At 46.1% G+C, this 115343-nt stretch carries 98 protein-coding genes, 6 tRNA genes, 1 pseudogene and 1 other annotated feature (2 of these 106 running past the window's edge); of the genes and pseudogenes, 50 read left to right on the top strand and 55 right to left on the bottom strand.

Going from position 1 to position 115343, the window contains the following annotated elements; all coding sequences use genetic code 11:
• Together recJ and TTER_RS05215 are read left to right on the top strand one after the other, a co-directional pair.
• Window positions 1–660, top strand: the 3' end of a protein-coding gene (gene recJ / locus TTER_RS05220) for a single-stranded-DNA-specific exonuclease RecJ (protein ID WP_012874983.1). 1035 nt of this gene lie to the left of the window's left edge; only the last 660 of its 1695 coding nucleotides appear in the window; its start codon lies off the left edge, out of view; it ends in the stop codon at window positions 658–660.
• A gap of 431 nt (window positions 661–1091) precedes the next feature.
• The gene (locus TTER_RS05215) at window positions 1092–2945 is read left to right on the top strand and encodes a sensor histidine kinase (RefSeq protein ID WP_012874982.1); all 1854 of its coding nucleotides are present in this window, start codon (window positions 1092–1094) and stop codon (window positions 2943–2945) included.
• Window position 2946: 1 nt separating this feature from the next.
• Here TTER_RS05215 and TTER_RS05210 read toward each other — a convergent pair whose 3' ends face one another.
• From TTER_RS05210 to TTER_RS05200, 3 genes are all read right to left on the bottom strand, one after another.
• Entirely contained in the window at window positions 2947–3300 is a 354-nt protein-coding gene (locus TTER_RS05210) for a response regulator (protein ID WP_012874981.1), read from the bottom strand.
• Window positions 3301–3315: 15 nt separating this feature from the next.
• Entirely contained in the window at window positions 3316–4740 is a 1425-nt protein-coding gene (locus TTER_RS05205; RefSeq protein WP_012874980.1) for a sensor histidine kinase, read from the bottom strand.
• A 72-nt stretch (window positions 4741–4812) separates the two neighbouring features.
• Window positions 4813–5838, bottom strand: a complete 1026-nt coding sequence (locus tag TTER_RS05200; RefSeq protein ID WP_012874979.1) for a DnaB-like helicase C-terminal domain-containing protein — start codon at window positions 5836–5838, stop codon at window positions 4813–4815.
• Between the two features lie 201 nt (window positions 5839–6039).
• Here TTER_RS05200 and TTER_RS05195 point away from each other — a divergent pair, with 201 nt between their 5' ends.
• From TTER_RS05195 to TTER_RS05140, 12 genes are all read left to right on the top strand, one after another.
• Entirely contained in the window at window positions 6040–7491 is a 1452-nt protein-coding gene (locus TTER_RS05195) for a hypothetical protein (RefSeq protein ID WP_012874978.1), read from the top strand.
• Between the two features lie 115 nt (window positions 7492–7606).
• Window positions 7607–7825, top strand: a complete 219-nt coding sequence (locus TTER_RS05190) for a Flp family type IVb pilin (RefSeq protein ID WP_041424366.1) — start codon at window positions 7607–7609, stop codon at window positions 7823–7825.
• A 93-nt stretch (window positions 7826–7918) separates the two neighbouring features.
• Window positions 7919–8110 carry a hypothetical protein gene (locus TTER_RS05185; protein WP_012874976.1) on the top strand — a complete coding sequence of 64 codons (192 nt, stop codon included), beginning with the start codon at window positions 7919–7921 and terminating at the stop codon, window positions 8108–8110.
• A gap of 28 nt (window positions 8111–8138) precedes the next feature.
• Entirely contained in the window at window positions 8139–8570 is a 432-nt protein-coding gene (locus TTER_RS05180; protein ID WP_049822959.1) for a TadE family protein, read from the top strand.
• Between the two features lie 10 nt (window positions 8571–8580).
• Window positions 8581–8988, top strand: coding sequence for a TadE family protein (locus TTER_RS14650; protein ID WP_012874974.1), 408 nt, complete (start codon window positions 8581–8583; stop codon window positions 8986–8988).
• Between the two features lie 17 nt (window positions 8989–9005).
• Window positions 9006–10457: a TadE/TadG family type IV pilus assembly protein gene (locus TTER_RS05170; RefSeq protein ID WP_148211891.1), complete on the top strand. Its 1452-nt coding sequence runs from the start codon at window positions 9006–9008 to the stop codon at window positions 10455–10457.
• A gap of 95 nt (window positions 10458–10552) precedes the next feature.
• On the top strand, window positions 10553–11329 hold the full coding sequence (gene cpaB, locus TTER_RS05165; protein WP_012874972.1) for a Flp pilus assembly protein CpaB: 777 nt from the start codon (window positions 10553–10555) through the stop codon (window positions 11327–11329).
• A 26-nt stretch (window positions 11330–11355) separates the two neighbouring features.
• The gene (locus tag TTER_RS05160; RefSeq protein WP_012874971.1) at window positions 11356–12618 is read left to right on the top strand and encodes a CpaE/TadZ family protein; all 1263 of its coding nucleotides are present in this window, start codon (window positions 11356–11358) and stop codon (window positions 12616–12618) included.
• Window positions 12619–12638: 20 nt separating this feature from the next.
• Window positions 12639–14057, top strand: a complete 1419-nt coding sequence (locus TTER_RS05155; RefSeq protein WP_012874970.1) for a TadA family conjugal transfer-associated ATPase — start codon at window positions 12639–12641, stop codon at window positions 14055–14057.
• Window positions 14058–14070: 13 nt separating this feature from the next.
• Window positions 14071–15081, top strand: coding sequence for a type II secretion system F family protein (locus TTER_RS14645; RefSeq protein WP_012874969.1), 1011 nt, complete (start codon window positions 14071–14073; stop codon window positions 15079–15081).
• Between the two features lie 5 nt (window positions 15082–15086).
• Window positions 15087–17012 carry a VWA domain-containing protein gene (locus TTER_RS14640; RefSeq protein ID WP_169302624.1) on the top strand — a complete coding sequence of 642 codons (1926 nt, stop codon included), beginning with the start codon at window positions 15087–15089 and terminating at the stop codon, window positions 17010–17012.
• 180 nt (window positions 17013–17192) lie between these two features.
• Window positions 17193–17924, top strand: coding sequence for a response regulator transcription factor (locus TTER_RS05140; RefSeq protein WP_012874967.1), 732 nt, complete (start codon window positions 17193–17195; stop codon window positions 17922–17924).
• On the opposite strand, the gene purL is transcribed toward TTER_RS05140, so the two are convergent.
• Genes purL through purB form a run of 5 tightly spaced genes read right to left on the bottom strand, consistent with a single transcriptional unit; the run spans window position 17921 to window position 23267 of the window.
• Entirely contained in the window at window positions 17921–20131 is a 2211-nt protein-coding gene (gene purL / locus TTER_RS05135) for a phosphoribosylformylglycinamidine synthase subunit PurL (protein WP_012874966.1), read from the bottom strand. The genes TTER_RS05140 and purL overlap by 4 nt on opposite strands.
• The gene (gene purQ / locus TTER_RS05130; RefSeq protein ID WP_012874965.1) at window positions 20128–20829 is read right to left on the bottom strand and encodes a phosphoribosylformylglycinamidine synthase subunit PurQ; all 702 of its coding nucleotides are present in this window, start codon (window positions 20827–20829) and stop codon (window positions 20128–20130) included. Before purQ ends, purL begins: the two co-directional genes overlap by 4 nt.
• Before the next feature lies 1 nt (window position 20830).
• Window positions 20831–21088 (bottom strand): phosphoribosylformylglycinamidine synthase subunit PurS, encoded by a 258-nt coding sequence (gene purS, locus TTER_RS05125; RefSeq protein WP_012874964.1) that lies wholly within the window; start codon window positions 21086–21088, stop codon window positions 20831–20833.
• Complete coding sequence (locus TTER_RS05120; RefSeq protein WP_012874963.1) at window positions 21085–21975, bottom strand: phosphoribosylaminoimidazolesuccinocarboxamide synthase; 891 nt, start codon at window positions 21973–21975, stop codon at window positions 21085–21087. The genes purS and TTER_RS05120 overlap by 4 nt, the downstream gene beginning before the upstream one ends.
• Window positions 21972–23267: an adenylosuccinate lyase gene (gene purB, locus TTER_RS05115; RefSeq protein ID WP_012874962.1), complete on the bottom strand. Its 1296-nt coding sequence runs from the start codon at window positions 23265–23267 to the stop codon at window positions 21972–21974. Before purB ends, TTER_RS05120 begins: the two co-directional genes overlap by 4 nt.
• Before the next feature lie 122 nt (window positions 23268–23389).
• Here purB and TTER_RS05110 point away from each other — a divergent pair, with 122 nt between their 5' ends.
• Complete coding sequence (locus TTER_RS05110) at window positions 23390–24166, top strand: TatD family hydrolase (protein WP_012874961.1); 777 nt, start codon at window positions 23390–23392, stop codon at window positions 24164–24166.
• On the opposite strand, the gene leuS is transcribed toward TTER_RS05110, so the two are convergent.
• Window positions 24163–26613 carry a leucine--tRNA ligase gene (gene leuS, locus TTER_RS05105; RefSeq protein WP_012874960.1) on the bottom strand — a complete coding sequence of 817 codons (2451 nt, stop codon included), beginning with the start codon at window positions 26611–26613 and terminating at the stop codon, window positions 24163–24165. The two genes, TTER_RS05110 and leuS, sit on opposite strands and share 4 nt — an antisense overlap.
• 154 nt (window positions 26614–26767) lie before the next feature.
• Window positions 26768–26843 (bottom strand) — tRNA-Ala (locus tag TTER_RS05100).
• Window positions 26844–27028: 185 nt separating this feature from the next.
• On the opposite strand from TTER_RS05100, the gene TTER_RS05095 reads away from it, so the two are divergent.
• Window positions 27029–27982, top strand: a complete 954-nt coding sequence (locus tag TTER_RS05095) for an MraY family glycosyltransferase (RefSeq protein ID WP_012874959.1) — start codon at window positions 27029–27031, stop codon at window positions 27980–27982.
• Here TTER_RS05095 and uvrA read toward each other — a convergent pair.
• From uvrA to TTER_RS05080, 3 genes are all read right to left on the bottom strand, one after another.
• Window positions 27979–30855 (bottom strand): excinuclease ABC subunit UvrA, encoded by a 2877-nt coding sequence (gene uvrA, locus TTER_RS05090; RefSeq protein ID WP_012874958.1) that lies wholly within the window; start codon window positions 30853–30855, stop codon window positions 27979–27981. The genes TTER_RS05095 and uvrA overlap by 4 nt on opposite strands.
• 132 nt (window positions 30856–30987) lie before the next feature.
• The gene (locus tag TTER_RS05085; RefSeq protein ID WP_012874957.1) at window positions 30988–31260 is read right to left on the bottom strand and encodes a hypothetical protein; all 273 of its coding nucleotides are present in this window, start codon (window positions 31258–31260) and stop codon (window positions 30988–30990) included.
• Between the two features lie 28 nt (window positions 31261–31288).
• The gene (locus TTER_RS05080; protein WP_012874956.1) at window positions 31289–31831 is read right to left on the bottom strand and encodes a BON domain-containing protein; all 543 of its coding nucleotides are present in this window, start codon (window positions 31829–31831) and stop codon (window positions 31289–31291) included.
• A gap of 179 nt (window positions 31832–32010) precedes the next feature.
• Between TTER_RS05080 and TTER_RS05075 the strand changes: the two genes are divergently transcribed.
• The gene (locus tag TTER_RS05075) at window positions 32011–33117 is read left to right on the top strand and encodes a protein kinase domain-containing protein (RefSeq protein ID WP_012874955.1); all 1107 of its coding nucleotides are present in this window, start codon (window positions 32011–32013) and stop codon (window positions 33115–33117) included.
• Here TTER_RS05075 and TTER_RS05070 read toward each other — a convergent pair.
• Entirely contained in the window at window positions 33097–35979 is a 2883-nt protein-coding gene (locus tag TTER_RS05070; protein WP_012874954.1) for a helicase C-terminal domain-containing protein, read from the bottom strand. The genes TTER_RS05075 and TTER_RS05070 overlap by 21 nt on opposite strands.
• Window positions 35980–36167: 188 nt before the next feature.
• Between TTER_RS05070 and lexA the strand changes: the two genes are divergently transcribed.
• The 3 genes from lexA to TTER_RS05055 are packed head-to-tail and all read left to right on the top strand — an operon-like array spanning window position 36168 to window position 38419.
• Window positions 36168–36815 (top strand): transcriptional repressor LexA, encoded by a 648-nt coding sequence (gene lexA, locus TTER_RS05065; protein ID WP_012874953.1) that lies wholly within the window; start codon window positions 36168–36170, stop codon window positions 36813–36815.
• Window positions 36816–36875: 60 nt separating this feature from the next.
• A complete protein-coding gene (locus tag TTER_RS05060; RefSeq protein ID WP_012874952.1) occupies window positions 36876–37460 on the top strand; it encodes a DUF4126 domain-containing protein in 585 nt (194 codons plus the stop codon).
• 14 nt (window positions 37461–37474) lie between these two features.
• Window positions 37475–38419 (top strand): DnaJ C-terminal domain-containing protein, encoded by a 945-nt coding sequence (locus tag TTER_RS05055; RefSeq protein WP_012874951.1) that lies wholly within the window; start codon window positions 37475–37477, stop codon window positions 38417–38419.
• Between the two features lie 8 nt (window positions 38420–38427).
• On the opposite strand, the gene TTER_RS05050 is transcribed toward TTER_RS05055, so the two are convergent.
• The 4 genes from TTER_RS05050 to TTER_RS05035 all read right to left on the bottom strand — a co-directional run bounded on the left by TTER_RS05050 (window position 38428) and on the right by TTER_RS05035 (window position 43599).
• Window positions 38428–39300 carry a lysophospholipid acyltransferase family protein gene (locus TTER_RS05050; protein ID WP_012874950.1) on the bottom strand — a complete coding sequence of 291 codons (873 nt, stop codon included), beginning with the start codon at window positions 39298–39300 and terminating at the stop codon, window positions 38428–38430.
• A 112-nt stretch (window positions 39301–39412) separates the two neighbouring features.
• A complete protein-coding gene (locus TTER_RS05045) occupies window positions 39413–41578 on the bottom strand; it encodes a RelA/SpoT family protein (RefSeq protein WP_012874949.1) in 2166 nt (721 codons plus the stop codon).
• Window positions 41579–41767: 189 nt separating this feature from the next.
• A complete protein-coding gene (locus tag TTER_RS05040) occupies window positions 41768–42820 on the bottom strand; it encodes a gluconeogenesis factor YvcK family protein (protein WP_012874948.1) in 1053 nt (350 codons plus the stop codon).
• Between the two features lie 143 nt (window positions 42821–42963).
• Window positions 42964–43599 (bottom strand): RibD family protein, encoded by a 636-nt coding sequence (locus TTER_RS05035; RefSeq protein WP_041424364.1) that lies wholly within the window; start codon window positions 43597–43599, stop codon window positions 42964–42966.
• A gap of 229 nt (window positions 43600–43828) precedes the next feature.
• On the opposite strand from TTER_RS05035, the gene TTER_RS05030 reads away from it, so the two are divergent.
• The gene (locus TTER_RS05030; protein WP_012874946.1) at window positions 43829–44986 is read left to right on the top strand and encodes a ribonuclease H-like domain-containing protein; all 1158 of its coding nucleotides are present in this window, start codon (window positions 43829–43831) and stop codon (window positions 44984–44986) included.
• Window positions 44987–45142: 156 nt separating this feature from the next.
• Window positions 45143–45886, top strand: coding sequence for an SCO1664 family protein (locus TTER_RS05025; protein ID WP_012874945.1), 744 nt, complete (start codon window positions 45143–45145; stop codon window positions 45884–45886).
• A 34-nt stretch (window positions 45887–45920) separates the two neighbouring features.
• Here the strand turns inward: TTER_RS05025 and dnaN are convergent, their stop codons facing one another.
• From dnaN to fdhD, 5 genes are all read right to left on the bottom strand, one after another.
• On the bottom strand, window positions 45921–47051 hold the full coding sequence (gene dnaN, locus TTER_RS05020; RefSeq protein ID WP_012874944.1) for a DNA polymerase III subunit beta: 1131 nt from the start codon (window positions 47049–47051) through the stop codon (window positions 45921–45923).
• Window positions 47052–47126: 75 nt separating this feature from the next.
• Window positions 47127–47867, bottom strand: a complete 741-nt coding sequence (locus TTER_RS05015) for an NAD+ synthase (RefSeq protein ID WP_012874943.1) — start codon at window positions 47865–47867, stop codon at window positions 47127–47129.
• Between the two features lie 33 nt (window positions 47868–47900).
• Complete coding sequence (locus TTER_RS14635) at window positions 47901–49556, bottom strand: protein kinase domain-containing protein (RefSeq protein ID WP_012874942.1); 1656 nt, start codon at window positions 49554–49556, stop codon at window positions 47901–47903.
• A gap of 2 nt (window positions 49557–49558) precedes the next feature.
• Window positions 49559–50347 carry a phosphatase gene (locus tag TTER_RS05005; protein WP_012874941.1) on the bottom strand — a complete coding sequence of 263 codons (789 nt, stop codon included), beginning with the start codon at window positions 50345–50347 and terminating at the stop codon, window positions 49559–49561.
• Window positions 50340–51140: a formate dehydrogenase accessory sulfurtransferase FdhD gene (gene fdhD, locus TTER_RS05000; RefSeq protein ID WP_012874940.1), complete on the bottom strand. Its 801-nt coding sequence runs from the start codon at window positions 51138–51140 to the stop codon at window positions 50340–50342. Before fdhD ends, TTER_RS05005 begins: the two co-directional genes overlap by 8 nt.
• A gap of 76 nt (window positions 51141–51216) precedes the next feature.
• Between fdhD and TTER_RS04995 the strand changes: the two genes are divergently transcribed.
• A complete protein-coding gene (locus tag TTER_RS04995; protein ID WP_012874939.1) occupies window positions 51217–52041 on the top strand; it encodes an aminoglycoside 6-adenylyltransferase in 825 nt (274 codons plus the stop codon).
• A 49-nt stretch (window positions 52042–52090) separates the two neighbouring features.
• On the opposite strand, the gene xylA is transcribed toward TTER_RS04995, so the two are convergent.
• Complete coding sequence (gene xylA / locus TTER_RS04990; RefSeq protein ID WP_012874938.1) at window positions 52091–53263, bottom strand: xylose isomerase; 1173 nt, start codon at window positions 53261–53263, stop codon at window positions 52091–52093.
• Here xylA and TTER_RS15570 point away from each other — a divergent pair.
• The gene (locus TTER_RS15570; protein WP_148211890.1) at window positions 53262–53840 is read left to right on the top strand and encodes a hypothetical protein; all 579 of its coding nucleotides are present in this window, start codon (window positions 53262–53264) and stop codon (window positions 53838–53840) included. The two genes, xylA and TTER_RS15570, sit on opposite strands and share 2 nt — an antisense overlap.
• A 3-nt stretch (window positions 53841–53843) precedes the next feature.
• Here TTER_RS15570 and TTER_RS04980 read toward each other — a convergent pair whose 3' ends face one another.
• The gene (locus TTER_RS04980) at window positions 53844–54302 is read right to left on the bottom strand and encodes a CoA-binding protein (RefSeq protein WP_012874936.1); all 459 of its coding nucleotides are present in this window, start codon (window positions 54300–54302) and stop codon (window positions 53844–53846) included.
• Window positions 54303–54377: 75 nt separating this feature from the next.
• Complete coding sequence (gene trxA, locus TTER_RS04975) at window positions 54378–54710, bottom strand: thioredoxin (protein ID WP_012874935.1); 333 nt, start codon at window positions 54708–54710, stop codon at window positions 54378–54380.
• 126 nt (window positions 54711–54836) lie between these two features.
• On the opposite strand from trxA, the gene TTER_RS14630 reads away from it, so the two are divergent.
• The 4 genes and pseudogenes from TTER_RS14630 to TTER_RS16350 form a co-directional block, all read left to right on the top strand.
• A complete protein-coding gene (locus tag TTER_RS14630; RefSeq protein ID WP_049822958.1) occupies window positions 54837–55469 on the top strand; it encodes a phosphatase PAP2 family protein in 633 nt (210 codons plus the stop codon).
• Between the two features lie 81 nt (window positions 55470–55550).
• Window positions 55551–56153: a CDP-alcohol phosphatidyltransferase family protein gene (locus tag TTER_RS04965; RefSeq protein WP_041424362.1), complete on the top strand. Its 603-nt coding sequence runs from the start codon at window positions 55551–55553 to the stop codon at window positions 56151–56153.
• Between the two features lie 61 nt (window positions 56154–56214).
• Entirely contained in the window at window positions 56215–57213 is a 999-nt protein-coding gene (locus tag TTER_RS04960) for an LLM class F420-dependent oxidoreductase (RefSeq protein ID WP_012874932.1), read from the top strand.
• A 219-nt stretch (window positions 57214–57432) separates the two neighbouring features.
• Window positions 57433–58530: pseudogene (locus tag TTER_RS16350) on the top strand (glycosyltransferase family 4 protein); the annotation flags it as partial.
• Between the two features lie 187 nt (window positions 58531–58717).
• Here TTER_RS16350 and TTER_RS04950 read toward each other — a convergent pair.
• From TTER_RS04950 to TTER_RS04935, 4 genes are all read right to left on the bottom strand, one after another.
• A tRNA-Ser gene (locus tag TTER_RS04950) sits at window positions 58718–58808 on the bottom strand.
• A 49-nt stretch (window positions 58809–58857) separates the two neighbouring features.
• Window positions 58858–58944 (bottom strand) — tRNA-Ser (locus TTER_RS04945).
• 46 nt (window positions 58945–58990) lie between these two features.
• Window positions 58991–60259 (bottom strand): serine--tRNA ligase, encoded by a 1269-nt coding sequence (gene serS / locus TTER_RS04940; protein ID WP_041424736.1) that lies wholly within the window; start codon window positions 60257–60259, stop codon window positions 58991–58993.
• A gap of 82 nt (window positions 60260–60341) precedes the next feature.
• Window positions 60342–60779 carry an HNH endonuclease gene (locus TTER_RS04935; protein WP_148211951.1) on the bottom strand — a complete coding sequence of 146 codons (438 nt, stop codon included), beginning with the start codon at window positions 60777–60779 and terminating at the stop codon, window positions 60342–60344.
• Between the two features lie 193 nt (window positions 60780–60972).
• Window positions 60973–61224 (top strand) — a binding site (T-box leader).
• Between the two features lie 53 nt (window positions 61225–61277).
• Between TTER_RS04935 and ileS the strand changes: the two genes are divergently transcribed.
• Complete coding sequence (gene ileS, locus TTER_RS04930; RefSeq protein WP_012874929.1) at window positions 61278–64427, top strand: isoleucine--tRNA ligase; 3150 nt, start codon at window positions 61278–61280, stop codon at window positions 64425–64427.
• A 53-nt stretch (window positions 64428–64480) separates the two neighbouring features.
• Here the strand turns inward: ileS and TTER_RS04925 are convergent, their stop codons facing one another.
• Both TTER_RS04925 and TTER_RS04920 read right to left on the bottom strand, forming a co-directional pair.
• Window positions 64481–65752, bottom strand: a complete 1272-nt coding sequence (locus tag TTER_RS04925; RefSeq protein ID WP_012874928.1) for a replication-associated recombination protein A — start codon at window positions 65750–65752, stop codon at window positions 64481–64483.
• A 153-nt stretch (window positions 65753–65905) separates the two neighbouring features.
• On the bottom strand, window positions 65906–67306 hold the full coding sequence (locus TTER_RS04920; RefSeq protein ID WP_012874926.1) for a cation diffusion facilitator family transporter: 1401 nt from the start codon (window positions 67304–67306) through the stop codon (window positions 65906–65908).
• 197 nt (window positions 67307–67503) lie between these two features.
• Here TTER_RS04920 and TTER_RS04915 point away from each other — a divergent pair, with 197 nt between their 5' ends.
• Together TTER_RS04915 and prmA are read left to right on the top strand one after the other, a co-directional pair.
• Window positions 67504–68598 (top strand): ABC transporter ATP-binding protein, encoded by a 1095-nt coding sequence (locus TTER_RS04915; protein ID WP_012874925.1) that lies wholly within the window; start codon window positions 67504–67506, stop codon window positions 68596–68598.
• A 95-nt stretch (window positions 68599–68693) separates the two neighbouring features.
• Window positions 68694–69641 (top strand): 50S ribosomal protein L11 methyltransferase, encoded by a 948-nt coding sequence (gene prmA / locus TTER_RS04910; protein ID WP_012874924.1) that lies wholly within the window; start codon window positions 68694–68696, stop codon window positions 69639–69641.
• An 8-nt stretch (window positions 69642–69649) separates the two neighbouring features.
• Here the strand turns inward: prmA and TTER_RS04905 are convergent, their stop codons facing one another.
• From TTER_RS04905 to TTER_RS04895, 3 genes are all read right to left on the bottom strand, one after another.
• Window positions 69650–70669, bottom strand: a complete 1020-nt coding sequence (locus tag TTER_RS04905; protein ID WP_169302623.1) for a class I SAM-dependent methyltransferase — start codon at window positions 70667–70669, stop codon at window positions 69650–69652.
• A gap of 141 nt (window positions 70670–70810) precedes the next feature.
• Window positions 70811–71929: a DUF1786 domain-containing protein gene (locus TTER_RS04900; RefSeq protein WP_012874922.1), complete on the bottom strand. Its 1119-nt coding sequence runs from the start codon at window positions 71927–71929 to the stop codon at window positions 70811–70813.
• A 22-nt stretch (window positions 71930–71951) separates the two neighbouring features.
• On the bottom strand, window positions 71952–72290 hold the full coding sequence (locus TTER_RS04895) for a tRNA-binding protein (RefSeq protein ID WP_012874921.1): 339 nt from the start codon (window positions 72288–72290) through the stop codon (window positions 71952–71954).
• A gap of 113 nt (window positions 72291–72403) precedes the next feature.
• Between TTER_RS04895 and TTER_RS04890 the strand changes: the two genes are divergently transcribed.
• Window positions 72404–73519: an Mrp/NBP35 family ATP-binding protein gene (locus TTER_RS04890; protein ID WP_012874920.1), complete on the top strand. Its 1116-nt coding sequence runs from the start codon at window positions 72404–72406 to the stop codon at window positions 73517–73519.
• A gap of 45 nt (window positions 73520–73564) precedes the next feature.
• Here TTER_RS04890 and TTER_RS04885 read toward each other — a convergent pair whose 3' ends face one another.
• The gene (locus TTER_RS04885; protein ID WP_012874919.1) at window positions 73565–74722 is read right to left on the bottom strand and encodes a M20 family metallopeptidase; all 1158 of its coding nucleotides are present in this window, start codon (window positions 74720–74722) and stop codon (window positions 73565–73567) included.
• Window positions 74723–74869: 147 nt separating this feature from the next.
• Here TTER_RS04885 and fabL point away from each other — a divergent pair, with 147 nt between their 5' ends.
• The 5 genes from fabL (at window position 74870) to TTER_RS04860 (ending at window position 79600) form a co-directional block, all read left to right on the top strand.
• Window positions 74870–75625, top strand: coding sequence for an enoyl-[acyl-carrier-protein] reductase FabL (fabL, locus tag TTER_RS04880; RefSeq protein WP_012874918.1), 756 nt, complete (start codon window positions 74870–74872; stop codon window positions 75623–75625).
• Between the two features lie 85 nt (window positions 75626–75710).
• Window positions 75711–76022 carry a hypothetical protein gene (locus TTER_RS04875; protein WP_012874917.1) on the top strand — a complete coding sequence of 104 codons (312 nt, stop codon included), beginning with the start codon at window positions 75711–75713 and terminating at the stop codon, window positions 76020–76022.
• A 69-nt stretch (window positions 76023–76091) separates the two neighbouring features.
• Window positions 76092–77330: an alkaline phosphatase family protein gene (locus TTER_RS04870; RefSeq protein ID WP_012874916.1), complete on the top strand. Its 1239-nt coding sequence runs from the start codon at window positions 76092–76094 to the stop codon at window positions 77328–77330.
• Between the two features lie 119 nt (window positions 77331–77449).
• A complete protein-coding gene (gene miaB, locus TTER_RS04865; protein WP_012874915.1) occupies window positions 77450–78748 on the top strand; it encodes a tRNA (N6-isopentenyl adenosine(37)-C2)-methylthiotransferase MiaB in 1299 nt (432 codons plus the stop codon).
• 12 nt (window positions 78749–78760) lie between these two features.
• Complete coding sequence (locus TTER_RS04860) at window positions 78761–79600, top strand: tetratricopeptide repeat protein (RefSeq protein WP_012874914.1); 840 nt, start codon at window positions 78761–78763, stop codon at window positions 79598–79600.
• 82 nt (window positions 79601–79682) lie between these two features.
• Here TTER_RS04860 and TTER_RS04855 read toward each other — a convergent pair whose 3' ends face one another.
• A complete protein-coding gene (locus TTER_RS04855) occupies window positions 79683–80033 on the bottom strand; it encodes a hypothetical protein (protein WP_012874913.1) in 351 nt (116 codons plus the stop codon).
• A gap of 75 nt (window positions 80034–80108) precedes the next feature.
• Between TTER_RS04855 and TTER_RS04850 the strand changes: the two genes are divergently transcribed.
• Window positions 80109–80182 (top strand) — tRNA-Cys (locus tag TTER_RS04850).
• Here TTER_RS04850 and purD read toward each other — a convergent pair.
• Both purD and guaA read right to left on the bottom strand, forming a co-directional pair.
• Window positions 80153–81445, bottom strand: a complete 1293-nt coding sequence (purD, locus tag TTER_RS15310) for a phosphoribosylamine--glycine ligase (RefSeq protein ID WP_012874912.1) — start codon at window positions 81443–81445, stop codon at window positions 80153–80155. The genes TTER_RS04850 and purD overlap by 30 nt on opposite strands.
• On the bottom strand, window positions 81445–82995 hold the full coding sequence (guaA, locus tag TTER_RS04845) for a glutamine-hydrolyzing GMP synthase (RefSeq protein WP_041424725.1): 1551 nt from the start codon (window positions 82993–82995) through the stop codon (window positions 81445–81447). Before guaA ends, purD begins: the two co-directional genes overlap by 1 nt.
• Before the next feature lie 219 nt (window positions 82996–83214).
• Between guaA and TTER_RS04840 the strand changes: the two genes are divergently transcribed.
• The 8 genes from TTER_RS04840 to TTER_RS04810 are packed head-to-tail and all read left to right on the top strand — an operon-like array spanning window position 83215 to window position 90552.
• Complete coding sequence (locus TTER_RS04840; protein WP_012874910.1) at window positions 83215–83973, top strand: YebC/PmpR family DNA-binding transcriptional regulator; 759 nt, start codon at window positions 83215–83217, stop codon at window positions 83971–83973.
• A gap of 9 nt (window positions 83974–83982) precedes the next feature.
• Window positions 83983–84492 carry a crossover junction endodeoxyribonuclease RuvC gene (gene ruvC / locus TTER_RS04835; protein WP_041424724.1) on the top strand — a complete coding sequence of 170 codons (510 nt, stop codon included), beginning with the start codon at window positions 83983–83985 and terminating at the stop codon, window positions 84490–84492.
• A complete protein-coding gene (locus TTER_RS04830; protein WP_012874908.1) occupies window positions 84489–85322 on the top strand; it encodes a TlyA family RNA methyltransferase in 834 nt (277 codons plus the stop codon). The genes ruvC and TTER_RS04830 overlap by 4 nt, the downstream gene beginning before the upstream one ends.
• Window positions 85315–86166: an NAD(+)/NADH kinase gene (locus TTER_RS04825; RefSeq protein ID WP_012874907.1), complete on the top strand. Its 852-nt coding sequence runs from the start codon at window positions 85315–85317 to the stop codon at window positions 86164–86166. Before TTER_RS04830 ends, TTER_RS04825 begins: the two co-directional genes overlap by 8 nt.
• Window positions 86167–86224: 58 nt before the next feature.
• The gene (locus tag TTER_RS15740; RefSeq protein WP_012874906.1) at window positions 86225–86374 is read left to right on the top strand and encodes a hypothetical protein; all 150 of its coding nucleotides are present in this window, start codon (window positions 86225–86227) and stop codon (window positions 86372–86374) included.
• Between the two features lie 4 nt (window positions 86375–86378).
• Window positions 86379–88091 carry a hypothetical protein gene (locus tag TTER_RS04820; RefSeq protein WP_012874905.1) on the top strand — a complete coding sequence of 571 codons (1713 nt, stop codon included), beginning with the start codon at window positions 86379–86381 and terminating at the stop codon, window positions 88089–88091.
• A 21-nt stretch (window positions 88092–88112) separates the two neighbouring features.
• A complete protein-coding gene (locus TTER_RS04815; protein ID WP_041424358.1) occupies window positions 88113–89021 on the top strand; it encodes a HEAT repeat domain-containing protein in 909 nt (302 codons plus the stop codon).
• A gap of 4 nt (window positions 89022–89025) precedes the next feature.
• Window positions 89026–90552 carry a UDP-N-acetylmuramoyl-L-alanyl-D-glutamate--2,6-diaminopimelate ligase gene (locus TTER_RS04810; RefSeq protein ID WP_012874903.1) on the top strand — a complete coding sequence of 509 codons (1527 nt, stop codon included), beginning with the start codon at window positions 89026–89028 and terminating at the stop codon, window positions 90550–90552.
• Between the two features lie 8 nt (window positions 90553–90560).
• Here the strand turns inward: TTER_RS04810 and aspS are convergent, their stop codons facing one another.
• The 3 genes from aspS to lepA are packed head-to-tail and all read right to left on the bottom strand — an operon-like array spanning window position 90561 to window position 95698.
• On the bottom strand, window positions 90561–92372 hold the full coding sequence (gene aspS, locus TTER_RS04805) for an aspartate--tRNA ligase (protein WP_012874902.1): 1812 nt from the start codon (window positions 92370–92372) through the stop codon (window positions 90561–90563).
• Entirely contained in the window at window positions 92373–93884 is a 1512-nt protein-coding gene (mazG, locus tag TTER_RS04800; RefSeq protein ID WP_012874901.1) for a nucleoside triphosphate pyrophosphohydrolase, read from the bottom strand.
• Window positions 93881–95698 carry a translation elongation factor 4 gene (gene lepA, locus TTER_RS04795; protein WP_012874900.1) on the bottom strand — a complete coding sequence of 606 codons (1818 nt, stop codon included), beginning with the start codon at window positions 95696–95698 and terminating at the stop codon, window positions 93881–93883. Before lepA ends, mazG begins: the two co-directional genes overlap by 4 nt.
• Before the next feature lie 162 nt (window positions 95699–95860).
• Here lepA and rpsT point away from each other — a divergent pair, with 162 nt between their 5' ends.
• Complete coding sequence (gene rpsT / locus TTER_RS04790; protein WP_012874899.1) at window positions 95861–96163, top strand: 30S ribosomal protein S20; 303 nt, start codon at window positions 95861–95863, stop codon at window positions 96161–96163.
• Here rpsT and holA read toward each other — a convergent pair.
• From holA to TTER_RS04765, 5 genes are all read right to left on the bottom strand, one after another.
• The gene (gene holA, locus TTER_RS04785; RefSeq protein ID WP_012874898.1) at window positions 96160–97155 is read right to left on the bottom strand and encodes a DNA polymerase III subunit delta; all 996 of its coding nucleotides are present in this window, start codon (window positions 97153–97155) and stop codon (window positions 96160–96162) included. The genes rpsT and holA overlap by 4 nt on opposite strands.
• 310 nt (window positions 97156–97465) lie before the next feature.
• A tRNA-Gly gene (locus TTER_RS04780) sits at window positions 97466–97539 on the bottom strand.
• A gap of 11 nt (window positions 97540–97550) precedes the next feature.
• Window positions 97551–97627, bottom strand: a tRNA-Pro gene (locus TTER_RS04775).
• Window positions 97628–97708: 81 nt separating this feature from the next.
• Window positions 97709–99940: a DUF2298 domain-containing protein gene (locus TTER_RS04770; protein ID WP_012874897.1), complete on the bottom strand. Its 2232-nt coding sequence runs from the start codon at window positions 99938–99940 to the stop codon at window positions 97709–97711.
• Window positions 99930–104105 carry a DUF2298 domain-containing protein gene (locus tag TTER_RS04765; RefSeq protein WP_012874896.1) on the bottom strand — a complete coding sequence of 1392 codons (4176 nt, stop codon included), beginning with the start codon at window positions 104103–104105 and terminating at the stop codon, window positions 99930–99932. The genes TTER_RS04770 and TTER_RS04765 overlap by 11 nt, the downstream gene beginning before the upstream one ends.
• 50 nt (window positions 104106–104155) lie before the next feature.
• Here TTER_RS04765 and fmt point away from each other — a divergent pair, with 50 nt between their 5' ends.
• Window positions 104156–105136 carry a methionyl-tRNA formyltransferase gene (gene fmt / locus TTER_RS04760; protein ID WP_012874895.1) on the top strand — a complete coding sequence of 327 codons (981 nt, stop codon included), beginning with the start codon at window positions 104156–104158 and terminating at the stop codon, window positions 105134–105136.
• On the opposite strand, the gene TTER_RS15305 is transcribed toward fmt, so the two are convergent.
• On the bottom strand, window positions 105073–105912 hold the full coding sequence (locus tag TTER_RS15305; protein WP_277422774.1) for an MBL fold metallo-hydrolase: 840 nt from the start codon (window positions 105910–105912) through the stop codon (window positions 105073–105075). The genes fmt and TTER_RS15305 overlap by 64 nt on opposite strands.
• 171 nt (window positions 105913–106083) lie before the next feature.
• Here TTER_RS15305 and TTER_RS04750 point away from each other — a divergent pair, with 171 nt between their 5' ends.
• Window positions 106084–106869, top strand: a complete 786-nt coding sequence (locus TTER_RS04750; protein WP_012874893.1) for a ParA family protein — start codon at window positions 106084–106086, stop codon at window positions 106867–106869.
• Entirely contained in the window at window positions 106866–108095 is a 1230-nt protein-coding gene (locus TTER_RS04745; protein WP_012874892.1) for a ParB/RepB/Spo0J family partition protein, read from the top strand. Before TTER_RS04750 ends, TTER_RS04745 begins: the two co-directional genes overlap by 4 nt.
• Here the strand turns inward: TTER_RS04745 and TTER_RS04740 are convergent.
• From TTER_RS04740 to TTER_RS04710, 7 genes are all read right to left on the bottom strand, one after another.
• Window positions 108092–108781, bottom strand: coding sequence for a YggS family pyridoxal phosphate-dependent enzyme (locus TTER_RS04740; protein ID WP_012874891.1), 690 nt, complete (start codon window positions 108779–108781; stop codon window positions 108092–108094). The two genes, TTER_RS04745 and TTER_RS04740, sit on opposite strands and share 4 nt — an antisense overlap.
• Window positions 108778–109497, bottom strand: coding sequence for a peptidoglycan editing factor PgeF (gene pgeF / locus TTER_RS04735; protein ID WP_012874890.1), 720 nt, complete (start codon window positions 109495–109497; stop codon window positions 108778–108780). The genes TTER_RS04740 and pgeF overlap by 4 nt, the downstream gene beginning before the upstream one ends.
• Window positions 109498–109499: 2 nt before the next feature.
• The gene (locus TTER_RS04730; RefSeq protein ID WP_277422781.1) at window positions 109500–110381 is read right to left on the bottom strand and encodes an AEC family transporter; all 882 of its coding nucleotides are present in this window, start codon (window positions 110379–110381) and stop codon (window positions 109500–109502) included.
• A 73-nt stretch (window positions 110382–110454) separates the two neighbouring features.
• On the bottom strand, window positions 110455–112005 hold the full coding sequence (locus tag TTER_RS04725; protein ID WP_012874888.1) for a spermidine synthase: 1551 nt from the start codon (window positions 112003–112005) through the stop codon (window positions 110455–110457).
• 44 nt (window positions 112006–112049) lie between these two features.
• Window positions 112050–112661: a bactofilin family protein gene (locus TTER_RS14625; protein WP_012874887.1), complete on the bottom strand. Its 612-nt coding sequence runs from the start codon at window positions 112659–112661 to the stop codon at window positions 112050–112052.
• A 17-nt stretch (window positions 112662–112678) separates the two neighbouring features.
• Window positions 112679–113809, bottom strand: coding sequence for an alanine racemase (alr, locus tag TTER_RS04715; protein WP_012874886.1), 1131 nt, complete (start codon window positions 113807–113809; stop codon window positions 112679–112681).
• A 23-nt stretch (window positions 113810–113832) separates the two neighbouring features.
• Window positions 113833–115343, bottom strand: partial view of an NAD(P)H-hydrate dehydratase gene (locus tag TTER_RS04710; protein WP_012874885.1) — the 3' portion only. Its footprint extends 43 nt past the window's final position; 1511 of the gene's 1554 nt are visible here — the last part of the coding sequence; its start codon lies beyond the right edge, outside the window — the gene reads right to left on this strand; the stop codon is at window positions 113833–113835.

The following is a 115343-nucleotide window of genomic DNA, read 5'->3' as shown; positions in this document are numbered from 1 at the left end:
CTCAACGGTAATATAATCACCGTCGCTAAGGATGGTTGGTCACCAGCACTATTAGGTATCATCGCTGCACAACTTGTGCGTGAGTACGGCAAACCTGTAATAGTTGCTAGCATATCAGGAGATAAGGCCAGGGCAAGCGTGCGATCAATCACTGGCAAGGATATTATGATTCCTCTTAACAACTGCTCTTCCCTGATGCTAGAGTTCGGGGGCCACTCACATGCTGCTGGATTCACATGCAAAGTATCGGATCTTCAGGACGTACACCACCATTTAGATGCCGAGATACCTAACATTAGCGCTATTGAGGATCTACCCGAGGTGGATATAGAGGTATCTCCCCAAGACATAAATGAAGATCTCTCGAACCTGCTTTGCAGGATGGCACCATTTGGTCAGGGGAATCCCGAGCCCAGGTTTGGTATAAGCGATGTCCAGATGCATAATATTCAGTTAGTAGGTAGCGAGTTCTCACATCTCAAATTCGAGATAGAAGGAGCAAGTGGTAGAAGGATCGAGGTACTTGGATTTGGAGCAGGCAGCTACTATAGGGAAGCTATTAGAGCAAATACAGCTAGTATGATTGTTGCACCACTACTGGATAGATGTGGTAGCTACAGGCTGCTGCGCTTCAAGCTCATCCACTTGTTCTTAGCTTAAGCGACTACTCAGCTAGCACCTATTCCAGACGTTTTTCAGGAATTAATAGAGCCAAACAAAGACCTTCTTCGTTATCACAGCTATCTACATCTACGATCCAATAATCCTCTCACAGATCTTTCCGGTATAAGAGCTTTTTCCCGTATTAAGATGTACGAGCGCAATATCTTTATCTAATAAATCGCAGCTTTGCTAACAAAGTTATAACTCACTTCTGCTACAAAACTATTGAATATTAAGTTTCTAGTGAGTTACCACTTAGCAACAGAAGAGAATCTCAAAATCTAGCTAACAATATCAATGACTAATATGCAGGAGGGGGCAAAACATATAGTACTAAAGTAACATACCCATCAAACCTAGCTAGCTCATATACTTCTCTCAAAGCGTTGTATACAACTACAGCTCTTGTTAAATTGTCCGAGATTTATATGTGCATAGATAGTGACAACTACAACAATGAATACAACCAGATAATTCATGAATATTTCATAGACGTTGTGGAAATCAATACTGGTACGAAAGTATATGAGACGATTTTACAGATATGTAATACCCTCGGATTCAAGGGGTTTACTATCATGGAGAGGAACAAGGAAGGAATTTCAATAAGAGTTCCAGCTGAGCTTAGAGGTCAAATACAAGACCGAGACCTGGATAAACTTGCTAGGGATATCTTTTATCACTCCAGGCAAAAGGCACCCACCATCAAGAGCGCACACGTCATAGATAATACAAGTAACATGTTAGTTACTTTAGGCAAAGACAAATATGTAGTGCTTCTCAGTGAGAAAGCCAATTCTTTACCAATCTCACCTAACAGCCTAGAGGCTATACTACAAAAGCTCCTGGACTTGGACAGAGAACATTGCTTACGATCTCGTTTGCTCGAGATCGTATTAGCTCTGAACGAAGCCTCGGATCCAAAGCAACTATTGGTAAAACTATATGAGAAGCTTGTTGAATTCGGCGAACACTTAGCACTTGCAATCAATATTCCTTCTCAAGAGACAATAGTTTACTATCCTGAAAATGAAGATATACCCAAGATCATAGCGGATGCTAAAGATGCCCAAGTACTTGGGAACATCCTGAAGTCTTTTCCCATATCTAAGAAAAATGCCTCTCAAGACAGCATTGGGACCATATACGTACTGGTCGATAGCGTGTCTGCATCTAGCCCGATATATATGGAGTTGTTAGAAGTTGTTGAACTACTACTGCCGCACCTCTATGTATGGGTTAACAAATACCTTCAAGTTCATAGGATAGAGCTAGAAACGGAGAAGAAAAACCTCATATTCAACGCTAGCTCAGATGCCATCCTCGTCTTCTCAGATAACAGGCTAATCCAGGTAAACCCTGCCGGTAAAAAGCTGCTGGGAATAGATCAGTTGGGCGAACATCTGCAGGATCTCGATAAGATATGTGACGTCGGAATAGACGAGATTCTAAATCTAGATTCTCCTAGCATCATTAGAATTGAGACTTCTATAGGCATTAGAGAGTTGGAGGTTAGAAAACTCGAGCCAGAGAATCCCAATGACAACCAAAAAATTATTACTATGAGAGATGTCACTGAGCAGAGAGAACTTGATAGAGCTAAGAGTAACTTTATATCTATGGTTTCTCATGAGCTCAGAACCCCTCTTAACTCCGTACTAGGATTTGCTAACGTCATACTCAGTGGCGCTACCGGCCCTCTATCGGATAGACAAAGAGAGTTCCTTGAGTACATACAGGCAAGCTCAAGACATCTAGTGCAACTGGTTAGCGACATCTTGGATCTATCTAGGATGGATGCCGGGACCTTTACATTACACAAGAGTAAAGTATTACCTGAGATCATAGCCAAACAGGTTGTCTCTCAGCTCTCAGGATTAGCAGCGGAACAAAACATAGAATTAGCTTTCCTATCCGACAAGAAGATTCCCAAAATCGAGGCAGATGGGAGAAGAGTAGAACAAGTACTGATTAACCTCGTAGGTAATGCGATAAAGTTTACCCCTCCTGGGGGAAAGGTGATCGTTAGGGTAAGAAACCAGGGGGATCACGTGCTTTTCAGCGTTAGCGATACTGGTCCAGGTATCTCTGAAGAGGACATGGATCGCATCTTTGAGCGCTTTTACCAGCCGATCATGAATCCCCAAGCAGCAACAAAAGGAACAGGGCTTGGTCTAGCGATAGCAAAATCTTTGGTTGAACAGCACGGAGGTAAAATCTGGGTAGATAGTACTCCTGGCCAAGGGGCAACTTTCTACTTCACTCTTCCCATAAAACCTTAGACTATCTGAAGCCTCGTCGAACTCGGACAACTAGCTCCTCCATGGAAAAAGGCTTTGTTATGTAATCATCTGCACCTCTTTCTAAGCCTGCAGCAACTTCTTCTATACCAGCTAAACCTGTGACCATAATGACAAAAGTATCACACAATAAAGGATCAGATCTAATGTTTTCAAGGATATCGTAGCCGCTTATAGAAGGCATAGTTATATCGAGCAAAACAACTTCCGGTTGGAGACGTCTTATTGCTTCCATAGAGTTAGAAGGATCCACGGCCAAGGCTTCTATATCCTCGCGGTCCAACATCTCTACTAGAAGTTCACGCATTTCTGGTTCATCATCTACGATTACTACCATGTAGGCATTCCAATTCTAGCTAGTTAAACTAGCCAAACTCCTTCTCTTATTAGTAGAGTAGTTAGTATTACCCGTTGTCTCTAGTAATAAGTGCCTAGGGAAAGTTATACAGAATATAGAGCCCTTTGGTACGTTGTCTTCAACCCAAATCTTACCGCCATGAGATTCCACTATCATACGGGCAAAGTAGAGACCTAGACCTGCACCAGATACATCCCCAACGTTGCTACCCCGAGAGAAAGGTTCAAATATCAGTCCTTTTTCTCGGGGTAGTATACCCTTACCTTGGTCAGATATTTTTATAAGCAGCCCATCGGCTTCTATCGTTTCGAGATGTACAACTACCTGCGTCTCCTCAGGAGAATATTTGAGACCATTATTGATGACGTTAGCTATTGCCTGTTCTAGTAAAGTGTGATCAGCAAAGACCTCGAATTTTTCCACTTGGGAATAAAACACTACCCTTTGGGAAGAATGTGTAACTTCAAACCTGTGTACAACCTCTCTTACTAGCTGTACCAAATCGGTATCATGTTGATGCAAGCTGAGAGATGTACCAGTGCTGCCGTGAGCAATACGATGAAGTAAATCAACTATGCGTTCGGCCTGTGAAGTCATGAGATCTACATGATGCATAACCTTTAGTGGGATAAATTCTCGATCCTTCTTGATCAACTCCGCACATCCCCTAATTACGGACACTGGAGTACGTATCTCATGGTCGGCTATCCTCAACATCTCTTCCCTAGCTTGAAGCAGGGCTCTTTTACGTTCAAACCTCTCCAGATTGGTAATATCCCTCAGGATCAAGAGCATATCCCCCGAACCTAGCAAGTCATTTATCCTATATACCGAAAGCGCAGCACGATGCTCTTGCCCATCCTTTCCATCTAAAGTGACCATTAGCGAACTTTCAGAGTTACGGGCAGCAATCTGTTCCAGATCAGCTTCTAACCCACGATCAGACAGCCTGAGGAGATCACCTATTGATCTCCCCTCAGCTCTGTCATCTAACATCAATATCCTTCTAGCAGCTTCATTCATCATCTTGACGCGCAGGTTGCTATCTAAGAGCACCATGCCATCTGTGGAACTGTTAAACATCGCATTCCAGCACTGAATAGCACTCCTTAATTTCAGATCCTGCTGCACACTAAATTTGAGAAGCACAACTCCTGAAAGCAGCACCATACAAAGGAGGATCAAGGCCAGCATTAGAAAGTCCTGTAGCCTTCCACGCTCCAGGCCATCCTTGAGGGTAATTAGAAATATAGCTCCCGAGGCAACCACTATCATAAGGCTGGAAATAAAAACTATAGGAGCAGGAGAGGAGATTATCTTTGCCTTACCAAGTGTTAGGACAAGAGCAGCTATACCAGCCAAAAGTAGCATGATGGCTGCCCAAGTAATAGTATCACTGTAAGATAGCAACAGAGTCATGCATTTAGCATACTGCCTTTATCTGAAAGGTAGATTAACAAGGCAATGTTGGCACATGACAGAAAGGTGAATCTACTCTATATGAACCGTGTCATCAACTAACGGCTCCGGTACAGCATCACCCGAGGGATCGAACATGGAGAAGTTGAACATCTTCTTGAGCTGAAAATCTATCAGATCTCTTCCCAACCTGTTCTTCTCTATACTAAATACCACCCAGCCTGACATCTGTATCGCCTTGTAAGCCGTAAGATCAACTGCCTGCCTGGAGACAATTCGACTCTTTTCGTTCATTACTACGATCAAGTCGGCTTCGTACAATAGAGCTGATGACCCTCTGAGGTGGTAAGACCTGAGCCTCCGCGCACGGATACCCTCTTTATCAGCCGCGACGATAGCTAGGATCGGGACCTCACGACTCAGTGCAAGGTCCTTAAGCCCCTCAACTACCTTTCCAGTTCTATCCTCTTCGCTCAGAGCACGCTCGTTGCTATAGATCTTTTGAAGGTAATCGATCACCAGAAATAGCCTCTTGCTTCCATTAGATATATGCTCATCTACTAACCTTGAAATAACATCGAGGTCAGTACTGGCAGAAGAAGCCTTTGCAATCCTGAACCTGGAGGCATAACCCTCCATCTTCTCGAGAGCCAAACGACCATATTGATCGCCCTCAAGCTTTGCTAATGCACCAGATGGAGACCTATTGGCCGATCGAAGCTCATCATATAGATCTGACAACCTTAATCCCACCACATCGCCATTGGGTAATTTACGTGTGCTTTCCATAGATATCAGCCTAAGCATCAGCTCCTCTTCGGAATGCTCATAACATATATAGATCACATCTACCCCTTCGATAGCCATATTGCGTGCTATCTGAAGAGCAAAAGTGGTCTTACCAGCACCTTCTCCTCCACCTAGCAGGAAGAGGTTACCCCTCCTAAGCCCACCTGCAATTCTCCTATCCAGAGCACGAATACCAGTTGGGTAACACTCAGAGGCGGTTAGGTTACCTTGCAACGACCTACGATGGAGATCGTCCATTAGCTCGTGAAGAGAGAAAGCTGTGATAGAAGTACCCTTTGTGTTCAACATGTATGATCCAACTCCTAAGCTTGAGTCTAACAGGGGATAACAGTTCTTTACAATAAGTAATCGCCCAAAATGACTAAAGTGTCATGATTTCTAAGTGATCTTTCATCTCTTTCTCACAATAACCGCTAGCTCTAAAGTCATTCTCAGAAGCATACTTAAGCTTGCTACAGCAAAGTCCTAGAGATTAGGGAAAGATTTGTAATGTCTGGAGATAACAAAGGAGCAGGTAGATATTTTTTCTCACCTGTCGCGGCTATCCTGCTGATAATGGCTTTCTACTCCAGTTATCTCTCGTGGCAGGACTACGATATTTATTGGCATTTAGCTACTGGAAGAGCTGCCTTAGAGCAAGGAATAAGCCCTTACATTGATCACTTCTCTTGGTCTGCTGACGGCCAGAGAGTAATAGCACACTATGCCCAAGTAGACAAACTTCTGTATCTAATCTGGAGTCTGATGGGATACAGGGGCTTGCAGATCTTCTCAGGACTTGGAATGGTCCTTACCCTGCTACCCTTAGCCCTGCTTATTAGCAGATTCACCCTGCACCCACTATTAGAAGCTTCTATGTTGTTGCTTTCAATACTGGCAATATTTCCGTACACAGGAGCCAGACCTCATGTAATAGGATTCATGTTGTTCAGCTTGCTGGTGTTGATGCTAGACCTACCATTTACACCTAATAAGGCAGTTATCAGCGGCCTTATCTTGGGATTGTGGGCAAATGCCCATGCTACATTTCAGGTTGGCTTTGCAATAATGACCGTTTCCGCCTTAGTGTGGCTTACATCGAAACAGATAAAATCCGGATTACTAGCTTGCGCATCAATCCTGACGGGGATATTACTATTTCTCCTTAATCCCCAATGGAATATTCTCTGGCGCTGGCCTGCAATGCAGTGGACTGGAGCTTATACCCAACAGTACAACCTAGACTGGACTTCTCTCCAACCACTTAAGTTATCGCTCCTTCCTACAGCTATATTGCTGTTAGCGGCATGCTCTCTGGGCATACTTAGGTGGGAACCCAGGGCCATCGGAGCCTTAGGACTCATACTTCCCACTATCCAGACAGCTCGTTATACATCCTTTTTGATACCCTTGCTAGTTTACTCAATACTGCTCTCGCTTACTGAAAAAAGAAAGCTTAAAGCTCTCTTCACACATGGGCTATTCGCCAACCCAATAATCATTAGAAAGGTAAGTGTGTTGTCAACAGCTATTCTCCTGGCCAGCATTCTTGTACTATCGCTACTTAGAACGCCAAGCGCTACAGATAGCAGTAGCTTCACTTTCCCAAGAATGGCTGTACAAGAGCTAACTGCTTGTGGTAGCCCTGCACCTGTGTGGAACGATTATAACTGGGGCGGCTTCATAATCTGGGAAACAAATGCCTCCTATCCGGTGTCATTTGATGGCAGAGCCGAGGTGTTATACAGCAAACAGCTTTTCCAGAATTATCTGAAAGTTGTCAACCAGTCACATGGTTGGGAACAGATAGTACAACAATCTCCTGCACGCTACGCAATATTCCCCGCTCACTCATCACCAGCCTTTGAACGAATCAAAGGTTGGAGGTTGGTCTACAAAGATGAAACTGCCGTTATATATGCTCGACAAGATGCCATATGGCGGTGCAAGGATCGTATCTAATCTAACAGAACTGTTATGTAATCTGCTAGTCGCATTCATGCATTGTTCAGAAGGCATCAATATACTGAAGATATCAAGCGGGAACACCCCAAATATAAAACAAAAGGAGACGGAAATGCAGAAGCTAAACGAGTTGTATGTAAGGTTGATGACCGAGGTGAACCTTGCCCTCGAGTCAGCCATGAATCCCAGGGAAGGCCAGGGCATGGTAGAGTACGCACTTATCATCGTACTGGTAAGCATCGCAGCGATTGTTGCACTGGGATTGCTCGGTGGCCAAATAAGCAACGTATTCCAGAGGATCACACAGACTCTATCAGGATCGGGTAGCTAATCTCAGGTTCAGCCCCCTAAGCTAAGGGCCAGCTGTACTTACAGCTGGCCCTTAGCCATAATCTCCACAATAACGAGCCAGGAGAATTTTAGGATGAATCTACAAAACCTATCTCGTAGGATCAACCAACTACCCGGGAAACTGCTCCTGGCAGTGGAGGGCCAAGGACTTGTGGAGTACGCTGTCATTATTCTAGTGGTAGCGCTAGTGGTATTTGCAGCTCTTGATCTATTTGGGCAAACCCTATTGACCTACTACTACAGAGCAGTAAACGCTTTCCCATAAAAACATACAGGACAATCTTAACTTGAGTATGTACGAGTATAGACAGGCACCAAGGAAATGTAAGGCGTTAGAGGGGCAGTCTATAGTAGAGTTTGCTCTGATTTTACCAGTGTTGCTGCTCATCACCCTGGGTTTGCTGGATCTAGGTAGGGCTTTCTACTTTCAGGAAACCATTACCAATGCCGCTCGCGAGGGCGCTAGGTACTATTCGCTCCACACGGATCAAAGTGGGCAGGCTATATCGATAGCGGTAAGAGAGGCTGGCGCCTTAGGACCATATATAACGGTCACACCCTCAGGACCTACCGTAGATCCCAGCACGGGTGACAGATATGTGAGCGTTACAGTGCAGTATAACTTCAAGCTAATAACGCCCTTGGTGCAACAGCTATTAGGTCAGAACATAAACCTGAGAGCCACCAGCAGGATGCCAGCAGCACAGATCACACTAAACCCTTAGGCAGGAGCATATGAGCAGAAGCATTATAAGGAACAATAAACACCTGCCAGGACAAGCGATAGTCGAATTCGCTCTGACTATCCCTATTATGCTTCTGCTCATAATGCTTACCGTGGATTTCGGCAGAGCCATTTGGTACTACAACGCTATAGCCAACGCAGCTAGGGAAGGTGCACGCTACGGGATAGTCAAATCACATTCAGATGCCGAGATCATCAACACGGTGCTACAAAAATCTACCGGGGTGCCACTCTCGAACTCAAATGTAACGATCACACGCTCCGGTACATCCCCCAACGGCAGCATCAAGGTGAGCATAAGCTACAACTTCAGGCCTATAACCCCTTTGGTATCCAACCTGATCCCAGGGGGCCAAATAAACCTTAGGGCAAGTTCGGAGATGTCACTGGAACAATGAAAAGTGTGAGAAGACCAATGAGTATAAGAGCTAGAACTGGAAAGTTATTTGTCCCAAGAAGCGGGCAATCCCTCGTACTGTTCGCGCTACTATCGGTAGTACTAATAGGTTTCATCGCTATGGGAATAGACCTGGGCATGGCTTATTCACAGAGAAGGTTCATGCAAAACGCTGTGGATGCAGCAGCGCTCGCAGCTACTAACCAGCTTGCCGACAACCTGCAAGGTACCAGTGACGGCAGTTGGACATTTCTGGTAAACGATCAAAATATAAGGGATACGGTAAGGAGATACATAGATGCCAACAGCGGAATAACTCCTCCAGGATCATCTTATGGAGCGGCAGGAGGTTGTTCAAGCGGACCATTTTGCATTGAGTACCTTAATGTCAATAAGAGCCTCCTAGCCCGAAGCCCGACATCAAACGGCCAGGTACCTAGCGGTACAGCTATAGTAAGGGTGAACATCAAGCGCACCTACTCTACATTCCTTGCCACTGTCCTAGGAAGAAATAAGATGTCGGTCGGAGCTACAGCGGCAGCACAGATATTCCCAGTTTCTAAGCCCAAGTACCCACCAACCGGGGTATGGCCCATGGTTCGCAAGTACACTGGAAATGCTCTAACTGAGTTTCCCACAAACGGTGCTTGCCCCCCACCTGTAGTGTTTTGGTCACCAAACGACTCGGGATCAACCGTGGGAGACTTCAAAGGGCTGTTCTATGTTGGCAAATACTCGGCATATGTACAGGAGTTGAATTATGACCCCTCAAATAAAGTCGCCGGTACTATCCCAAATCACGTGCAGATGATTACTGAGTTCCTCAGCGATAACGACGATCCGTATGGAGATACCGAGGGACCTCCAGCTAACCTGAACGGTAGCGACGTGCATGATTCATTAGTGCAGTGGTTCAGAAACGGGTTGAGTATCAAGCTAACCGCTGGAAGCTATATAGCCCCACCTTCAGACGCTGACAACGAGCCTACTATTCCAAGCTACAGTGGAAAACTCTCAAGCTGGCAGATAAACCGCACCTCCACCTATTCCAACTATGGAGACAAGGTAGAGGTTATTACCGGCAATCTTGGGAACAACATATCAGATGCCATGAAGGAATATGTGCACAACCATGTAGTAGGTAAGGACTCGTGTGGAGGCAACTACGCACTAGTAGCAGTATATCTCTGGGATAAGGCAGAGACATTCCAAAGCTCGAAGAGCTCAACTCAAAGGGGTAAATTTGTCACTCTGACCGGGTCGGGAGGAGATGTAAATAGAGTAAGTCTCAGGGATTGGAGGATATACAGGTTCTACGATCCCTACCAGCCCAATGCATCAAGCTATCCGGTCCAGAGCTTTACTAGCAGCTCGGAGATAAAGGGCTACTTCCCTTCCATATCGGTGAATGCGCCTCCACAGTCTGGCAACCCGTCACCATTTCAGAATACCGTCAGACTCATAGACTAATAGCTAGCCTAATCTGAAAGAAAAGTTAGGAAGGAGCAACTAGCTAGTCAGGGATTATTTAAGCTGCAGGGCTATCCTGTAATTAGGAGGTACCTATGCGTAAGAGAATTGGAATTTTACTGATGATAGTTGGGCTAGCTCTGGCAGCCTTTGCCGGACTTACAGTAATCAACGTCACTAGGGCAGCTAGAGAAGCCAAGCCTGTAATAAAACAGGTACAAGTAGTAGTAGCAGCTCAGGATATAGCTCAGGGAAGCCCTATAACAGCATCGATGCTGGAAACAAAGCCATTTCCAGCCGACTTTGCTCCGAGCGAGGCTGTAAGTAGCATAAATGATGCTGTGAACCGCTATAGTGCTACGAATATCGTCAAGGGGCAGATAATAACTCGCCCTCTATTATCAGATACTAAGCAGGTAGGCAAACTTGCCCTAAGCATACCTAAGGGTAAAGTAGCGTTCGCACTACCTGCATCCGATCTGCTCAGCGGAAACGGGCAGATTCAGCCCGGGGACAGGGTAGATGTATTGGTCACCTTCTTCGTCAAGATGACATCTATAGGGCCAGATGGACAGACATCCGATGAGGAAAGAGCTACAACTCAAACCACGCTGCAAGACCTTGAAGTACTAGATGTGCTTGGTACTGGTGCAGGTAGCGACGGAGGTAATGCCAAATCTCCGGCCGTAGTGCTGTTAGTTGATCCCCAACAGGCAGTGACACTCAAGCTTGCCAAGGATAGCGATAAAGCAGTGATAGATCTAGCACTACGCGGATCTTCCGATGACCATAAGCAGCATGAGACGGATGGTGAGACCGAGGATTCCGTGATCGTGAAGTATAAGTTCCGCAAGCCAGAGCCTGTGAAGTAAAAAGCGAGGATTAGAGGTATAAAGAGATGCCAGAGCAAACTTCTTTGATGTCACTCAAATGCTTAGTTTTGGATGACTCTGTAATTTATGCAGAGGCTATAAAGCAAATGTTGGCCTCTGAACCAGGTATAGAGATTATTAACTCACACACCAGTTTTGGCGAAGGAGTAAGGGCCGCCAAGAAACACAAACCTGATATAGTCCTGCTGGCAGGTGATACTCCAGGAGTGTCATCTATAGTTGAGTCCCTCGATTCCTCAGTCCCAGAGATCCCAATCATAGTATTGTTCAGTAGCGAAGAACCGGATCTGGCCAGAGAGTGCATATTAGCTGGAGCGCAATTATGCCTCTACAGCCTCGATGACCGTAATGAGTTAGTAGGTTCTATCAGAAGGCTAGTAGCGAGAGAGAGACGCAGAAGAACCCAGATCGTAGCTCAAGCCACGGGAGACCAGCCCAGGTTAGCTAGAGTTCTAACCTTTCATAGCGCAAAAGGTGGTTCAGGCACCACCACAATGGTAGTGAATACAGCTATCTCGCTTGCACAGCTCACCAAGAAGAGAGTCGTAATTGTGGATGCAGCCCTTCAGTCAGCGGATGTTGGTGTCTTACTCGATCTGGATCACCCAACGAACATAGCTGATCTAACACCTCACATGAAGGAACTAGACGAGGACCTTCTATCAGAGATTATGGCAACACATAGCAGTGGAGTGAAAGTACTTCTAGCTCCAGCTCAGATCGAGAGATCTGAGCTGATAACAGAAGAACAGTTTCTTAGGATAATCGGTGTCCTACGCAAGGCAGCAGATTATGTACTCATAGATACTCCACACATCTTAGATGCAGTCTCGATGGCAGCGCTTGACACCTGCGATCAAATAGTCGTGGTCAGTACTCCTGAAGTAGCGGCACTGCGTAATACTGCCCGCTTCCTTCAGCTAACCTCACGTCTAGGATATCCGCAGGAGAAGATATTCCTACTTATCAACAGGGCTGGAAGTAAAGGTGCAGTCAACCTGGATGATATCAAGAAGCATATAAAGTACGAGATAGGGGCTACTATCCCATCGGGTGGCAAGAAGATGATATCAGCAACTAATACAGGTGTGCCGGTGACCATGGAGAAGGGAAAGTCTTCCATGGCTAAAGCCTTTATTACGCTGTCTACAAAGCTTAGTGAGGGCGAACTCGAGTCCAGACGTAAGAGAACAGCCAAGATAATTAGCTGGATACGCATTGGCAGAAAGCAGGAAAAACCCAATCCAGCAGTTGCGCAAAACACCTAGATCGTATAGGAGGCTAGAGTATGCCCTTTTCGATATCAGATCGACTCAACAGAAATAACAATCAAGAACCCAATAACAACGGGTACACACCCCCCGACGGAAAGACCACGAGCACAAGCGACAGCTCTCCTATTCAGACCATCGTAACACCGCCTATTACAGAGAGTGCGTCCCAGAGAGTCAATTGGCATCAGATCAAGTCTCTCGTGCAAAGAAGATTACTTGAGGAGGTGGATCTCGGAGGCAATATCGATGCCGAAAACATAACCACAATTCGGCGCACTCTAGAAGGCATGTTCAACGAGATACTAGCTGAGGAGAATATTCAACTCCCAAGGCCTGATAGGGTAAGACTCTTTGAAGCTATATCGGCCGAGATACTCGCCTTCGGGCCTTTAGAGCCTTTACTACAGGACGAGACTATTACAGAGATCATGGTAAACGGCCCAGATCATGTCTGGGTCGAGAGGAATGGCCGACTTGAAGAAACCAATGTCAAATTCGATAACGAAGAGCATGTACGTAGGATCATAGAGCGTATAATAGCCCCTCTCGGTAGAAGATGTGATGAAAACTCCCCTATGGTAGATGCAAGACTACCAGACGGGTCCCGCGTGAACGCAATCATACCTCCCCTATCGCTAGTGGGACCAGTATTAACCATTAGAAAGTTCTCAGCTGATCCCCTTACCGTAAACGATCTGCTTCAATTTGGCACCCTTACACCGCCCGTGGTTGAGTTTCTCAAAGCCTGTGTTAAAGGCAGGCTAAACATGGTAGTCTCTGGTGGCACAGGCTCAGGAAAGACAACCTTATTGAACGTGCTTTCGTCATTTATTCCCGATAACGAAAGAATAATAACCATAGAGGACGCAGCAGAGCTACAGCTAAGACAGAGACATGTTGTCAGATTGGAGAAGAGACCTCCAAATGCTGAGGGCAAGGGAGAGATTACGATCAGAGACCTAGTGGTCAACTCACTTCGTATGCGTCCCGACCGAATCATAGTTGGTGAGGTAAGAAGCGGTGAGGCCTTGGACATGCTCCAAGCGATGAACACAGGGCATGATGGTTCTCTAACGACGCTACACTCCAACTCTCCTAGGGATACACTTGCGCGATTGGAAACCATGGTGTTGATGTCAGGCATGGATCTGCCGCTTAGAGCCATCCGTGAGCAAATAGCTTCGGCCATCGATATCATAGTGCACCAGGAAAGACTACAAGATGGTTCCCGCAAGGTAGTCAAGATCAGCGAGGTGCAAGGCATGGAGGGGGATACCATAGTCCTGCAGGATATATTCGAGTTTAGACAGTATGGTATGGTTGGTAGGCAAGTTGTTGGAGAGCTAGTCGCAAAGGGCACCAGGCCAAAGTGCCTTGAGAAACTCGCAGCTCACAATATTCACGTACCACCATCCATATTCCAGGCATCGTAAAAGGGAGCAAGAAGTGGCCAACCTGGATATTATCTTCACTCAGCCAGAAAACTTAGCCGGCGTAACTGTAGCCCTAGGAATTTTCTTGATTTTCCTAGGATTAACTCTATACATAAAGCATAGGAGATGGCAGGAGAGATTACATCAGCTAATAGGCAGGCATCTTGAAGCTACTAGTTCGTCTCAAGACACTTCACCCGAGATCTTACCGCAAAAAGCGCTACTCAGCTGGAGAATTAGAGAGAAACTAAAGGATCTCATAATCACCCCCAAATTCCGAAGAGAGTTACTAACAGCGGGGCTGGGCATAGCAGCCGATAAGTTCATATTGGTCCGTCTGGCTGGTGCGCTGCTATGCTCCTTCCTAGTAATGCTGCTTATTCCAGGTAACTATCCCCTGTTTAGGACCATAGCAGCGATTTTCGGGTTGATAGCTGGCTACCAACTGCCCAGAGCTTACCTGGCTCTGCGCCGAAAGAGAAGATTAAGCGCCCTGGAGAGGCAACTTCCAGGCGCTATAGATGTCTTGGCTGGAGCTCTAGAGGCGGGCTCTAGCCTTGCACAAGCAATGATGCTGGCGGCCAGAGAGATGTCTAACCCTATATCTGATGAGCTCATAAAGGTAGTGCGTGATCAGGAGTTGGGACTTAGCCAGGAGGAAGCTCTCAGAAGAATGCTGGAAAGGTGCCCCAGTGAAGATTTGGACATGATGATAACAGCAATAAATATTCAATATAGAGTAGGCGGTAGTTTGGCTCACGTTCTGAAGTCGATCTCAACTACGATCAGGGAAAGGCTGAGGATCAAGGGAGAGATAAAAGTCCTAACCGCGCAAGGTAGGATTTCTGCCTATATAGTCACAGCAATACCATTTCTGTTGACCGCAGTCATATTCCTTCTGAACAGGAGCTACATAATGCCATTGTTTACTACGAACATGGGAAGAATAATGCTGGCAGTTGCCCTAGCTGGCATTATGATGGGCTATTACATGATGAGGCGGATAATAGCTATAAAGGTCTGATGATTATGAAAGCACGTATACCTGCAACAATTAGCCTGATCTTAGTGATCCTTACTTTTTACTCATACTTCACTGAGGCTCTAGCTGCAAATTCTGGAAATACAGTTAGAGTAAGCATCAGAGAGGTCTCAACTACATCACAACCCAAAATCGTCATGACGCTCTCTGCGAACAACTCCAAGGGTCTACCAGTAACCGACCTAAGTGCAGATGACTTTATCGTAAAAGAGAACGGGAAAGAACAATCCGATATAGCTGTCTATCCCTTCTACCAGAACCCTGATCCTATAGATGTAGTACTGGCTCTAGACACAAGTGCAAGTATGAATGACGACGCATTCACAGCTGCCCAAGATGCAGCTTACGGCTTAATCAATGGACTATCGCCAGAGGACAAGGTAGGCTTGATAACCTTTGATAAGACGGCAAGGGTCATCGAGCCTTTGGCCCAGGATCATGCAAGAGTACAAGAATCTATTCAGAAACTCAGCCGAAGTGTGGGCACTGCCCTATATCAAGGACTATCACTGGCAGCTCAGGAGGTAGCTAAGGGGCAGAACACTAAGGCAATCGTGTTGATGACCGATGGCTTCAATACTTCAAGAAACACTACTTTAGAGGAAGCCGTAGCCAAGGCCCAGGAAGTAGGGGCATCTGTGTTCACGGTCGGATTCGGCAAAAAGGTAGATACACAAGGATTACAGAAAATAGCAAATGAGACTGGGGGGGAATACTTCTCAGCTCCAACTAACGCCCAACTCAGAAGAGTATTTGCCGATATATCTCAGAAACTTCATCAGGAATATAGGCTATCATACACATCCTCAACCATATCAAAGGAAGGCGAGAAGGTAAAAGTAGATATCTATCTTAAATCCTCACCTTCTTCTCCGATATATAGCTTCTCTTACAGCTATGCTAGCAGGACAAGTGAAGCTAGCAGCACACAACCAATCAGGGTAGGCAATCTGCCAGTGATAAACCCAGGCAAGCCAGCAGGTGAGGTACCACCTCCACCAGTGAGCTTACCCACACTAGGGATAATTGCTGCAAGTGGCGTCCTATTTCTAGTCTATGGGTTGGTTTTAGCTCAAAGGCCAAGTCCTATACAGAGAAGACTTAAGAAATTGCTGCATGAAGAACATCAAGATACACCCCCAGAAGTCTCAGTCACGAAAAAGAAGACTTCCATAGTAGACCTGATCAAACCACTGGTGCCTTTAGTCTCGGTAACGGTAGTTAGATGGATTCCTGGTAAGTGGCAAAGGTTCATTGTAGACAAACTGATAGCTGCCGCCTATCCCCATGGTATTCGCCTAGCACATTTCATTACAATACAGGTTTTGCTGGGACTAACTGGCTTAGTACTAGGACTGTTACTAACTCACAACCTAATATTGGGGCTGGTACTACTAGCTGCGGGAGTATATTTGCCCCTATTCTGGCTCTCTCGGGAAATCACACAACGCAGGCGAAGGATTTTACTTCAGATGCCGGACGCCCTCGACCTTCTCACCATAAGTGTGGAGGCTGGACTGGGCTTCGATGCTGCTATGTTGGAGATCGTTCAGAAATGGGACAACGATATAGCTAGGGAATTTGCATTGGTTCTCAGCGAGATGAAGCTTGGCAAGAGCCGTAGGGATGCCCTTAGATCCATGGCCGAAAGAGTACAGCTTGACGAGATGAAGTTACTCGTAAGCTCCATCGTCCAGGCAGATGAGATAGGAGCTAGTATAGGTAGAACCTTGTCTATACAATCAGAACAGATGCGACTTCGAAGAAGGCAAAGGGCTGAGGAGTTGGGACACAAGGCAGTGATCAAGATAATCATACCTATGGTGCTATTCATATTCCCGGCTGTATTCGTAGTACTTCTTGGACCTGCTATCCCAACCATCTTGAATGCACTGGGTAACATCGGTAAGTAGAAATAACTCCACATGACATCTAATGGGCAAGAGGTCATGTTCGAACCTCCTGCCCTTCTTGCCTTTATTCCTCACTAAGACTAACAACTAATAGTAACAGATGATAAATATAACTAATAATGTCTTATACTGTATGCGTGGATGCCTATAAAGCCTGTACAAGAGTGCGAGGGATACAAAATGCAACCACGCAAGGCACTAATATTAGCTGTCGATGATGATCCTCTAACAGGAAAACTGATAGATTTCCTGTTGGAAAATGAAGGTCACGAGGTTGAAATTGCTGCCGATCCGAGTCAGGCATTGAGAGCACTAGAACAAAGGACGCCTGACCTTATACTTCTGGACGTTCAACTACCCAGGATGGATGGATTCACCCTGCTCAAACACATAAAGAAGCAATATCCCGAGATGCCTGTAATCATGCTCACCGCTCGTGCTGAAATGCAGGATAAGCTTACTGGGCTTGAATCTGGGGCTGATGATTACGTGGTAAAGCCATTCGAGCCTGCAGAGCTGGTAGCCAGAGTTAAGTCTGTTCTCAGGCGAGCCAACCGTCAATTGGCGGCGACCATGGATATGCTAATAGTGGAAAACGGCATCGAGCTTAACATACCAGACTTGACAGCTAAGCTGCCCTCCGGGGAGAAGGTTACCCTGACTCCAATGGAGATGCGCATACTACAAAGGTTAATGTCCAGTCCTAATAGAGTTGTGTCAAGAGATGACCTAGCTATGTACGCTGCCGGATACGTTGCTGATACATCCAGCAACCAGATAGATGTTTACATTGGGAGGATTAGGAAAAAACTAGGAGACGATCCTAATGATCCCAAATACATAGCAACCATTAGGGGTAGTGGATACAAATTTCTGTCTCCAGACAGGCTACGTAACATGAGGCAGAATTAATGCCCCTTACTATCCCACCCAAGCATGCTTGGAATAGCCTGGTCGTACAAATCGATGAGTTCGCCTACAGGAAGCTTGATGACATCACCAATAATCAAGGCATCACCACCTACTACGCCAATCCGCTCGAATTGCACACCATATTGACCGCACAACTCGGTTAGCTCTTCTTCCTTATTAGTAGGAACCGAGACAAGAGCCCTGCCATGCCCCTCGCCAAATAGATACAAGGGGTTAATCTGAGGCTTCCAATTGCTAGCATCAATACCTGCACCACCTATGATGGCCATCTCTGCCAATGCTACCAACAGTCCACCATCTGATACGTCATGTGCAGCACTAATAACTCCATCTTGAATGGACTCTACAAGTAGCCTGTGGAGCGATATTTCCTTATCAAGATCGCAAACTGGCGGATGACCTGACTCCTCATTAGCAACCACTGCCAGCCATTCGCTAGCACCTAAAGTAACTTGCTGAGATGTATGTAGAAGGTAAATGGCATCCCCACTCTTTGCACCCGCCGAAACAGAGCCCGAAGCTGATTCTATAAGCCCCACTAAACCTACTACTGGGGTTGGATATATAGCTTTATCGTTGCTCTCGTTATATAAGCTAACGTTTCCGCTTACTACGGGTATTTGCAAGCGCCTACAAGCATCACTCATACCGAGTATACACTCTCGCAATTGCCAATAGATTTCTGGCTTCTCAGGATTACCGAAATTCAAGCAGTTCGTCATACCTATTGGTACTGCCCCGACACAAGCAAGGTTACGGGCTGCCTCAATTACAGCTGCCATACCCCCACAGTAAGGATCCAGATAACAGTACCTGGGGTTACAATCCATTGTTATAGCCACACCTTGACCATGAGGCCGAACACGCATAACGGCAGCATCTGCCGATCCAGGGCCCCTCACAGTACTAGTGCCAATGGTATGATCGTATTGCTCCCAAATCCAGTGCTTGCTGGCTATATTGGGGGAAGAAAGCAACCGTATTAGATCTGATTCGGGATCAAAGTTCACCTGACCAGAAAACTTAGAGTCCACATCGATTGAGGCTTTGTTTATGACCTCAGGAGATGGAGTGGCTTCTCTCACATACTTAGGAACATCTTCTGTTAGTAGCCTGATAGGTAGCTCACCTACTATTTCATCTCCATCACGCACTCGGAGCATACCATCAGACGTGACTAGACCAACCACATCAGAATGAAGATCCCATTTTTCGAAAACCTGTTTAACTTCTTCCAGACCTTCAGGACGGACTACTATAAGCATCCTTTCCTGGCTTTCGGACAACATAACCTCGTAAGGGGTCATACCAGACTCCCTACGAGAGACCTTAGAAACGTCTATCTCCACACCACTACCAGCACGACCAGCACACTCTACAGAACTGCTCGTCAAGCCGGCAGCACCAAGATCTTGCATACCCACCACGTATGGAGAGTCTAGCAACTCCAGACAAGCTTCCATGAGAAGCTTCTCCATAAAGGGATTGCCTACCTGAATTACCCCTTTGTGACTAGCATGTGGGTCATCCACCGAGGCAAAAGTGGCACCGTGGATACCATCCCTACCTGTATCAGCACCTACTAACAACAATAGGTTTCCTGGGCTACCAGCTTGGGCACGGACTATCTTATTTATGTCTGCCACACCAATGCACATGGCATTAACTAGAGGGTTCCCATTATAAGAAGGATGGAACCAAACCTCTCCTCCAACTGTGGGGATACCTATGCTATTGCCGTAATCTCCGATCCCTTTAACCACTCCTGCAAGTAATCTTCGGTTCTCTGGTTCACTAAGAGGTCCAAAGCGCAGAGAGTTCAACAAAGCTATGGGTCTGGCTCCCATGGTGAATATATCTCTTACTATGCCACCTACACCCGTAGCCGCACCCTGGTAAGGTTCGATTGCGCTCGGATGGTTGTGAGACTCCACCTTGAACACTACGGCCAAGTTATCATCTATAGCTACGGCTCCAGCATTTTCACCAGGACCCTGTACGACTTTCTCGCCTTCTGTGGGGAAGTACCTAAGTAATGGACGGCTGTTCTTGTATCCGCAGTGCTCGCTCCACATCGCACCGATTATCCCAAGTTCTAAGCGATTGGGCTCCCGCCCTAGCAACTTGACTGCAGTGCGATACTCTTCCTCGGTAAGAGCAACCTCACGCAATTCTGCCGCATTCATACGAGCACCTCTTTCAAGGCCACCGCAAGCGACATGAAGATACGTCTTCCATCTGCAGACCCAAGCAATCGATCTGCGGACCTCTCAGGATGCGGCATAAGTCCCAGCACATTGCCAGCCTCGTTGGTGATGCCCGCAATATTCATAACCGATCCATTGTGGTTAAACTCGGGTGTTACCTCACCGTTAGGGCCGCAGTATTGCAGAGCTATCATGTCGTTTTCCAACAGATAGTTCAAAGTGTCTTGATCTGCAAAGTAATTGCCCTGGCCATGGGCTATCGCCAGGCGTAAAACCTCTCCTTCCCGTAAGGAGGAGAGCCAAGGAGATCTATTGCTCTTTACACGTACGTGAACTAGAGAGCATCTAAAGAGAAGATTCTTGTTTCTTATCAGTGCTCCAGGGAGTAGATGTGCCTCAGTCAGTATTTGAAACCCATTACATATACCGATAACAGGCCTTCCTTCGCTTGCAAACCGAGTTACCTCGTGCATTATCGGCGAGAACCTAGCTATGGCTCCGGCGCGGAGGTAATCACCATGGGCAAATCCTCCGGGAAGTATAAGGGCACTCACACCATGAAGGTCATGCTCTTTATGCCATATCATTACAGGCTCAAATCCCGGTATCTCTCTAAGTGCATAGTAACAATCCCAATCGCCATTGGAGCCTGGAAAGGTTATTATGCCAATGCGCACATCATTCTCCTTTGGAGACTTCGATCTTATAGGTCTCAATGATAGTATTAGCCAGGAGGCTCTCGCACATCTCCGCCAGTCGCCTCCTGGCATCTTCTTCTGTAGGGCTGTCTAGAATCACATCAATATGTTTACCCACGCGTACGCTGGTTACCTCTTCAAAACCCAGTGTTTTCAGCCCCTCGTACACAGCAAGTCCCTGAGGGTCGTTTACGGAGGGCTTAAGAGTCACAGTTACCTTGCCATGCCAACGGCTCAAAGCTCAAGCTCCTTCCCCGTAAGCATCCTGTAAGCCTCTAGATAGCGTTGCCTAGTCGCCTCTACCACTTCATCAGGTAACTCTGGTGGCTGAGAATTCTTGTCCCATCCAGATTGAGTTAGCCAGTCTCTGACGTACTGCTTGTCAAGGCTCGGCAATGATTCGCCAGGCCTGTATTCGGACTCCAGCCAGAATCGAGAGCTATCAGGAGTTAGTAGCTCATCTATAAGAGTAAGCTGTCCATCAACAAAACCGAACTCAAACTTGGTATCAGCGATGATAACTCCACGAGTCTCTGCGTAGTCCCTCCCATCCTGATAGAGCTGTATGCTTATATCCCTAAGCTGAGAAGCCAAATCAGAACCAACCTCAGACTCAAGAATTTCATAGGTTATGTTCTCATCATGTCCCTCTTCGTTTTTGCGAGCAGGTGTGAAAATGGGCTCTGGCAGCTTATCTCCATCCCTTAATCCTTCAGGCATAGGCTTGCCAGCTACTGTCCCCTGTTTCTTGTATTCTGCCCACCCACTACCTGTGATATAACCTCTAACCACACATTCATAATCAATTCTATTGGCCTTTTTGACGATCATCGATCGTCCTCTAAGGACATCACTATATGGCAAAAGATGAGAATAGTTATTTATGTCATCAGTAATGAAATGATTGGGAACAATATCCGCCAACTTTTCAAACCAGAACACAGATATCTGGGAAAGAACCTTCCCCTTATCAGGTATCGGAGTAGGTAGAACCCAATCGAAAGCACTAATCCTATCTGTAGCTACCATTAGAAGAGAGTCGCCTAGATCATATGTGTCTCGAACCTTGCCCCTATGTATAAGATTTATTCCAGGTAGATTAGTCTCTGTTACTGCCTTGCTCAAAGTTTCACCCCCAGACGTTCAAATCCTGTGTAAATGTACTTAAGATGCGGCTCCAAGCTGAACGCTTCTCTTAATCCCGACTCGCCTAGGAGATTCATAACACGCTCATCTTGACGGAGAAGATCGGCAAAGTTCTGCCCTGTTTCCCAGCTCTGCATGGCGTATTTCTGGATCAACTTATAAGCCTCTTGCCTATCCATACCAGCTTCAACCAAAGCTAGCAATACCCTCTGAGAGAAAACCAAACCTCCGGTCATATGGAGGTTATACAACATTCGCTCTGGATAAACCCTGAGCCCTTCAAGGTTATCCCTCATGAGGACAAGCATGTAGTGAACCAGGGTACAAGCACCCGGGAATATTATCCTTTCCGTAGAAGAATGGCTTATGTCTCTTTCGTGCCAGAGAGCTATATTTTCCAGAGCAGTGAGCGCATAGCCACGAAGGACTCTAGCTAACCCGCTGATTCTCTCCATCTTTTCCGGATTGCGTTTATGAGGCATAGCTGAGGAGCCTTGTTGCTTTTCACCAAAAGGCTGTTCAGCCTCCCTAACTTCAGTACGTTGCAGGTGCCTTATCTCAGTTGAATGCCTTTCAAGCACTCCCCCAATCAGAGCTATAGATTGCAAGAAATCAGCATGTATGTCTCTACCTATAACCTGAGTAGCTACTGGTGCCACCTTAAGCCCGAGTTTACTTAAGGCACGTTCCTCGACTGAAGGCGGTATATTAGCATGCGTGCCTACCGCACCTGACAGCTTACCTATCCTTACACTTTCTACGGCAGAGGTCATGCGAGCCCGCACACGCCTCAGCTCATCTAACCATACCAACATCTTGTATCCGAAGGTGATTGGCTCGGCGTGCACACCATGAGTGCGCCCTATCATTGGGGTATCCTTATATTTGACAGCAAGATCGGTAACTACTTGTTCTAGTTCCGACAAGGTCCGAAGTATGAGCTTACCCGACTCAACCAGGAGCAGGGATAAGGCTGTGTCAACAACATCAGAGCTTGTCAGCCCGAGATGAATCCACCGACGCTCAGGGCCAACCGTTTCGCCTACAGCCCTAACGAAAGCAATAACGTCATGATCAGTTTCTTTCTCGATCTCTTTGACTCTTAGAGGATCTACAGATGCATGTTTGAGTTTTTCTAGGTCCGACTGCGGTATAACGCCTTCTTCCGCCCACGCCTCGCATACTGCAAGCTCAACTCTAAGCCACTGATTAAACTTATTCTCCTCGGACCAGATAGCACCCATGTCCGGGAGGGTATATCTGTCTATCAAGAGAAATCTCTCCAATAGCTAGGTTAAGCAATTGAGCTCAGAAGATTATACCGAATATCTGGCACAATACACCTACAGAATAAGTTGTACAAAACGGAAACATTCTCTTGGGGAATACAGAGATGCTTGTAGACTCGCACGCACACATAAATAGCACCGCGTTTGATGAGGATAGAGAACAGGTAATAGTTAGAGCATTCGAACAGGGAATAAGGTTGATCTTGGATGTGGGGACTAACCCTGAGGAATGGCAAAAAAGCATCAAGCTTGCTAGTGATCAGGCCGTGATATTCTCTGCTATTGGACTACACCCTAATGATGCAGATTTATGGAATGAAGAGGTTCAAAGCAAGCTAGAGAGATTGCTATCATCAGACAAAGTAGTAGCTATTGGAGAAACAGGGCTAGATTATTACCGAATGGGATCATCGGTAAAGAAGCAAAAGGAGCTGTTCTCTACACACCTCCAGCTAGCAAAAAAGTTTTCCAAGCCGGTGATAATACACTGCAGAGACGCTTGGGAAGATGTACTGGATGTATTGGCTAGCGAAGGTAAAGATGCAGTTGGCATCCTGCACTCATTTTCTGGCAACTTGGATCACGCGCGGTTAGGTCTACAATTAGGGTACTACATCTCATTCTCAGGATCAGTCACATATAAATCTTCGTCTGGACTCAGAGAGACGGCAGTTTATGTTCCCCTTGATAGACTACTGGTCGAAACGGACTCACCATATCTTCCGCCGCAGCCATATAGAGGCAAGCGCAATGAGCCCTCTTATATAAGAAAGACTCTGGAGGTGATAGCTGAATGCCGAAATGCCCAGCTAGAAGAGCTGGAAGCAGCTATCACCTCCAACGCGGTCAAACTATTAGGTATAACAGGGTTACCCGATTAGCCAACTACTATATTTATCAGCTTACCTGGTACCCATATGACGTTCTTTACGCTCTTCCCATCCAGATGAGCCCTAACCTTCTCGCTTTCCAGGGCTGCTCTTTGAGCTTCTTCCTGAGCTACGTTGTATGGCAATTCCAGCTTGTCTCTAACCTTACCATTTACTTGCACAACAATAGTAACTGTCTCCTCTACAAGCTGGGAAGGATCATACTCAGGCCAAGGTTGGATATGCACGCTGTAAGCTCCACCCAACCTTTCCCAAAGTTCCTCAGCTGTGTGAGGAGCAATAGGTGCCAACATCAGTACCAAATTCTTCAAAGCAGTATCTAGCTGCTCCTTAGTCATCTCAGAGCGAACATCCGCTATCCAATTGGACATCTCCATCAGAGCAGCGATTGATGTATGGTACTTCAAATCTTCGATACCTCTGGTTACCCGATCGATGGTACGATGTAGCATCTTCATGTCTACGCCGGGGCCATTACCATAATCGTGCCTGGAGTCTACCAGAGAATAAAGCCTGTTGAGGAACCTGGATACACCCTGAACACCATGCACGCTAAACTCATTATCATCCTCATAGGGACCCATGAAAAGTAGATAAGTTCTTAGAGCATCGGCTCCATATTTCTCTATGTACTCATCGGGATTAACAACGTTGCCCCTGGACTTGCTCATCTTGGCCCCGAGGTGAGTTATGATGCCATGCAGTCTCAATCGAGTGAATGGCTCATCAAACTCTAGATATCCCAGGTCATACAGAACCTTGGTAACGAACCTAGAGTACAAGTGATGCAGGACTATGTGCTCCTTACCTCCCATATAGGAGTCAACAGGTAGCCACTTACGAGTGATATCCCGATCAAATGGCCTATCATCAAACTCTGTAGATGGATACCGTAGGTAGTACCACGAGGAATCCAGGAAGGTATCAGAGACGTCAGTCTCGCGTACAGCAGGACCTCCACAATTGGGACATTCTGTCTTGTAAAACTCCTCGACCAAGGCCAGAGGCGATTTACCGGTTCCTGTGGGCCGGAAGTTCTCAATATATGGCAATTCCACAGGCAGCTGATCTTCGGGTACGGGCACCTCCCCACAATTATCGCAATATATAATCGGTATAGGTGGGCCCCAGTATCTCTGTCTGCTTATCAGCCAGTCCCTCAACCTGTAGGTGACTGTGTGCTTCCCAAGCCCTCTTTCTGCAAGCCAGTCAGTAATAGCCTTCTTGGCTTCCTCATTGGGCATTCCATCAAATTGACCACTGTTCTTCATTTGACCAGGGCCTATATATGCCTGCTCCTCTACGCCTTCGGGAGATTGGACAACCTCAACTATAGGCAATCCGAACTTCTTAGCGAACTCATGGTCACGCTCGTCATGAGCTGGCACAGCCATAATCGCACCAGTCCCGTATGTCATTAGTACATAGTCGGCTATCCACACGGGAATGCGCTCACCATTAGCAGGATTTATGGCATAGGCTCCAGTAAATACTCCCGTCTTCTCTTTCTCAAGCGAGAGCCTCTCTATCTCGCGCTCCCGCATAGTTGCTTCTTTATAAGCTTGTACAGCCTCCCTGCATTCGGGAGTGGTTATTTTATCCACCAGAGGGTGTTCCGGGGCCAGGACTACATACGTTGCCCCAAAGACTGTATCTGGCCTGGTGGTGAAAACAGGCACCTTATCACCTGTACTTTCGATGGTGAATATGAGCTCTGCTCCTTCACTTCGACCTATCCAATTTCTTTGTAGTCTCTTAGATACCTCAGGCCAATCCAGCTTATCTAGATCATTGAGCAACCGTTCAGCATAATCAGTGATTTTGAAAAACCACTGCACCATCTCACGCTGGATGACCTCAGTGTCGCACCGCTCACAGCGCCCATTTATTACCTGCTCATTGGCTAATACTGTTAGGCATTGAGGACACCAGTTGACGGGCGCACTCTTACGTACGGCCAAACCCGCCTTGTACATTTGCAGAAACAGCCATTGTGTCCACTTATAGTAATTAGGCTGGCTGGTATTCACCTCGTGCGACCAATCCCACATACAGCCCAGCCTGTTCATCTGCTCCCTAAAGCGGGACACAGTACGCTGAGTCAGCACCATGGGATTTATTCCTAGTTTCAATGCATAGTTCTCAGAGTGGATACCAAAGGCATCAAACCCCATGGGCTCAAACACGTTGTAGCCCCGCATACGTCTATAGCGACCGTTGGTATCGGCTCCGCTATATGTGTAAACATGTCCTACGTGCAGCCCTTCCCCCGAAGGATATGGGAACTCCATCAAGTTGTAGTACTTGGGCTTAGATTCATCCCTAAGATCAGTTTTATAGATCTGGGTTTGCTGCCACCTTTGACGCCACTTGGCCTCTATAGCATGAATGTCGTTATTGTTTGGAGATTGAACGCTTACATCAGGCTTATCGACCATTGCTACAGCCTCCAGAAAATCGAAAGTCCCCACATAGTAGGGAGACCTCAAGGGATTGAGACTTAGATAAATTATTCTAAACCCTACAATACATGAAAAGCCAACCGAGGATACATAAGGACACAGCAAGAGGAAAGTAGCATACCTATAGCTTTGGTGGAGGTGAGGGGATTCGAACCCCTGACCTCTACAGTGCGATTGTAGCGCTCTCCCATCTGAGCTACACCCCCATCAGATATAGAGTATAACCTTCGCCCGCTCCTAGTGTCAAAGTATTGTTATAGACTCTGATAGAATAGCCAGGATTCCACTTTTTACGGGGCACATATCAGCAGTGACTTATATTCTAGCTTTCATAGCAGGTGGTCTCCTTTCGATAGCGCTAACCCATCTACACATTCGGATATGTTACAAGATGGGCTGGCTAGTTTACCCATCACCTAGGAGGATACATAAGGTACCAACACCACACGTTGGAGGATTAGCTTTATACTTAGCATTCACATTAGTAATAGCTTCGTTCGCTCTTGTAGGGCAAGTATCTTCTTATCATGCGATAGCGATAGTGGGATTTAGCACAGCCCTCACGCTTTTGGGCTTTGCGGATGACCTCTACGATCTGAGTGCCGGTATACGCTTACTTTTTCAGGTAGCGTGCGCCATAGCTGTAGCTGCAGGATTTGGAATCATGATCCAAAGCGTAACGCTGCCAATTTTAGGGACTATCTATCTTGATAGAACTATATCAGGATACATGTTCACGATCTTTTGGATAGTTGGGATGATCCAGACAGCGAATCTCTCAGACGGCATAGATGGCCTAACTGCAGGTCTATCTACCATTTTCTCCGTGTTCTTATTGCTAGTAGCCATAAGGCTAGGACAATACGAGTTAGGTATTTATGCCTCGACACTTGCAGGGGTGTCCTTAGGATTCCTAAGATACAACTTTGCACCAGCTAAGATCTTTATGGGGGATTCAGGAGCTTACTTCTTGGGATTCCTGATGGCCGTATTATCTATACTAGGTAGCGCAAAGCTCACGACTGCCCTGTTGGTGATGGGAGTACCAATCGCTGATGTGGCCTATAGTATTATCAGGAGAATTCGAGCTGGTGTCGTCATACATATGGCAGACAAGGAGCATCTGCATCAAAAGCTTGTAACTTTGGGGCTATCTCAAAGAGTCACTGCGATCATCTTCTACATAATAGCCATACTATTCGGGGCAGCTGGGCTAATCCGCACCAGAGAAATAAGGATACTAGCGCTGGCAAGTCTATTTGTACTTGCTGCGATTATTATCCTATATGTAGATAGAAGATCTAGGTTCATACAGAGTAAACACATAGAATCAAAAGAAAATTAGCTGACAGCTCTTAATTCCAAGTCTCTCTCAAGCATAGGTCTGAGATACTGGCCGGTATAGGAATGTTCGCACATAGCGACATCTTCCGGAGTACCCTGAGCAATCACTTGCCCTCCGCCTTCTCCACCTTCAGGACCAAGATCTATTATCCAGTCTGCACACTTAATCACATCAAGGTTATGTTCTATAACCAGAACTGTATTACCAGCATCAGTCAGCCTTTGTAGTACATTTAAGAGCTTATCTACATCGGCAAAGTGCAATCCCGTTGTGGGTTCATCTAGAATGTAGAGCGTTTTACCTGTGGCTCTCTTAGAGAGCTCTGTGGCTAGCTTCACTCTCTGTGCTTCTCCCCCAGACAGAGTTGTGGCTGGCTGACCCAGTTTGATGTATCCGAGGCCAACCGCACACAAAGTCTCCAATTTGTTCCTGATCGCTGGTATATTTTCGAAGAACTCCATCGCATGCTCAGCCGTCATCTCAAGAACATCGGCTATGGAATAACCCTTGTACTTGATCTCAAGTGCCTCGCGATTGTACCGCTTGCCATGACACACTTCGCAAGGCACGTAGACATCAGGTAGGAATTGCATCTCTATCTGGATGATACCCTCACCTTTACAGGCCTCGCACCGACCTCCTTTTACGTTGAAGCTGAAACGCCCAGGCTGATAACCCCTAGCCCTAGCCTCAGGGACCTTTGAGAACACTTCACGAATATAAGTAAACACTCCCGTATATGTGGCCGGATTAGATCTAGGTGTCCTCCCAATAGGAGATTGATCTATGTCGATCACCTTATCCAGGTAATGAATTCCTTCTATCCTGTCATGATCTCCGGGCTTGTCCTTCGAGCCGTAGAACTCCTGAGCCAGACGCCTGTAAAGGATATCGTTGACCAGGGTGCTCTTGCCTGATCCTGACACACCAGTTACACATATGAACTTTCCTAAAGGTATCTCGACATCTATATTCTTCAGATTGTTCTCGCGTGCTCCCACTATGCGCAGGAATTTACCATTACCTTCTCTTCTTCTAGAAGGTACTCTAATAGATTTCCTGCCAGACAAATAAGCCCCCGTTATAGACTTTTCAGATCTCTCAATATCCTCAACTGTACCTTGAGCAATGACCTCTCCTCCATGTTCGCCAGCCCCTGGACCCAAATCGACTATCCAGTCAGCCGCGCGCATGGTATCTTCGTCATGCTCAACCACCAATACAGTGTTTCCCAGGTCTCGAAGCTTGATCAGTGTGTTTATCAGTCTAGTGTTATCTCTCTGGTGCAAACCTATGCTGGGCTCATCAAGGATATAGATAACTCCCATAAGGCTGCTACCTATTTGGGTAGCTAACCTGATACGCTGAGCCTCTCCTCCAGCCAAGGTGTTTGCAGACCTATCAAGGGTGAGATAGTCAAGCCCAACATCTACTAGAAAGCCCAACCTCTCACGAATTTCCTTGAGTATTGGTGCAGCTATTAGAGACTCTCTCTTTGTAAGGGGAGTTTCCCCGGTATGGCCAGATAGATACTGGATAAAAGCTAAAGCCTCCCGGATACTCATAGCAGTTATCTGTACTATGTTCTTACCAGCAACTGTAACTGCTAGAGCTTCGGGCTTCAGCCTTGCACCTTTGCACACTGGGCAGGGCCTATTAGACATATATCTTTCGAGCTCCTGCCTGATATAATCTGATCCCGTCTCCTTGTAGCGCTTACGCAGTATAGAAACCACACCATCAAACTTAACTTCAAATCGTCTTCTATGGTGGCGCACGATAACCGGGTCAGGTGCACCGTACATCAGTATCTTCAATTTATCTTCAGTCAGTTGTGAGACGGGTACATCCATGGGTATGGAATACTGCTCACATACGGCAGTAACTACGTCCATGTAATAAGCAGAGGTATTCTGGCCCATCTTTGTTAGGGGTTCGAGGGCTCCATCTATTATTGATGTATCAGGAGACTTGATTATCAGCTCTGGATCAAACTCTAGCATGCTCCCAAGGCCAGTACATTCGGGGCATGCGCCATGTGGACTATTGAAGCTAAATGTACGTGGCTCAAGAACTCCGACACTTATACCACAAACAGGACAAGCGTTGTTCTCAGAGAACAACATATCTTCCCCATCTATTACAGAAACAACTACTAGGCCTTCGGCCAATCGCAAGGCAGTTTCGATAGAATCGGCCAGCCTTTGCCTCTCAGAAGATCCTTCTTCATCTCCATGCCTTATAACAATTCGATCGACTACTACTTCAATGGTATGAGATTTATAACGCTCAAGTTGAATGGGTTCGTCCAGGTTATGTATTTGCCCATCCACTCTAGCCCTAACAAAACCTTTCTTCATCAAGTCGGCAAATAGCGATGAGTACTCGCCCTTTCTGCCCCTCACAACTGGGGCTAGTATCATCAACCTCGTACCATTAGGAAGCCTCAAAACAGCGTCCGTGATCTCCTCTACGGTCTGACCACTTATCTCCCTCCCACAATTAGGGCAGTGAGGATGTCCAACACGAGCAAACAGCAGACGCAAATAGTCATAGATTTCTGTGACGGTACCCACGGTTGACCTGGGATTACGGGTTGTTCCCTTCTGATCGATAGATATGGCTGGAGAGAGACCCTCTATGAGGTCTACATCGGGCTTTTCCATCTGCCCTAGGAACTGCCTAGCATAGGCAGAGAGACTCTCTACATAACGCCTCTGGCCTTCTGCATAGATAGTATCAAAAGCTAAACTACTTTTCCCCGAGCCAGAAAGCCCAGTTAGAACTACGAGCTTATCTCTTGGTATATCCAAGGATATATTCTTGAGGTTATGTTCACGAGCACCACGTATACTGATCTTATCAGGAGGCATACCACCAACTCTAGAAGAAAGGTCTAAATAGTGTACCTATGCACTAATACTACAGTCAACCAAATCTTAGAACTTTAGTCTCAGACATCTCTGTCTTAGAATGACAAATATATAGATTCCTGGATTAAATCCTTAGCCTTGTAATCTCTTGCCACAAAAAACTACCCTACCACTCATATCTGTGTGGTAAACGTACTCTCTTGAAATAGCTATAAGTATTATCTCATAACCATCGGTGGGAGCTTCTGGGTATTTCTTTCCAGGTTCAGGACATCCCAGGCCAGCGTCAGGCCATCTCATCTTCTTTACAGCAGCAACGACTACCTCAGGCTCGCTGACGCCAGCCCTAGTAGCACAATCTCTTCGGGCTATATCCAATGCGTTGACAACTACCTCTTCGACCATAAATCCTCCATAAATCCTCCATGGTATACTACTGAGTATCTACTTCTAGCTCCTCTCTTACTTCTATTACTCCTGGGACGTTGCTAGCAACTGACTCTGCATTCTCAGCGTCCATAATAGTAGGAACTCTACCTCTAAGTATAACGACACCATCACGAGCGTACACATCTATATCAAGATCTGCCGTTGTGGCATCTCGCCTCAAGGTATCGATCACTCGCTGTGTAAGCTCGTCATCAGGTACTTCCAATATCTGATCTTCGTCATAATCACTAAGCAGTGATTCATCGTTTCCAGAGGAGAATCCCCCCAATACATCAGCACCGCCTTCGTCGTTAGCTTTTGGCTCTATCACAGGATCGGTCGGGGGGAAGTAAGGTTCGGCCTCTTCAGAGGATATAATGGCAGAAGATGTTTCATCTGTTGTAAAATCCGTCTCGTCGTTATTAAGTCGTAAGGTGTCCTCATCAAAGGTTTCATCAGGTACAGGAATCTCAGAAGGCACATCTACATCTTCCCTTTCCTGTTCTTTCGGCACCTTATGAGACAAATCTCGTCTATCATCACCCATAGGAAACACCTCCTTTAGCCCTCATAGTGTTCACGAACAGGGAGAGAGCAAGAGGAGTGCCATATACTCAACTTGGAGCTGTTTCCCACGTTTGACACTGATCCAACGGTCTCATAACATTACTTCAAGAGAGAGTGATTTAAGCCAAGGGAGAATATCCTATAGCAGTCATAGATTTAGTGCTGAACAATAGATACGAGCTGCTTCAACCGCTAGGCCAAGGCGGGATGGCTAAGGTATATCTAGCCAAAGACAGGTTTCTGGGGAGGAGAGTAGCAGTCAAAATACTACATCCATCCCTGAGCGATGACCACAGATTCCTAGCTAGATTTAGGAGGGAAGCCGAGGCGGCTGCGGCGCTAAATCATCCACATATAGTAAGCGTGTACGACGTTGGTAACGACGGCAACCTTCATTACATAGTGATGGAATATGTTGAGGGGCTGAATCTTAAGGAGCTGATAGTCCAGAATGGAGCTCTATCCCCAAGAAGAGCGGTAGATATCGCTTGGCAAGTTGCCAATGCCCTGCAGTACGCGCATGAACATGGCTTGGTACACAGAGACATCAAGCCTCACAATATAATTGTAGCTCCTAGCGGTATAGTAAAAGTCACAGACTTCGGGATAGCAAAAGTCACCACGGAGGCAACTCTTACCGAAGAAACTGTCACCCTAGGTACAGCTCAGTACCTTTCACCAGAACAAGCCCAGAACGGTCCTGTAACTCCCAGAACGGACATCTACCAGCTTGGCGTAGTACTATACGAGGCCGTGACTGGGTTCGTGCCTTTTCCAGGCGAAAATCCCATTGCAGTAGCTTTAGCCCATGTTAAGGAAGAGCCTGTTAGACCCACACTTCTTCATACTGACGTCTCTCAAGATCTAGAGAACATCATACTCAAGGCTATGGCCAAAAACCCTAAGGACAGATTTGCATCTGCCGAAGAAATGGCCCAGGCCCTTCAGAGATGGGAATCCAGATCGCTTCCTACATCAACGGGCTACGACATTAGCACCAATCGAGGAATATCCTCTATAAGAGACAGTAAAAGTTATTCCTCCACAGCCAAGGTTTCGGGTTCTAGCGGCTGTATAACGAAACTGGTAGGAATAATAACCATCGGGGTAATATTGAGTGCTATTCCTATAGCTGTACTCTTGTATAACAGTAACGATAGAGCTAGCCAAACTCCAGCTATCGAGGAAAAACCTATAGTCGTCACTGCCACCCCGACGTCAAACGGAAGCAGTCAGAATACAACACTAAGATCTGCTAACAGATAATCGTTCCTCTGAATTCTGACCTAACCACCTCTTAACTTCAGGAGCTAGTAATCGAGCTGGACCTTTCTGCATCTTACAGTTAGGTAGAGATGTTAGGAATTTTACTCCGTATCTCTTGGTAAGAACCCTCTTATCCAGTATGACTACCACACCTCTATCAGTCTTGCTCCTGATTAATCTGCCGAAGCCCTGCTTCAACCGAAGTATGGCCTGAGGAATAGCATAGTCATTGAAAGCATCAGCAAAAGTCTCACTTCTAGCCACAAATACAGGCTCATTAGGAACCTCGAAGGGTAGCTTGGCTATTATCAACAGGCTAAGAGCATCACCAACTACATCGACGCCTTCCCAAAAGGACCTAGTGCCAATTAGAACTGTCCTAGGATTTGACTTGAACTGCTGGAGTAACCTGTGTCGAGACCCTTCTCCCTGAGAGAGGACGAGGATATCGTGCCTTGCAAGCTCCCTATAGATAGCCTTTTGGGTAGCCTGCACTGCGCTGTGAGAGGTAAAGAGCACCATTGTCCTGCCCTCAGCAGCCAGCACAAGCTCAGCCACCAGGGACTCCACAGCATCCTGGTATCCAGCTGTGCCTGGCTCAGGTATATCTGTAGGTACTAGCAATAAAGCAGTTTCTTGGTAATTAAATGGTGACCCCAACATAAGTTGCTGGAATTCATATAACCCCAGACGCCCGGTCACATAATCAAAGTTACGATCAGTAGTCAGAGTAGCTGAGGTTAATATAACCGCCTTCTTCTTAGAATAGAGCTCTTCCTGAAGTATACCTCCTACATCCAAAGGAGCTTTATGCAAAGTAATCGTTCCGTACCTATGTGAGTAAGAGATCCATGTTACATCATTCTCTGTAGGTGCCGTGATAATAGAATTCATCTCATGGATATAGTCTTGCAGGAAGACTTCTATGGCCTGCACCTCCGCCAGCAACTCCTCATACTCTGCTATGTGCAATCCCTCCAAGCCCTCCAGAAGCTCCCCACAATGATGTACCTCATCCACCAACTCCCTGAGAGTAAGTTTGAGATTCTCCCAGGCTAGCAATACCCCTTCCCATTGCTCCCCTCCCCTTACCTCAGCAGTCAACCTCAGATGCTCATCATAGCCGTTCTGCATCCCCATGGATGCAGGCAGCAGCCTACCAAGGCTCGCGAAAAACTCATCCACCCTGGCTCTGGTTCTTTCGGTCCTCTGAGCAAGCCTCATGGCTATGTTGGTTACTTGCTCCACGCTTGCGTTGGAAGCACGACTGCCCTGCATATGGACTGGCAATCTGGCGGATATACCTTCTGGACGGACGGGATTAGAGTTATCCATCACCCTGTTGAGCAGCTCATGTAACGCCCTACTATCTACCTCAAAGCCAAGATGATTGGTAGCCTGATCTTCTAGTCTATGAGCTTCGTCGATTATCAGGTAATCGTAGTTGGGAAGTACGGAGTTGTTTGAAGCAAGATCAGAGAGTAATAATGCGTGATTTATTACTACCAGGTGAGAGGACTCAGCTTCTACTCTAGCTCGGAACAAGAAACATTGCCTTCCCTTTCGGTTTCGGCAAACCCTTGTCGTGCAAGTCTCCTCAGTAGCAGATACTCTTTGCCAGAATTGCTTCTCATCCGAGGTCAACGGCAGCTCAGATACATCACCTGTGATCGTGGTCTGCAGCCATAATAGTACCTTTACCGCAAACTTGGCTTCTTCCGGTGTATTTATTCCCGATCTTAGAAACCTTTCCCACCTGTTCAGACAAAGGTAATTATTTCTACCCTTTACTAAGCTAACTCTTAGATCTTTACCCTTACCTCCAAGTAGCTTCCTAACGGCAGGAATATCCTTGTTATAAAGCTGATCCTGCAAGTTGATAGTATCAGTAGATATTACCACCCGCTGGTTATTCTTAAGAGCAAATATGGCACTTGGGATAAGGTAGGCTAGGGACTTTCCTGTTCCAGTACCAGCTTCTACAACGAGGTGTTTGCTATTGTTAATACTCCTGACCACTTCTAGGGCCATATCTATTTGCTGGTCTCGCACTTCATAACCAGGAAAAGTTTTGGATAGCTCTCCACCAGGCGAGAAAATGGATTCTATATATGACTCATCCAGATATTCGGTAACCTCTTTGGGTTGTAGAGGGGAAGGCCTGGGTGGTTCTGATAACAAATTACTTGTTATGTCTTCTTCAGTTATCCCCTTAGATGCCAGTAAGGATCCTATGTTGCCAGAAGGACGAGCTGCCTGTGACTGCCAAACCTCTTCATACAGCGTCTGAAAGACCATCTTCATCGGCCAATCAACATTATCCGTAAGCCTGATTACTTGAGTAACTAGTTTTGGATTCAATCGCCTCAACCTGGCAAGCAAACCCAGGAACACTTGTCTGGTGATCTCTGCATCCGCTAAGGCATCATGGTGATTGTCAACGGATACACCTAATGCAGAGGCAACCCCCTGCAAAGAATAAGCGTTAAGACTAGGCATTAAAAGCATGGCTAGCTCCCAGGTATCTAAGCTTGGATTATCAAGAGCTAAGCCTTGCTTAGCAAGAAAGGATAAGTCATTCCCAATGCTATGACCAACAATGGGATGATCCCCTACAAAGGATCTCAGCTTATCCTTTACCGCGTCAAAGACCGGAGCTTTATTGAGATCATTAGGATTTATGCCCGTGAGCCTTGCTATACGAAAAGGAAGCTTGACCTTAGGTCTCACAAGCGTTCCCCATCTCCCAAGAACCCTGGTCTGCGTGAACTTAACCGCACCTATCTGAATAATCTCATCCTGTTCTGGATCATGCCCTGTCATCTCAAGATCCAGGGCGACAAATATTCTTTCAGCTGCCATAACAACCCACGCTTCTAGCTAAAATAGTCGAACATATGAATTTAGCCTACCTTATCGCACTTAGTCAAAGGGGTTTCGATTTCTATAAATGTCCTCATATCCGCTATAATCTACTGGCGTGAACTAATGTTCAAAACTATAATGTATAATAGTGAAATATACACAAAATATAGTAAAGGGGGTACCCTGTGGCAAAAGACAAACTAACAGCTAAGCAACAACAGATATTATCCTTCCTGCAGGAATTTATACAGGAATATGGCATCCCTCCAACAGTCAGGGAGATACAAAGATCTCTTGGGCTATCCTCCACTTCTGTAGTTGACTACAACCTGAAGCAGCTAGAAGAAAAGGGATATATAACTAGGAACAAGAACATAAGCCGCGGTATATCCCTGCCGTTCAAGAAGGTCGAGGAAAATGTGACTACTATACCGGTGGTAGGGGTTATAGCTGCCGGAAGCCCCATTGAAGTTCCAGAAGATCTTAGTGATCCAGCAGTATGGGCCGATACCATAGAAGTAAACAACTCACTACTCAACCTCAAGTCTGATGGCTTGTTTGCGCTTAGAGTAAAGGGGCATTCCATGGTAGATGCGCTAATAGATGACGGCGATCTTATTATCATGAGGCATGCTAACACAGCAGAAAATGGAGAGACCGTCGCCGTCTGGCTTGAGAAGGAAAAAGCTACTACACTCAAGAAGTTCTACCACGAAGGAGATAGGATCAGACTGCAGCCGGCAAATATAACCATGCAGCCTATATATGTCTCGCCTGATGACATACAAATACAAGGCAAGCTAGTGGCTGTAATACGGCAGATTAGCAAATAACCCGGCAAATAGAAGCTAGAATAGAGAAGACACACCCATATTACACTGAGGCTAGACTACATGGATCCCCTAAGCTCAATAGCTACAGGTTTTGGAGCATCGGCACCAGCTGGTTGGAATCCATATCTAGCACTTCTACTCATATCGCTTGGTGCTAGATTCGGATGGGTCAAGATAGCTGATAGCTTCAGCTTTCTTACATCCACAACGGCCATAGTCATATTAGTAATACTTGTAACACTAGAAGTAGTGGCTGATAAGGTACCAACTATTGATCACTTCAACGATCTAATAGGTACAGTTATTAGGCCATTAGCTGGTGCCATTCTTTTTGCAGCAGTAGGTTACAACTTTGATGGCAATACTTGGATCTCCTACGTACTGGGTGCTGTATCGGCAGGTAGTTTGCATGCCATCAAAGCTAGTACAAGGCCCTTATGGACAATAACTACTGGAGGACTTGCGAACCCTGTGGTGAGCGTCTTCGAGGACCTAGGAGCAGGCACAGTAGTTATCCTAGCAATGCTAGCTCCATTGGTTAGTCTACTCATCCTGGTCTTACTACTATTTGTCGTTATATCCTTGTTGATGCTGCTTCGGCGAAGGGTTAGGAGGAGACCATCTGCAAAGATTTCTAAGGTCTAGGGAAGATACGCTGGATGAACAAGAACTACTACGAAATATTAGGCGTAAACCAAAAGGCATCTCAGGAAGAGATACGTGCCGCCTATAGAAAACTGGCTCGACAGTATCACCCCGACCTACACCAAAACAGTAAAGAGGCCGAAGAGAGGTTCAAAGAAATAAACGAGGCCTACCAAACACTAATTGATCCTGAGAGGCGCAAAAAATATGACCGCGAGATTGCCTCTTTTCGTACTTACTCTAAATCTGAGACTGAAAACATCTCGGATATATTCAAGAATATATTTACTAATGGCCGAAGAGGTCAAACGACTAACCAAACTCGTACTTCTAGCTTTCAGAAGGGTGATGATATAGAACAAAAAGTAGAAGTATCACTACAGGAAGCCTTTCTGGGAACAACAAGGATACTACAGTTACAACAGGAGTCAACTTGCCTCGAATGCAATGGTAGGGGATTTAGAGCCTCGCGCTTATGCAATACCTGTAGAGGCAAGGGAACAGTAGATGTAAATAAAAGACTTGAGGTTCATATCCCTGCGGGAGTAACCAATGGCAGCAGGGTGAAGATCCCCAGTAAGGGCAACGCCAGAGAAATCGGCCAAGAGCCAGGGGACCTGTATCTGCTTATAAGCATTAGACCCGACAAATCCTTCCAGGTGGAAGGAAGAGATATCAGAACCGAAGTCATGGTTGACATCTATACATGTATCTTTGGGGGAGAAGTACCTCTTGCGACCCCTGACGGTAAAACATTAATACTGACGATTCCTCCTCGCACTCAAAGTGGCACCGTATTGCGATTAGCAGGCAAAGGATTGCCTACTATAGGGAAATCAAACACTCCACCTGGTGATCTATTAGTGAGAGTGCTGGCCAAAATTCCTAGCAACCTAAGCAATGAGGAACTGGAGCTATTCAGGAAGTTAAGGGATCTAGATAAAGGCAAAAGGAATTAATTCGCAAATTAATTCGCAGTCTCAGACCAAACATCGCGTGCCATTACCCACTGTCCAGGATGTCTCTGGATATGCTGACTAAATATATCTGCAAGCCTCTGCGTAAGTATCCTTACATCTTGCTCAAAATCTCCCGTAGAGGGCTTCTCCAGCTCCTCGTACAGCTTAAGGTGCACTCTGTTCCCATGCAGCCTAGTTATTAGAAGAGGGCATAAAGCTGCGCCTGTTCGTAACGCTAATGTCGCAGCACCAGCCGGGAGCAAAGTCTTGTAATTACAGAATGTCACCTCCACGCCCTTGTTAGACACACTTCTATCAATGGCTAACACCACCGTACCGTTTGCTCGAAGCACACGCAGTATGTTCCTAACTACAGATGAATCGGCCTCAATTATGTTCACACCCGGTGAGCTCCGCAGAGACGTTACTAACCTACCTACCTTGATGGGTTTGAGAGGTTCAACGACCACCCAGACAGGAAATCCGAGTACGGTTGCCAACTCAAAGGCAAGATTGAATCCAGCCATATGAACGAAAGCTATTATCAAACCTTTCCCCTGTGATAGAGCCCTCTCTGCGTTCTCTACCCCCTCCACACTAAGCCTGTCTAACATGGCGCCACGCCTTTTGGTCGACAGCAGAACCAAGTCATAATAATCCTTAGCTATGTTGACAAAGACCTGTCTTACATACTTATTGACGATTGACCTTGAAGCAGTAGGACCCAGCACATGAGTTATGTTATTGGTTATAGCTTTCCTAGCAGGGCGATTGAATACCCAGAAGATAAGTCCAACAAGACTACATATAAAGTAACCAACATCATGAGGGACTCTAGGAGCAATAAAAAGAGCTATCTTGAGCGCGTAGTAGGTTGGCACTCAGGGATCTATCCCCCTTTCCGGATGTTATGAGACATTAGTCATCGCAATAAGACAGATCAATAATAGAGGGTTGTGATGTCTGTTTACAACTTATGTGAAAATCGCAGGTCTAGGCCGTCTTTGCAGCAGAAGCAGAAGGAGTTCTACGTCTGACCTCTATAACATCTGGCAGCCTCTCCAGCTTGAGAAGCAGTCTACTCAGCTCAGCACCGTCAGCAACTTCTACAGCAAACTGTATAGTCACCGTATGGTCCTTATGATCAAAGGTCTGCACATCCCTCATGTTGATCTTCTCATTTGATACCACAGTGCTCACATCTCGGAGCAGACCAACCCTATCTATGGCCACTACTTGTAGAACCACAGAATAAAGCTGCTTCTGAGTACCATCCCAGCTTACCTGTATGATCCTCTCAGGGTCAGCCTTCTGGATATTTGGGCAGTCAGCTCTATGGATGGAAACACCACGCCCCCTGGTAACATACCCCAGTATCTCATCACCCAACATTGGAGAACAACACCTCGCCAAGGTAGTCAGCAGGTCTCCAACACCCATTACCTTGACATCTGTAGCAGCTGCAACGGCTTTGGGCAGGGTTTCAGACATAATGGTTTTCTGTTCTTGGACCACCAGCTTGCCAGCTATTTGAGAGGTGTTGATAGCCCCATAACCTACAGCTGCTAAGAAGTCATCCAACTTCTGATAGTTTGGGAAATGAGCAGCAACCTCTTCTAGCTTTAGATGCTCAAGGCCAAGCCTCCTTAGCTCCCTTTCAACCATCTCTCGGCCCTGAGCGATATTTTCTGTTCTCTCCTGCTTCCTGAACCACTGCCTGATCTTCTCCCTGGCAGAGGCCGTACGCACGTAACCATAAGCAGGATTTAGCCAATCCCTGCTTGGCCCTTGCTTAGTCTTGCTAGTACGTATCTTTACCACATCGCCATTCTGAAGGACGTAATCTAGAGAGACAAGCCTGCCATTGACAGTAGCTCCCACACAATGATGACCTATCTCAGTATGGATTCTATATGCGAAATCAATCGGCGTAGCCCCCCTGGGAAGTTCAACCACATCCCCATTAGGTGTAAAAACATAAATGTGCTCTTGGAGCAGATCGCTCTTCATAGACTCGACAAACTCTTGTGCATCGGCGACCTCATCTCGCCATTCCAAGAGCTGTCTAAGCCATGTAATCCTATGTTCAGCAGCCTCGTTAGCCTTCTTACCCTCTTTGTATCTCCAGTGTGCAGCTATACCGTACTCTGCAACCTCGTGCATATCTCGGGTACGTATCTGTATCTCCAGGGGTTTACCATCCAGTCCTACCACAGCAGTATGCAGTGACTGGTACATGCTTTCCTTGGGCATAGCTATATAATCATCGAACTCCCCCGGGATTGGTCTCCAAATACTATGGATCACCCCCAATGCCGCATAACACTGCATCACCTCATCGGTGATCACACGCAACCCAAGGACGTCAAAGATCTGATCAAAAGAGCGCTGTTTTTGCTCCATCTTGCGATATATGCTATACAGATGCTTGCGCCTTCCAGTAATCTCTGCAGGTATTCCCTCAGCATCCAAGGCCTTCTTGAGAACATCTATAGCCTGCTCTATATACTTGCCTCTAGTAACTCCCGACCTTTCTACCTGTGCAGCTATCTCTCTATATTTATCCGGGTAAAGAACCTTGAAGCTAAGATCCTCAAGCTCGCTTCTGAACTTGAATATACCCAATCTCCCAGCTAAGGGAGCATATATCTCCAGCGTCTCTCTAGCCTTCGATAATTGCTTGTCGCGCGGGAGATGCTCGATAGTGCGCATGTTATGCAGACGATCAGCAAGCTTTATAAGGACCACCCTGGGGTCTTCGACCATAGCCAAGAACATCTTTCTTAAGTTCTCGGCCTGAGCTTGCTGCTCCTTGGGGTCTTTCTCATCATCAGGACTGAGCCGTATCTTATTGAGCTTGGTTAGCCCATCAACAAGACGAGATACTTCAGGTCCAAAAATAGTCTCTATGTCATCTAGAGTGAGATTGGTATCTTCGACCGTATCATGGAGCAATGCGGATGCTATAGCTTGAGCATCCTGCTTGAGGTCTGCAAGTATCAGGGCTACGTTAACAGGGTGCGAGATAAAAGGCTCCCCAGATTTACGATACTCTCCCTCATGGGCCTTATCGGCAACCTCATAGGCACGGCGTATGAGATCCTTATCTAAGGAAGATAGATAATTTGTTCCTTTGTCAAGAGTTTCCCAGTAGCCCATATTACAGACCTCACTTATTAAGGGCTGTCCGCGAATAGTGTATCATTATCTTGAATGCACTGATTGATTGTCAATCAGGTAATAAGTCCTTCTACTTTAGAAACAATATATCTGGGTATCAGATTTCAATAAAAACCCCGGCTCGGGCATTCATCTGCTGAGCCGGGTTTTTTATGAGACGACAGGTAGTTACTGACTAACGGTCACTGACTGCTTATCAACTTCAGAAGACGTTGGAGAAGACACTTGAGCATATACATCCATCACAGCCTCAGCCAAAAGCTGAGGATCATGCCTTACGTAAGCGCCTGTCTTAGTAAGAGGTCTTACAATAAGTTTGGGCACTAGCTGATGGCACTCTGCAAGGTCTATACTTACGGGCACAGACTTCTGCTCTGCATACCTCTGAAGCACATCTGAGGGTATGTGCTCATGATAGTTGATTATCGCGTAGTCTAGACCAGAATGCCCTCTGAGATATCTTAGAACCTGTCTTATGAAATCAGAGGCTTTGTAGCCATCGGTTTCACCATGCTTAGTCATTATGTTGACTACAAATATCTTGATCGCTCTGCTTCTCCCAATTGCCTCAGGAATACCATCAACCAATAGGTTTGGTATAACCGAGGAGAACAAATCTCCAGGTCCTATGACTATAACATCAGCGTCCTCTATTGCTTGAATCGCTTTCTGATTGGCTTCTGCAGGCGGATCCAAATATACCTTATCTATAGGATCCTCTGGGTCATCCCTCCTTATATCTATATTTGTTTCGCCCTTGATCACATTACCGCTCGCTGTGACTGCCACCAGATGGGTATCTGTTAATGTAACAGGTACAACCTTTCCCCTGACGTTTAGAATATTGGCTGCTTCTTCAACAGCTCTGTCGGTACTGCCAGTGATCTCAGTAAGAGCTGTCAAGAACAGATTACCGAACGTATGGCCACTTAAACCATTGCCTTTTTCAAATCTATACTCAAATAATCGACGAAGCATCAGCGTTGCTTCATCGTCCGCTGCCAAGGCAACTAATGCCTTTCTAAGATCTCCCGGAGGGAGGTGACCGAACTCGTCTCTAAGTCTGCCAGTGCTTCCCCCACTATCGGCCATAGTTACGATAGCAGTAAGGTTTTGAGTATAATGCTTGAGCCCCATTAGGGCCACATATACACCTGTACCACCACCTATTACAACCACCTTGGGTTGCATGTAAGCCTGATTAATCGCTTTATTTTCCATACGGCAAAACCCCTAGTATGATCTACACATCCCCTTGCACTGTAGGAGACAAAACTAGTTTACAGAAAAATACAACTTTCTATCTCACCTATGATTAAGAACGTTTATACATCAACTTCGTTACATAAAATAACATGATCAAATCATTCAACAAATTTATACCTAGTAAAGATCTCGCTATCACTAACATAAAGGCTAACCAATTGCAGTTGAGTCTTAACTGGCAAGTTGGAAGTCGGCATAACCATCGGAAGTCCTTCTTTGCCTATAACCTTTGGAGCTATGGTCCAGAAGAGCTCATTTACAGAGCCAGATTCAATAAAAGCCGCATTGAGCTTGGGCCCCCCTTCCAAAAGCAGCCTGGTAAGTCCGTACTGGTTCCGTAGGGTGGATATCACCTCTTCAGGCTTAGGATATGGATGACTACTAACGTGTACAGAAGCATAATCAGAAAGATCCAGCAGCGACTTATTGCTTCCAAAGATGATAAGATTTTCTTTGCCCAACTCCATGAGAGATTTATATAGCTTTACCTCGCCCTGGCCGGAGACTATAACAAGGCGTGGATTAGCAGATTTGCCCGCAGCTACCCTCTCATGCTGCATATCTTCAGGTATATCTACAGATACACGTTCGTTGCGAGCCGTCCCAGCTCCGACTATTACAGCGTCTGCAAACGACCTTAGTCTACGCATCAGATAATGATCAGCATCATCACCGATAGGATATGCTTTACCGTCTATGGTGGCTCTGCCATCAACTGTCGTTACCATATTCATGTAGACATATGGCTCATCAATAGGCAGCCATAAGTCTGTATATACGTCAGTCAGTCTACATTCTCTTAGACAAGGATATACTTGCAACATGATCACTTATCTTTATCAATAAGAAGTAATAGAGTATTACACTAAGGATACAGTATAATTCTTCCCACTAGGCACTATCCAGAAGGAAGAATTAATTCTTGAGAAATTCTTATCTTGTCAGGTTGAAAGGACAACTAGTATGTTGTCTCCCAAAGAGGAGAAGATACAAATTCTTGGGGAAGGTGTTTACCTAAGGTCTACTGTTTACTCAGCACCTTGTCCATACGGATCAAGCGACCTTAGTGAGCTATTCAACACCGACCTAAGCTCGCTAGGTGCGCTCTGCAGCGACCAATCGCTATTCAACACCTCTCTAGATGACCTCTTGCTCCTAGACTTGGAAACAACCGGGCTCTACCATTCGTCCGAGACCTACATTATTGCAGTTGGTAGTGCCCACTTTCGAGACGGAAATATAATCGTGCAGCAGTTATCTATCGAGCATCCTGATTATGAAAGGGACATGTTAGCTTATCTGCTAAATTCTATGACCAATTTTTCAACGATACTGTCTTTCAATGGCAAGATGTTCGATTTACCAATGCTAGAGTTCAGGTGTTCTGAGTTGGCCTTAGATTGGAAGGCTATAGCTGTAAGCATACATAGGCACGCAGATATGCTTTACCCAGCTAGAAGGTTATGGAAGGAGAGGTTAATTAGTTGCAGGCTAGCCAACTTAGAGAGAGAACTTTTAGGAGTCGTGAGGGTAGATGATCTGCCTAGCAAGCTGATTCCGGAAATGTATGCCCTCTATCTACTACAAGGAAACCCTGAGATTATCGACTTGATATTAGATCATAATAAGTACGACCTCTTGGCACTAACTGGTATCACTTTATTAGCATGTCAGTTATACAACAACGGTTATAAGCTTCAATCCTTGTATCCTTTGGATGCATACAGCTTAGGGAAAATATATGAATCTAACGGCGAATATGAAAAAGCCCTGATTGTATATAACTACTCCCTATCTTATACACTGCCCAGGCACATACAGCTGGATATCTGCCGAAGGCTCAGCTCTATCATAAGAGGCATGGCGCAAAAGAGTGACTTGATAGTGGCACTCCACAACATTGCTTTGCATTCTGACAACAAATCAGCACTGATATTAGAGGAGCTGGCCAAGCACTACGAGCACGAAGAGAGAAACTACTATAAAGCGCTAGAAATGGTACAAACAGCCATAACTATAGCTGCCTCCGATTGTTGCCTGCATACTAATCTCCGAAGATTACGAAAGAGGCTAAACAGGCTGCAAAGCAAAATAGACGGGCTTCATATAACTCCTCACTAGTAATTTAAGGCCGATTGAGAGCTATAACAGGAATATCTTTCAACTTGATCGCGTATTAACCTACGGGTATACTCCAACACGGAGCTCCAAATGGACCATGAATTTTTCACCAGGTATAGAAGAAGAGCACATAGAGCGCATCCATGGGAGAGGTCTATGGAAAGAGAGCGCTCTGAAGACTCCCAGCTAACAGAAGCAGAGATAGAACAACTACTGAAGCACGGAGAGATTAAGGGAGGAGCTCTAGCTCCTTGGGGCTCCAATTACACCTACTTCGTCCAAGTATCCCTGGGAAGCCTGAAACATAGAGCGGTATATAAGCCAAGAATTGGAGAAGCCCCACTTATCGACTTCCCGGACGGTACTCTTTATCTGCGAGAGTACGCTTCTTACATCACGAGCAGATGGCTAGGCTGGAACCTTATCCCACAGACGGTGATTCGTACCGGTCCAAAGGGCATTGGCACGCTGCAGATATACGTGGAACCAGAGACTGAGCCGCACATCTATAGCTTAAGAGCTGAGGATATCCCACAATTACAAAGGTTGGTTTTGTTTGACATTATAGTCAACAATGCCGATAGAAAGCCTGCTCACGTTTTCCGGGGCAAAAACCATAATGTCTGGGCAATTGATCACGGTCTTACCTTTCATCCCAGGCCAAAATTGAGGACAGTTATATGGGAGTTCTGTGGCGAACCTATACCAGAGGATATCCTTACCGAGCTTGAATCGAAGGCATCGGACAAATCTAAAGTAGAAGAACTCAATGAGCAGCTAAAGGAACTTTTGACTCCCCTGGAGATAGAGGCTTTCTGGCATAGAGTAGAATCAATACTCAAAAGCCGCACCTACCCTATCTTGGATCCAAGAAGGAATATACCGTACGGATTCATGTAGAGAGTAGGAGGTTAATGATACCTCCTACTCCCTATTACCTTCCGACCAGATGCATCGGCATGATGACATGAGTATAGCTACCATTGCCCACTGGACGAATAACCCCAGGTGAGTTTGGAGATTGTGTTTCCAGCGCGACTTGATCCGACTCGATCACAGACAATACATCGGTCAAGTATCTGCCATTGAATGCGATCTGTCCGCCCTCACCTTCGACAGTTGCCTCTAGCGAATCGCTACCCGATCCCACCTCGGCCGCAGTAGCACTTACGACTATCTTTCCGGTATCACCCTCATCCCCAGGAGATATGGTAAGTTTGACAGCATTAGAGCTATCTCTTCCGAAGATAAGAGCTCTGGTTATGGCTTCCCTAAACTCCTTGGTGTGTACTACTGTCCGGGTAACATACTGCTTAGGAATTATCTGCGAGTAGTTAGGGAAATTACCATCTATCAATCTAGATATGACATTTATATTCTCGGCCTGAAAAACTATTTGTGATTTATTCGGGTTAATAGTGATCTCTACTTGCTCTTCGTGATCTCCAATAAGTCGAGATAGTGCATCCAAAGCCTTAGCAGGGACTATCACGTTCACGCTCTCAGCGGAGCTATTTATGCTCTGCTCCTTAACAGAAAGACGAAATCCATCAGCTGCTGCTAGAGTAAGCTTATCCCCATCGATCTTGAATAAGACTCCCGCTAACACAGGACGACTATCGTCAGTGGCTGCAGCAAAAACCACCTGCTCTATCATGCCCTTAAGCACTTCAGCATCTATCCTCAAAGTAGGCTCTTCAGATGCCGAAGGTACCGTTGGAAAATCTTCAGGGTCCATACCATGGATATCAGCAGCAGAGTGTCCAGCAGCTACATGTAGCTTGTGCCCTTCATTTAGTTCAAGAAGAACCTTCTCATTAGGGAGGCTAGATATAAATTCGGTGAACAGCCTAGCGGGGACGGTCGTTACACCTTCTCTCTCTATATCTGCCCCTACCCAAGTAGTTATGACAAGCTCTAGGTTGGTTGCCTGGAGCTTCAGCCTACCGCCTTCGGTGGCCAAAAGTATGTTACCTAGTATGGGGAGAGTAGCACGAGGGCTAACTGCTCTACTTACAACTGACAGTCCTCTACTTAAGTTCTCTTGTAGACACCAAAGCTTCATATATCTCTCCCTAGGACCTCCATCAAATAACCATCTGCGTTCACGGATTATAAGGCTCCTAGGTACTGTTTGCAACTAAGATGTTACCGGAGAGTAGATAGCAGGAAGCTCTCTCTTGTGAGACGACCTGCGCACCATAGACTGCACCATCGAGAACACATCCTCAGGAATACCGTCTCTCTCTCCTTTCTCCAGGGCCTCTAAAGCTCTATCTAACTGCTCATAGGTAATCCCCATTTCCCCTTCATCCGTCTGCCCGGGCCAAAGACCTGCGCTAGGAGGTTTGGCTATTATCTCCTCGGGAACCCCGAGCACCTTAGCCAATTCTCGAACATCCTTCTTGTAAAGCCCTCCTATGGGGAGTATATCTACGCCACCATCACCATATTTAGTGTAATAACCCACCATTATCTCGGTCTTGTTGCCAGTACCAACTACCAAGAGGTTATTAGTATTAGCAATGTAGTATATAGTTATCATTCTCAACCTTGGCTTCAAATTCGCCTTTGCCAAATCAGATCCTTCAGGCAAAGTCTGTATAAGCAGGTCAAAGACTGGGGATAGATCTATTTTCTGAGGAGTAAGTCCAAACTTTTCAGCAACCAGGCGAGCGTGCTCCTCATCCTGAGGGTTACTATGTATAGGCAGAATTAGCGTGTGTACTTTATCGGGACCAACAGCCTTGACGGCTAGACCTGCTACGGTTGCAGAATCTATACCCCCTGATAGATTAAGTGCTATACCCTTAGCCCCTGCCTCATCGACCTTAGATTTTATCCAGGTCGCTATGTCATCCGCTAAAGATCTATAATCCATATTTGTATCCTCCTTAGGATTTGTCACTAGATTCTATCTCTTTGGCCCCTCTTTTTCTGGCTTAGGTGGCTTCGGGGGTTTGGGCAAATCTTTAGAATTTTTACTCCCTTTCTGTTCAACTTGCACAATAGGGCTCTGTTTCGAGGGGCTAATTGATTGTTCATTATTAGTGTCGTTTTCAGAACCAAAGGAGATCCATGCCGATGGCCCAGCTATAGACTCCCCACTTAGCTGGGAGGCTAAATCAAGTAAATTACCACTTCGCTTCCCTGAAGCAGTGGTAATAGTAACCATCAAGTCTCGAGCAGGATTAGCTTCTATCCTAAGATATGTATTGGCCTCTAGCTGCCGATACTCACCGGGGAGTAAATCAAACTCATTTGTATCCCCATCGACTGTCGTCTTAACATGAACGTTGTTTGTGGCTAGTAGTTGTCCGAATATCTTACCGGGCACAGGTTCTATATTAGGCGTGGGGCTCCCAGATGGAGCATTTTCGCTAGTGCCTTTCTGGGATGAGAGAACCACCGTAACATAGCTACCTTTGTCGACTTTTTCGCCTGGAGGGGGTGACTGAGATACAACTACCGATCCTGCTCTTCCATCTTCGTACCTGACGCGTAATTGAATATCACTCCGTTGTGCAAGCTGCCTTGCGGATCTCAGACTCATTCCCACGAATGAGGGGACAGTTACTTTCACATCTGATGAGGTTAATGCTCCAGAGCTTAATCCTCTCCCTAGGGAGTAGACATCAGGCCATCTCCACAAAGTAACCGCTATTATTAGCATTACCAACAACAATGCAATGGGAAGAGCGCGTATTCTCCGTCTTCGTCTATTAGTGATTCCATTCTTTGGTACAAAGCCTGTTGGAATCGTTACAGTGCTCTCCTGTGAGAAAGCTGCCGCCGATCGAGGAGACAGATTCTGTAGATCCCTAAGAAACGCATCTACACTCTGATATCTATCTTCTGGTAACTGCGATGTAGCCTTCTTGATTATTCTTAAAACCTCAGGAGGCAACCTAACTTTGCCCTGATCTAATCGAACAGGCTCCCAAACCTGTGATCTCTGAGGAGGAGTACCCGTAATACATTCCCAAAGCACAAGCCCCAGACTGTATATATCAGTACGCTCGTCAACCTTGTCTCCAAGTAGCTGTTCAGGTGCCATATACAGCGGGGTACCATACGCCCTGCCTGAACTGGTCTGAGTACTATCTATCTGAGCCTGAGCGATGCCAAAGTCGACTAGCTTAGCCCTTCCATCTTTGCTAATGAGTATGTTCTGAGGCTTAACATCACAGTGTATTATCTTATTCTTGTGCGCATAGGAAAGGGCATCAGCAACCTGCGAAACTATAGCTTTCGCTCTTTCTAAGGGCAGTCTCCCCTGGTTCTTTATAAACTCCTTTAAGCTTTGACCATCAACATATTCCATAACAATGAAAGGTGTACCATCTTCTTCGCCCACATCGTAGACATCAACTATGTTGGGATGGTTCAGCACAGCCACAGCGCGAGCTTCACTTAAGAATCTGCGCTTGAGACCAGGATCCACATCAGGATTTAAAACCTTGATAGCGACAGAGCGGCCCAGCAATGTATCTGTAGCAAGATAGACGGTAGCTACTCCCCCCGTCCCTATCTTACGCTTGACTTCGTATCGTCCATATCTTGTAGACAATGTCACTGCTCCGAGGCTTCTACCATGCTGATTATTATTGGGAAAACAGCGTCAACATCAGCAGATGGAGCGCTATCATTGAAAGGCACAACTATCATCGGTGCTCCCAGTTTTTCTGCTACCGCAACTCCTGGATCATTGGTATCCATTACACATATAGTCTCTATACCGTGGTTAACTGCTGCACCAGCGAATCCATGATCGGCGATCGCTATGTCCGGAATATCTACCTTAGATAAGAGCTCTTCCATTAGGTGATAGTCATGAGTATGTACAGGATTACCATTCACGGAGGCAACATAAACTCTATCATGTAATGATAATTTCAGCCCCTCATAGGATATATTCTCGGGGATGAAATCAATGATCCTACAACCCCGCCGGCTCACGTAGTCAGCAAGCTTCGAATAGAGACTCAGCATATTGGCCGGATGCCCGGTAGCAAATATGAAAGTAGACCTCATCTCAATAGCTCGCCTTATGACCGTGCTTGCAGACAGCAGAGCCTTGTATGTAGAAGAGGGAGCTATATACCCTTGGCCAGATAAATGCTCTATATTCGTTGGGCAACCGGTCCATGAAGCTATTGTATCCAATACATCCTGAGGCTTCAGCTTTCCTTTATCTATAGCCTGATGTATCAGTTCTATCCCTAAGGTAACCCCTGGGTCACCTTTCACAAGCTTATATATATGATCGATATTATTCTCGCGCGAATGGGCTAGTCCAGCCCCAGCTAATTTATGCTTCACTAAGATATTCTCAACTTCTTCGCGTGTGTATCTAACCAACTGCCCCTCTCTTCTCCAAGTACTTTTCTTCCAAAATTAGATTATCGAAACCGGAATATATATTGAACTTATTACCTCTAGCATAACCTATCAGGGTTATGCCTATCCTGTTACACACTTCTATAGCCAGAGAAGTCGGCGATGTGTGAGATATAATAACAGGACATCCCAATCGAGCCGCTTTGAGAGCCATCTCGGATGAGATCCTCCCACTTGAGATAAGCCATTTATCCCTCACATCAATCCCTTTCCACAAGGCTTCACCGACTATCTTGTCAACAGCGTTATGTCTGCCAACATCCTCAGCAACTACTAGCAAGTCATCTTTCTGAGACAGGGCACAAGTATGTATACCTCCTGTCTCACGATAATTTTCCGAAGCGAGATGTAGATTATGCATTACACTAATTACATCTTCTGGCCTCAATTTACTTTGACTTATTGGCATACTGTACTCATCGAGGATAGCAAAGGATACCCCGCCTCCACAGCCAGAGGTGATAGATCTAGGCTTAGACAACAGTTGGACTAGGTCTTGTTCGGGAATAGTGAGCATTACTTCTATGACACTATCTTCTTCGCACACTCTAAGGTACAAAAGGTCGTCAAGGCTACCTATGATTCCAGATGTATAGAGGAAGCCTATGGCCAGAAAATTTAGCTTGGTTGGGGTGGCCATAAGAGTCACCCACTGGTTTCCATTTATGTAGAAAGTAAGCGGAACCTCTACTGGAACTGCCTTGGCATCCTCGATAACACCTTGGCCTGCCATATACTTGTAGTAATTGACCATAATGCGACCTCCTACCGAGAGCTATTGTACATCAAACATGCTTATACATATTGGCTACTGAATAGAAGGAGAATTTATGATTCACAGGACTGAATCGGAAGAAAATATGTTACAAGTGGTAGTTAGTTGGGCACTTGATGAAGAGCCAGAAGCTGTCGCAGTGCTATTAGCAGGTAGCAGGGCCAGAGGGGAAGCTCAGAACTTCAGCGATGTAGATATAACCACTGTTACAATCCAAACTCCTAAATGCTCCTACCGGACTCTTTTCCTGGAAAACGATCATAATCAGCTCACGCACATATCCATGGGAGCTCAAAGCCTACAGGACTGGCAGATGGAGCACGAACAGCCTGCAGATTGGAGCATGTTCCTTCCTGCAGAAGAGCACTACAGAGTGCTATGGGTAAGGCCCAACTATGAATACCTTTTCTACTATGGAAAGATCAATCATCCTGCTCCCGGTATGGAAGTAGAAGACTTCCTTGAGTACGTCAGCAAAGCCAAGAACGCCTGGTTGCATCGAGACGACATAGGCGTCAGATGGTCGGCTATGGAGGCAGCTAAGTACCTACCGGGTATACTTAAACCTCTCAATCCTGAAATAGCAGCTAAGAACAAAATGGATGCGCTGAAACTCGCCCTAAGCCTGCCAGTTACTCCTGAAAATTATCAGAACGATATGATGATATGCCTTGGGCTAATACCCGTAGATGATACACGCAAGATCATGGAAGCCTTGCTTAGGTTGGCCTTGGGAGCTATCAAGATGATAAAGGATAAGGCATTAGAGTTCTCTGAACTAATAGGGCAACCATATATACCAGAATACATATACAACGGAACTGTAGAAAGATACTTGCTGCAGGGTATAGATGACCTTGGGATAACAGTAGTCAAATAATCCTTTCTGGGCGTAGAGAACTACGCCCAGAAAGGGAACCACGCAAGTGTTATCTTACTCCGAGCAACAGCTCCATTACTAGCTGATCCAGCTCCTCATATTTCCTTCCACGCTGCGATAGTGCAGTGACGTCAAATTTATAATCCTTTACCTGCTGCGCATGCTCCCTAGAGTAGCCGTCTGAAGCACTTGGCCCCTGATAGTTTTCATCTTCAGCTCTGATCTCAGCTAGCAGTCCTTGAATTTCGGCATCTTTGTTGAACTTCTGCGCCTTCTCCTTCAATATCAGATAAGACCGCATGCATCCCCTGGCAAAAGCCCAAACACCTTCTTCATCCTCGGTCCTGTAGGCGTGGGCGTCAAAGTGTCTGGGGCCATCGTAACCGCTGTCCTCAAGTAGCTTCACCAAGAAGAATGCTCGCTTGGGATTTTCAGAGGCGAATCTGAAATCTTGATCATATCTCCCAATTATTTGATCATTCAGATCTATGTGAAATAGCTTACCAGCCTCTATAGCTTCAGCCACTGCATGTACGAAGTTCAAACCAGCCATGGTCTCATGAGCAAACTCTGGGTTTAGACCGACCATCTCGGGATGATCCAAAGTGGAGATAAAATGTAGCATATGTCCTACTGTGGGGAAATAAATATCTCCTCTGGGTTCATTAGGTTTAGGTTCCAGTGCAAAACGCATGTTATAGCCCTGATCGATCACATAGTCACACAAATAGTTAATAGCCTCTCTAAACCGCTTGATAGCATCTACAGGGTTTCTGTAGGCATCGGTCTCGGATCCTTCTCTTCCTCCCCAGAAGACATAAGTAGTCGCCCCTAGCTCGGCTCCTAGATCTATAGCCTGCATGGTCTTTTGTAGAGCAAATGCTCTGACCTTGGCATCTGAAGAAGTAAAAGCACCATCTTTGAATATAGGGTGCGTGAAAAGATTGGTGGTAGCCATAGGAACCACCATACCGGTATCTTCCAAGGCCTTCTTGAAGCTTTTGACTATCCTATCTCTCTCCTGTGCCGACGCTCCAAACGGCACTAGGTCGTTATCATGAAAGTTCACGCCATATGCCCCGAGCTCACTGAGCTTATGTACTATATGCTCCGGGGTCATGGGCGTTCTTACAGGATCACCAAAGGGATCTCGCCCTATATTACCTACGGTCCATAGCCCAAAGGTAAATTTATCGCTCTTCTTAGGGGTATAATCTGCCATGCGACCACTCCTTGCTCATGTTCTAACACTCGGTATCATAACATCAAAGATAGCTCCATGGAGAAGTGAAAATTTGAAAATGGCTGGAGAATGGAAAGGATTTGTTCCCAAAATGCTGTCCAAGTCAATAGTTGTATTAGCATCAAAAGTTGTAACCGCAACGCTTATTATTATGTTGGTAGCCGCGTGCAGTTTACCGTTTACTAGTAGGGATAGCAATGGCATGGCAAGCTGCAAAGACATGGGATTACCGGATGCGGGCATTACTAACACAATGCCAGGGGTAAATACAGACCAAGAGGCTAAGCAAAGATTTATCTCAGCATATGAGCAGGGCAAAGCATCTTGTTGGACAAGAATATTCCCAGGATACGATAACAAAGAAGTGAGAGAGAGGATTTATTTCGACGACTCACCCAGGATACTCAAAGTAAGCATAGAGACACCGGTCAATAACAGTAAATCCTACATAAAGACAGATTACACTTGCGAAAAGCTAGTGGTCAGAGGAGATAAGCTGCAGTTAGTGAACTGCAGCACGACAGACGGACGGATAGTCGAGATAGCTGTTCCCTAAGAACTAATCCTCTGAAGATGACTCATAAGACACAGGTATAGGCTGATGAGCCAGATAGGCATGCTCCTTTAGTATGCACCTATCCATTACAACCCGTATGCCAGCTCTACGAGCTCTTAGTGCGGCTAGGTCATCTATAACTCCCTCTTGCATCCAGACAGCTTTTACTCCCTTCTGAATAGCCTCATCCACAACCTTACCTGCAGCATCTGACCTGCGGAATATAACTACCACATCGACCGGAAATGGAATGCTAGCGAGGTCCGGATATGCCTTTTCCCCCAAGACCATTTCTACGTAGGGGTTTACAGGCACTATTCTATATCCATGCCTCTTCAGGTACGAAGCTACCACATGACTAGGCCTGAAAGGATCAGGAGATAGCCCTACTATAGCCATCGTGTGATACTTCAAGATTGCTTCTATGTCTTCCTGTTTTGCGAACTCATCGCGAGCTATCATGTCTGCATCCTCCTGATGTTAAGCAGAATATGGCCAGGCAATAGCCCGGCCATACATAAGCTACTAGCTATTACACTATAGCACCGAGTCGATGACAGCAGACAGCTTATCTTTAGTCGTAAATCCAACCAGCCGTTGTACTTCCTGCCCTTCCTTGAAGATAATGAGGGTAGGGATGCTGTAGGTACCAAAAGCGCTCGGCGTCTGCATATTGTCATCCACATTAAGCTTTGCGAAGAGCACTCTGCCTGCATACTGGCCAGCCAACTCTTCAAAAATAGGAGCCATCATGCGGCATGGACCACACCAAGGAGCCCAGAAGTCAACAATGGCTGGGATCTCAGACTTCAGGATCTTCTCCTCAAAATTCTCGTCCGTCACTTCTATTGGATGAACTTGAGTAGCCAAAATACAACCTCCGTTTACAATTGACCTTGAGATAGTTAGCATTTCTCTTGCCAATCATTATAACATTGAGATTGGTTGGATTATTTCAAACCTCTTAACATGATCCTTCTAGGAGAGAGACTACTATTGTACGAAAACAGAGATTATGCTTATTCTTCGAAAGAGATCCATACGTACCCTGTCTCGACAGAGGAAACCATAGGCATAATTAAGTCTCTTTCCAAGAAACTTAAGCCTTGGCAAACATTTGACACAATCCTCTTCATAGCCATTAATCACCTACCACATACCTATATGTCCAGAAAAATCATGTCTATGATTTCAACCTTCTGTCAGCACGGTTTATGTTGGGTCGTAGCAGATGTAATCACATTCAGGAGAACAAAAGACTATAAATTCTCTGTGCGAGTATTAGCAACCATAGCTTCCACAGACCTCCTAGTAGAGCAGATAATCAAGAAAAGGTTCAGGAGGCGTAGGCCCTATATAAAACTTATTAGAGCTATGGTGGTAGGTCGTAAACCCAACAGCTGGTCATTTCCCAGTGGTCACTCAACCTTAGCCTTTGTAGGGGCAGATTTATTTGCAAGGAAGCACAAAAAGTTCAGAAAACTTTTCTATGGATTTGCTGCATTGGTAGGCTTTTCAAGAATATACCTAGGGTTTCACTACCCAAGTGATGTCCTTATAGGAGCAGGCACTGGCATAATACTCAGCAGGCTTTCGGAGAAATTAGCTAATCTCCTGGGAATAAAATGACCGGTAAATAAAAAAGTACTAACCAATTACCAAAGGCCAAAAAGTATAATGAGCTCGAAGACATCTAGTAAATCTAGTTTTATGAAACATATAGAAAAATATTATGCCACCGTTCCCAACTTATTAGCTCTTTTCCGACTACTGCTGGTACCTATCCTGTGGATAATAGCTCTATTAGGATACTCAAAACTCGTTGCGTTGGGTCTTATATTAGCTGGCCTGACGGATGCTCTCGATGGACAGTTAGCCAGACGTCTGAACCAGGTTACAAAAGAGGGCGCAAGAATAGACTCTTTATCTGATAATTTACTACTTACCTCAACGGTTATATGGCTTCTAATTCTCAAACCCCAGGTATTTAGGGATAACACTTTGCTTTATATATTAGTGATAGTTGTTTATCTCATTGTAATTTCAGTAGGATGGATAAGATTCAGGAGAATAGGTAACTTACACCTTTACTCGACAAGGGCGGCTGTAGTCATAGGCTATATATTCCTGATACACACCTTTCTTTTTCCGGAATATAGTAAAACATTGTTCTACGCAACAGTAATCGCACAACTCGTAGCCTCCGCGGAGATCCTAGCTGTGTTATTGACTCGAGAATATGTGGATGAATACATAGGTTCCATACTATTATGGCGTAATAGGAGTAAAGAAAAGCTGCCACCTGAAAAATGATATATGTACTGGTTCAATAATTGCTATCTAGATTGAGAAACGAAAGGAGGATCTAGACAGAATGCCTGAGAACGGAGGAATAAAATTTGGGGTATTTGTGCCGCAGGGATGGAGGATGGACCTGGTGGAGATAAGAGACCCTATAGAGCAGTACGAAGCCATGACCAACGTAGCCAAAACAGCCGACTCCATCCCAGGCTGGGACTCCATCTGGGTCTACGACCACTTCCACACCGTCCCCTCCCCCACCCTCAACACCACCTTTGAGTGCTGGACCATCACTGCTGCCCTGGCCAGGGACACCCACCGAGTCAACATAGGCCAGATGGTCACCTGCAACGGCTACCGCAACCCTGCACTCCTGGCCAAGATGGCCTCCACCGTCGATGTCGCCTCCCATGGCAGACTCTACTTCGGCCTGGGAGCTGGCTGGTACGAGCATGAGTGGCGGGCCTATGGCTATGGCTTCCCTGAAACCAGGGTCAGAATGGGCATGTTCAGGGAGGCTTGTGCCATCATCCATGCCATGTGGACCCAGGACTACCCCCAGTTTGAGGGTAAGTACTACCAGATAGATCGTCCCATCAACGAGCCCAAGGGAGTGCGCAAGCCCCATCCCTCCTTCTGGATAGGAGGTGGAGGAGAGAAGGTCACCCTCCGCCTGGTGGCCCAGTACGGCAACGCCTGCAATGTAGGTGGCGGTAACGTGGATGTAGTCCGTCAGAAGCTGGAGGTTCTCAAGCAGCACTGTGAGGAACTGGGTAGGAACTACGACGAGATCATCAAGTCCACAAGTGTTAACGTACATCTAATTGAAAGTGAAAAGGACGCAGAGGCCGCAACAGCTAAGGCTAGAGGAGATCAACCCTTAGAAGAGTATGCTAAGAGCTTCTGGGTAGTCACTCCAGAACAGTTCGTAGAAAGGGCTCAGGAGCTCATAGACGCAGGCATAAACTACTTCATTATCTATATTCCTAGGGTAGCTTATGAGATAGAGAGATTGATTGAGTTCTCAGAAGAGATACTACCCAGGTTTCAGTTGGAAGCTAGTCGAGCCTAATGTTGCGGAGTTGCCCCTAACCCGAAACTTTTCGGTTAGGGGCAACTCCAATCAGAGTGTGCTGCTGGTCGGTTTAGATGTCCCTGAATTTTATGGTTTTTACTATCATGTAGACAGAAGCCCATTTGTATCTACATTGAACGTAATCCAATATGATGCTATAAGACTTCTACGTTATCGAGCATCACTTATTTCACTCCTAGAGAGTAAGAGGTCAACATGAGATCTGGGAACACTAAAACAAGGGAGAAAGATATCACCGTCGCCTTTGTAAGCAGTTATCCCCCAAGACAATGTGGGATAGCTACTTTCACCAGGGACCTTGCCCAGGCTGTATGTAAGGCTCCAGGCATAAAGGACTTCAAGGTAGTAGCTATAAACGAGCCTGGAGGACTGCACCGGTACCCGAGAGAGGTGATATTCCGTATAGATCAAGGCCGACCAGAGACTTATGCTGAAGCTGCTGAGTTTCTCAACAAACAGCAGATAGATGTTGTCAGTGTACAGCACGAATTTGGTCGATTTGGCGTGTGGGACCAATACCTACGTGAAGATTATCTAGCATTATTTTTAGATCACATCAGGAAGCCAGTAGTAACTACACTGCACACCATACTGCCTCATCCACATCCATCAGTAAGAGCTGCTATTCGAAATGCTGCCGATAAGAGCCAAGCAGTAGTAGCTATGGTCAAGGTCGGAGCACTCATGCTGGTCGAGGACTACGGAGTCCCAGCTGAGAAGATAGTCTATATACCACATGGTATGCCGGAGATACAGCCTTCAGGCAGGCGTAGGCTCAAGGCTCAGCTAGGCGTATCGGACAGAACCATCATACTAACTTTCGGCCTGCTCAGTCCAGGCAAAGGACTTGAATACGTTATCCAAGCACTTCCAATGATAATAAAGAAGCATCCTGACGTCCTTTATCTAATAGTGGGAGAAACTCACCCAGATCTTAGAAGAACTCTAGGTGAAAGCTATCGTAATCAGTTGCAAAAGCTAGCAGAAGATCTTGGTGTGTCCAAACACGTCGCTTTCGTCAACCACTATCTCGAGCAGAAGGAAATCGTAGACTATCTACTGGCTGCGGATGTCTATGTCACTCCGTATCTAGATAGAAACCAGATAACAAGCGGCACACTTACCTACGCATTAGGATCTGGAAAGGCCATAGTAAGTACCCCCTATATACATGCTACAGAGGCCCTTGCAGAACATAGAGGTATACTAGCGGAATTCAGAAGTGCAGAAAGTCTGGCCAACGCAATCAACTATATACTTGACCATCCTGAAGAAAAGGCAGAATTAGAGAGAAGAGCCTACGAGTATGGCAAGGAGATGGCATGGCCTAAGGTAGGTAGAGATTTCGCGATCTTGCTTCGAAGGGTTGTAGAGGGCAAGAACCCGACTTACCTTACTGGAGATCCATTCAGATTAGTCAGAGAAGAAGATGTTGATGAGCAAAAAATAGCGTCCGAAATGGCTTCGGACGCTAATAAGGCGGAGGAGGAGGGATTCGAACCCTCGTCGGAGGCATCAACCCCCGAAACCGCTTAGCAGGCGGCCGCACTAGACCACTATGCGACTCCTCCACACAGCTTATATGCTAACAAACTTGATACAGATCAGTCAAAGGTACTTTGGCGGAGAGGGAGGGATTCGAACCCCCGGGGCTCATCGCCCAGCTGTTTTCAAGACAGCCGCATTAAACCACTCTGCCACCTCTCCACACCCAATAATCTTAACAAAACCACACGCTAAATGTGGAGGTAGGTCAGCTCTTAATGACCTCTTGTCCTCCCATGTATGGCCTTAGAACTTCAGGTATAACCACTGATCCATCCGGCTGCTGATAGTTCTCGAGAATGGCGATCATCACTCTTGGAAGTGCTAGCCCAGACCCATTCAGTGTATGCACGTATTCTGTCTCAGACTTAGGAGTCCTCTTGAAGCGAATACCCGCCCTTCTAGCCTGAAAATCCCCTACATTGGAGCAAGAGCTAACCTCAAGCCACTCCCTTACACCAGGTGACCAAACCTCTATATCAAAAGTCCTGCGCGACTTAAATCCTAGGTCTCCAGTACAGAGCTCTACGACCCTACAGGTAAGCCCGAGCTTGATGGCAGTATCCTCGGCATGCTTCACAAGCTCTTCCAAGTGTTTTGGAGAGTCCTCAGGGAGGGTATAGTGGTACATCTCCACCTTGTCAAACTGGTGCCCTCTCTTGATACCCCTCACGTCCTTGCCTGCGCTCATCTTCTCCCTTCTGAAGCAGGGTGTGTAAGCAGCATACCTAATGGGGAGAGACTCTACCGGTATTATCTCGTTCATGTGGATCCCGGTCAGAGGAGCTTCTGCAGTAGGAATAAACCACACGTCGTCTTCGACGTCATGATACATCGTATCCTCGAAATCAGGTAAGTGAGCCGATGCCCATAAAGTCTCTTCTTTTACTATTGCGGGAGGATAAACCTCCTTGTATCCCTCTTGCCTACGCAGATCCAACATCCAAGTTATGAGAGCCCTTTGTAACCTGGCTCCGTCTCCATGAAGTACATAGAAACGTGATCCACTGATCTTCTGCCCCTGAGCAAAATCTATGATCCCAAGCCTCTCGCCTATCTCCCAATGAGGCCTAGCATCAAATGGTAGCTCCCTAGGCTCCCCGTGCTGACGTACGACTACGTTATCGCTTTCATCCTTACCGTCGGGGACTTCAGGATCGGGAATGTTGGGTATCTGTAGTAACAATGTATGTAGCTTGGACTCGACCTCACGCAGCTCACTTTCCAGAGACTCAATTTGATTTCCTACCTGACGCATCCGAGATATAAGAGATTCTCTCTCGGTCTTATCACTTATCCTAGGGATTTGCTTCGATACCTTGTTGCGTTCGGATCTAAGTCCCTCAACCTCTGTAAGTATTTTCCTCCTTCTGGAGTCAAGAGCAATCACCTCATCGATAGGAGCATCTGAGCCTCTACGCTTGAGACCCGCCTTGACTATATCCGGATGCTCTCTTATAAGTCTAAGATCCAGCACCAATATCACCTCACAAGCAAAAAGAATCTCTTAGAGATTTGGCAAGCAAAGGAGAAGAACCTAATCAATAAGGATATCAGTACTACCAACCTGAAGGTAGGTACTTAAGCCACTCTTCGTTTACACTATGCTGTATTTTCTGTAGGAGTATATAGTAAGGGCTAACACGAGGCTCTTTTGGCTCGTTCAGAAGCCTCATTCTAGCCTCCTCGGGGCTCTTACCACCCTTACGATGATTGCAGGCTCTGCAAGCACTTACCAAGTTAGTCCAGGTATGCCTTCCACCTCTAGATCTAGGTATAACATGATCCAAAGTTAAATCCCTGGTGTGCTTACCGCAATATTGGCACGTGTAATTATCGCGCGCAAACACCTCTTTCCTAGTAAGTCGAAGTCTTGGCCTTGGGCGCTTCACCAGGTGAGATAGCCTAATTACCGAAGGACACCTGTAACTGCTAGATGGAGTATGGATGATGTGTCCATTGAGCTCCAAAACTTCGGCCTTACCGTTATAGACCATCACGAGGGCACGCTTAGCATTACAGACGTTTAGGGGTTCATAGTTGTAATTAAGTACAAGAACTAGCGGTTCCAAGGATTCAACTCTCAGGTTACACTATTTCACTTAAAATCATATCACACGTCCCGACCATGTTTACATCTTGCCCAGGAAGCGAGGTTCCTGATATGCTTTTTAGCAAAAGTAGAATCGTTTAAAGGCTGTGAAGGAAACCTAGTAGGCTCGAGTTGCGCGGCACAGAGAGTCTGGGTAAGGTGAGAGCCAGATGCCGTGGGGCGAGCTGAAGATCATTCCAGAGCCTCCGCCCGAACCGCGAAAGCGCAGTAGACGCGGACGGATTTGCCACCCGTTATCAGTGGCAGGATGTGATATCGCATCCACTGAGAGAGCGGCAACGCTAATAGAGGTGGTACCGCGGGCTGGTAATGATCGGCTCGTCCTCAGCTGAGGACGAGCCATTTGAATTTAACGAGTACTCCGTAATAGGGAGGTTTTACTATGTTCAAAGAAGTAGAGAATAAATCTGACTTTGTCAAGCTAGAGCATGAAGTACAAAACTGGTGGAATCAAAATCAAATACTAGAGAAATACCTACATAAGAATGATAACTCTCCAGAAAGATTCTCTTTCCTAGATGGACCAATAACAGCCAATAACCCTATGGGTGTACACCATGCTTGGGGTAGGACCTATAAAGATGTGGTACAGAGATATCATACAATGCTTGGTCATCGTCAGAGATATCAGAATGGATTTGATTGCCAGGGGTTATGGGTCGAAGTTGAGGTTGAAAAAGAGCTCGGACTTAAGACCAAGCGAGATATCGAGAAGTTCGGCATAGACAGGTTCGTAGAGGAATGCAAGAAAAGGGTACTACACTTTGCTGACGTTATAACCAGGCAATCCATTCGCTTAGCTGAGTGGATGGATTGGGACAACTCCTACTTTACTATGTCGGATGAGAACAATTACACCATATGGGGATTCCTCAAGAAGTGCTACGAAAAAGGCTGGATCTACAAGGGGCATGATGTTATGCCTTGGTGCCCTCGATGCGGCACAGGTATCTCTCAACATGAGATAGTTACTGAGGGATACAGGGAGATTCAGCACCTCAGCCTGTTCGTAAAATTCCCTCTGCTAGAACGAGATAACGAGCATCTGCTCGTGTGGACCACAACTCCTTGGACGCTGACCTCGAATGTGGCTGCAGCTGTTAACCCGGATCTAGACTATGTAAAAATCAGACAAGGGGATGAGATTTATTATCTTGCCGCTGACGCTGTAAAGAATGCCATTAAGGGAGATTACGAAGAAGTAACCAGGCTCAAGGGAGCAGATTTACTCGGTTGGAAGTATAAAGGTCCTTTCGATGAACTTCCTGCACAGGTACAAGAACATAGAGTAATAGCCTGGGACGAGGTTAGTCCAGAGGAAGGTACAGGAATAGTCCATATAGCTCCTGGTTGCGGTCAAGAGGACTTCGCCCTTTCCAAAGAGTTCGACCTGCCGGTAATAGCTCCAATCGATGAATCAGGAGTGTTTTTGGAAGGCTTCGGCCAGCTTACTGGCAAGTACGTGCATGATGTGGCTAAGGACATAGCAGATAACCTCAGGGCAAAGGGTATACTCTATAGAACTCAAAACTACCTGCATAGATATCCAGTCTGCTGGCGTTGTGGCACAGAGCTTGTTTTCAGGTTGGTGGATGAATGGTTCATCTCAATGGATGAGCTGCGCCCGCTGCTTATGGATATAACGGAGCAGATAAATTGGATCCCATCCTTCGGTAAGGATAGAGAGCTGGACTGGTTGAGAAACATGGAAGACTGGATGATCAGCAAAAAGCGATATTGGGGTCTGGCTCTTCCAATCTATGAATGTCAGAAATGTGGCACATTCGAGGTCATAGGATCCGAAACTGAGCTCAAGGAAAGGGCTGTCGAAGGATGGGAACAATTCGAAGGCCATAGCCCACATAGACCTTGGGTTGATGCAGTCAAGATAGCATGCAAAAACTGCGGAGAAAAAGTTAGCCGCATTCCAGACGTTGGGAATCCATGGTTAGACGCTGGCATCGTACCCTTCTCAACTTTGTGCTATCGCCATGACCGTAAATACTGGGAAGAATGGTTCCCTGCGGATTTCATAACTGAAAGCTTCCCAGGGCAATTTCGCAACTGGTTCTATTCACTACTTACGATGAGTGCCACCCTTGAAGGCAAACCCCCGTTCAAGACTGTGCTAGGGTACGCCCTAATGAGAGATGAAAAGGGCGAAGAGATGCACAAGAGCAAAGGCAACGCTATATGGTTCGATGACGCCGCAGATAAGATGGGTGTGGATGTAATGCGCTGGTTGTTCTGTAGTCATAATCCAGCGCAGAATCTTAATTTTGGTTACCGTATAGGTGATGAAGTAAGAAGAAGATTTATCCTTCCACTGTGGAACTCCTACAGCTTCTTTGTAACCTACGCTAGATTAGACAACTACACTCCCACTACAGAATTTGACAAAAATCACCTAACGTTGCTGGATAGATGGATACTCTCCAGACTCAATACTCTCATAAATGATGTCAGGTATTTCATGGATCAATACGACATGATGAACGCCACCAAGAAGATAGAGAGATTTGTCATAGACGAACTCTCTAACTGGTACATAAGGCGTAACAGGAGGCGTTTCTGGAAGAGTATAAACGATGCCGATAAGCAGGCAGCTTATTACACACTCTATAACTGCATGGTGACTTTGAGCAAGCTAGTAGCTCCGTTCATCCCATTCATCGCCGAAGAGATGTATCAGAACCTTGTTAGAACACATAATCCTGCTTCTCCAGAGAGCGTCCACCTTTGTGACTTCCCAGTATCCAACCCTGAGATGTTAGATGCGGAGCTGGAAAGATCTATGGAAGCAGTACTTCAGGTAGTGGAGCTAGGCAGGGCAGCCAGAAATGAATCGAATATCAAAGTAAGGCAACCTCTCAGGCGCATCCTGGTCAAAACACCTGATGCGCAGTCAGCTGAGTATGTGAAAAGGCTTCAGGATCAGATATTGGATGAGCTCAATATCAAAGAGATGAAGCTTGTTGCTTCGGCTGGGGACCTAGTCGAATACACAATACTACCTAATCTACCAGTTCTAGGGCCCAAGTACGGCAAACTAGTACCTAAGATCCGTCAAGCCCTATCAATTATGGATGCATCCTCTGTAGCTCAAAAAGTAGCATCTGGTGAAGCGGTATCAATCGATGTAGAAGGACAAAAGATAGAACTCCAGCCTGAAGAGATTTTAGTTCGTGAAAACAATCGCCCCGGCTTGGCAAGTGCGAGTGCCAACGGTTATGTAGTAGCTCTTGATACTGAAATCACTGAGGACCTCCTGCATGAAGGAATAGCTCGTGATGTAGTCAGACATGTACAAAGTATGCGCAAGTCTGCTGGCCTAGAGATAGAGGATCGCATACGCATCTATCTACAAGGGGGAGATGACGTTCTGAGAGCGATTGACAAGTATGCAGACTATATTAGAAACGAAACTTTAGCTGAATCTATCAATACACAAGGTAGTCCAGACGGCGCATATCAGGAGAAGCTGGAGATAAACGATCAAGAAGTGCTGGTCGGGATTGTAAAGGTAAGTTAGAAGTATGTCATGGAGCGGGCATTTAAAGCAGGGCCCGCTCCATGAATCAGCTTCTAGGAACTAGAACTATCGTCAGGTGTATAGTACTTCCTGCCTCTCAATGATTCTGGTAAGTGTTCCTGATCTACCTTGGCATTAGGAAAATCATGAGCATACTTATAATCCATGCCGTATCCTAGAGCCTTCATAAGAGACGTGGGAGCATTCCTTAGGTGCAATGGCACAGGCTCGTTTCTCGTAGTCTCGATATCCTCTTTGACCTTCTCATAAGCACGATAGAGGGCATTGCTCTTAGGAGCCTTACAAAGATATACAACAGCCTCAGCAAGTGCCAGATTGCCTTCGGGCATACCCACAAAATGCACAGCCTGTTGTGCTGCTACGGCAACAACAAGAGCATTCGGATCGGCCATACCGACATCTTCAGTGGCTATCCGGATAAGCCTTCGAGCTATATATAGAGGGTCCTCTCCTGCCTCCAACATCCTACCTAACCAATAAAGTGAACCATCAGGATCTGAATCTCTTATGCTCTTGTGAAGGGCACTAATAAGATCATAGTGCTGGTCACCAGATTTATCATAGAGGAGCACCTTGCGTTGGACGACTTCTCTGATCAGGTCCACGTCTATATGACCATCATTAGCAACACGTGCAGCCATTTCTAGAGCAGTCAGAGCTATCCTAGCATCACCATTAGCAAGATCTGCCAGAAATTCTAAGGCAACGTCGTCCACCTGTAGAGCGTATGAACCCAGACCTCTCTCCTTATCCTCTATCGCTCTCTTCAGGATCAGCTTGATATGCTCCTCGCTCAGAGGGTTGAGTACATACACTCTACACCTTGATAACAAAGCAGAGTTTACTTCAAAACTAGGATTCTCAGTAGTAGCTCCAATCAGGGTAATACTTCCATTTTCAACGTGAGGTAGTACTGCATCTTGCTGAGCTTTATTAAATCTATGTATCTCATCTAGAAATACAATCGTCCTCTTTCTCAGGTTGCGTTTCAGTCTAATTGCGGATTCTATTACGCGACGCAGCTCTGGAACTCCTACGCTAACAGCACTTAGATGCACGAAATTCGAGGATGTTGTCTCAGCTATAGCCATAGCAAGAGAAGTCTTTCCAGTACCAGGAGGCCCCCACAGTATGATGGACGGTATGGAATCTCGCTCTATTGCTGCTCTCAGTGGTTTACCTGGACCAAGCAGATGTTCCTGCCCCACTATCTCATCAATATTTCTGGGCCTCATTCGAGCAGCTAAGGGTTGAGAGTGTATATCCTCTTGCTCGCTAGAGTTTTCCATACCCGGTAGCATCATGTTGTCCTCATCCATATGTTCAGTATAGAATGAACTTGCTCTAGTAACTAGGAGTATAAGTATGCCATGGGATGATTTAATTCGGACATTGGTGATCGCATTACTAATATTCGTTTTGACTCTGTTAATTGCGAGAATAAGAGAGTCTAGAGGCTAATCGGGCTCGGCATGTACTATGACTTTCGCGGCCTCTCCGATCTCGTCTCTAACTACATGCTCGATCTTCTCTGTGTCTAGGTGCACGTTCGATATGGAGAGATCACCAGGAAACTGGCAGTGCAAAACTACCTGCAAACCTTCACCAGATCTGTACACTCTCACTTCCTTACAAAGGCATCCTGGGACGGCATTTTCAGCTAGTAGCTTTAGCTTTCTCTTGAGATCCATATCTGATTGCTTTATCTCGACTCTCTCCCCAGGAGATTCGGATATTACCTCGATATGCGTATCTACCCTCAAAAGGCTGGGTGTTTCCTGGCGCAAAGCTGACACTAGCCTGTGTGCGAGGGAATGAGCATCTCGTAAAGTAAGATCAGGAGGGACCTCTATATGTAAGGATGCCTCCAGCCCCCCATCTACTTGATGCACCTCTTCATGGTGAGTCCTAATACCCATCTGCTGAGCAATAGCCCTTATATTATCCAGCACAGTCTCTTGATCAGTAGCACCTGGTTCCACATGAACCACAGCCTCCGTTCTAGGTTCTACCTGACGAAGAGACTCCTCGACTCTCTCAGTTATGTCATGAGCCTCAGACAGAGTTATAGTTCTAGGCACAGTCACTACCACATCTGCAAATAATCTATCTCCAGATTCTCTTAACCTGACTGGTTGAGAACGCAAAACTCCAGGTACAGATGCAGCAGCTTCAGTCATACGAGTTTGCAGGTCAGAGGGAACAGTATCCAGCAGCACCTTTATACCCTTCAGTCCAAGTCTGACACTCATAAACATTATGAACAACGCAACTATAGCGGCGGCTACCGCATCAGCTTTGTAAAGGAAAGAGTTCACACCCACGTAGGTCTGAGCATAAGATGTTATAGCCAAGCCTAATATCACGACTAACGAGCTGAACATATCAGCTCTGAAGTTCAGTGCATCAGCTTCAAGAGCTTGGCTATGATACTTCTTAGCCACTCGAGCGAGCATTCCAGAGCGCCAGTAGTCGATTGCTACGCTAAGTCCCATGACAATAAAAGCTAGGGCGTTAGGCTCTACTAAGGCTTCATTTATGAATATGCGCTGGATTGACTCATAAATGATAAAGAGTGCTGTAAAGGTGAGAAGAATGGACTGAACAACTGCAGAAAGATTCTCAAACCTTCCATGACCATAAGGATGTTCACTATCTGCGGGAGCTTCGGCTATCCTAACAGACAAAAAGGTTATCAGGGAAGCGATTAGATCCAATCCAGAGTGAGCAGCCTCTGACAACATGCCAAGGCTACCGGTAGCTAGACCTACTAGCAATTTAGCTAGAGTCAGTATTATAGCCGCACTTACAGATACTATCGCAGCACGCTTCTTCTCGTCTCTTGTGAGCAAAGCCATTGATCTTCTGCCTTTTCTAATCCCACAGCAAAATAGAGGTAGTTATATTCCGTTCCGCATCATCATAACAACTAAACAGCGCTTAACACTTGACAGATTCCCAAACTAGGTATATTCTTTTCCGCAAAGGGGCTCAAAATTATATATGATCTATATAACCGGTATCTACAATACAACCTTGTCTAAGGAGGATTAGGGTGGCTGGAGTCGTATTCGACCATGTAACTAAACAGTTCGGTAATGTCACAGCGGTAAACGACCTAACTCTCGAGGTAAGGGACAGAGAGTTCCTGGTTTTGGTAGGGCCCTCGGGGTGTGGTAAGAGCACAGCTCTTAGGTTAATAGCAGGACTTGAGGACGTCACCTCTGGTGACCTGTATATAGGTGACCGTAGAGTGAACGATGTCCCTCCCAAGGACAGGGACATAGCAATGGTGTTCCAGAGCTATGCTCTGTATCCGCACATGAGCGTCTATGACAACATGGCGTTCGGACTAAAGTTGAGAAAGACACCGAAGGCTGAGATTGATAGGCGCGTCAAAGAGGCAGCTCGTATGCTCGGTATACAACACCTGCTGGATAGAAAGCCCAAAGCTCTATCCGGCGGTCAGAGGCAGAGAGTAGCACTCGGCAGAGCTATAGTGCGTGAACCGCAGGTCTTCCTCATGGACGAGCCTCTGTCAAACCTTGATGCCAAGCTAAGAGTTCAGACAAGAGCTGAGATCTCCAAGCTTCACCAAAGAGTGCAGACAACTACTATTTACGTTACTCACGACCAAACGGAAGCTATGACCATGGGTGATCGCATCGCGGTTCTGAGAGATGGAGTACTTCAGCAGATAGACACACCAGAAGTGCTTTACGACAGACCTGCTAACATGTTCGTGGCTGGTTTCATAGGGAGCCCAGCAATGAACTTCTTTGATGTACGAGTATCCATGGAAGGTGATCGTGTATTCCTGAATCATGATGCCTTCACTGTTGAAGTACCTGCAAGGATGAAGGATGCAGTTGGTCGTTACAACAATAGGGAAATCGTCCTAGGCATAAGACCCGAGAATATCGAGGTCTATCCGGAAGCCCCAAGCGAGGATACGGCGAACATTAAGGTCGACGTCGTTGAGCCTCTAGGTAATGAGACGATACTGCACCTCTTGGCAGGCGACGAGCTATTTGTCGCCAGGGTACACCCGGATATGCACTTCCAGCCGGGTCAGACCGTGGCTGTCAAGTTCGACACTAACAAGATCCACGTGTTTGATAAGGAAACCGAGCAGAGCCTGCTGTCATAAGAAAGCTAGTAAAATTAGTACTGCTATCATCAAGAGAGCGCCTATTTGGCGCTCTCTTGGTTTAGAACATACGCGACAACAAATAGGAGTTGTTCTTGGGAATAGAAGAAACAAAGCAAGACAATAAAGGTAATAACATCAATTGGATAGAGATCAAGGTAGAGGCTGACCGAGAAGCCGTTGACTCGGTAATAGAGATATTCTCTAGATATGGCTACCAGCACACAGTGGTTATACAGGAACCAATAGTTGACGAGTTAAGCTGGGGGAATTATGTAATTGATACTACGAAGCCTGTTATAATTTCGGCCTACGTAGCAGAAGATCATTATTCTCAGCAGGCAATCGACGAAATTACGAAGTCGTTATGGCATCTGAATCAGATCAGACCTGTAGGCGTTCCACAAATAAGAGAAATATCTCCAGAAGATTGGATGGAAGCATGGAAGGCTCACTACCCAATAATCCATGCGGGCGAGAGATTGGTAATCAAGCCTGCATGGCTTGCTTATAGTCCGCAAAATAACGAGATAGTCATAGAGCTGGATCCTGGAATGGCGTTCGGTACAGGACTTCATCCAACTACTCGTCTATGCCTGGATGCGATTGAGAGATATATGCATGAGGAATCTGTTTGCCTTGACCTAGGAACCGGATCAGGAATCCTAGCCGCTGCCATGGCTAAACTGGGAGCCAAGCAGGTACTCGCGGTTGATATAGACCCGGTAGCAGTATCTGCAGCTAAATCTACAGTCGAGAGGAATGGTATCTCTGATAAGGTACAGGTTCTGGAAGGTTCTATAGAGAAAGCAACTGCTCAATACGACTTCATAGCTGCCAACATCATAGCAAGCGTGATAATAGAGCTTTCTCCTAGATTTCAGGAGATCATGTCAGATGAGGGTTATCTGGTGGTATCCGGCATTCTCGAGGAAAGGTACTATGAGGTTGCGTTATCACTTACAGCCAATGGCCTTAAACCAGTAGATCTAATACAAGAATCCGATTGGATAGCAATCATTCTTCAAAAGAGATCAGGTTAAGCCCAACCCTAACTGCAGATAAACATCCAGGGATTACCACTAAGCTCAGTTAGGAAAACCATATATCTACTAGTCCCTTTGAGCACAGGATCAAGCTTTCTACGAAGCTGTTCAACATCTATAGGAGATCTACGCTTCCTTATATCCACAGATCCGGCGTCAAGATCTATCAAAGCTTGTTTAAGATGCCTTAATCCCCACCTTCCCGAGTACAAGACCTCCCAAGTCTTGGCAAAAGGTGTAGCAAGGTATCTATTAGAAGACAGGAAAGCTAAATTCTCATCGATCATCCAGGCATCTATCTCCTGGGCAAGGTTTGAGACTAAACCTGCACGCGTAACAGCTGGATCTGGATCTAAAATATATCTACCTGGGTTATCCACAACTACTGGCGCAACACTTAATGCCGCCAATGTGTATTCTCCCGGTAATAAAGTAGCTCTTCTTTTCGCGGTAGACATGCTAGGCGACCATAAGACAGCCTCTTTTAGATCCCCTCTAAGGGATATAAACTCAATCTCCCAGCCCTCAGGGATTATGGCCTTGTCAAGCCCCGGAGAAGTCTTTATACCGATGTTCTTGATTCTACTCGATATCGAAAGACACCAATCAAGTGGAGGTTCTCCAAATCTAGGGTCTAGTATCCTCTTATCCTGTGACCTCCTGGAGGGGTCTATAAATACAGCTTCAAAATCTTCGAATGCTAAATCTTTGACATCTGCCAGCACAGTATCTGATGGTCGAGCTTCGTAGACGTTAGCATTCACCTCTGCCATCTTAAGATGTACAGGGTCAATATCAACTGCAGTACAAGATCTCCCCTCAGCAAGAGCGATCAAATCTCCCCCTATACCTGTACAGAGATCAGCAACATTCTCAAACGGTTTGTAACGTTGAGCCCTATATCTGGATACCACCTCAGAAGAAGATTGCTCTAACCCTATCCTGGTAAAGAACATGCTGTCCGCTCGGCTGAATTTATCCCTTGCTCTGTGTCTTAAAAGCAGAAGCTCTACAGCGGCACTCACCGACCGGGCAGGATACTTCGCTCTTAGAATCTCTTGAGATCGCAGCTCACTGATACCATCGGACATGAGAGTTTTAAGTTCCGCGATTAGATCCTGTCCATCATTGGAAAGCAGGAACTCGAGAGTCTGCAGATCCATACTTCACCAATCAGGTTGGATAACTTCCTTGCGCTCAAGGCTAGTTACTATCTCTTCACGATAATTAGGAAACCTATACGCTACTGCTCTCAATAACCCGTAACATCCTACGAGCATTTGATCCCCATAAGGAGCGGCGAAATATGGCTTGAGATCAGAGCCATACAATACATTCCGTTGTGGGCCTACTACCACATACTTCGCAGATCCCGAATCAGGAATCCTAAAGATCTCAGCACCATGGCCCATAGAATCAAAAACTTTCTGATTGGTAAGCTGACCAGAAGCTAGCTCTACCAGCAGTTCCTCGAGGAATCCAGGGCTAATCTCTCCTGTGTGATGCTCGAATAAACCCAAGACCCCTTGCTCATCTATATGAAAAGCTAAGGAGTGAAAGTTACCAACATTCACTACTACCGATGAATACTGATCATCCGGCCAGCTGGCCGGATCTTCAAGAGCACCAAGGATTGCTGCCGGAGCAGTGTCCATCACTATCGCGTCGGTGTATCCTCCTAGTTGAGCAGCAACTGCTGCAAGCCTTGACATACTTTGTGGTACATCATCTCTACGATACGCAAAACCAGCCAGACCTTCCCCATTAGCTATAACTTTGCGAATGTAATCGAACCTGAATTTCCTGTCACTGATATCGGGCGGAGCTTTCCCGTGATCAAATACTGCGACAGCGATCACATCAAATTTGGCATCTACACCAAAGAAAGCATAAGCGCTCAAGATTTGCTCCAGCATAACATCGCCCGACCTAATAACTACATCCACCTTCAGGTTCTTCACCTCATCATCGCTGACTATCTTTATGCCCAGAGACTCAACCTTCGAAAGATCATCATCTAGTGTCTGTGCAGCTTCAGGAGTTGCAAAAGCTGGAAGTCCTGCTAACGCGTGATCCCTAAGAGCCCAAGCTGATGGTCCCCCTCCCATCTGGTAACCACAGAAAAGTATCGAGAGCCGTCTTGAGGTAGCTTGCCTGATCCTCCTAGAGACCATTAAAGTTGGCGAGGGCATGACCATCTTTAAGGCATTTTCAACCGTCTGTTCGGTGTCAAACAGGAGTATGTCTTGAGTGCCAGTACCTACATCTATGGCTAGAATCCTCACAAGAATCCTCCAATGCTAGTTGCTAGTATAGCTTTCCTCCTATCGGGACTTCCTTATCAGGAGACACAAGCACCACATTGTTGTTCTCATCTGGCACTCCAAGTACCAGTACTTCTGAGACAAAACCAGCTATCCTTTTGGGTCGTAGATTGCAAACTGCTAACACCAACTTACCCACCAGATCATCTGGTGAGTAGTTGTCAGTTATCTGCGCGCTAGATCTTTTAGTTCCTATCGAAGAACCAAAGTCTATTGTCAACTTGTAGGCAGGCTTTCTAGCCTCGGGGAAAGCCTCAACGCTTATGATCCTCCCTACCCTTATGTCAACTTCAGAAAATTGCTCAAAATCAATATAACTCATGCAACTTACCTCCGTTTATAAGGTTACTATGCTTGCCGCAGTATGAACAGCCATATAGAATAGCTTGGACCGAAAATACAATTTTGTCTTTCGAACGGTCTTAGGAGATGTATATGTTTGGCGGCAACAATAGTACCCACCTAGATGAAAAGAATATATTGGAAGTGTTATCTAACGTGCAAGATCCTGAATTAGGGAGAGATATAGTCTCTCTGAAGATGGTAGATACTCTCAAGCTAGAGGGAGACAGGCTATATCTCAAGATCACGCTTACTACACCTGCATGTCCTTTGAAATCCCGCATCGAGTCCGATATTAGGCAAGCACTATCTAGGCTTGATGGCCTAAAGGAAGTCAAGATAGATTTCAACTCGAGAGTTACTCCTAGAAGATTTGGCCCCATGACGCAGTTACTCCCAGGTGTAGCTCATACTATCGCAGTCGCTTCCGCTAAGGGGGGAGTAGGCAAAAGCACTATGAGCGTTGGCTTAGCAGTAGCGCTACAACAGAGTGGTGCTAGAGTAGGGCTGTTGGATGCAGATATACATGGTCCTAATATTCCCATCATGCTCGGAGTAGAGGTACCTCCAGCACAGGAAGGCGAACGTCTAATCCCTGCCGAAAGCCATGGAGTAAAACTCATAAGTACAGCTTTCTTCATGCAAGCCGATACTCCAGCTATCTGGAGAGGCCCTATGGTAGGCAAGATGATCCAGGAGCTCCTGATGAGAGTCGATTGGGGAGAACTAGACTACCTGATAGTCGACCTTCCACCAGGCACTGGCGATGCATCTCTAACTTTGGCTCAATCTGTGCCCCTCTCAGGAGCTGTAATCGTGACGACTCCCCAGGATGTAGCCCTCGCAGATGTAGGACGAGGCATAGCTATGTTCAAGAAGCTCAACGTACCAATCCTGGGACTTATAGAGAACATGAGTTACTTCATATGCCCTCACTGCAACGAGAGAACCGACATTTTTGGGCATGGCGGCGAGGAGACTGCAAAGAGACTCAAGCTAGATTTCTTGGGAGAAGTGCCTCTGCATCCAGCCATCAGAATGGGAGGAGACTCAGGGCAGCCTATTCTGGTAACTGCTCCTGATTCCCCCCAGGCAGAGGCCATCAGGAACATAGCTTACAAGGTAGCCGCCAAAATCAGCGTTCTCAACCTTAAGAACTCCTCATCGATAGCTGGGAAATCTTTCATTCCGCTAACCCCAAATAGGTAGGACGGCAACTGAGTCATGAGGAAGATACAATATCTTCCTCATGACTCAGACCCTTAAGATAAGCGACGAAAGCAACGCACCTCTTTCAGCTATACTTGGTATAAACATCCTCTCCTCAGGGCTGTGAGCTTTTTCTCCTACCGGGCCCAATCCGTCTAGGACTGGAACTCCCATCATAGCTATGTTATTGGCGTCAGAAGCTCCCCCGGTCTCAACAGCACCAAGCTCAAATCCAATCTCTTGAGCTAAATCCTTAGCTAGCTCATAAAGCCAACGATTGCCTTCAGATGGCTCCATTGGAGGGAAGCACGATCCGACTCTATGGAATTGCACATTTACACCATCCTTGGAGAGTCTTTCAGAAATCTGGGCAAAGTGCTCTTCTACTGCTTCAAGATCGGCAGTCCGACGGACCCTTACATCCAGATAGGCACTCGCAAAATCGGGTACTACGTTTGGCTTTGTACCTCCACTAATCGTCCCAGCATTAATAGTTACACCCTTGGGATATTTATCCCATTGAGCTATTTCAGTGATAGCCTTGGCTAGAGCCACAATAGCATTGCGACCATCGCGAGGGTTTGCACCTGCGTGCGCACTCCTACCTTTAGCTATAAGCTCATAGTTATAGACGCCTTTACGAGCTACCACTACAGAGGACCTAGGTCTACCGGGTTCTAAGACGAAGGCAGCTGTAGCGCCCTTGGCTTCATTTCGAATTATCTCTGCAGAAAAGGGAGAGCCCACCTCTTCATCACTATTGAGCACCATTACTACTTCTCTATCCAGTTTCTTCACTATGTGCTTACACAATCTCAGAGTATAAATTCCTAGGAGAAGCCCAGATTTCATGTCAGCTACGCCGGGACCGTAAGCATATTCACCTTTTATAGTAAATGGACGTAACTCAGCTGTTCCCTTTGGATAGACTGTATCCATATGTCCTATCAAAATCACTTTGCGCTTGGAAGAGGCTTCTACCTTAGCTATAATTGCATCCCCATATACCTCACTTGGTATCCTCTCGATACTACACCCAAAGGATGCCAGCTTATCAATGCACATATCAGCTACCCTATCTACGCCTTCTTTATACTCTGTACCGCTATCTTGATTTACCAACATTTGCAGATCTCTCAGATATTCTTGCAGTCCATCCTGATAAAAGGCGTAGAGTTTGGTGTAGCTAGGTACTTGACTCATAAAACATCTTCCTTTCATAGAACTAAGCTTTTACCCAATGTGATAACATCTATAAAAGAATAGCACTTGACCTGAGATAAGCCCTACCACTACAATCCGCAGAAGTTATTGGGATCCTATCAAAGTTTTGGGAGGTAGAGTCAGATAATGCTTTTTGAAGGCAAAGTAGCATTGGTCACCGGAGGGACCAGAGGTATTGGCAAAGCGATAGCAAAGATGTTTGCCCAGGAGGGGGCGAAAGTAGCAGTCAACTACCTCAGACGTAGGGGTCCGGCTGATGAGACGTTGGAAGAGCTTAAGGCTCTAGGAGCAGAAGCTATAGCCATAAAAGCGGATGTTAGAGACCGTGAGAAGATCAAGGGCATGGTCCAACAAGTACTAGATGAGCTAGGAGGCATAGATTTTGTAATAAGTAATGCTGCATCTGGGTCCAATAAACCTATCCTCCAGCTAGAAGAGAGTGGTTGGGACTGGACTATGAACATCAACACCAGAGCTTTATTGTTCCTAGCCCAGGAAACAGTTCCTCATATGCTCGAGCGTGGAGGGGGTCGGATCATCAGCATCAGTAGCCTGGGATCCTTCAGAGTATTGCCCGACTATGCCAGCGTGGGCGTCTCTAAAGCAGCGCTCGAAGCTTTGACTAGATACCTAGCAGTTGAGCTGGCCCCAAAGAAGATAATAGTGAACTGTGTATCAGGTAGCGTTGTGGAAACCGAGGCTCTAAAGTACTTTGCATCTGCAGAACAGATGCTGACTGCTGGCAGAGAGAGAACTCCAGCAGGAAGAATGGTTACTCCTGAAGATATAGCTAACGTAATAAAATATTTGTGTACCCCAGAGGCGGAGATGATAGTAGGCCAAACCATCATCGTGGATGGAGGGCTTTCTCTAGTCTTCTAGTCTTTGTATCAAAAAAAGATCAAAGATCTAGTTCTCTCTCGTGCGTGATCTAGCATCATGTCAACATTACAATTAGCATCTAAGCATGAGCACGAGAGAGAACTTTTTTGCAGAGCAAACGATCTCCTTCATAGTAATAGTAGAGAGTGAGCCTGACGTGCCTAACCTATATAAGATAAGCGTACCAGGAGTCCCGGGTGAGCTTTTTGTGTCTGGTACTCGTAGTACTGCGGTCAGCACAGCTAGGCTAGCCCTGAAGCACATGATAATGGACATGACCTCGGACGAAATACACAGCCTCAGAAAGGCATCTCAGGAAAGACCTAACATACCTGCCAGCGCTTGGATGGAGACCGTAACCATAGAGATACCTAAGGAAAAAGCTCTAGCGAGTTAGGATAGAATTTATATAGATAGACAAAAATCGAAATCGCAGGCCCTATTGATTGATTTACTAGTTTAGAAATTGAACGAAGCAATCTCTACAGACCAAGACACCATACTTCCAAATTACAGTGGCAGAGGGATAACCAACATCCCTGCAAGCATACTGAGGCACTTTGATATAGAAATCAGTACTCCGCCTCTAGATGAATCAGTGATAAATGCACATTACTGGGATCAAGCTGATGTAATAGTTACTCTACTCATAGACGCCCTAGGCTACCATCAACTAGAGAGAGCAATCGCTAACAGTTCAGCTCCTGGAATAAGCTCTATGATTAGAGACGGTAGAGCTGTTCTAAACCAACTAACATCTACCTTCCCATCCACAACGGTGACTGCTCTCACAACCTTAGGTTTTGCTTTAGCCCCGTCAGCACACGGGATAATATCTCAAAGGTTCTTTGAGCATAGGCTGGGGACAATTATTGATCTTCTATATTTCACAGCATCTCCTACTAACTCAAGCTTAGAGCTAGCTGGGGTACAACCCGAGGCCCTCATAGAATATCCAACAGTATTCGAGCTATTAACTCAGCATGGCATAAATGCTATCCTACTGAATCACTGGCAGTTCATGAAGAGTCCCCTATCCCGCATGAACAATAGAGGCGCTTATTATGTCCCTTACTTCTCAATCTCTGACTTCTTCTACAACCTCGTAGAAGCCATTAACAGTATTAACGATAAGGGTACTGTGCAAGCATACTGGCCAGGGGTCGATACAATCAGTCACTTTTATGGTACGTCTAGCAAACAACATGATTTCGAGATAGAACTGCTAGATTGGGCTCTCACTAATATTCTCTTACCCCAAATAACGCGAAAGAAGGTGCTACTAATCATAACCGCTGACCATGGTCAGTGTGATATAGACTTCAACTCCTGGAGATGGCTCAACGATTATCCAGACCTAACCAACATGCTCGCAGCTCCTCCTGCTGGCCTCGACAGAGCGGTGCTTCTCTATTCCAGGCCTAATAGAGAGGTAGAGCTACAAGCTTTCCTTGAAGAGCATTTTGGACAAGATACATTCATACTCAATACTCGGGAAGTTCTCGAACTAGGACTATACGGAAGCATGTCGGAAAATGCGAGCATAGTAGACAGGATGGGGACTTACCTGTTGATCCCCAAGGGGAAAAGAGTCTTGCGCTACGAGCATGATCCAAATAACAGAAATCCCAACCATAAAGGTAAGCATGGGGGACTAACTCCAGAGGAGATGCTAGTTCCCTTCATACAGATAAGAATCAACTAGCCCAGTTTTTGCTATTATAGTAAAGCAGATCTATATTGTTTGATCCCCTAAACTTGACTGGGATATAATCTTCATCTGTTGAGATTTCATAATCTATCAGGCGAGAATAGAGGTTAGCTATGCCAGGAAACACCTTCTATATATGGACCGTCGGCTGCCAGATGAATGTTGCAGATAGCCGCAGAGCAGCAGACGCTCTAAAGCATTCTGGTTACAAAGAAACAAATAAACCTAGCGAAGCCGACGTCATAATTCTTAACACATGTAGCGTGAGAGAGAGCGCCGAGAGAAGAACCTGGGGCAAACTCGGGGCACTAAGCCAATTAAAGAGGCAGAGACCAGATACTATTATCGTGATGATGGGGTGCATGGTGCACTCCGATACAGCCCTATTGCATAGACAGTTCCCGCTAGTAGATCACTTCGTACCTGCAGGAGATATAGATGAACTACTAGCTTCAATACCTCCCGTAGAAGACGAATGGGGAACACAGCTGTATGATCTCTCCTCCGCTTCAGGGGTAACTGCGTTTGTCCCTGTGATAATGGGTTGCAATAAGTTTTGTACGTTCTGTGTGGTCCCTTACAGAAGAGGCAGGGAGAGGTCAATCCCTATACCCGATGTGGTGGAAGAGGTCCGGTTTCTTGCAGACAGAGGCGTGAAGGAAGTAACCTTGTTAGGGCAAACAATTAATCACTATGGCAAAGATCTACCTAACAGGCCAGATCTAGCTGATCTGCTTTATGCAGTCCATGAGGTTCCTGGCATAGAGCGTATAAGATTCCTAACCTCTTATCCCCGGACTATGACGGACAAGATTCTTCACGCTGTTGCTGACTTGCCAAAGGTATGTGAACATATCAACATACCCTTCCAGGCTGGTGATAACGACGTGCTGCGCGCAATGAGACGCGGATACACAATTGAACAATACATAGATCTTATTGATAGGGTCAGATCTATCATTCCAGGGGTAAGCATAGCCACCGATATAATAGTTGGCTTTCCAAACGAGACCGAAGAGAAATTCCAAAAGACTTACGATGTCCTGGAGCAGTTGAGGCTAGACCAGGTACACATAGCATGTTATTCACCAAGACCAGGCACGAAGGCATACGAGATGGGTGATCCCATCCCACTTGAGGAGAAGCAGAGAAGATTCAGGATACTAGAAGAGCAGCATGAGAGGATATCAGCAGAGATAAACAAACAACTGGAAGGCACCATACAAGAGGTGCTATTTGAAGAAAAACAAAAAGGTAAGTGGAAGGGTCGAACAAGAACCAACAAGCTAGTATTCGTAGATTCTGAAGAGGATCTAACTGGGAAAACACTTCCAGTAAGGATAACTCATACCACCGCTTGGTCCATGCAGGCTGAACTCGTAGACAGTCCAGCTTTGAAAATTGCTGTGTAAGGAGTGTCTGAATTGACCATTCAAAGTGAGCCGTTAAGTCCACAACAGAGAAGAGAAAAGGCTAGATTGACAGATAGAGCCATTGACCTGAGTGAGCAGGGCAAATGGCAGGAAGCTATTGAGGTAAATCAGAAGATACTGGAAATAGATCCTAGAGATGTATCTGCTCATAACAGGATAGGTAGGGCTTACAATGAGATGGGAAGGCTCAAGGAAGCCCTACAAGCATACAATGAAACCTTAAAGATAGACCCAGCTAATGCTATCGCCAAGAGGAATGCTGCGCGTATCCAGGCAAGTATCGACGCTTTAGGGCAGGAAGAGATTGAACCTACTGATAACGGCCCGGTAAACGTTAGGACATTTGTTATGCAGCCCGGAAGGTCTGGAGTAGTTACTCTTGAAGATACTCCAGATCTCACAGAGTTCGCTACTCTAATGCCTGGTGATCCTCTACAGATGTCAGTAGATGGTCCCTACCTAAGGGTATTTACCATATCAGGCAAATATCTGGGAGTAGTACCGGCTGATAGAGCTAACAGACTGATACAGCTGATGGCTCATGGCAACAAATATTCTGTGACCGTAATGCACATCAGCCAAGACAGCGTGCAGGTTATTATTAGCGAAACTTATCGTAGTCCCGACACACATGGTAAGTTACCATTCCCACCTGTGACATCCAGGCCAGCAATCGAGACTCGTGCAGTAAGTAGAGCCGCTATCGTCGAAGAAGAGGAGCTAGTTGAAGAGCTTGAACTCGAAGAAGAGCTGGAGGAAGAGGAAACTCCTATAACCTCGACATCAGCTATAGCAGAGGCCGAAGACTTAGACGAAATCGAAGAGGAATAATTGAATTAAGTTTAATCAAAGGCTGCATACCTAATCACTAGGTATGCAGCCTTTGATCTTGCTTATGCTAGCGTCATGGATCCTACATGTAGGAAACAATCACACCTGCTAATACCATAAAGGCCAACACCACAATCATGGTTAGCAGCAATCTCTTTAGGTCTGAGCGTACGTAGCTCAACTCTTGCATTATCTGTTCTTGGCTTACAGAGGAGGTCACTGCTGTTGGTTTTCTGGGAACAACTCTCCTTACGGAATCCGACTGTTCAGACACAGGTTGTCGTAGTGTAGGTTCGCTTACAGGGCTTTGTACCGCATCAGGAGCGGCTGAAGCTGAACCCACGTTACCAAGTCTAGGAGAAGCTGTAGAACCAGATCTAGTTCTCCTAGCCTTCGACTGCGATCTCGCACCTTTCTTGCTCTTTTTAGCCATATGATAGACACTCCTTATATTGGCAACCTACTTTGACACTAGAGCCAAACCTTTGCTAAATTGCATATAGCCTAAGGCGACGTGGCCAAGTGGTAAGGCAGGGGTCTGCAAAACCTCGATCAGCGGTTCGATTCCGCTCGTCGCCTCCAAGCTAAGTCAATCCAGTTGCTTCCAATGTCTCTCCTATACCAAGCACCCTTGAAGCTTACTCTCGATGCCAGGGAGTAAGCTTTATCTCTTGCATCATCAAGATCATTGCCCAGACCTACAGCAGTAAATACCCTTCCACCTATCGCTATCAGCTTACCATTATTGTCAATAGAAGTGCCAGCGTGATATAAGTACGTACCTTCCGGCAAGTTGCCTATGGTAATAGGTTCTGGTTCCGCCCTAGAGACTGGATAGCCCTCAGAAGCTATAGTCACGCCACAAGCAAAAAGACGCTTGAAAGCCAATGGAGTTGATAGTTCTTGTCCGCTTACTATGCACTGTATAAGCTCATAAAGATCCGCGTCGAGGCGAGGTATCATTACTTGTGCCTCAGGGTCGCCAAACCTGGCATTGAACTCCAGCACGTACGGGCCATCTTCGGTCAACATTAATCCAGCGAATATCACTCCACAAAACGGCACACCCATAGTCTTCATCTGACGAGCTACAGGAGTTATGATCTCTTCAGTCAATTCCTCTGTTAGTGCAGATGGAGAGTCAGCAGGACATATAGCGCCCATACCACCGGTGTTTGGTCCTTTGTCGCCGTCATAAGCGGGTTTGTAATCCTGGGCATGGGAGAAAGGAACAACCATATCCCCATTTACTAAGGCAAAAAGGCTCAGCTCTTTACCGCTAAGAGCCTCTTCAACAATTACTTTTGATCCTGGTGAAGATAGATACAATTCTGCAAACTCAGCAGCCTCCACAGGATTATCCGTAACCAAAACCCCTTTGCCAGCAGCTAGGCCATCAGCCTTTACAGCCACTCTCCTACCAAGAGAACTGATATATGATCTTATCTCCCAAGGATCGCTGAATTCTCTGTACTCCGCTGTAGGCACTCCAGCAAGCCTCATAACCTGCTTTGCCCAAGATTTGCTGGTCTCGAGTCTAGCGGCTGCCTTAGTTGGGCCAAAACATGGGATACCTGCGGCAGTGAAAGCATCAACGATACCCTGATCTAGGTAAGCCTCTGGCCCAACGACTACCAAGCCTATGCCCTTCTCTACCGAGGCCCGGACTAATGCCCCTATAGAGTTATCCTCAGGTCGGATTCTCTGTGCTAGCTGCCACATGCCTGGGTTGCCTGGGTAAACAAATACCTCTAGAGTTGGATGTGTTCTTATAAGGCCATCAACTATGGCATGCTCTCTCCCGCCAGATCCTACTACCAAAACTCTTTCAGTACTTGAACTCATTACTCCCACTCTATAGTCCCCGGAGGTTTATTAGTTATGTCGTACACTACGCGAGTGACCTCATGAACCTCGTTTACTATCCTGGATCCTATGCTATCAAGCACTTCATGAGGTATTCTTGCCCAGTGCGCAGTCATAGCATCCTCGCTAGTAACTGCTCTGACTGCTACCAAATAACCATAAGTACGAGCATCTCCCATAACCCCTACTGTGCGTATTGGGGTTAGAACAGCAAAGGCTTGCCAGATTTCCCTGTACATTCCAGCTTTTTCGATCTCTTGACGTACTATGGCGTCACACCTTCTGACAATATCAAGGCGCTCCGGTGTAACCTCACCTATAATACGCACAGCGAGACCTGGACCCGGGAAGGGATGCCGGTAAACTATGTGATCTGGTAGTCCTAGGTTCTTACCTACCTCCCTGACTTCGTCCTTGAAGAGATATTTCAGCGGTTCCAGAAGCTTGAACTTTAGATCTGGAGGCAATCCTCCAACATTATGATGAGTTTTAATCTTGGCAGCTGCCTTTGTATCGGCGGTAGCACTCTCAATCACATCCGGATAAAGGGTACCTTGTGCCAAGAACTCTATCTCTCCTAGTTTAGAGGCTTCCTCCTCAAATACCCTGATAAAGCACTCCCCTATCCTTTTGCGTTTCTCTTCGGGGTCCATTACCCCATGTAGTGCTGACAGAAACCTATCTGTAGCATCTACATATCTAATGTTCAAGTGCTGCTGATCTCGCAGGACACCAAGAACTTCCTCAGCTTCATTCAATCGGAGCAAGCCGTTGTTAACGAATATACATACGAGGCGATCCCCTATTGCCTTGTGAATCAAGGTGGCAGCTACAGATGAGTCCACTCCACCACTAAGAGCGCATATAACTTTGGCTTGACCCACTTCATCTTTTATTCTTTGAATAGATTCCTCTATGAAATGAGATGGGGTCCATACAGGCTCTAGTCCAGCTATTTTGAAAAGGAAATTAGATATTATTTCACGACCGTAATGAGTATGAACAACTTCAGGATGGAACTGTAAGCCGTATATCTTGCCATTAGTCACTACGCTATAAGGGGAAGCGACTGTAGAGCCTATGCACCAAAAGCCCTCTGGCAGAGAGATAACTGAGTCTCCATGACTCATCCATACTCGCTGGGATTTAGGTAATCCATCAAACAGAGGAGAACTTTCGTCTTCCACCTGCAGCTCTGCCGGACCATACTCCTTGACATTGGCTGGCGCTACTTGGCCACCCATCTCGTGCGCAATCAGCTGAAGTCCATAACAGATAGCTAACACAGGCAAGCCAGAGTCAAGCACCCACTTGGGCAATCTTGGAGCGTTTGGCTCATAGACACTACTTGGCCCGCCCGACAGAATTACAGCTCCTGGATTCAGGCTGGAAACAGTTTCCCAAGTAGCATCGTAGGGTACCAAGTGTGAATATACCCTCAGTTCTCTTACCCTGCGAGCTATCAACTGGCTATACTGGGAGCCAAAATCTACTACAACAACAGTTTTCCCAACATCTTGAGAAAGCATGGTTTCTACGGAATGTTGTCTTTCCTCGGAGATGTGAGCGCTCAAAAGTTTTTCCTCACTAATAGGCTTATTAGATGATTATATGATCCATGAGCTGATGGACGCAAAGCATGCGAGCTAGAAAAGGCCATTGATGGTTATTGATATAATTATTATTCGAATACAATGAGAAAAGTTAGTAGTAGTGCTTTACATGCAAAAACAGGGAGGTGAACGTGTATGGCGGGCCATTCAAAGTGGGCCCAGATCAAGCGCAAGAAGGAAGCGACGGATGCGCGCAAGGGGCAGATATTTACCAAGATATCCAGAGAAATAGCAGTAGCCGTTAGACAGGGTGGTCCCGACCCTGAAGCCAACTACAGACTGAGATTGGCCATACAGAAGGCTCGAAGCATCAATATGCCTGCTGATAACATAAAGAGAGCCATAGAGAGAGCAGCTGGAGAAGGTAGCAACGCTACAAATTACGAAGAAATAACCTACGAAGGGTACGGTCCTGCAGGGGTTGCGGTTCTGGTCGAGACTCTTACAGATAACAGAAACAGAACGGTATCCGAAATAAGAAACGTGTTCAATAGGTCAGGGGGCAGACTAGGCGAATCCGGATCTGTATCCTGGATATTCGATGAAAAGGGATTAATCGTTGTAGAACCAGATAACCAACATACTGCAGATGATATTGCTTTGGCTGCTATAGAGGCAGGCGCTGAGGACGTGACACCCTTAGAGGATGGAACAGTAGAGGTATATACTCAATTTCAGGACTTGAAGTCCGTTGAGGAATCCCTGGAGCAGATGGGGTTCAAAGTAGCATCCGCCGAGAAGGTATATATACCTAACACCTACGTAGAACCCTCGGATACAGATGCCCAAAGCATACTCAAGTTCATAGAGAAGCTTGAAGACCTAGATGATGTTCAAGAGGTCTATACTAACATGAAGACCGAAGCGGACGTGGCCATGAACGCCACGGGTTAGAGCGTGAGTATAAGAGTACTAGGGTTAGATCCAGGAACAGCTATAGTAGGGTTCGGGCTGGTAATTTTTGATGGCCAGAGTTACCAGCCCGAAAAATACGGGGTAATACGCACCCCATCAAAGACGCCCCTACCACACAGGCTACTAATGATCCACGAGCAGTTGGACGAACTGATAGAGGAGTTGAAGCCTGAGCATGTGGCCGTAGAGGAGGTATTCTTTGCAAGAGCAACGACCACAGCTCTAGCCGTAGGGCATGCCAGGGGTGTGATACTGCTCACTGCAGCAGAGCACAACCTGCCTATATTTGAATACACACCGCTGCAAGTAAAGCAAGCAATCATAGGTTACGGTGGAGCAGAAAAGAAGCAGATACAGCAATTCATCAAGAATCTGCTGAGATTAGAATCCATTCCAAAGCCGGACGACGCTGCTGATGCACTTGCTATAGCTATCTGCCACTGCAATAACTATCGCCTGCAGAGCCTAATACGACCACAGGGAGTCGTGAGCGATTGAGCACACCCAGCAATCAGGATAGCATCAGGTTAGATAAACTCATGGTGGAGCTTGGTCTAGCAAGCAGCAGGGAGAAAGCACAAGCGTTGATTTCCTCAGGATTAGTGACAGTAAATGGGGAGAAAGCTCGTAGCTCGGATCAAAGGGTAAGGAGGGGAACTAAGGTAATAGTCAAGGAATCCCTCCCGTATGTAAGTCGCGGCGGTTATAAGCTGGCCTATGCATTAGACAGATTCCAAATAGACGTTAAAGATAAGGTAGCGCTAGATGCAGGAGCATCAACTGGTGGATTTACCGACGTGCTCCTGCAAAGAGGAGCTAAGAAAGTATATGCCGTGGACGTGGGATACGGTCAATTAGATGTGAAACTGCGTAACGACCCCAGAGTGGTAAATCTGGAGAGAACTAACATACGATTTCTTGACTCACTACCTGAGTTAGTAGACATAGTCACGGCGGATCTGTCATTTATATCCCTGGTTCTAGTAATCCCCAAACTAGTATCACTGTCCAAAGAACATGCGGATTACCTACTACTTGTAAAGCCGCAGTTTGAAGCAGGTAGGCACCAAGTAAAGAAAGGTGTAGTGAAAGACCCGAAAGTACATAACGAGGTACTTCATAGAATAGTTGAATCTGCTAAGTCAGAAGGGCTTTCCTTGAAAGGAATTGTACCATCACCGATACTAGGTCCTGCTGGAAATGTGGAGTTCATTGCTTGGTTCAATAGATTGCATGAGCTGGACTCTACTAACATACCTATGATGATAGAAGCCGCTATATCCGAGTCTGAAAAGATAAAAACCTCAAAGGAACATGTTAGTGATTAACCGTGTCCTTATATTAAGCCACCCAATGAGCGAGGACGCCTCGCAGCTAGCTAATAAGGCCATCCAGTTACTACATAGTTACGGCCTTGAAGTACAACACATACTCAATATTAGAGAAATTGAGCCTGATTCTTACGACCCACCCCAACTTGTAATAGCTATAGGGGGCGATGGTACCGTACTACGTGCGCAGAGGTTGGGACTCAAGCATAGGATTCCGGTTCTAGGAGTCGCTGCTGGCAGACTTGGTTTTCTAGCCGAGGTTCCACCACAAATGCTGGAAGAGGCCCTCAAGAAGGTCGTAAATGGTGAATATCGAATAGAACACAGGCATACTATTCAGATCTCTCACATGCGAGATAATAGCTGTATCGGCAGATATATAGCATTAAACGATGCGGTTCTGGCCAGGGGAACCAAGCCCCGTTCCTTGGCTATAACAGTGTTCGTTGACGGTGTGCTCCTAGCAAAGTACGTAGCAGATGGTATTATCGCCGCTACTGCAACTGGTTCTACGGCTTACTCTCTTGCAGCTGGAGGCCCCATACTTTCACCAGAGCTTAGCGAGCTACTGCTTACTCCTATAGCTGCTCACCTAAGCTTTGTAAGGTCTATCATCCTTCCCAGCACTTCAGATATTGACCTAACGTTAGCCAGACCTCAGGAAGCGCTGCTATCCGTAGACGGTCTGGTAGATACACCCGTTGAGTATGGGGATCACCTGCTAGTTACGGGCAGTCCAGAGACAGCCCAATTTATCCGTCTAACTCCGCCCAGGCACTTCTATTCACAACTTGTAGCGAAGCTGCAGTACAACCTGCAGCAAACACAACAGGAGAAGTAAAATAAATTCCGTAAAAAGGTAAAATAAAGATTAAAAGCTTCTAAGGAGGAACCTAAACTTGGAGGAGACTGTAGATCTCCGAATTGAAGAGGAAGACATAAGCACATTGATCCAGAGATTGGCCGAATCGGGCAATCCACAAAATATAGACACTCTTACTGACTGGTATATACAGATAGTTATAGAAAGGCTGCGGAGGTCTGAGTAGCACTATGGCTATAACAACCGACATACAATGGCAGGGAGCGGAACAGGAGTCCAGGATAGCTAGCACTATCTTTGAACTGCTACTAATCAAAGGGAGATTCTACGCAGAGGATGCCCCCATAAGACAGGATGTTGATGCTCTGGTGGATTATCTAGTCAACCAAAGGATCGTAGAGGGGGATCAATCACAAGCTAGAGAATTGGTGCTCAGGGCAGTTAGCATTAACTCTCATGTATTTGCTGTCGAGACCTCAGACTCTAGCACCTATATAGTCACTACTAAAAGAGGTAGACCTCCAAAGCCAGCATCTGTAGACACAATCCACACATTTAGGAGCAGATTGTTTGAAGGTGCACGACAACCCTCTGAAGAAGAGGAGCTGCAGATTAGAGGGCTGACTAAGGAAATACCCGAAGATATACTAGCCACTCCCCCTGTTCAACAGGTTCAAGTGGAAACTGAGGCCCCTGCTGTTGAGCCTCAGGAACAAGTAGTCGCTCCAGAAGCCGAGGTTGAGGAAGCACCTTCGCGGATCAGGTATTTGAGAATAGATGATACCTTAGTGGATCTCGATGAGGATCTGCAGGATATTATCGCTAAGTATCACGACGCCTTTAAGGCCAAACTGGAGGACTATCTTGCACAGGACTTCAGGTTCGCTATATTTGGTGATGAGTATTTCGTTGAAGACAGACTTGAGAGGCTAAGCAAGGGCCAGCTAAGAGATATCAGAGAGTATATCCAGGAGCGTGGCGAGCCTATATCTGATGAGGAAATTCTTTCGGATGCGCTTAGCAGATCACTACAGGAGGGTGACTACAACCTTCAAAGGTTCACTATCAACTACAGGCTTCTGCGTGAAAAGAAAGAATTCAAGTTCGTGGGCACAAAGGACGATAGACTATGGACGGTAACTAACCTACCACCTATAGGTCAGCCATTCAGGAAGCCCTCCGAGATAGCCCAAGATTATCGGTTCATGTCCGATCCTGAGCTAATAGATGAGGAAGATATAACTGAAATTGAGGGTTCAGACGGCACTCCAAGGCTTCAGGTAAAGCACGTTCTGACCTACTATGAATATGAGAACGGCGTACTACCCGTCTCTCCGGCCATGGAGAAGCTAATGCCAAAGCCATTACTTGAGGATCAAAACGTAATAGTCCTGCGCATACAGGATCCTCAGAGTTACGCACAGTACCTAGCAGAACTCAGGTTAGGTGGTGGCAATAGAGGAACATATATCGGTGGACTGGATGAGCTCTTCCAGAATACGTTGGTCCCTGGAGCTATCTTCTATCTAGTCCAGGGAGAATCCAGTAATGCATTTACAATAGAGTACGAGAGGCAACCAGCAAGAGAGGAGAGGATACTCCAGTACGACTCACGTAGAGATAGGTGGGTATTTACGCCAATAGTATTCGAATGTGCTGTAGACGATACTTGGCTACTATCAGAGAGCAGAGTCGGAGCACTCAACGGAAAGAAGAGATTATCAGATTCTGATCGTAAGAAGCTCGATGTCATAGTAGCTATGGCGTTTGAGATCGTCGGGGAGAAAGCAGATGGTGAATACACCGCCCTAATCGACGATCTCATGCCAGTGGTAAACATCGAGCGACCCATATCTAGAAAGTACCTGAGTTCTATCATAAATAGCTCACAGTATCCTCAGTTCAAAGAGGATGAATCGGGGTTGGCAACTTATACCCCCTAGAAACTGGAGGAATCTTGTAAAGTGGGGCTGACAGACAGTCTCAAAAGACTGCTAACAGTAGAAGGACCAATGCACCAGCAAGATCTGATATATCTATCGGATCTAAGCTGGGATCAGATGCAGGAGCTCGAAGCCATCTGGTATGGAGCTCCTGCCTCAAGGCGGGTGCAACTAATAAAACAATTACAGAAGCTGGCTAACGATGACGTCCAATACAACTTCAAGCGAATATTTCTATTCGCCCTTGAGGACCATCATCCGGCAGTCAGAAAAGTAGCGGTCGAAGGGCTATGGGAGGAGGACAGCCCATTCATTCTCGAGAAATTAGAAGGCATCCTGCTAAACGATAGCTCTTTGGAAGTTAGGGTTTCAGCAGCAGGAGTGCTGAGTAATTACGCTTACAAGTCAGCTGTTGGGGAGTTAGATGATGAACATGCAAGCCGGCTGCAGGAAGTATTGCAGGAGGTAGTACAACAGGCTGATGATGGCAGCGAGCTCCAGAGAAAAGCCCTAGAGGCACTAGCCTTCTTCGAGGAAGACCCCATAGCGGATGATTACATAGAACGTCTCTACTGGGAAGGTGGGTACGAGGAGCAAGCTAGCGCTCTCATCGCTATGGGCAGGTCCATGAATACCAAATGGTCCTCAACGATAATAAAGGAGCTTGGTAACCCTCATCCCAAATTGCGTAAGGAGGCAGCTAGAGCCGCTGGGGAGATGGCACTAAGAGAATCGGTCCCTGATCTTATAAGACTCACTCAAGAAGACACAGATAAAGAGGCCATCCATGCTGCTATATGGGCATTGGGGCAAATAGGAACACCACAGGCAAAGAGAATGCTCCGACATATAGCTAACTCGAGCAACAAGGATCTACAATCAGCAGCAGAGGAAGCTTTGGACGAAGCTATGTACTCAGGAGATATATAGAGGCATGGACAGGGCCGTGCCATTAAACAAGCTTGTTAAAGCCCTCCCTAAGGCTCATATTGTCGGTAATTATAGCGATGATACAGTTGTAACAGGAATAAGCGCAGATACTAGAGAGATGAAGCCTGGCAGCATATTCGTAGCACTGCCAGGCTTCCATGTTGATGGTAAAAAATTTATTCCTAATGCAATCGAAAAAGGAGCAAAGGCTGTCGTAGTCGAAGGAAGTTATCAGCCAGATCTGCAGGTTCCAGTAATTATAGTAGACAACGCTCGTCTCGCATTTAGCAGGTTAGCGGCGGAATTTTGGGACAATCCAAGTCACAAACTGAAGGTCATAGGTGTTACCGGAACTAACGGTAAGACCACAACCACTTACATGATTAGCTCAATGCTCGAATCAGCAGATGCCTCAACAGGCTTTATTACAACTGTGGACTACAAAATCGCCAACCACCAATGGAAGCATGAGGAGCACAGCACTACTCCCCAACCGGACAGGCTACATGAGCTGTTATATAGGATGCTACAGGCGGGGGTAGAGTATGCCGTTATTGAAAGCTCTTCACATGGTCTGAAGCTGCACAGGTTGGAGGATGTTGCATACGACGTAGCAGTCTTCACTAACGTGACCAGCGAACATTTGGAGCTTCATGGGACCGTAGAGCAGTATAGGCTGGATAAAGCCAGACTATTTCAACTCCTTGGCAATCATCCAGATAAAGGTTGTGGCAAATGGGGTGTGATAAACCTCGATGACCCCAACGCTCAGTTGTACATAGACTCAACGAAAGGAAAAGTGTTTACCTATTCTCAGCAAGACGAGAATGCAGACCTTATAGGAAACATCATACGAAGATCAGAAGAAGGTGTAACTTTTAGAGTCCATTACAAGGGCAATAGCACGGAGATAAACCTACCCATATCCGGTGACTATAACGTCTACAACGCCCTTGCAGCAATCGGCGTAGCTATCACACAAAACATACCAATAGATGTCTGCAAGTCTGCTCTGGAAAGATTCACTGGAGTACCAGGCAGGATGCAAGTGATCTCTATGGGCCAACCCTTTACGGTTGTGATCGACTATGCTCATACAGAGGATTCTCTAGAGAAAGTACTGATAACACTCAAGCAACGTACCCGGGGAAGGTTGTTTGCCGTATTTGGCAGCGCTGGAGAAAGGGACCCATATAAGAGGGCCCCTATGGGAAAGGTAGCAGCAAAATATGCGGACTTCATGATTCTCACCAATGAAGACCCTCGTGGTGAAGACGAAATGCAGATACTGCTCGATATCGCTGAGGGAGCTCGGAGCGTAGGTGCTATCGAGGGCAGAGATTACATCTGTATACCAGATAGAAAAGCTGCAATATACGAAGCCCTATCCAGGGCAAGCAGTGGTGATACAGTATTGCTGGCGGGAAAGGGTCATGAAACAACCATAGAGACGAAAAACGGCTTCATCCCCTGGGATGAAGCCGAGATAGCTAAGCAAGCACTCAAGGATCTAGGTTACACCGGCAAATAGCTAGCCCTTTACTGAACTTTGCTATCAGCTGTAGAGCTTTCAGGCTCTGGAAGCCTTACCTCTATATGTAGCTCTCTAAGTTGTTCTTCATCTACTGGTGATGGGGCATTCAGCATGAGATCAACTCCAGCCTGGTTCTTAGGAAAGGCTATTACCTCGCGTATGTTCGGCTCATCTGCGAGAACCATCACGAGCCTATCGATCCCAGGAGCGATACCTCCATGAGGAGGAGCGCCATACTCGAATGCCTTCAGTAGAGGACCGAATCTCTGCTCTATATCCTCTGGAGTATAGTTCAAAATCTCAAAGATTTTCGCCTGTAGATCTCTCTTATGAATACGAATGCTGCCACTCCCTAGCTCGTATCCGTTACAGACAATGTCATAAGCCATAGCCCTGACTTTACCTGGATCACTATCAAGCAGAGGCTCATCTTCCGGATAGGGAGCAGTAAACGGGTGATGGGTTGGATCCCATCTTCCCTCATCTTCATTCCATTCGAAGAGAGGCGGGTCAACTATAAACGCGTAGGCTATAACGTCCTGATCCACTAAGCCAAGTTCGTGGGCCATATGGCTCCTTAGCCTACCAAGCACGTCGAGAGCTTGTAAAGTCTTATCAGCTACGATAAGCATTAGATCGCCGTTGTTAGCCCCGAGCTTGTGAGCAATAGCGACTACCTGATCATCAGAGAAGAATTTAGTTACGGGAGAACGGACGCCTTCAACACCTCTTGCCAGGTCATCGATTGCAAACCATACTAGTCCCTTCGCACCAAAAGACCTAGCAAGATTTGTCAAATCATCTAGCTGTCTCCTAGTAAAAGAGGCTGCTTCTGGGACCGCGAAACCTCGTACTGTCCCTCCGGCAGCCAAAGTATCCTTGAAAACCCTGAAATCCGTATTAGCAACTATATCGCTAATATCCGAAATCTCCATGCCGTATCTGATATCTGGCTTATCAGTACCATATTTATTCCAGGACTCTTCGTAGGATATGCGCTTGAAGGGCTTATACAGGATCTTTTTATCTGTGAGCTCCTCAGTTAGGCTGGTAAAGAGATCCTCGGTAAGCTGAAGTATATCTTCCTGCGTTACAAAGGACATTTCCAAGTCAAGCTGTGTAAACTCTGGCTGCCTGTCTGCTCTCAGATCTTCATCACGAAAACACCTAGCTATTTGGAAATACCTCTCCACACCAGCAACCATTAACAATTGCTTCAACTGTTGGGGAGACTGAGGCAGTGCATAAAAGTGTCCTGGATATAACCTACTAGGGACCAAATAGTCTCTAGCCCCCTCTGGCGTGCTCTTGATAAGGATTGGAGTCTCGATTTCAATGAAGTCCCTGGCCGTTAGGTAATCTCGGATAAACTTGGTGACCTTGTGCCTCAACTGGAGGTTACGAAGCATCTTAGGTCTTCGCAAGTCCAGATATCTATACTGGAGCCTGACAGTCTCATCAGGCAAATTATCATCATCCAGATCGAAAGGTAGAGGTGCAGACTTATTTAACACCTCTAACCTAGATGCAGCCAATTCAATCTCTCCGGTTGACATACGAGGATTCTCAGTACCTGGGGGTCTCCTACGGACAGTTCCAGTTACCGAGATCACCCACTCGCTTCTGACGGTCTCTGCTAGCCGAAACGCATCCTGATTGTCCGGGCTGAACACCACCTGAGTAATGCCCCAACGATCTCGTATGTCTATAAATATCACTCCGCCATGATCTCTACGGCTATTGACCCAACCGTAGAGTGTGACTTCTTGTCCTATATGTTTGGTATTTAGTTCACCACACGTCCAAGTCTTACTCAATTAGGCCTCCAACTTGACATTTTTCTCTTGTTCCTTGATCTCTTCCCAAAGGGCATCCATCTCATCGATAGATAGTTGTTCGAGCTCTTTGCCTTGGGAACGAGCTCTCCTCTCCATCTCTCGAAAGCGCTGTTCGAACTTATCAGTTGCTATCCTAAGGGACTCCTCAGCATCTATACCATGGAACCTTGCCCAGTTCACGAGCACAAACAATAAATCCCCCAGCTCCATCGGCAATTCATCCGCTGCAGAGTCCTTAACTTCTTCGAGCTCCTCTAATACCTTCTCCCACAGCTGTCTAGCATCATCCCACTCAAAGCCCGTTTTCGCAGCTCTGACGCTGATGCTTTGAGCACGTGCTAATGCAGGTAACGCGCGAGGAACTCCATCCAGAACGGAGACTTCTTCCTCTCCCTTTTGAGATCGCTCGGATTTCTTTATCATTTGCCAGTTTCTAGTTACATGCGAAGCGTTTTCTACCTGAATATCGCCGAATACATGCGGGTGCCGACGAATAAGCTTGCTGGTTAGAAAGCGGATAACGTCGCCAATCTCAAACTCGCTCTCAGAGTATGCTATCTCGCTATGCAAGGAAATCTGCAACAAGAGATCTCCCAACTCCTCCTCTAAGGCGTCTATATCTTGCTTATCCAACGCATCTATCACTTCATAAGCTTCTTCAAGTAGATAGCGCTTGATAGAGTAATGGTTCTGTTCTCTATCCCAAGGGCAACCGCCTGGCCCTCTTAGTCTAGCAGTTATATACGTGAGCTGGTAGAAGTGAGATCCAGGTGAGTCAGGGGCCAGGGGAGGTACATAGACAGATGCTAAATGATCTACCTTAGCATATTTATCTAGATCTACCAATTGTAGCTCATGATGCGAGCTATCCACAGAAGCACGAACCACCTTAATAGGCCACTCCGGAGGATAAACAGAAAGGAGAAATAGCTTGGTGACTGAGGCAAGGCTCTGATTCCAAACACCTGTCACCAAGAGAGGTATAGTTGGATTTAAGTATTGAGATTTAGCGCTAGGGTATAGTTCATACAGCCACTCGAGCTCCGAGGCGTCGACCAACTGCAAACCATCATCTATAGGATCCAGACCCAACTCAATCATAATAGCCTCTAAGGCAGATACGGAAGGTAGGATCTTAAGATTTACAGGAGTATCTCGTAGACTCTCACGCAATAGTTTGACTGACCTCTCTCCTGCGCTAGGACTACCAGGCACAGCATACGCCAGGTAAGAAATATCTGCAGCAAGTATGCGATCCCGTAATCGTTCCGCTATAGCCCTGTATACTTCATCTAAAGAATCAAAAGTGTCGTAGATTTCATCAAAGCTCTTAAGCTTATCTCCAAAGTTGATGTGGTCCAAGGTGGGGTGTTTTCTAGTTCTTACCCAGACTTCATCAGCCTCCTCCAAGGCCTTTTTACCTGCTATAGTCAACATACCAGGATCACCCGGACCTAACCCCACGACTACCAGCTTCTTTTCAGCAATCATGTACGAGATTCCTCCTGATCATTCAGGCGCAAAACTGCCATGAAGGCCTCTTGGGGGATCTGTACGCTCCCTACCATCTTCATTCTAGCCTTACCTTCTTTTTGCTTCTCCAGCAGTTTGCGTTTTCGAGTTACATCTCCACCATAACACTTAGCAAGGACATTTTTGCGCATAGCTTTAATGGTTTCTCTGCTTATAACCCTACTCCCTATAGCTGCTTGTATCGGTATCTCAAACAGTTGTCTAGGTATAAGCTCTTTCAACTTCTCAACAAGAGCTTTTCCCTTGGAATAGGCCTGATCCCTGTGAACTATCAATGACAATGCATCTACCACCTGACCGTTCACTAATACATCTAGTTTTACTAGATCGGCTGGTCTGTACCCCACGAATGAATAATCCAAAGAGGCATAGCCTTGAGTTCTAGACTTGAGTTGATCGTATAGATCTGAAACCAGCTCACTTAGCGGAAGATCATAAGTAAGCATTACACGTTTTTCTTCGAGGTATTCCATGTTCCTAAACTCACCACGTCGGTGAGTAATTAGATCCATAACCGGACCTATATAGTCAGAAGGAGTCACCACCGTGATCTGCATCCAGGGCTCTCTTATCTCTTTTATCTTTTGCACAGGAGGCATCTCGTTGGGGTTACGTATGGACAATACCTGCCCATCGGTAGTTTCCACTTCATATTCTACGCTTGGAGCGGTTATTAGCAGATCCAGGCCATACTCGCGCTCCAGTCGCTCTTGAACGATCTCCATATGAAGCAAACCTAGAAACCCAACTCTAAATCCAAACCCAAGAGCAGCAGAGTTGACGGGTTCATAAGTAAGAGACGCATCATTCAACTTTAGCTTGTCTAAAGCATCTCTAAGCTCTGAGTAATCCTCCCCCTCTACAGGGAATATACCGGCAAATACCATAGGCTTAACAGGCTTGTATCCAGGTAGCGGCTCAGTAGCACCATTACGCGACCAAGTGATGGTGTCTCCTACTCTACAATCAGATACAACTTTAAGCCCCGTAGCTATATAGCCTACCTCCCCAGTATCAAGAGATTGAGAGGCTGTTAGATCCGGAGAGAAATACCCAAGCTCAAGAGCCTCTGTATCTTTTCCTGTTGACATCAATCGCAGTTGATCACCTTTGGATACCTTCCCATCAACAATCCTGACGTAAGCCACAACACCCTTGTAAGGATCGTAATGTGAGTCAAATATCAATGCTCTAAGGGGCGAATTGGGATTACCCTCTGGAGGAGGGAACCTGTGCACTATAGCTTCCAGCAAATCTTCCACGCCTAAACCAGTCTTGGCGGATACCGCAAGTATCTCACTCCGTGGTATGCCGAGAAGCTGCTCTATCTCACCCATCACACCCTCGACATTAGCGCTGGGGAGATCGATCTTATTGACCACGGCAATAATCTCAAGATCGGCCTCAAGGGCCATATAGACGTTTGCGAGGGTTTGGGCCTCGATACCCTGGGTTGCGTCCACTACTAGGATTGCTCCCTCGCAGGCCGCCAAGCTTCGACTTACCTCATAGGAAAAATCCACATGGCCCGGAGTATCTATAAGGTTCAGCTGATACCTATTGCCATCCTTGGCGTTGTAATACATCCTGACAGCCCTAGCCTTGATCGTAATTCCCTTTTCCCTCTCCAGGTCCATCGTATCAAGAACCTGCTCAACCATCTCACGTTCGCTGATAGTACCAGTAACTTGTAACAACCTATCAGCTAGGGTAGATTTACCGTGATCAATATGAGCTATAATGCAAAAGTTCCTAATGAAGCGCTGGTCCAATGCGAGTTCTCCGAAACACTTGGTAGGCAACTATTAATTCAACCTGTCAAAAGTATATCGCGTCAAGTTGAGCAATGAGAGCTCGTTTGGTATACTGGCAGGGTTAGTTCATGGCATAATTATCTTCCGAGAAACAAATCTTACTGATTGTGAAAGGGAGTTATGAGCAGACATCATCAGAGGTCACTTGCAAACAAGAGATCAGCAGAGAAAGCTCACAGGGTTTCCGAGAAGCGTAGGCTGCGAAACAAGTCCATAAAGAACAGAGTACGTACTATGATATCCAAAGTACGTAGGCCTTTGCTGGCAGGAGATGTGGCAACTGCTGAGCAGAACCTAGCAGCTGCGATTAGCGCATTGGATAGGGCAGTTTCTAAAGGTGTGCTTCACAGGAATAACGCTGCCAGGCGCAAGAGCAGACTGATGAAGGCACTAGCTGCCGCACGCAGCTCTGCATCTTCTTAGAAACGCCTCGCACAAGCTTGCTGTATAAATAGCTCAAGGGCCGAGTCTAACTCGGCCTTTCCTGTTTTGTAGCTTAGATCGACCTGTAATAGCATCTCGAGAAGCTTCTTAGGCTGACCAGGTTTAAAAGTGCTGAGCGCCGTCGATAACTTCCTGGCTACAAAGGGCTTCATACCAGTAGCCTGCTGCAGATACAAACTTCCCTTATCCCTACAGCTATCAGCTATAACCAGGTTACGTATCTGAGATGATATGGCGCCAATAATTTGCTGAGGAGCCACACCCTTTTCTAGCAGCGCACGAAATGACTGAACAGCTTTCCCCGCATTCTTAGAATAGATAGCATCCGTTATATCCCAAACAGCAACATCAGGCGGCATATCCACCAGAAGGTATATATCCTCAGGATCAATCCTGAGTTTATCCTTACAATACATCTTGAGCTTATCCATCTCAGATTGAAGCCTGGAAACATCATTGCTGACAGCCTGTGCTAATATCTCAGCAGATTCTGAATCTATCTTGTAGCCATCAGATTCAAAAGCCTTCCGTATATATAAGGGGAGCTCGGCTTGCTCCGGCAAGAGGTACTCCTCGAAAGAACTGTATTTGCGGAGTACACGACCTATGCCCGAAGTACCTATTGGATTCCTATCAAAAAACACCAGCAGAGTAGTCTCCGGCACCTCCGGTAGATAATCTTCCAAGTCCTTAACCAGTTGACTTGATGAGGTTCGAGTTTTTCGTTCGGAATATTCTTGATCAGTACTGCTAGAAGCGTCAGAGGAAGATAGGCTGCTTATTCCCTTGACTATCACAACTCTTTTGCCTCCAAAAAGAGGCATAGTATTGCAGTAATCCCGGAGGTCTCTGATGGATAAGCCTGTGGCTTCCAGTTCAACTACATCCGTATCCTCTTCCAATTCGGAAAGGATAGCTCTAAGTCGTTCGTTCAGTTTAGTATGGTCGTTCCCACAAATAGTAACTACCATTTTACCTTGGGCAAAAAAATACCCCGAGTGCCGTCGCCACCGTGTTCCTGAACCTGCAAGCTCGCAGGTGGGTGCCTACCTCTCGAACTTTCAGCGTTTCCGCTAGGCGAGCCTTTTATGGCTCCTCGCGCCTACGCACGTTCTCGAGCGATCAGCTCCCTCAGTTAGGGTGTTGGTTCAGAACATCCCTAGCGACAACGGCACTCCTGAAGGGGCTACATTAGGAGATTATCACAGATGATGAGATATAACAAGGTCTACAAAGAATTTTATGGTAAACAAAAAGACCTGCGAAGAGTTTCGCAGGTCTTGGAGCGGGTGACGGGAGTCGAACCCGTGCCAGCTGCTTGGAAGGCAGCTATGATACCGCTTCACCACACCCGCACTTGCGATACTGGTCGGGGTGAGAGGACTTGAACCTCCGACCTCAGCGTCCCAAACGCCGCGCGCTAGCCAACTGCGCCACACCCCGACACTTTGAACCTCGCGCTATACAAATTAGCAAATAGCTGTCCCTTAGTCAAGTGTTCATCGGCTCTACTAGCCAATCCTGTCACGGGGATTTATATATGATGTAATCACCGAATCGAGCAACAGCGATGAGCTTTCCTTTGAAAGGATCTCTGGGATCTATACCTTCCTCAGCTTGCATCTGACGCTCTGAACTACCATAAACAACATAGCTAACACTATACTTTTCCAAAAGTTTGAGCAAAGCGTCTCTATCTAACCCGGAGTAAGCCCTGCTTACGTCCCTCATCCTCTCTGACAGCTCCCTCAAGGCGTCTGGTTGCCCAAGACGCCACTGTAATTCATGCCCCTGCCACCCTAAGACAGTCGGTCTTCCTGCATACGTAGAGACCCGGGAATAATTAGTATAAGATCCACCAGTAGCTTCCAAAACAACTGTAGAAGGGTTAGTGTTATTCCTTACCCATTCCACTACCCGATACATATATGGATCTTCGTTATTTAGAAACGCGGTACCGTCTAGTCCATGCATGCCTTCCAATGATCTAGCTCGGAAGGTTGTCAAGGAATAACCCATAGATAAAACAACTAGAGCACACATTATAGGGACTATAACTCGCGTGATCGTTACCCTGGGAACACATGATCGTAAGGAATCGAGAGCAAACATAGCCATGCATCCAACAGATATACTTTGTATCTGCCAGGATTGATAGTAAAACTTGAAAACCGTGTTCATGCGATCCTCAAAAACATCTCTGATATAGAAAAACTCCGGCAAAACCACCAGTAGCCACCCGACTACAGATAGAAAACAAGCATATCTAAAGCCTATAGAAGAAGTCCTAAATCCTATGATCAGAGTAGCTACTACTAAGGGAAGAAGTAGCGTTGCATGCACACCAAAGATCACCCCTATAAAACTCACAAGCAGTAGGGGGACAAGAATTCTTAAGTCCTCCCTATGAAACAGGTTAGTAAAGCAAACTAGTACGAACAAACTAAAGGCTATATGCCAACCCCAGACCTTCAAAAGCTCCAGCAGGTCCGTGTGATCCCACCAAACCACTCCTATGTAATGACCGATAAAGTTGATCACAGGGATCACTTCTATTTGAGGGGGAATAAAGCTTTGGCTACTTACGGGCGGGTCAAAATGTCTTACAAAGGGATAAGACGTTACCAAAGAGGTAAATGCCAAGAGAATAATGCTCAAAGCAGATCTCAGTAGGACTTGTGTGTACATGCCGATAGTAACTATAGACAGAAGGAAAACTAATACTGCTACCGGAACATCCCAGCTATTAGTCATATACAGAGCCCCAATTAAGATCCCGGGCAAGAGGACAGGTAAAACTAGGAATGTAGATTTATTCTGCCGGTAGAGGTTAGATACCGAGCAATAGAGCACACCCAAAAGCAAGGGCATAGCCATCAGGTGGGGATGTAGATCTCCTAATAGGAAAGTGAAAGCTGGAAACTCATCTATAGTTTGTTGAGGGCCATTTCGGCCAGGAATAAAGTCGAAAATGACCCTTGTGGATTTCCAGAACCAGTCAAAGCTTCCGGGAGTATTAAAATTTACCCACGCTAGGATAGAGGCTACAGGGTTGCCAGCAAAAAGAAGCAACAGCAGAGAGATGATAGCTCCAGCCACAGCAATCCAGATAGATCTGAGCCCAGCCGCCCTGATGAGATTGATGACTATACTGAAAGTAATCACTGCTACGACAGCAAAGATAGTCGCAAGGCCCAGGTTGTAGCCCACTGCAGGAGAAATTCCAGAGAGACGACACAAGATCGAAACCATGTAATAACCAAAGTAGTAATAGTTGACTCCATATCCTGCAAACCATATATCCCTAGGAGGTATAACCTCGCTAAGGTACGAAGTTTGTAGATACATGAAATCCATAGGTTTCTCGGTCTGGGAGATCTCGGGCACGAAGGCTCGTAGGATTGCGAGATAAGAAAAAGCCAGGACAAATATAAGCTCTAGGGATAAATAATATTTCCACCCTTGAAACAGGAGAGATCTATTGAATGAGGATCTAAAGAACACAATAGCTACCAGTACGGAGATGAAAAATAAAGCTGCTACAGAGATTATCAGACCTTTATTCTTGTCCCAAATCCCCAAGTATAGTCCGTACCATGTAGACCAAGACACGAATAGCCATCCAACAAGCTTAGACAGAGCATATCCGCGATCGGGCATGAACCGAAACAAAGCGTAGGCTATGGGCATGCTGATAAGCCCTAGCAACAACAAAGTCGCGTACCATTGGAGACAGTAAATTAAGTCATTGTTCAAGTTTACTTAAGCTCTCCTCGGACCATTGCCAGGAAGGCTTCACTTCGTAGATCTTTACAGCCCTGTTGCTATATATAAGTTTCAAATAGGGACCAACCATTCGATCAAACTTCTCAAGCCCCTGTTGTGAGGCATACCTCTCGCCTGTATCAAACTCGTGCAACCTCTCGACGGGTCCTAAATAGATGTACTTTATGTCATATCTCAATATAAGCTCCAGAGCGGTCTTAATACTTGATGTATCATAGAGATTCCTAACATCACGACTCCTACTGAAGACCTGATCTGGATATCGCTGTTGACTCTCATGATTATCCCACCCCATTACGTCGGGCAAGCCAGTGAACATAGATATCCTGGACCCAAATCCTCTATACGGACCAATACTCGCCTCGACCAACACATCAGGCTTAGCAATATTCTTCCTAAGCCACTGTATAGCATCATAATCATATTTAAAGCTAAGCGTCTGCCCTGAAACATTCGTCAAAGTAGCGGTAGTAAGAAATGCTTCTCCATTTAGTCCTGCATTACTTGGAGGCACCGGAAAGCGCTGAGACAAGCGAGAATAAGAGCCGGCGACAGTATATATGAGCGATGAGGTGACCAGGAACAGGCAAACTCCTAAGTAACTAGCTCTTAGACTGCTTCTCCTGATACTCCTATAAGTAACAGGTAACAATCCAGCACACCCCAGAGCCAGCAAGATCCAGCTCTGAACCCCAAATTTGAAGATGGTGTTCATACGATACGCGGTTGATCCATCCAAAAAGTCTCTCAAGTAGAAGATCTCTATAAGCACCCAAATAGCTAACCCAGCGGACGTCAACCCAAGCCAAATAGCCAATGGCTGTTTATTTCTACTCTGCCAAAGGCAAGAGATTGAACATATGAGCAAGGCTAGCAAAAGACCTAAAGATAGCCTGTTTAGAGAGAGGCCAACTATCACAGCACCTAAAGCTACTAATAATATGAACCTGAGATGAGTATCCCTGAGTAAAGTTACCAGAGCATAAGACAGAACAATGGCAAAGAATAAACCTAACTGTATCAGGATCAAAGTAACGGGGACAGATTCATGTACCAGGCCAAAACTGGAATAAAAACTCTTAAAGTGCACGAAGAATGGTACACAGAAAGCAACTGATAGGATTATAAAGGTCAAACTATCGTGTGCGACTCTAAGTAGCTTAGTAAGCAAGGTCGTACACGAGGTTAGAGCTCGTATAGATACAGCTAGCAGGAACAATCCACTATAAGTAGGGAAATCCCAGGGGTTAGTCATTATCAGGACACTACCAAGCATCGACGCCAGGATAATCACAATCAACCTACTCTTCCTCGCAGAAATGAAAACATAATACGCTGCCAGGATTAAAAGCCCTAGCGCCATAGGCATAGCTACCATATGTGCATGGAGATCAGCATACAGAAACGTGAAGAATGGGAACTCGTGAATTATGTTCCCACCGGTAATGCGAGTAGACCTCCAGAAGTCAAAGTTTCCCAGGAAGTTGGACAAGTTGCCGCTGGCAAAAGACTGCATGAGTTGCACTAGGCCGTCCAAGTTACCTACTATAACCATAAGCAAGGTACTCAAAAAGCCCACGATTTGCGCAAAAGTCCCTCCAAAAAACCTTCTGGAGATCTCATAACCAAATGTAAAGGCAAGGGTACCCGTAACGGCGAAGATCCATGCCACCGCGATATTGAAGCCATAGGCCGGCCCCACGAACGTCAGTCTCATGAGAACAGCAGCTAACCACTGGCCAAAATAGTAGTAGTTAATGTACCCGCCAGAAAACCAGGGATCATAAGGGGGTAAGTTGGAGCTCCTTTGAATCGCGTTGATAAATGAAAGCTCCATTGGCTTTTCACCACCGAATATGGGATGCCACAGATCAGGATTAGCTATTCTCATAAGCAGACCGACAATAAAAAGCAATAAGAATAATCCCTCTAGCAGCACTATCCTACTGATCCTGGATCTAAGGATATTTACTAAGGATCTGGAGTTGACAAGGGCAAACGAGAGGGAGAAAAGTATAAAGCCGATCGTTATTACCCACAAGCTAGCTGGATATGTTAGTAGTCCAAGAGACGTGCCCAACCAGGCACCAAGGGCAATAATTACGATAGAAAGAAGCTTAGACAACATCCAGCCACTATCTTGTGCTGCATATACAAACTGGGCAAGAAGAATCCATCCTAGCAAGCCTATTAACTCGAGGATAAAGAACCAAGCTATTGGCGAAATCAAGCTGTTATTAATTATTCCCCGATAGTAAGGTAAGCCTATCGAAGACAATGTCGTCAGAGGATTAATCATTAGAGGCTTATCGACCTTGCCATGTCTGGAAGGATTCCAGGGCGCTAGCAAAGAGTCCGCAAAAAGCGCTCTTAGTTCCCAGTCTGCAAGCTGTCTCTCCTTTTTGAATATCACAACCGGGGGGTGGTCATATACAGCAACATTGTCATCTGCGCTACTTTCATCTATAGGTACAGCACCTAACGAAGGAGAAGAATGAAACTCCGCAACTTTGATAAATCCTAGGCGCTCAGAAAAGAGCAGTTGATAATACCTAGTAGCAACAGCATATCGCCACGGGGACATGGGGATAGATTTATACAGCCTGTTGGTGGCCAGCACTATATAATCCGAGTTACGTAGTACATCTTCTATCTGCTGTAGCTTTTCGTCAGGCGGTAGATCATCATACATAGCTATAGTGTAGTAGTTGTAGATGCTTGGGCTATTCCCCTCCACAGGGAGAGGGAGACGGTCATCCCAGTGTTCTGTGCCTATAATTGAGCCGGGAGGTATGTGCTTGTATATCCATTCTGAAGCCGTGATCCACACATGCGGCCGAGTATATATACGTTCAAAGGCCAGCGCCCACAATAACGTTCCCACTACCACAGAGAAAATAGCAAGATATGGTATAAATCGCTTCAAAGCTATGAAGATACCAGGTTCGGGGCTAATCCTGGTGACAAACCTTGAGTGTAAAAGGTAATTAGACAAAACTGCGCTGGCCAATATCAGCAGCACTGGATGAATGGGGAGCATGTATCTCAACCATTTAGCTTCAAGCAGGAGGATAGAAGCAGTGTATGGGAGAATCCAAATCAATAAGACTGCATATTTGGAATCGCCAGATCTCAAAGTCCTGAAAAGGGCCCAAAACAAGCCAAATATTACTGTTATACCTAAGGGTATTCCCACTCCCCAACGTGCATACTGCGTAAGATGGTACCAGCCAGGTATAGTTCCTATGTACTGTCTTGTGTAAGGAACGTCGATTATTCCTCGCTGTATCTGGCTCTCGGCGACGATATTCTGCGCATAGGTGGGAAAATCCAGCAACGCATAGGGCTCCCATATTGCCCACGCCAAGACAGCAGCTGGTAAAACATACGTTAGGCGCCTCACTACAAGCATCAAGGTAGAGGCTATACTCTCTCCCGAAGAGAATATACCTGATATCCTTGACTCCAAACTTCTTATAGCAAGTAAGAGCAACAATGCGGGACAAAATGCTGCAGCGCTTGGCTTTGTAGCTATCGCAAATCCAAGAAACAAACCACTTAAAGCAAACTTGTAATTCTTATGATCCTGAATGGCAGATACTGCGAACCACAAACTTATGACCAATAAGAGGGTCATTATAGGCTCTGCCACATAAAAATGAGCAAATTGTATTTGAATTACGGAAAAAGCTGACAATAATGCAGCAATAATTCCTGTTCTTGCCCCGAATAACCGTAAAGCTAATAAGTAAATGAATAGAACCGTGAGCGTGTCTGCTATCGCACTTATAGACCTAGCCACTACATATATAGATTCAAATTCAGCATACTGTTGCCCCAAAACCTTGGCAACTAAGTTAGATACAGCCTTTAGAAAGTAAATAAGCAGGGTACCGTAGGAATAGCTTAACCTAATCCCGTTTTCTAGTCTGCGAGGGTTTAGGGGACTAGAATCTGCATCTAACAACTTCCCGAGGTCTAAGGTGAGATGTACCCTATTGACTGTAACATCAATAATGTGTCTCTCGTCTGGATGAGCATAAAAGCCTGAATCCCAGCCTATTCCATATACTCGCAGGGAAAATGCAATCAGTAGGATGATCAGCAGCAAGACTCTATTCGTACCGTTAGACACTTTGCTCCTTTCCTGTAAAATCACTAACGGATCATTTTAACATCGGGGTGATGATGGATAGAAAAAGGCTGCTGTTTTTTGGTACATCTGAGTTCGCTGTTCCACAACTTCAAGCTCTAACCAGTTTAGGGAAACACGACCTAGTAGCGGTCTATACTCAACCTGATAAGCCCGCGGGCAGGGGTCTAAGAAGTCACCCCTCCCCCATAGCGCTTGCAGCTGAGCAGCTTGGACTTCCAATAGAAAAACCTAAAAAGATCAGAGATAGTTCCGTAATAGCTAGCATCAGAGACTATAGACCCGATCTGATTATATTATCAGCTTACGGCTTGATTATCCCTCGGGAAGCCCTCCAAATCCCACCATTGGGCTGGATCAATGTGCATCCCTCATTACTGCCTAAGTATAGAGGTGCAGCGCCTATACAAGCTGCCATACTAGCAGGGGAAACCAAAACAGGAGTGACGCTTATACGCATGGGGGAAGGACTGGACGATGGACCTATCCTAGCCCAGGTAGAGGTGGATATAAAAGATCACGAGACAGCAGGAGAGCTTTCCGAGAGGCTAGCAAAAATAGCCGCGGATCTGCTGATCCAAACTTTGGATAAATGGATACAAGGGAAGATCACCCCAGTAGAACAAGATCACTCGGCTGCTACATACGCCCCTAAGATAAGCAAAGAAGCAGCCTGCATAGATTGGAATAAGCCTGCTGTTTTGATTGAGAGAGAGGTCAGAGCATTTAATCCATGGCCAGTATCTTACACATACTGGGAAGATAAAAGAATATTGATCTATAAAGCTAAAGCTATCCCTTCATCTACTGAAGGCAAGCCCGGGGAAGTAACCAAAGACGTACAAACTAAGATGCCGATAGTAACATGTGGAGAAGGAGCACTCCTGTTAGAACAACTGCAGATGCAGGGCAAGAAGATCGTGGACGGCAAAGCCTTCCTCGCAGGGTATCAGAAGATAATAGGTTCCATACTCTCCTCAGACTGCTTTGGGGAGCCAAATAAGGATAGCTGAACTGCTGGCTCCAAGGGAGGCTCCCAGACCAAGCTTGGCTTATCTCTTTCGGTTACGTATAAATCGATAGATATCCCTAATTTATTTAGATACGACAAAACGGTATCTCTAGCGCATGTCTTCGTATTGTTACGCTTTGAGAGATGTGCAAGCCAAAATTGCTGGGGTCGCGGTCTTAGGGCAGAAGATATCAGCTGAGCTGCCTGCAGGTTAGAGAGATGCCCCCTATCGCTCATAATTCTCTTCTTTAGGTGCCAAGGGTAGGGGCCACTTATTAATCTATCAACATCATGATTTGCTTCAATTACGACCAAATCACTCGTCCTGGCTGCAGATACAGCATCTAGCGTAGGTGCTCCCAGATCGGTTATTACCGACACCGCATACTCACCGTATCTGATTTGATAGCCAACTGGATCAGCAGCATCATGAGGCAGCGAAAATGCTTGTATCTCTAGTCCCTCTATTTCTATAGATTGTTCCTTCTTATAGACTTCGTACTCAACCCCATCAATCAACCAGGATAAAACTTTTCTGGTTTCTTCAGTACACAGCACCGGAGTGTCAAACCTTTTAGCAAGCAGCTCTATACCTGCAATATGATCCGAATGCTCGTGCGTGACAAAAATACCTAGAAGGTTTTCTGGAGATACATTTCTTTCAAGGAGGTACGTAGTCAATTTGCGAGCAGATATCCCTGCATCAATCAATATAGCCTTGCCTTCCCATTGCAAAAGCAAGGAGTTACCAGAACTACCGCTGGCAAGGCAACTCACACGTAGACCAGATATTGTTCGCTCGATGTTCACAGCAGAAGCAATATATCTCTATAATTGCATCGTTGTCAAAAATCAGAGGACACTAGTTTATGACTTTTTTACTCTTCGCTTTACCAATCCTTATTGCTATGCTAGAATCGGCGCACTTGATGGGGTACAAGCGAGTTAATGGGTAAGGTAATCGCCATAGCTAACCAGAAAGGCGGAGTGGGGAAAACTACAACTGCTCTCAACCTGGGAGCTGCGCTTAGGGAAAAGGGTCATAGTGTGCTGCTTGTGGACTTTGATCCTCAGGCAAGTCTAACTCTATCCCTGGGATTTCAGCCCGACTCCCTATCCCCAACTATATACGATGTCTTGTATGCTACGATCCAAGAATCTCCTCAACCTACTATTAAGGACATACTACTCCCTGCTGAGCAGGGGTTGATCCTAGCGCCCTCTAATATAGAGCTCTCCCAAGGAGAACTAGACCTTTTCCGAGCAACTTTGGGAGAATTGGTTCTTAGAGAGATGTTAGAGAAAATTAGGCGAGAATACGATGTCATATTTATTGACTGTCAGCCTTCATTGGGGCTCCTGACTATAAACGCACTTGCTGCAGCTGATTCGGTTATTATCCCTCTACAGGCAGACTATCTAGCGATGAAAGGTGTAGATTTATTGCTAAGGACTGTTTCACAAGTTCAACGCAAGTTGAATCGCAATTTAAGAATAGATGGTGTACTACTCACCATGGCGGATATTAGAACTGTACATGCTAGGGACGTGATAGCTGCTGCAAGGTCCGCACTAAACGGTATGGTCAAAGTTTTTGATACTGTAGTAAGACTAAACGTCAAGGTAAAAGAAGCTCCCATGACTGGGAAAAGCGTTCTAGCCTACGCTGGAGATACACCAGCAGCCATAGCTTATAGACAATTAGCGGAGGAACTGGAGGAGTGCCTGCAATGAGTAATAAGAGAGCAAGAATAACCCCTGAAAACGCCCAAGCTACGTTCACATCGCTGCGATCTATAATAATGCCGGTATCAGATGATGATCCTGGCCTACCAACATCTCAGGTAGTCGAAGTAGAAATCGAAAGAATAAGACCTAACCCTGCGCAGCCCCGCAGTCAAACTTCCAGTGGCTTCTCCAAATCTAGCATCGAAGAGCTTGCTGAGAATATAAAGGAGCATGGACTACTCCAACCAATACTCGTCAAGGACACAGGGCGTTTTTACCAGATAGTTGCAGGCGAGCGCAGATACAGAGCATGCCAGCTTCTTGGCATGGAGAAGATACCTGTAAGGATCATAGAACCCAAAGACGAGCAAGAAGAGCTTATGATATCTCTTGCCGAGAACCTACAGCGCAAAAACCTTGGCGCACTCGAAGAGGCAAGAGTATTTAGAACCCTTATACACAAATTTGGCCTCAGCTACAGGGACCTAGCCAGGCTGTCTGGGAGAAGCGTAGCGCATGTTCATGGAAGGCTACAGCTGCTTGAACACGACGATATACGTCAAGCTGTAGAGCAGAAGCAGATCGGTATAGCAGATGCTATCCAATTGGCTAGAATACCAGACGATACCCAGCGTAAAGAGCTACTTACCGCAGTCAAAGAGGGCTCACTCAAGGGCAGCTCTTTACACAGGCAAGTTCAGATATTCCTTGGAGAGATATCCTCAGATACTGAAAGCTCTGATGAAAATGAGAAGCAAAGAGGGTTTGAACCTAATAACCTACAGATGGCTTTAAGTATCATAGACTCGCTCCCCGAAGAGATCAGCGAAGACGACAAAAAATTGCTTTATACCATAGCCTCAAAGGCGGCTGCCAAGCTGAACATGAGATTAGTAGCCGTACCTACCATAGGTGCCAATCCGCAGAAAGAAAAGGAAGAACATGAAATAGACCCATCAGAGATGAGGAAGATCGTATCACGCACCAAGGAGTTCAGGAACGAGAGAGGGTACTCTATAGTAAACCTGATAACCGTTTACTGGATGAGTATGGAGCGCAGAGGCTACACTTTCAGTCCGGGTGAGTGGAAGGCAATACCTCAGGGAGATGGGAGCTACCTAGTGACTTTCACCTATAAGATCGACAACGAACCTAAGATCATGGAGTGGGTATACCTCAGTAATGGTCAGGTAAGGCCGGCTAATGACGAAGCAGCCTTGCTAATGGGCTAACTTCTTGGGCCGAATATAGCTCTACCTATCCTGACCATAGTAGCTCCCTCTTCTATAGCTACTAGATAATCTTCGGACATACCCATAGAAAGCTCAGGACCGAAAAAATCATATCTTGAGCATAGGTCATCGCTCAGCCGCCTAAGCTGAGCAAAATAAGGCCTGGACTGTTCTGGATCAGGTGAGTATGGAGGTATAGCCATCAAGCCCAGCAACTTAAGATTAGGTACCTGTCCCAACTGTTCTACTGCGGGTACAAGTTCTGAGGCTGGAAAACCAGTCTTAGAAGGTTCATTGGCTAAGTTAACCTCGAGGAGAATTGGAAATAATTTATCTTGTGAGTAGTTCGAAATCCGGAGTCCCAGTTCTACCGAACTGCAGGAATGTATGATGTCAAATAGATTAATTGCCTTCTTGACCTTGTTTTTCTGTAGAGTGCCTATCATGTGTAACCTAATGGCGTTTCTAATATAGTGATCTGACCACTTAGCTTCAGCTTCCTGCACCCTGTTTTCACCTACATCACGTATTCCAGCCTCGAGGGCAGGTAGCACATGCTCGACAGGAAAAGTTTTGGCTGCAGCGATTATTGTCACAGCATCTGGTGTGCGACCACTAGCAATCGCGCGATCTCTGCACTTCTCTATAACTTCTAGAGCGTTTCTGTACACATCTATATCCTTCATGCCCTTCTACCCACAAAAGCTGCAAATCGCATAGTAGTGCCATCTCGACGATAGCTGTGAAGGTTTCTTGGTCCACAGCAAGTACATTCTGATTCTCTTATTCCAAACACGTTTCTAACACCTGCTTCAAGTAGCTGATAGCTCAGCAGTCGATATAGATCACAGTAGATCTTTCCACGCCGCAACTCAAAGGTCATAGGTCTCAGATCTTCTTCAAGCGAGTAATATACCTCTTCACCAACTTCGTAACAACAGGACTTTATTCCAGGACCGATGGAAGCGACTATATGCTCTACATTAGCCCCAAGGTCAACCATAGCAGTTATAGCTTCGTGAGCTATACCCGAGAAAGTACTACGCCTACCTGCATGCACGATTCCAACTACCCCACCTTCCTGGTCCCAAAGAAGCAATGGGGGGCAGTCAGCATGACGCGTTATTAGCAGAACTCGCTCATGACCAGTTACCAGCGCATCCCCCTCGAAAACCATAAGCTCAGCATGAGGTTGGTCCTCTATACAGATAACCGAGTCTCCATGTACCTGGTGAAGCCATGCTAAGCACCAACTATCTTGCAGATTTAGATATTCACGCAGTCTAGCTACAGACTCATCAGAAGACATATCAATTGAATTGGTTGCGCCGTCAGTGGGTGGTGTTATACCGCATATAAGTTCTTCAGATGCTATTCCAGCAAACGGGATTATATCTATCACCTTTACCCTGTAGCTCCTAATAGTGATATAAGTAGGGTCAAGCTTATCATACTGACCAGTGTAGAAAACGCTATGACGTTCGAAAGAAAGTCGGTATCTGACTTAAAGACCGTTGCTAGCATGATTGTATTTACAGCGGTAGGCATGGCAGATTCCACCACAAAGACTTGTAAAATCAAGCCTTCAAGCCCCATTACACGTCCTATCATGTAGGCTATCAGAGGAGAGATTACTAAGCGTGTAATCAACGCAGCTACAAACAATGGAGAGATTATAGCCTTTAGACGCAACCTAAGCTGAGCACCTAACATTAGAAGCAATATAGGTATTGCAGCACTACCTAGTAGATCTATTGGCCTATTAACTACTTGCGGCAAAGGGAAATGAAAGATCAGAAAGGGTAAAGCTACAACTATGGCATATAATGTCGGTAGCTTGAACGTGTTCATCAAAGCGGATTTTGGGTCTGCCATCCCCCTAGAGGCAATATAGACCCCCAAGGTATTAGTAAGCAGGGACTGAATAACGAAATAGATCGACGCTACTGCCAATCCCTCATCACCAAAAGCAAATAGGATCACCGGTAATCCAAAGTTACCAGAATTCATCAGAATCGTAGATAAAAGGTAGCTAGACTTGGTGTAGGGCTCAACACCCAATAATTCACAAACTAAAGTACCCAATAGATAAGTGAAGATAGCAAGTATCAACAGAGATAGACCTATTCTTAGGATGTTCGATAGGGTAACCGATGTGTTAACCAGGCTACTAAACACTAGGGCGGGGCTAAGAACATACAGAGACAGTCTTGCAAGGGATTGAGCGTGCATAACCCCACAACGAGCAGCCACCATCCCCGCAAGCACTATAATAAAAACAGGCACAGTCGTATTTATAAAGATAGACAGCACAGATCATTATCCAGGAAAAGAAGCTATTGGAAGGATAGTAAGGCTTTCATTCCTTACCCTGAGTTATAGCATACTTGTATATCATCTGGTCTATAACACGTTCAACCGGAGCCCAGTCATCGGTAAATGGTCTCTCCGTCATGGATAATTCTCGGATATTTCCACTAGATCTTACCCATTCAAGAATAGTAGTAAGGTAAGGATCCCTCACCTTTTCGGCATTATTCCAGAACTGCTGAATAGTCATAGGCTCGTTGGTTGCGTATATCAGAGTGTTTAGATACGCAGCTGTGTCGATTGCAAAAACGTTCGGGTAAACCGACTTCATAGTGCTGGCCAATGCATTTACCAATCTGTAATCCCCTGGGGCTCTACCAGCATTTATAACCACTATGCCATTGGGCTTGAGGTGCTGTCTAACTTCCTCAAAAAATTCATGAGTGGTGAGGTGGAAGGGGATGTAAGGCTGCCTATATGCGTCAATTGCAATTATGTCATATTTCTTATCTGTACGCCTAAGGAAATATCTCCCGTCATCAACTATTACATTGAGCTGAGGTTCATTCATATCAAAATACTTGCGTCCAACTTCCACAATACGACCGTCTATTTCCACGCCATCTATGTGTGTATTGGGATAGACAATCGAGTATTGCCTGGGCATGGTCCCAGCAGCGAGACCTATCATTAAGGCATCGCGTACGGGCGTATCCAAACCTTCAGGTCTGAAGAGAGGGGCAAGCATGAAGTAATCCCAGGGACCACCAGTCAGTATCTGGTTAGGGTTGTATCTAGAGTGAGTAGCGTGTCCTTCGTTGAGGATCAAATCGACCCAACCATTATCATCTCTTACAACTTGTATATAGTTGTACATTGACTCCCCTTCGTAGAGGAGCTGGCCCATCTCAGCAGCCTTTATCCTGCTAGTGTCGAAGAGAACCATCAAAAAAATAGAAAGAGCAAGCATGACTGCGTAGGGGATAGACCTCCTACCCAACTCCTTAGCCAAGCCAAGTAAGGAAACTGCTAGTAGAACGAACCCAAATATCCATATGGACCTTGTGGTGCCAATCCAAGGCTGCAAGAGAAGTACAGGTACAAAAGTACCAAAGATAGATCCCAAGGTACTAATTGCATATAGGTAGCCAGCGGTGTGTCCGGCTTCTGATACCGACTCTATCTTAACTCTCATTGCGTAAGGAGAAACTGCCCCTAGCATAGTAACCGGCAGTGCAAACAATAGAAGTATGGAAAATAAAGATCCGAAGAATATACCTGCAGACAGTTCGGCAAATCCCTCAGTAGACCACCTTAGCAGGGGACGAGATAATATAGGGATAAGTATGATTAGAAAACCAGACCAAGCTGTGAGTTTATAAAGGCCTGACTTGTAAGGATACCTATCGGCGAACCTTCCACCCAGAGCATAACCTAGGGTCAAATATATGAGGATCATGCCTATAAGATTAGCCCAGATTATCAGTGAGTCACCGAAATATGGCGCAAGCAGGCGCGAAGCCCCCATCTCAGTTGCCATGACAGTCGCGCCTGCTGTGAAGACAACAAAAGGTAATAACAAATCTCTACTGTTCTTCATAAGAGATTATACATCCAGTCTATTGCAATCCAATCTTGCAATACCTAAACTTGCGCCGGAGACTGGTCATCTGCTTTCTGGCCCTGCCTCTGAACAGCGCCTTGAGCCTGTTGCTTCTGGGCCTGAGCCACACGACCTGATCTATCCTTCATCTTCAGCTTACCATCAAAGTATCCGCCCTCTTGCACTACTAGAAGGTCGGTATTTATTTCGCCAGTTACTATACCTGTTGGGGTGATCTCGAAACGACGTCTGCATTCAACCTTACCATTGTATCTTCCGGCAACTGTTATATCTTCCGCAACCAGATCGGCGTTGACCTGGGCTTGCTCTTCTATGAATATATGTCCCTTGGATTCTATAGAACCTTCTACTCTACCTTGGACTCTTACTCCCCTCTCAGACTTGTAGTTGCCACTGAAGAAGTCATCAGGGCCAATGACGCTTTCATCACCTGTAGGGGTACCAGCACGTTGAGGACGCCAATCCTCGTTGGTCTGTCTCATCGGACGCCAAGAGAGTCCACTGGGACTAATATTCGAAGATGCTGACTGAGTCTGAGACTGCTGGGTGGTTTCCTGGTTCTGGGCTTCAGTCTGTGAAGTTTGCTGCTGGTTACCTTCCTCAGTACCCTTTAGATCTCTACGTCGAAGCATGAAATACTACCTCCTGTTCAATTTATATATATCTTCTCTGGCCTTCGACCTATCCCACAAAGGATCTCATAAGGTATAGTTCCTGCAAGTCTTGCCAAGTAGCCTGCATCAACGGCCTCGCTCCCTTGGCTCCCGATGAGCGTTACTGCGTCCCCAACTCTAGCATCAACCCCCTCAGGTAGTTTCACTATAAGGTTATCCATACAGACTCTACCTATAACTGGGCATCTTATACCACTTACGATAACTTCTCCTTTGTTGCTTAGAATCCTTGGGTAGCCATCAGCATAACCACAAGGTATGACTGCTGCCCTATGACTTTCCTTGGCAACATACGTATGTCCGTAGCTTACCCCTTCACCTGCATGTACGTCAAGCACTCTGGCAACTACCGAGCGGAGAGCCATAGCAGGTCTAAGAGGATAAGTCTTGAATTGCAGGGGTTGAACACCGTACAGTCCAATACCAATCCTGACGGCATCAAAGTGGCTCTCTGGAGCGTAGAGAGCCGCTGCACTGTTGGCAGCATGCACTATGGGAGGGACCTCACCTCTCTCTCTGATAAGGTGTATAAGGTCTTGAAACATACTAAGTTGTCGCTTGAACAAAAACCCCTCAGGATCATCGGCGCTAGCGAAGTGGGTGAAGATGCCTTCCAGGTAGACACTATTCGTGCCGTGGATATAGTGAACTATTTGGGCAGCATCTTCAAACTTGACCCCCAGCCGACGCATACCGGTATCTACCTCAAGATGAATGCGTGGGATCCTGCCTACCTCCCTAGCAGTTGCCAGGATCCAATCAAGCATTTTCTCGGTGGATACACTGATAGCAAGGTCTGAAGCTACAGCCTGCTTTATCTCTTGCTCGCTGGAATAACCCAAAACTATTATGGGAGCATCTATGCCACTAGATCTTAGCAACAGTCCTTCGCTGACTCGTGCAACTCCGAGCCCCCATGCACCAGCATCTAGTACGGTCTTTGAGATTTCTATAATCCCATGCCCATAGGCATCGCCCTTGACCACGGCGATAACTTTCGACCCTGGGCATTTATCCAGGTAGAGCCTAAGATTATGCCTTATAGCGTTCAAATCTACCTCTACCCATGTGGGCCCTGTTGCCACCTTAACTCTCTCGGCTAGCATAGCGCCTAAGCTCTCCTAATCGATTACAAAGACATTCTTGCAGCAGGAAGAGCATCTATCAAGTCCGTAGCCCCAACACAATTTTTAGAAACTGTTTCGCTCGCTATGCTAGCCGCTCTAGATCCTAACACTAGCGCGGCTTGAGCTGCATCCGCAGCAGGATATCCTAAGGAAAGGAAGAAGCCACATAGTCCTGCTAACACGTCTCCAGTACCTGCGCTTGATACCTCTGGATGCGATTCGATTAGCAGATACACTTCACCATCAGGTTTTGCAATCAATGGATAAGCCCCCTTCAAAAGCACTACCTTGCCCCACTCTTTAGAAGAAGATACTGAGATCCCAAATCTATCAGACTCGACTTCAGAAACAGACTTATTTACAAGTCGCGCCATCTCCCCGGGATGAGGTGTAAGGATCTGGACCTGAGGCGTGGATACCCACCAGCTATCTTGAGAGGCTAAGGCAAATAGACCATCGCCGTCAACCACCGTAGGAGGAATCTGATGCTTATCGTTCTTCTTCGGCAAGTTAGGAGAAGGCCTAAAACCTATGGCGCGGCGTTGCTCAGGCCCGGGTAATCCTAAAAGTTCCAAGACGAAGTCTATTGTTGCCTCCTCTCTACCGACACCATTACCAACCACTAATGCCTTATAGGTAGAAGCTGCCTCACGCGCTTCCTCCACAGATGCTGGGCCTAAGGTGAAGGGTTCAGCTTCAGGTAGTGGCCAAACGGTCTCTTGATTGAGATGGGAGGTTATTGTGTAGTAAAGCGACCTCGGGAAAGCTACCGTCACATAGCCGGCCCCTGCTCTCGCCGCCGCTCTAGCTGCAAGAACTGGGGCACCAGGATACTTTAGGCTTCCACCCAGAACTATTAGGCGCCCGTTATCGTTCTTGTGTGACCCTACCTTTCTCTCTGGAAACTTAACTTCGTACTCATTCTGGGTAAAGCCCCAAGCTAATGGGCTGAAGTCTTCGGGAATAGTAAATCCTAAAGGCTTATGGACGATAACTCCCGCGGACTCTGGGCCTTTCCCCGTATAGAGTCCGCTTTTGGGATAGCCAAGAGTAACTGTATAGTCTGCAACAATGGACGCTCCCATAACCTTACCATTATCTGAATGTAAGCCGCTGGGAATGTCAATAGAGACAGTCCTAGCATCTGCCTCAGACCTGAATGAGTTCAATCTTTCAATAATCTGTGCAGCCTCACCCTCTACGTTTCTGGAAAGGCCGATACCAAAAATGCCATCTAGTATGGTTCTTGATTCATCAAGCACATCTTCAAGTTCTGCTTGCTGGGAATTACTTTCCTGCCTCTTCCAAGAAAAGACTTTGACACTAATCCCAGAATTAGCAAGTATGTTTGCGGTCTTGATAGCGTCCAATCCATTATTCCCTGGCCCAGCAACGACAGCCACGGGAGGGTGTAATAGCTCTTCCCTTATAAGCCTGAGAATCTCATCAGCTATAGATTCCGCAGCTCTTTGGCTGAGAGACTCTACGGTTTCTCCAGACTTGAAAGCCAGTT

The organism is Thermobaculum terrenum ATCC BAA-798 (genome assembly GCF_000025005.1).
Taxonomy (GTDB): domain Bacteria; phylum Chloroflexota; class Chloroflexia; order Thermobaculales; family Thermobaculaceae; genus Thermobaculum; species Thermobaculum terrenum.
The sequence above is the reverse complement of the archived record's forward strand: the minus strand, read 5'-3'. Positions and strand labels throughout refer to the sequence as shown.

Excerpts from the sequence above, each read along its gene's own strand:
- TTER_RS05215 (WP_012874982.1), top strand. The coding sequence starts at position 1,092 with ATGTGCATAGATAGTGACAACTACAACAATGAATACAACCAGATAATT.
- TTER_RS05210 (WP_012874981.1), bottom strand. The coding sequence starts at position 3,300 with ATGGTAGTAATCGTAGATGATGAACCAGAAATGCGTGAACTTCTAGTA.
- TTER_RS05205 (WP_012874980.1), bottom strand. The coding sequence starts at position 4,740 with ATGACTCTGTTGCTATCTTACAGTGATACTATTACTTGGGCAGCCATC.
- TTER_RS05200 (WP_012874979.1), bottom strand. The coding sequence starts at position 5,838 with ATGTTGAACACAAAGGGTACTTCTATCACAGCTTTCTCTCTTCACGAG.
- TTER_RS05195 (WP_012874978.1), top strand. The coding sequence starts at position 6,040 with ATGTCTGGAGATAACAAAGGAGCAGGTAGATATTTTTTCTCACCTGTC.
- TTER_RS05190 (WP_041424366.1), top strand. The coding sequence starts at position 7,607 with ATGCAGAAGCTAAACGAGTTGTATGTAAGGTTGATGACCGAGGTGAAC.
- TTER_RS05185 (WP_012874976.1), top strand. The coding sequence starts at position 7,919 with ATGAATCTACAAAACCTATCTCGTAGGATCAACCAACTACCCGGGAAA.
- TTER_RS05180 (WP_049822959.1), top strand. The coding sequence starts at position 8,139 with ATGTACGAGTATAGACAGGCACCAAGGAAATGTAAGGCGTTAGAGGGG.
- TTER_RS14650 (WP_012874974.1), top strand. The coding sequence starts at position 8,581 with ATGAGCAGAAGCATTATAAGGAACAATAAACACCTGCCAGGACAAGCG.
- TTER_RS05170 (WP_148211891.1), top strand. The coding sequence starts at position 9,006 with ATGAGTATAAGAGCTAGAACTGGAAAGTTATTTGTCCCAAGAAGCGGG.
- cpaB (WP_012874972.1), top strand. The coding sequence starts at position 10,553 with ATGCGTAAGAGAATTGGAATTTTACTGATGATAGTTGGGCTAGCTCTG.
- TTER_RS05160 (WP_012874971.1), top strand. The coding sequence starts at position 11,356 with ATGCCAGAGCAAACTTCTTTGATGTCACTCAAATGCTTAGTTTTGGAT.
- TTER_RS05155 (WP_012874970.1), top strand. The coding sequence starts at position 12,639 with ATGCCCTTTTCGATATCAGATCGACTCAACAGAAATAACAATCAAGAA.
- TTER_RS14640 (WP_169302624.1), top strand. The coding sequence starts at position 15,087 with ATGAAAGCACGTATACCTGCAACAATTAGCCTGATCTTAGTGATCCTT.
- TTER_RS05140 (WP_012874967.1), top strand. The coding sequence starts at position 17,193 with ATGCAACCACGCAAGGCACTAATATTAGCTGTCGATGATGATCCTCTA.
- purL (WP_012874966.1), bottom strand. The coding sequence starts at position 20,131 with ATGAATGCGGCAGAATTGCGTGAGGTTGCTCTTACCGAGGAAGAGTAT.
- TTER_RS05110 (WP_012874961.1), top strand. The coding sequence starts at position 23,390 with ATGCTTGTAGACTCGCACGCACACATAAATAGCACCGCGTTTGATGAG.
- leuS (WP_012874960.1), bottom strand. The coding sequence starts at position 26,613 with ATGGTCGATAAGCCTGATGTAAGCGTTCAATCTCCAAACAATAACGAC.
- TTER_RS05095 (WP_012874959.1), top strand. The coding sequence starts at position 27,029 with ATGGGCTGGCTAGTTTACCCATCACCTAGGAGGATACATAAGGTACCA.
- uvrA (WP_012874958.1), bottom strand. The coding sequence starts at position 30,855 with ATGCCTCCTGATAAGATCAGTATACGTGGTGCTCGTGAACATAACCTC.
- TTER_RS05085 (WP_012874957.1), bottom strand. The coding sequence starts at position 31,260 with ATGGTCGAAGAGGTAGTTGTCAACGCATTGGATATAGCCCGAAGAGAT.
- TTER_RS05080 (WP_012874956.1), bottom strand. The coding sequence starts at position 31,831 with ATGGGTGATGATAGACGAGATTTGTCTCATAAGGTGCCGAAAGAACAG.
- TTER_RS05070 (WP_012874954.1), bottom strand. The coding sequence starts at position 35,979 with ATGGCAGCTGAAAGAATATTTGTCGCCCTGGATCTTGAGATGACAGGG.
- TTER_RS05060 (WP_012874952.1), top strand. The coding sequence starts at position 36,876 with ATGGATCCCCTAAGCTCAATAGCTACAGGTTTTGGAGCATCGGCACCA.
- TTER_RS05055 (WP_012874951.1), top strand. The coding sequence starts at position 37,475 with ATGAACAAGAACTACTACGAAATATTAGGCGTAAACCAAAAGGCATCT.
- TTER_RS05045 (WP_012874949.1), bottom strand. The coding sequence starts at position 41,578 with ATGGGCTACTGGGAAACTCTTGACAAAGGAACAAATTATCTATCTTCC.
- TTER_RS05040 (WP_012874948.1), bottom strand. The coding sequence starts at position 42,820 with ATGGAAAATAAAGCGATTAATCAGGCTTACATGCAACCCAAGGTGGTT.
- TTER_RS05035 (WP_041424364.1), bottom strand. The coding sequence starts at position 43,599 with ATGAATATGGTAACGACAGTTGATGGCAGAGCCACCATAGACGGTAAA.
- TTER_RS05030 (WP_012874946.1), top strand. The coding sequence starts at position 43,829 with ATGTTGTCTCCCAAAGAGGAGAAGATACAAATTCTTGGGGAAGGTGTT.
- TTER_RS05025 (WP_012874945.1), top strand. The coding sequence starts at position 45,143 with ATGGAAAGAGAGCGCTCTGAAGACTCCCAGCTAACAGAAGCAGAGATA.
- dnaN (WP_012874944.1), bottom strand. The coding sequence starts at position 47,051 with ATGAAGCTTTGGTGTCTACAAGAGAACTTAAGTAGAGGACTGTCAGTT.
- TTER_RS05015 (WP_012874943.1), bottom strand. The coding sequence starts at position 47,867 with ATGGATTATAGATCTTTAGCGGATGACATAGCGACCTGGATAAAATCT.
- fdhD (WP_012874940.1), bottom strand. The coding sequence starts at position 51,140 with ATGGTCAATTACTACAAGTATATGGCAGGCCAAGGTGTTATCGAGGAT.
- TTER_RS04995 (WP_012874939.1), top strand. The coding sequence starts at position 51,217 with ATGATTCACAGGACTGAATCGGAAGAAAATATGTTACAAGTGGTAGTT.
- TTER_RS15570 (WP_148211890.1), top strand. The coding sequence starts at position 53,262 with ATGCGACCACTCCTTGCTCATGTTCTAACACTCGGTATCATAACATCA.
- xylA (WP_012874938.1), bottom strand. The coding sequence starts at position 53,263 with ATGGCAGATTATACCCCTAAGAAGAGCGATAAATTTACCTTTGGGCTA.
- TTER_RS04980 (WP_012874936.1), bottom strand. The coding sequence starts at position 54,302 with ATGATAGCTCGCGATGAGTTCGCAAAACAGGAAGACATAGAAGCAATC.
- TTER_RS04965 (WP_041424362.1), top strand. The coding sequence starts at position 55,551 with ATGAAACATATAGAAAAATATTATGCCACCGTTCCCAACTTATTAGCT.
- TTER_RS04960 (WP_012874932.1), top strand. The coding sequence starts at position 56,215 with ATGCCTGAGAACGGAGGAATAAAATTTGGGGTATTTGTGCCGCAGGGA.
- TTER_RS04935 (WP_148211951.1), bottom strand. The coding sequence starts at position 60,779 with ATGGTCTATAACGGTAAGGCCGAAGTTTTGGAGCTCAATGGACACATC.
- ileS (WP_012874929.1), top strand. The coding sequence starts at position 61,278 with ATGTTCAAAGAAGTAGAGAATAAATCTGACTTTGTCAAGCTAGAGCAT.
- TTER_RS04925 (WP_012874928.1), bottom strand. The coding sequence starts at position 65,752 with ATGATGCTACCGGGTATGGAAAACTCTAGCGAGCAAGAGGATATACAC.
- TTER_RS04920 (WP_012874926.1), bottom strand. The coding sequence starts at position 67,306 with ATGGCTTTGCTCACAAGAGACGAGAAGAAGCGTGCTGCGATAGTATCT.
- TTER_RS04895 (WP_012874921.1), bottom strand. The coding sequence starts at position 72,290 with ATGAGTTATATTGATTTTGAGCAATTTTCTGAAGTTGACATAAGGGTA.
- TTER_RS04890 (WP_012874920.1), top strand. The coding sequence starts at position 72,404 with ATGTTTGGCGGCAACAATAGTACCCACCTAGATGAAAAGAATATATTG.
- TTER_RS04885 (WP_012874919.1), bottom strand. The coding sequence starts at position 74,722 with ATGAGTCAAGTACCTAGCTACACCAAACTCTACGCCTTTTATCAGGAT.
- fabL (WP_012874918.1), top strand. The coding sequence starts at position 74,870 with ATGCTTTTTGAAGGCAAAGTAGCATTGGTCACCGGAGGGACCAGAGGT.
- TTER_RS04875 (WP_012874917.1), top strand. The coding sequence starts at position 75,711 with ATGAGCACGAGAGAGAACTTTTTTGCAGAGCAAACGATCTCCTTCATA.
- miaB (WP_012874915.1), top strand. The coding sequence starts at position 77,450 with ATGCCAGGAAACACCTTCTATATATGGACCGTCGGCTGCCAGATGAAT.
- TTER_RS04855 (WP_012874913.1), bottom strand. The coding sequence starts at position 80,033 with ATGGCTAAAAAGAGCAAGAAAGGTGCGAGATCGCAGTCGAAGGCTAGG.
- purD (WP_012874912.1), bottom strand. The coding sequence starts at position 81,445 with ATGAGTTCAAGTACTGAAAGAGTTTTGGTAGTAGGATCTGGCGGGAGA.
- guaA (WP_041424725.1), bottom strand. The coding sequence starts at position 82,995 with ATGCTTTCTCAAGATGTTGGGAAAACTGTTGTTGTAGTAGATTTTGGC.
- TTER_RS04840 (WP_012874910.1), top strand. The coding sequence starts at position 83,215 with ATGGCGGGCCATTCAAAGTGGGCCCAGATCAAGCGCAAGAAGGAAGCG.
- TTER_RS04820 (WP_012874905.1), top strand. The coding sequence starts at position 86,379 with ATGGCTATAACAACCGACATACAATGGCAGGGAGCGGAACAGGAGTCC.
- TTER_RS04810 (WP_012874903.1), top strand. The coding sequence starts at position 89,026 with ATGGACAGGGCCGTGCCATTAAACAAGCTTGTTAAAGCCCTCCCTAAG.
- mazG (WP_012874901.1), bottom strand. The coding sequence starts at position 93,884 with ATGATTGCTGAAAAGAAGCTGGTAGTCGTGGGGTTAGGTCCGGGTGAT.
- rpsT (WP_012874899.1), top strand. The coding sequence starts at position 95,861 with ATGAGCAGACATCATCAGAGGTCACTTGCAAACAAGAGATCAGCAGAG.
- holA (WP_012874898.1), bottom strand. The coding sequence starts at position 97,155 with ATGGTAGTTACTATTTGTGGGAACGACCATACTAAACTGAACGAACGA.
- fmt (WP_012874895.1), top strand. The coding sequence starts at position 104,156 with ATGATGGATAGAAAAAGGCTGCTGTTTTTTGGTACATCTGAGTTCGCT.
- TTER_RS04750 (WP_012874893.1), top strand. The coding sequence starts at position 106,084 with ATGGGTAAGGTAATCGCCATAGCTAACCAGAAAGGCGGAGTGGGGAAA.
- TTER_RS04745 (WP_012874892.1), top strand. The coding sequence starts at position 106,866 with ATGAGTAATAAGAGAGCAAGAATAACCCCTGAAAACGCCCAAGCTACG.
- TTER_RS04740 (WP_012874891.1), bottom strand. The coding sequence starts at position 108,781 with ATGAAGGATATAGATGTGTACAGAAACGCTCTAGAAGTTATAGAGAAG.
- TTER_RS04725 (WP_012874888.1), bottom strand. The coding sequence starts at position 112,005 with ATGAAGAACAGTAGAGATTTGTTATTACCTTTTGTTGTCTTCACAGCA.
- TTER_RS14625 (WP_012874887.1), bottom strand. The coding sequence starts at position 112,661 with ATGCTTCGACGTAGAGATCTAAAGGGTACTGAGGAAGGTAACCAGCAG.
- alr (WP_012874886.1), bottom strand. The coding sequence starts at position 113,809 with ATGCTAGCCGAGAGAGTTAAGGTGGCAACAGGGCCCACATGGGTAGAG.